A 115,343-nucleotide genomic window follows, 5' to 3' on the forward strand; every position below is an offset into this window, starting at 1 on the left:
TCGCATTCGAAAAAGCGTACGGCTTTTTATTGAATCTGCAGGCAATATGCGGACAGTTGAGTGACATTCGGACAGTTATTGAGGACAAGTAAGAAGGAGGATTTACGTGAAAAATAGCTTTTTGAACTCATTTAAGTTGGTTGTAGTTTTCTTTTGTTTAGGTGTCTTAGCTTTAATACTAGGTGTAAACGGGGAAGCAGTGGCCATATTTATTTCGAGACCTTCGGGTGCCGGGTCATGGACAACATCTGAAAGCATGATGAATGGATTTATATATATACCTACAGCTATTGGCGTTTTTTTCTTTGCACTAGCTACCATTGTTTTCACAATTTCTTATAAAAAAGTGCAAGAAAAATGAATATATAAATCTTTCCAAGAACTCATTCTTATTTATTTTTAAGAAGCTGCAGGGGAAAGTCCTTGTTTCGATAACTTTTTTATTTGAAGTAAAGAGTATGAATCTGAATGTAACATAATGGTAAGTAAGTTACATTCAAAACCTTTATTTCAGTGATCTTCGAAGAGCGAGAGATAAGAATGGATTTGCTAGAAAAAATGATACATTCAAAAGGCTATTCTCTATGGTTATAAAATCGTGTTTTTGAAAGAATCTAAGTTTACATATCGTAAAGTTATCAGAAGGGAAGGAACTCGTTTAAGGTTTCTTCCCTTGTTGCTTGGAGAAGTGTACTTTTACGAACGGCCATATTCTCTGGAGGTTTGTTGCAGGTTTTTAAAGTAGCGGGTATTAATATGAACTGATGTTTTTATAACCGTTTGAAGGGAGAGCTAGATATGATGAAAAATAACAAAAAACAGTATTTCGAATATTATGCAAATGGTAAGGTAATATTATAGGTAGCGGAGGTGTTTCCCTGCTTCTATCCAGTGAAAAAATAAGGAAGTACTCCCATTCTATTTTCAACCTAAGGAGTTCTTTTGATTATTCAGCAAAAGTAAGTGGAGGGAGGTCGCAATATGTGGTTTAAGATATTACTGTTCCTATTTATCGTGTACGCAGTGAACGCCATCATCAAATTCGCTCTCAAGAAGTGGCTGAAGGTCGAGCCGCGGAAGAAGAAGTTCTTTTCGAATAATTATATAAATGAAACTCACTTGAAAGTGGACTGGTTTGTGCGGGGGATCCTGTTGATTGCAGGGATGGCAACGTTGTTTTATGTCATTGCCGAAGAGAATTCAATTGTTTATATGCTCGTCTATCTCATTGTATTTATCATTCTGACTTATGCAGTGGAAGCGTACTTTGAGTGGAAAGCTTCCAAGCACCCGAAGCAATCCCTTTTCATGTTGAGCGAAATGTTTGTCTGGCTCGTTGCGGTTGCCTTGCTGATCCAGTCAAGTTCATTCTTTTTAGGAATCATTGAGGGGGTCGTGACTGAAAAAGCGGAAGCAAGTTTTACTGTGGAAAGGGTGTCAACTGGCTTTTGGGGCGATTCATCTGTTGAGGACGTGCATTTGACGGATGCCACGGTTTTCAAAGGAAAAGTGGAGGCGTATGAAGAATTGAAGGAGGGAGATTTGGTGCGTGTGATGCCGTTCGATCTGCCCGCTGACTTTTCGTATTCTCTTGCTGCGGAAGTAACGGTGGAGTGACAAGGGAAGCGCAAACCGCATGGGAAGCTGAAGCATTTGGTAGTGGAATTCTCCACTTAGTTGGCGATACTGTCCGGAACCGGCAAAATTCATGGTTTTTGCTTATTTACAGTCTTTTCATTATTATCGTGGTATTAAAAACTGAATAATAGAGAAATGCCTTTCCGATTATTAGCGGAAAGGCATTTCTCTATTTTTTTGACGAGCATTGAAATGGCTTAGCAGAAAAAATTGACTGCGTAACCTTTATTATATCAAGTAGTGCTTTCCAAGCTTTGTAAGAGTTCATCTAAAATGAATGAGGTTTACATATCATGATGTTATCGGAAGGAACTTCATATTGAGTTTCTTCTATATTTATTTATAGAAATGTACTTTCATGAACGGATAAAGGAACTTATAAAAAGGAGAAGGGGGAATACACCTGATTCTACTATCACTTGCGCAAGCAATGATTACTTAAATTAAAGTAAGTAAACAGCATTGGATGGCCAATCCGCAGTTATCTAAGTCTTAATTCTTCCTCCTAAAATAAAAACAGGGCAAATTGAGTTTCGTCAATTTGCCCTGTTTTTATTCAATCACTGTGTAACTGCCATGCTCCATGGCGATTATATAATCCGGCTTTGGCGGTTTGGCGCCATTCTCTTTAATTTTCTTTTTATGTCCGGCGATATGCTCCGGGCTCTTTTCCCAGGATTTCCAGGCTTCTTTTGATTCCCAACGAACAAGCATCAACACTTCTTCTTCACCGCGCCGAATATCTTTCACCAGTAACTCACGGCCGAGAAACCCTTCTTGCTGTTCGATTAACGAAGGTCCTTGTTCTGGCTTTCTTGTAAAACGTTCAATGATTTTATCTGTATTTCCTTCTGTAAGCGTCCATTTCCGGATCTGTACAAACATTTTTATTCCTCCTTTTTCACTTTTGAAACGGTCATTCCATCACCGATTGGAATAAGTATAGATTCCAATTGAGGATGACCAGCAACAATTTCGTTGAATTTCTTCATCGATTCCGTATAGCGTTTCGATTCTGCATGTTCGTCTGCAACACTGCCGTTCGCAAGTACGTTATCAGCGACAATGAGAGCGCCATTTTGAGCCAGTCGAATGCACTCATTCAAATAGTTTTCATAATTATCTTTGTCAGCATCGATAAAGAAAAAATCAAACTTCTTATTATCCTCAGCTAATTGTTGAAGACTTTCCAAAGCAGGTCCAGTCATGTAAGTTACTTGATTGCCGAAGCCAGCTTTAGCCAGATTTTTATGTGCCAAGTTTGCATAGCTTTCTTCTAGTTCAAGGGAAGTTAATTTTCCTGTTTTCCCAAATCCTCTTGCAAGGCAAATCCCGCTATACCCCCCAAGAGCCCCGATTTCCAGGATATTCTTCGCCTCCAAAAGGGAAACAAGCATGGTAAGGAATTTTCCAGAGGAAGGCGATACGGAAATAGGCCGTATTCCGTTTTCTGTGATAGACAGAAGAACTTCCTCTAAAAGAATGTCCTGAGGAAGAAAAACCGAATCGATGTAGCTGTTTATTTTATCCATTGAATTCACTCCTTCACTCCAACTCATTTTTCACTTTCTTTCGTTTCTGCTGTTTCTTCATGTTCATTAATTTCAAACAACTGAATAAACTCATCGATGATCGATTCAGTCGCTTTTAGTTCACCCACTAAAATAGGATGGATGGTTTGCAGTTCCGGGGTTTCCAGCTGTTTTTTTAGTGTAGAACGTTTAGTATGCAGTCTTTCTAAAAATGCAATGGCTCTTCCACGGCGAAATGTTTTTGCGCCGCGGCGATGAGGACGATGGTCTTTCAATCTAGCGTCCTCCTCTAGAGCAGAACTGTCCCAATTTGAGTTTCTTTGCCCTTCGTGTTTCATATCAGCGCTCCTTCCTTGTATACAAATGTATACAATCTAATCAATTCAAGTGTATACATTTGTATACAAAATGTCAATAGAAACATAAACTGGTCTTTTTTAAACTAAGAAATTTAAAAGGATGGAAGTTAACATATGATCGCTTATCGGTAGCTGCATAAATAGAAGGGGAGAGAATTTGCATTTTGACTAGCATCTACTCTCCCTTTCTGTCTGCAAAAGTATACTTTTGCGAACGGTTCATCAAAGACTTGTCACATCCAAGATAAAATTTTCCGTAACTAAAGGCAATCTGTTCAAGGGTCATTTAACGAATCCAGTTAGGAAGGATATTCCAGTAATTCTATAGAATCTATTTCTAAAGTTCCTTTTTAAAAAGCTAGTTAGATTAAGTCATGGACATTTTCGTAGGGAGGGAATCGTGATGAAGAAAAATACAAGAAATATATTAGGGGATTTATCAATAATTGCAGCTATAACAAGTATGATTTTCTTCTTTTTACCTATAGATGATGAAATAGATGCAATAATCATTGGTTTAATTTCGTTTTTAGGGATAGGGTTTGCTTTAGGATCTAAAGAAATATGGTACGTCATTTTTGGAACTCTATCAAATATTGCAATGTTAGGAATGGCATATCTTTTATTAATTGGAACAGAGTTTAGTCAACTCTAATATAGAACCATTATGAAAGCAGCAATAATAGCAAACAATCATCCTACCGCTATACCTTTAAAGACGATAAAACTGCAAATACTTATCAGTAAGCTGAGAAGTACAGATAAAGGGAAGAGGACCATGTATATCGGTTAGCTTCCTAACTGAGCCTTTATTTGTTCGCAAAATACTTATTAAGCGAATATATAGCTGTAGTGAGTACTTGATCTAGAAAATGAATAAGTTAAAGACATCACACTTAGCAAATCGCTTTTAAATAGATCGTTAAACTTTCTTCAACATGCTGCGCAATCATTTCAACAAAGGGCTACGTATTGTCTTGTAAGCTAGCTAATTCAAACGTTTGGTAATATGTGAAGTGCTGTGCGTCTTCTGCTTTCATTGAAGAATCAAAGGTTTGAATGCATCAATCGCTGGCCTTTTGATGGGGGCGATCCGGGTATAGCGAAAAATCTCATTCTGCTTCAATGTTTTTCGAATTGTCTGTCGTGAATAGCCCAAGTCTTATGATTTGATCATTTTCCGCATAGTGAAGTTTTCTAATAAGCTCAATATTAGCCATCTTTTATGGTTAGACTCTTAAAATACAAACATAAAAAAATTATATTCAATGCAAAATTACAGTATTGAACGGCTTTAAAAAGGACTAAACTTCTTAAAGACCTTGAACGAGAGGTCGGCTTGCCATTCCTTAATCAGGAATAGGGAACGAAAAACTATCTTGCATTCTGCTTCCTCCCTAAAAAAACAGTATGCTCTATTATGGATATCAAAAGATTGAGTGCCGTTACACACTGTTAATGCAGTACATGCCGCAAAAGAGCAGCCAACCAAATTACAAGAATATTTATCTCAAAGAGTAATCGCACACAATCCTGCCAGGGAGAGAGCGGTTACTTTCTTCTGCTGTTAGTAATTGCGCTGATTGCTACTACCGCTGTTAAAGTCGCAGTGAGGAATATACCAAATTGAAATTTATAAAGAAATATGCGGTATATATAGAAAGCGGTCGAACCACGGAAATATTTTGACGATCAAAACAAGTCGATTCTTGTATGCTTGAAATGCATTATATACGCAGAGAGAAGAGCTTTCCGAAAACGGAGTGCTTGAATAGCAAAATAACCCCTAACCGGAGAAAACGTGAATTTTCTCCGGTTAGGGGTTATTAATTTATAAGGATTTTAAAAATCGACTAACTATTCATCACTCACATAATTCCTACTCACCCGGCCAAGACTTCCCAATATAATTCTCAAAAACTTCCTTGGAAGTAAAGCTCGGCGTAAAGCCGAATTGCTTTTTCAATCTTGTATTATCAAGAACCGGGCGGTAGCGGAGGAAATTGAACTGTTCTTCTCCGTATTGGGTCAGGTTCAGGCGTTTCAATACAAACAATCCGTTCTTTACGACGCCTGCAGGCAAACGCATGGTCTTCTTCTGAAGCATTTTGCTTAAGTCTGTTATGGTGACTGCACCGTCACCCGCGACATTGAATATTCCTGTGGCTTCACTGGAAATCGCTTGGATGAGGCACTCTACGACGTCCTGGTCCCAAATAAAGACGAAAGGGCTTTCTGAACCCCGGATTCCCAGAACCACCGGTTTTTCGAACAGCGCCGTGATTTGGTTGTTGACGTTTTCTCCGAGAATCGTCCCGATGCGGAAGACAGTCTGCTCCAATTCCGGATGCGTTATGCGGTAATCCGCCAACATGTTTTCGACCAACCGTTTATGGTGGGAATAGGCGAACTCTTCATTTCCCCGTAACGGATCGGTTTCTACAAGCCAGTCGGGATTATCGGGGTGATAGCCATATGCCGCTCCGCTGGAAGTGACGACGATCCGGTTTACTCCCGCGGCCACACAAGCCTCCAGCACATTTTGTGTGCCGAGGACGTCAACGGAGTATTCAAATTCCCGGTTGCTTTTCTTGCCGGGTGTTACGATGGTGGCCAAATGGATTACTGTATCGATATTTTGTTCTTCCATGAAATCCGTAAACTCAGCAGCACGGACATCCATTTTATAATAGCTTGTCTTTGGACCCGTCGCATAATGCGGTTGGTTGCGGATATCCGTCGCAATAATATACCAGGGTTTATCCTGTGCCTTTATCAGCCCTTCTAATTTCTGTACGAGCTGGCTGCCGATATAGCCGGCTGCACCCGTGATTAAGATATTCATACGGTCACCTCTTTGGTTTTCAGTGCGGGGCGTTTAGACCAATACAATGCAAGCGTCAAGCCGCTGATGATGTGCCAGACCGACCACCAGGCAGCAACGATTGCCATGCCGCCAAGGCCGTCAAAGAAGTTGAACACCAGGATCAGGCACAAACCGGAATTCTGGATGCCTACTTCAATGGCGATTGCCCGCCGGTCTTGTTCCGGAAGCTTAAAAGCTCGGGCGGAAAAATAACCGGTTAATAGGGCGAGCAGATTATGAAGGAAAACCGCTATAACCACCATCCCGACGTATTCCAGGAAATAATTGAAATTCGCTGCCAGGGCGCCGGCCACAAATAACAGGAAGAAGACAATCGAAAACTTTTTCATCCAACCACTTGCTTTGGCAGACCAGCGCGGTGCTTTATGGTTCACATACATGCCGAGTGCCAAAGGGATACCGAGCAGGATAACGATCGACTGGACAAGGTCGCCAGGCTGAATCATGAAAGACCGCAAAATTTCATTGGTCGGACCGTACAAGGATCCCCACAAAACCGTATTCAACGGCATCATGACGATGGACAGGGCAGTGGAGACGGCCGACATGCTGATGGAAAGCGGCGTATTGCCTTTCGCCAAATGAGTCAGGAAATTCGACAGGTTTCCACCTGGAGCGGCGGCAACAAGAAACATGCCGAGGGCGATGCTTGGCAGTGGCTGGATGATCAGAACCAGTAGAAACGTCAGAGCTGGCATGATGAAAAATTGTGCGCTGAGCCCGATGATGAACGGTTTTGGTGAGCGCAGCGTCCGTTTGAAATCGGCGGGTTTCAAGTCCAGCGCGACGCCGAACATGATGAACCCGATTAAAATATTCATCAATAACAAAGTCGTCGGATTGAAATTGAGTTGAATATCATCGATTCCCATGGTTTATTTCCCCTTTGGTTCAGCGTGTAGGTCTTTGAAATACTTCAGGCCAGGTGCCCACATATGCATCACAGGGTTGACGTCGCAATGGATCACTGCACATTTCCCGCTGGCGTATGCCTGTTCAAGTGCAAAGCGCAGATCTTTCGGATCGCTGACACGCGCTCCGTGGGCCCCCATGCTTTCGGCAAGCTTGTCGAATTGAATTTCGCCCAGATCGGATTTGATGCTTTCTTCTGCACTGAGCGATTTTTTGATCAGTGTTTTCACCGGTTTCAAGGCGAAATGCTGATTCATTTTCACCATGCCCCATTGCTTATCACAGAAAACCAGGTAAATGACCTGCAGATTATTGCGCACAGCCGTTTCGATTTCCTGTGGATGGAAGCCCATTGCGCCGTCGCCGATCATGCAGATGACCGGTTTTCCTGGATTGGCGACAGCTGCCCCAAGTGCCTGGGCAGTTCCGGCACCCAGCATGCCGAATTTAAACGTGGAGAAAACGGTTCCTGGTTTTTCAATCTGGTAATAGAAGTTTGACCAGATGGTGGTATTGCCCCCGTCAAATACAACCGGCGTGTCTTTCGGAAAGACTTTTTGGACGGTTGCGGGAATATGAGCGGAATTCATAGGAGCTGATGTGTCGGAAAGCTTTTCATCCAGTTTTTTGCGGTCTTTTTCCCGTTCCTGGCTGAATCGTTCGATGTATTTTTGCATAGTAGCTGTGTTCAATTGGTCTTTTTTAGTTTCCAATTTGTCATGAAGCTTCGTTAAAAAGCTGGCAATGTCACCGTGGATGGCCAGTTCGACTGGTTTGTTGCCGCCTAATGTACCTGGATCGAGATCCACTTGGACAACTTTCTGATCTTTATTCCAATATGGCGCCTTGCCCCACCAATCGGTTTCGCCGAGGCGTGAACCCAGGACCAACACCAAGTCGGATTCATTCCGGATATTGTTATTCGCTTCGATATGGACCATCGGCATGGCGTGAGGACTGCTTTCAGGAATCGCACCGCGTCCTGCCCAACTGGTCGTAACAAGTGTATTCAAAAGTTTCGCGACTTTCTCAAGCGGTTCAGAAGCCTGCGCATGAATTACGCCATAGCCTGCATGAATGACGGGGAACTTCGCTTGTAGGAGCAAGTCCACGGTTTGGTCAATTTGCGCATCTGCAGGTTCCGGCTGGCTCATCGAACGGTATTGATGCGGCTGCCAAAATGCCGGATCTGCTTTGACTTTTCCGTTGAGGATATTTTCAGGAATATCCAAATGCACAACGCCAGGCCGGCCTTCGTAGCATTTCCGCAAGGCGCGGCGCATCATTTCCGGTATGCGGTCGAAAGAAGGGACTGCCTCACTCCATTTTGCGAATTGGGAAATGACACCTGTTTGGTCGAAGCATTGATAGGTGCCGCCACGGTCCGGATACATAATGCCTGTCCGTCGCGAACTGGTGATGACGAGAACGCGATTTCCTTCCGCTTCTTCAACCACCAACCCAGGGAGGATATTTGCCACTCCCGGGCCGTTGCTGGCCATGCAGACGCCGAGCTTCCCGGTAGAACGGGCATAAGCGCCTGCCATATGCGCTGCACTTGTTTCGTGTCGCGGTGTGACCAGTTCGATGCCATGCGGTTTTAGCTTTGAATAAAACCCGAAATATGTGCCATCGATGATGCCGAATATGTTTTGAACGCCTTCAATTTGAAGCATTTTTGCTAATACTTCGCCGCCTGTAATTTCTCCCATTTTGTTAGCCCCCTGTAAAGTCAGTTAATAGTTTTTGATAAATGCCCGTAATATCTTCGGTTGTCGGTATTTTGCGATTGGTTTTAATGCCATTGCCTGATAATGCATCTTCCACCAGCAATGGGATTTGCGTTATGAATTGTTCCCAATCGATGTGTTTGATGGCTTCTTTTAATTGAAACTCTTCATTTAACTCGTTAATGAATGCCAATACGTTGTCGACACCGAGCGCTTTTGCAATTTCCTCATAGCGTTCGCATGCTGCATCTTTTCCGAACGAAATCACATATGGATGCAAGAGAGCTACACTTAATCCGTGAGGCAACTGAAAGCGGGTGCCGAGCGGCCGCGCTGTTGCATGTGCCAGATTCGTTGAACTGTTCGAAAAGGCGAGTCCGGCAAACAAACTTCCGCGCAACATGTCATCACGCACTTTCAAATTTCCCGGTTCATGATAGGCTGTCCGAATGGAACGGCCTATCAGGCGGATGGCTTCAAGCGCAAAAGAATCGCTGATAGGAGAGGCCAGATTCGACACAAACGCTTCGATGGCATGAGCCAATGCATCGAGACCGGTTTCTGCAGTGACTTTCGGCGACATGCTGACGGTCAACTCGGGATCCAACACCACGATATTAGGAATCAATGCAGGATGTCCTGGATTTAATTTGCGGTTTTTCTTGGTGTCCGTGATAACCGCAACCTTGGTGACTTCGCTTCCTGTTCCAGCCGTTGTCGGCACAGCGATCAGCGGGATTTTCTTCAAGCTGTTATGCTGCGGAATGTCACAAAATGCAAGTCCGGAATTCGCAGCAAGAACCGAGAGCGCTTTGGCCAAATCCAGAGCCGAACCTCCGCCAATTGCCAGAATGCCATCTGCCTGTGATTTTTTGAACTCGCCTAGCGCATGCTGCAAATGAAGGGTCGTCGGTTCACTTTGAAAGTCTGTAAAATAGTGGAGGGGAACCCCTGTTGAGGACAATGCGTCCGCTAAACTGTTTTTGGTTCGCTCACTCAGTAAAACGAAAAGGGAAGTTGCTTGGACCGTGCGGCAGGCAATGCCTAAGTTCTTTACACTCCCGGCGCCGTGAATGAGTTGTGGGGCAAAATACATTGTTGAAACCAGTGGATTCACCGTCCTTGTTTTGTCATCTTAAGCTTGAATACATACATTCCGGGCTTTACGACGCTCGTATAATATTCAATGGGCTGTCCTGAAGAGTCTTTGATCAGACGGTCAACCATCAAGGCATTGACTCCCACGTCAAGGCCAAGCTTTGCTGCATCTTCAAAATGTAAGGGCTTACATGTCATGGCTTGTTCAGCCTCGTGCAAGGTAACGTGCAAGTCGTTTTCCAAAACGTCGTAGATGGTGATGAGATTCAAATCATAAGAGTCGAGCAAAGCGCCAAGTTTCGGTTCATAATAATGGCTCTCGATAGCAATCGGTTCTCCGTCTGCAGTTCGGAGCCGTTTGATAAGATGCAGTTCTTTTTGGTTCATGCACCCGGCAACAGAATCGGGAGGGGTGACAAGGCCGCTGAACAATAAACTTGATCCTGGTTTCATGCCCATCTGTTTTACAGTATCGGTCAAACTGTGAATAGCATGCAGCCATTCATGAACTTGCTTATTTCTTTTAATAAAAGTTCCTTTTCCATGGACTTTCTCCACGATCTCATCATTGACAAGGTGGTTAATCGCTTCTCGAATCGTTGTTCGGCTGACAGAAAACCGTTCCATCAATTCCCGTTCGCTCGGAACTTTTTCCTGATAGGCACCTTCAGCAATTTCTTCCTTCAGCACATCCCGGATCTGAAAGTGAAAGGGAATAGGGCTGTCTGTGTCAAACATTCTTACCGCCTCCTAAATTCATCATGACGTCATTACCAGTTGTTGTAAGTTTGATTATAATGAAAGGGTATAAAAATTACTACACAAATTTTAAATATTCTAAAAATTAGCGAAGGAAGAGATGAAATCCCTACAGATAAAAATAGATAGGGATTGAGATAGCAGTAATAATAAATGTATGTAATAGTTTAAAGTGAGAAGGTTAACTTCGTAATAATTTTTAGTCATAAGTAACTGAAAAAGGGAGAACACTGTGGCAGAAGAGCTGAGCTATCACGTTATAGATAACGACATAATAAAAGGCAAAAATTAATTCAGTAAAAAGGAGCAACACATCCATGGCAATCGCAAAATACGCAAAGTTTCAGCAGTACAAAAAATTGATTCAATCCATGCCATCGACCTATACAGAAGAGGCATTGATCGACGAGAAATTTCTTCTTGAACGAGACGATAAGAAAAAGCTGGAGATTTACTACGCTCCTTTTGAATATGTAAACGAAGGGGCGAAAGTCGTCATTGTTGGCATTACGCCTGGCATGCATCAGATGAAAAAGTCCTTTTCGACTGTAATTAAGGCGGCTGGAACAGAAAGTGATAACGAAGAAATTCTTCGCCAAGTGAAGAATAACTCCAGTTTTGAAGGGACCATGAGAAAGAACCTGGTCAAGCTGTTGGATGAACTCGGCTTAAATGAGCATCTTGGCTTATTCTCAAGCATTGAGTTGTTTGAAGAGTCTAGCCACCTGGTTCATACGACTTCGGTTCTCGCTTATCCTGTATTTTATAACGGGAAAAATTACAGCGGATCGACACCGAACCTGCTGAAAAATGATATGTTGAAGAAATACATTACGGACAAATTTGCGACAGAATTGGAAAACCTGCAGGATGCGTTAATCATTCCACTAGGCGTCAACGTTTCGAATGCTCTTCAATATCTGTCGGAACAAGGGGTGGTTGCACCGGGAAATATCCTTTCGGGCTTCCCGCATCCATCGGGCGGCAATGGCCATCGCCATAGACAGTTTGACGAAAACAAAGCTGCCATGGAAGAAAAGCTGAACGATCATTTTATTCGTGAAAAGCAGTGAAATAGCCAGCTGAACTATTTATAGGTAAAGGAAAAGGACTTATGCAAGTCCTTTTTTGTTTGGCTAAAAAATATTTCCGTTAATTTACATTTACTTAACCTTTCTTAATGCTCTATTCATACCTACAATACATTCACTGCTTATGCTTGAGTTATCAAATACATAAGGAGTGGTTGAATGAAACGAATTGTTACCATATTGGCAGCAAGCTTGGCGTTGACAGCATTTACAGGATCAGCACTTGGTGCCGAACAGGGAGAAGCAGGCAAGGTGCTAACCAAACAGCAGCAGCAAAAGATGGTGAATATTGCGCATCGTGGAGCTTCGGGACATGCACCTGAGAATACGATGGAAGCTTTTCAAAAAGGCGTTGAAATGAAATCGGACTATATTGAAATTGATGTCCAGATGACAAAGGATGGGGAGCTCATTGTCATTCACGATACGACTGTAGATCGTACAACCGATGGAACGGGCAAAGTGGGCGACTTAACGTTGGAGGAATTTGAGCAGTTGGATGCGGGCAGCTGGTTCAGTGAAGCTTATACGGGTGAAGAGGTTCCGACTTTTGAGGAAGTGTTGGATGCATTCCGCGGGAAAACGGGCATCTTAATTGAAATGAAGGCTCCGGAACTTTATCCGGGAGTGGAAGAGAAAATTGCGGATGCGTTGATCGAACGAAACATGAGTAAGCCGAATAACAATAAAATCATCATCCAATCTTTTAATCACAAAGCCGTGAAAAAATCGAAAGAGCTATTGCCGAATCTCTCCCATGGCGTTTTGACAGGAGGCAGTTGGGCGAATGTAACTGAAGAGCAATTAGCTCAATTTGCGGCTTACGCTGATTACTTTAATCCAACAATGAACATCGTCACGCACGAATTGGTGAGTGATGTCCATGAAGCGGGGATGGATATTTTTCCGTACACTTCAAGAACGCAAGAACAAGCATGGCGGCTATTCGATTTGAATGTCGATGGAATCATTACTGATTTTCCAGAGCATGTTTATTATCATCCCGTGAAAAACTCGTAATTTAATAAATACACAAAGCACCCCAATTCATAAGAAGCTCAGCTGCCACTTTGAACTTCTTCGACTGGGGTGTTTATTATTCTTGTTAAGCATCAACAATGATAAGCGCTTTTCTTTGTTTTCGCATTTCCTTTAAAGAAGTAAGCATGTGAATGATCTTCTTATATTCGATAAATTAGTTTAGGACATGAGTTTTCAAGATAGTAGTCTGTAAATTGTGAATTCTTAGATGTATAATTGAGTATACAGAATGAAATCGGCTATCGTTCAATAGATGATTAAAAGTTACTGAAAAAATGATGTTGTATAAAATCAAGAGGGGTAACTCTCAACGGAAAGAAGGGAGAAAATCATGATTAAAATCCGGCTTGAAAGAGATTTCAATGTCGCTCCAGAATTGCTTTGGGAACTTGTGGTTGATCCGGATCATTATCGTTTTTGGACAGAAGCCTTCTCTGAAGGCTCCACTTTTTACGGGGAATGGACAAAGGGCAGCAAGATTCGTTTTGTGGGGGAAGATGAAAATGGGCTGGAAAGTGGAATGATATCGGAAATTGCAGAAAGCCGATGGCCAGAGTTTATTTCAATCAAGCACGCGGGCTTGGTGATGGGGGGTGTCGATGACTATGATTCTCCTGCGGCTCGGGAATGGACGCCAGCCCTCGAGAATTATACATTCACCTCAAAGGAAGACGGTACGTGTACTTTTGAAGTAGAGCAGGATGTGCCGGAAGAAGAGGCTGAAGAGTTTAAAGCTAACTGGGAAAATTCTTTTGACCGCATGGCGATTCGACTCCAAACCAGTGGAGATGTAGGAAAAGTGATCACCCTTCGTGAAAAGTCGAGCCAACGTCCCGAGGAGATTTGGGAAAAGCTTGTCACGCCTGAAAAAGTAAAGTCGTGGAATTACGCCAGCGATGATTGGCATTGTCCGAACGCTGAAAATACATTAGCGATTGGAGGCGAATTCCACTACGAAATGGCTGCTAAGGACGGCAGTGAATCTTTTGATTTTGGGGGCACCTACACAGACATTGAACCTCCTGAAAAATTGTATTTTGCGTTGGGTGACGGGCGCAAGGTACGGATCGATATCTTTGAGAAGCCTGATGGCTGTTTGATCGAAGAACGCTTTGAAGCCGAACAGCAAAACAATTTGCATCTTCAGCGCCAAGGATGGCAAAGCATTCTGAAGAACTTGGCTGGCTAGTGTAAACCAGATGTACCTTAAAAAGATCAATTAACTTTTGGAATGGACCTTGTAAAGCGAAAGCTTACAGGGTCCATTTTAACTGATGAATTGCTACAGCATTGTCCCAGTTTATCCAATTTCCAGACGGGTAGATACTTATAGATGCATTCACAAAATCTATCTATTAAAGAGGTGCTCACTCATGAAAAACGAAATCATCATAAAAAACAAATTGGGTCTAGGTACAGCGCCGCTCGGCAATATGTTCAGAGCGGTACCGGAAGATGAAGCGATGAAGACAATCCAGTCCGCCTGGGAAGAAGGCATCCGGTATTTTGATACGGCGCCGTTTTACGGAGCTGGATTGGCTGAGCTTAGACTTGGAGAAGTGTTGTCTTCCTATAAACGGGATGACTTCCTGCTGAGTTCAAAAGTAGGCCGGATTATACTGGACGAAGAGGAAGAAAAAGAAGGCCTGTTCGAACATGGCCGCAAGAACAAAATACAAACGGATTATACAGAACAAGGGACGCTCCGATCGATTGAAGACAGCCTGAAACGCCTGAAAACGGATCGCTTGGACATGGTCTTTGTGCATGACCTGTCACCGGATTTTCTTGGAGATGAATGGATTACAAAATTTGATGAAGCGCGAAAAGGTGCCTTTAAAGTGCTGGACCGCCTCAGAGACGAAGGGATCATCAAGGCATGGGGACTCGGTGTCAACACGACAACACCGATCGAAGTGGCGCTTGAGTTGGAGGAGGCCCATCCGGATTTGAACTTGTCCGCAACGCAGTACACACTGCTTCAGCATGAACGTGCACTTGAGCGAATGATGCGGCTGGCACTTGAAAAAGAAGGCGGACTTGTCATCGGATCGGCCTTCAACTCCGGTGCCTTGCTCGGAGGAGACCATTTTGATTACCAGGAAATTTCGCCTGACATCCAGAAGAGAGTCAACCACTTTAATGATGTGGCCAATAATCATAATGTGAACTTAAAAGATGCAGCACTTCAATTTTCGACAGCGCATCCGGCAGTGAAGGCGGTAGTAACAGGTTCAACACGGCCAGATCGCATCAAAGAAGACCTGCAAGCTATGAAGGCGGAGATTCCAGCTGCTTTTTGGGAAGAACTTATGGAAACCGGACTCGTTTCTTCTAAAGCGGTTTTGCCGGGAAGTAAGATGTAAATTAAGTGGATGTAGCAGTAGCAAAAAGGTTTCGGTTTAATAGCCGGAACTTTTTTTGTGCTTATTTTTAAATGTGTACGCCATATTATTTTTCGGGAAGAGCGGAATTGCGCTTTTTAGAATTTATTATCTAAGAATAAAATGAATAGTGTCCGCTGAATTAGAAAATACTGGATTCTAATATAATAAATGTTAAAATAAAAATGAACTATTTCAAATAATCTAGCTTTTGAACTCATACTTTTAAATAATGGAGGTAAGCACTATCATGATGCTATTGGAATTAATATTAGTTTTGCTTATGATTACATTGGCGCTTTTTATACATGAAATGGGTCATGCACTAGCTTTAATAATGAGCGTTAAGAAAGCAAAAGCGGAAGTTTATGTGGGTTCGTCCAGCAAAGAGAAAAAACTGAGGTTTCGGATCGGGAGAATTACTTGTTATGTAAACATTGCCATTTCAGGAGTCTGTTACTCAGTGGTTCCGGAAGAGCTACCGCCAACTACTTCTAAACAACAAGCTATTTTTCTTGTAGGTGGACCGATTGCTTCAATCCTTAGTTTTATAGCCTTGTATTTAGTCTCAACTTTAATATCTGGTGTAATAGGCGCTATCATAACTGGAATTGCGTTCATTTGTTTAATTACATTCATCATGACGTTAATGCCTATTACTTACCCTGCATTTTTAGGTGGACTTCCAAGTGATGGATTACAGCTTTTAACTATCTTTAAAGAGAATAGAAAACAACGTAAAGCGGTTTTGTGAGATGTGGCCTTTAGTATACATAACAGTGCATAATCCAGTTTCTAACTGGATTTTTTAAGCAATTATAGAGGGGCACAGCTTAATTTAAAGGACATTTAAATGAAGAAAATTCAAAGTGGATGTTTCTTCTTTTGAGTTTATTCGCCCTTCGGCTCGACTGCTTTTCGGGTAAGGTATCCACAAGTAATTCCGCCGATGAAGAGGGCCATTCCACCAAAATCCATATCTTGAGTAATCACGCCGATAATCGACCAGGTAAGTATGACTGCAAGAATTAAAATGATCAGGTATTTCATTTTCACAACTCCTATTAATTTTATGTACATGGCAGGAAGAAAAGCGAATTCAAAATGAAGAAACAGCTGCCATAAATGAAAGCAAGAAAACAAGCAAATAGAGAGCTCCAGTTCGTTTCATTCCCTCTTTAACTTTTTCAATCCCAAATAATAAAAAGGCGCCAGACATCATTAAGAAGATAGTGTGAGAAGAGAGCTCTAAGCTGTCATCCACTAATTCAAAGATACTTAAGATCAGAACTGCCAGTGCGAAGCCTATAGTCAGTTTTTTTAACAAAATTATCGCCTCCTCACTAGATTTAAAATTACATGTATTTACCTTATCATACTTTTAAAAACAATTTTTATAATTCAATATATTTGAGTAATGAAGGATGAAGTTTTGAGTGCGGATCATGAGTTTTACTTAGTTCTAATCTCAGTATGTTAAGGAGGGGGGCGGAAGTTAATCTCTATGGTCAATAGAATCCAGAGTTGATCATCTAATAAAAAATTTGGAATACAGAAGATAAGCTTTGCTAAAAATGATTGAGAGGCCGTACTCGATAAATGAGGACGGCCTTTAATTGAATTTAAATAGGATATTTCTCTAGTTAAGTTAGATTCAGACCCAAGATAATGTCGATTACAAGTGGAGAAGAATCTTTAAACAATCCTGTTTTCCACTATTGGTATTTTCGTACTATTCAGTCTATATTTTCAGGAGTTTAAATTTAACGTTTCTGTTACTATATAACTCTTTTGAGGATTATGGGTAAAAACTTAGTTTATATAACGTACAAACTAACTGAATATTGCTATAATCATTTTGGGCTTGCAAAGTGGAATATGAAAACGCTTTCTTATAAGTGCTTTGCAAACTTAAAACTTCAGACAGGAGGTAGGATTGGAGATTTCTGATGACCTTTTTTAAAAATTGATTTTAAAAGGAGAGAAAGAAATGCTGAAAGTTCTACGTAAACCCGTAATCACTGGCTTGGCTTTAGCACTTTTATTACCTGCAGGATTGAATAGTTCCGCAAATGCTGAAGATTCCCTTAAGGCTTTGGACGTTGATCCAATCTATGAACGATACGCTGATTCTTTTGCAATCGGTGCTGCGGTCGAACCTTTTCAGCTTGAAGGCGAAAGCGGAGAAGTGCTGAAGAAACATTACAACAGCATTGTGGCTGAAAACGTCATGAAGCCGATTTCGATTCAACCTGAAGAAGGTAAATTCAACTTTGAAGAAGCAGATAAAATCGTCAAATTCGCGAAAGAAAATAATATGGAAATCCGTTTCCATACACTGATCTGGCATAGCCAAGTCCCCGAATGGTTCTTCCTAGATGAGAAAGGCAAGCCGATGGTTGATGAAACGGATGTGAAGAAACGTGAGAAAAATAAAAAGATCGTTCTTAAGCGTGTGGAAAAGCACGTGAAAGAAATCGTTAAACGTTATAAAAATGATATCGATTCGTGGGATGTGGTCAATGAAACCATTGATGATGGCGGCGGCCTTCGAGAATCTCAATGGTACCAATTGACAGGAACGGATTATATCAAAGTCGCTTTTGAGACTGCCAGAAGATTTGCCGGCAAAGACGCTAAACTTTATATCAACGATTACAATACTGAAGTAGAACCGAAACGGACAGAGTTGTATAACCTGGTGAAAGACTTGTTGGCAGATGGAGTGCCGATCGATGGCGTAGGGCATCAGGGACACATTCAATTAGGCTGGCCTTCCCTTCAGGAAACTGAGGATTCCATCAATATGTTTGCGAGCCTCGGACTGGACAATCAAATCACGGAATTGGATATCAGCCTTTACGGCTGGCCGCCAAGACCGGCTTATCCGACTTACGAAGACATTCCAGAAGAACGTTTCCAAGCGCAGGCAGAACGCTACAATGACTTGTTCGAACTTTATGAAAAACTGGATGACAAAATCAGCAGTGTCACATTCTGGGGCATCGCTGATAATCACACATGGTTGAATGATCGTGCTGAAGAATACAATGACGGCGTCGGAGTGGACGCACCATTTGTTTTTGGACGCGATTATAAAGTGAAACCCGCTTACTGGGCTATTATGGATTAATAAAAAATTGGCTATTTGAGATTTATAACTGTTTCTAATTTTGAACTGCCTTTCCGTTGTTTAGTACTACAAACAACGGAAAGGCAGTTTTTTATAATATAAAAAATGGGATGCTAAATAGAGGGATACACACCAAGCGGAGTGAAAAGAATGATACAAATTCGACAGCCTATATCAAATCGTTGGAATTGAGAATGGTCAAGCTGAAGCAACAATAAGATATTCTCATTCACACCTAATCAATAATGAACTCCTTAATGGCATTAATCAGTAACCATTCTGCATTGTACTACGGACAGTTTTATATGGTCGGAATAGCAGAGGTCTAGCAGCTGGTTTATTGCTGATCTTTTATGTTCCTTGATTTCCTTTTTGTGTATAAAACATAAATAGCATTCAGAATGAACAATACTATAGCGGATGTCAAAAAGCCAAGTATTCCCGGTACATTAGGACCAGTTATTAAATAGAAAATAGTAGCTAACACAAAAGCTGTAAAACCAGCCATACTAAGTTTCCATTGAGAATTTTCTATTTTCTCCATACCAGTGTTCACCCTTTCTTATGCAAATAATAGTTCTCTCAAAAATGAAGAGCTTTCAATCGTTGAGATAGACCAGCTTGGGACAATACAGATTATTATTAAAATTATTTATTTCAATAGTACCAAACTAATAATTTATAACAAACTCTAAGTGATTATTGTAATTAAACATTTTACGTATCATTGAGTCTACAGGAAGCAAATAATATCCTCGGTCAATAAAAAAGAACTGTAGCATGGTGACTACAGTTCTCATGGAATGTTCAATGATCATTAATTAATCCACTGCACAATTTTTTTCATGTCTTTTCTTACTCTCGGGAATTTAGGCTCGTCTTCCCGGTAACCAAACGCAACCATAGCCGATACAGCTAAATGGCCATCCTCCAATAAGTTTTCTTCCTCCAGAAGCTTTTGTACTTTATCGTAATGAAACCCTTCAATTGGACAAGAGTCAATTCCTAGGAAAGCGGCGACAGTCATCATGTTGGCAAAAGGAATATAGGTTGATTTTCCAGCCCAATCCAACATTGTACGCTCGTTTACCAGGAGATTTTGTTGGTTTTCTTGGAATTCTTTATACGCTTCTTTGATTTGATCATACATTTCAGCAGGAAGCCCGGCATTAAGCGATTGATTTTTCGCATATTCGGAGTCGTACTTGGTATCCTTGATGGTTCTTGCAAGAATGATCACGAAATGACTTGCGGTGGGAAGAGTGCCTCGTGCACCTGGAGTAATTTCTTTCAGCTTTTCTCTGAATTCCTGGTTTTGAATAATGAGGAATTTCCAAGGCTCATAGCCAACTGAACTTGGCGAAAGTCGGGCTGCCTCCAAGATTAGATTAAAGTCTTCTTCTGAGATTTTTTTTGATGGGTCAAAGGATTTTATAGCCCGTCTAAATTGAAACGCATCCAGAATTTCTTGTCTTTTTATTACTTTTTGTGTCATGTTCAAAAACTTCCTTCTTCGTTGTATTTAGGCAAGCTAGCTTTTATCAGACTTCACATCAATAAAAAATAGGTTGATATTTCCCTTGTTTTGATGAGCTTAGCCTAGTCATCCAGTAATTAAGTATAAAAAATGGAAATGTAACATCTTACACTTAATCAACTGGCGTTGTACGTTAGACACTATAGGAAAGTTCAGTTGTTATCAAACATCGTGTTTATGCATTTTTATGTGAATCTGTTAATATCATCAATTGAACTTTTATTTGAAAGTTTCGTCTTTACTAAAAGGATGAAATGCCAGGAGCGGGAAGTGAACTAATGAAAAATCATCGGAATTTATTGATATCCATAGGCATCGTGGCTGTTCTTTTTGTGGCGGCCATTATCTACACTCTTGTGAGTAACCAAGATCCGTATAAATTTCATTCGGGATTGGGCTCCGGTCTTTCTGTCTCTCCAGATGATGAAACGATTTTGTTTTCCTATTATGACCAAGGAGCAGAAGCAATATTCAAAGGCCGCTTGTCAGACGGGGAAGTAGAGAAAGTGACAGAACCGGTAGACGAGGACCATCGCATGCCGCAATTCTCCCCTAATGGAGAAGACATTCTCTATTTGTCTGCTGGGAATGAAGGTGTTCAGTCTCTTCAGTATATGAGTATTGAATCTGGAAGTCAGCCTTTACAATTAACTGGAATGGATGTGCATGTATCCACCGCTGCTTTTTCACCGGACGGGAAAACCATTTATTATGTAGCGACTCTAGCAGAGGATTTTTTAAAGCCAGAAGGTGAAAAGGAAAACGGAGCTGACTTGTTTTCTTTAAATACCGCGGATGGAGAATTTCTTAAATTAACCGATAAAGACGCTTTTGACATGTCTAAACTCTCGGTTTCAGCCGATGGAACCACGCTTTATTACACGGAATTTGACGGGATTCAACAGCTGATAGCCTATTTACTTGATGAGAAGGTTGAAAGTCCTTATTTGCCTCAATATCTTAAAGAGGACCTATACGAACCTTATTTCTCGGAAAATCAAGAGTTGTTGGCTTATACCGCTGTATCGGAAAAATCCAAAAAGTCCGGCTCGTTATTTGAATACGAACTTTTTTTGATGGAGACTTCAAACGGAGAAAAGAGGACACTTACGGACTTTCATGCATCGGTGACATCGCCATCGTTTTTTCATCATGAAAACCGGATCGCCTTTTTAATGCAACCGAATTGGCCAGATCAGCCGGAGGTTTATGAAGCAATGACCGTTGATTTTGACAGCGGTGAAACAGCGCCGCTGACTTTGGAATTTCCTGAATCGAATAACACGTTTCAGTCAGCCGCTATCGCACGATTATTCGTAAACCCGCTAACGGTACCGGGACTTTATATTCTGTTGTTCTGTTTGTTGAGCGTTTACTTTCATTCGGCATTAGACAAAAGATATCTGCCAACTAAAATAAGTGCGGTTCTTACGGCCATTGTTTTCATAGTCAGTTGTTTAATCCTCTTTATGAACCCATGGGCTGCTATCGGACTATTTGGATTAGCTGCAGTTTTGGCCTTCTGTACAGTACTCGTCTTAGCTTTTGCATATATTTATACTGGATTAACGAGTTCAGAGGACGGGGATAATGAAGATGAAGAAAGTGAAATCTTGAAGCGGTGAAATCAGGGACAGAAAGAATTAATATTACAAAAATCCCCTTTTATGGTAAAGTGGATGGGTCGTATTCTAGAAATGGAGGAGTGACATGACAATTTTAATCAAGCGGCTTGTAATGCCAACTTTCGTTGTGCTGCTTGTTTTGCTAAGTGCTTGCACAAATGCCGATACTCAAAAAACGCTGATGATTGACCATCCAACTGGGTATGAGGGAGTTCTGGTCTCCGGTGCTACTTCAGTAATTGAAACGAGTGGTTACGAAGAGGTACTGGTCAGTGGAGGAGACAAAGCGAATGAGTTGATTGATGCATTGAACGGAAGTGAACTTGTCGAAGCAAGTGAAGATGAACTTGAAAGCAGAACAGCTGACCTGGAAGCACCAGGAAGTTACCGAATGCTGCTTTACAACAAACCAAGCGTCAACAGTACTGGCGAGGATATTTATCCGATCCTATTCTATAAAGATGGAACGATTCAAGTGAACCAAGAAGGAACCTCTTATTTTATCGCCGAACCACCCAAAGATTTGCTTACTAAATTGAAGGCAGATTGGGATATTGATTTTTAAGAGGAAAAAATTTTTGCGCTCACAATATCTTATATAAGTTTTTATAAAATGAATTTAGATTTTCAATTAAAAGATGCTGTCCCTAAATGTCATTGTTCAAGACTTTTTTGGGACAGCTCTTTTTGTGTTGATTCTCTTCAAACTTCTTTAACCACGGTTTCTGCGTATACATCATGCGGAAATTTTGCTCCGGTAGTGTTGTATTTTTTCGGGTTTTTCAAATAGATCAGTGAACTTAAAGTATCCCGGTGAACCATTCGTTTCACAATCTGTTTCGGTGTCAGTTCTTCACCGGATTCACTCAGAATTTTGATGCCCGCTGCTTTTTGTCCAATGGTTTGTCCGCTTTTCCGCATCTGTACATATTCCAACCCATATAGGACCACTGCCGGTGCAACTACCGTTTGGAAAAAACTATTTTTCACTTTCTTTTTTACTGCCTGTTCTACAGCCGCAGAAACTGCTGTGGAAATTGCTGTATCAATCAAAATGCCTTTTACTCTCTTTTTCATTAGCTTGTCCATTCAATTCATCCTTTCTTATCTTTCTTTATCGGATTCTTTAATCAGTAATTCCAGTAGAGAAAAAGTTAACCCGCATTTTTGAATGAGAGATAGTGGGGAATCATCCTTGCGGCATTGTATAAACTTCCTCAAAAGGCTGCACCACAACAAAACCATTACCCGAAAACTTCATCTGAACGGATTCTCCGCTGCCTCTGCCAAACAGGCTTTTCAGCTGAATGTCTGTAACAAAATCCGGTTCCAAATTCCCTGACCATGCAACGGTAGCATTCGGATCTGTGAATACGGGTCTGTCAGGCGTCACGAGCAAGGTGAGCGGCTCATAATGGGAAGTAAAAGCGACAAGTCCGTTGCCTTCCAGCCGTACATTGAAGAGCCCACCAGCCATCATTCCAGCGACGCGGCGCATGAGTTTGATGTCCCAATCCAGGCCGTCTTGAAAAGCGAGCAAATCATTTCCGTTGATGAAGATGCTTTCGCCTTCCAAATCCAATATGGTGATTTTCTTGCCGCGATCGGCTAGATAAAGTTTGCCGTTCCCATGCGCCTTCATTAGCTGTGCACCTTCTCCAGTGAAAGCTTTTTTAACGAATTTACCTAGCCCATGTTCAAGCATGCCTTCGCGTTCGAATTTGATGTTTCCTTCATAAGAAATCATTGATCCTGCTTTTGCCCAGACCAGCCCGTTCAGGTTCACTTCCAATAAGCGATCCGTCTCCAGCTCAAAAAATTCACGAGCGCTGTCATCTTGCTGCGTTTTTTGTACAAATTGGTGGATGGAGTACTTCGACATAAAAATTCCTCCTTTGAGTGGTTGATAATATCTACGTTTGAGGATTGAAATAGTTCCAGTGAAATGAAATTGGGCTTGGAATACGAGATTGCTTATTATTAATCAATTTAACTTTTAAAAAGTGTATGCAGAGCAGTGACGCAGAATTCTGACTTGCATATCTGCCTTTTGTTTTTGCGGAAAAAGGAGTTTATTCGTCTGGAAGGGGAATTAGTAGTTGTATACCAATAAAAAGAGGAGGGATGAATAGATGGACAACGTGAAGGAAGGATTTATTCCGGTTACTGGAGGAAATGTCTGGTATCGGATCAGCGGCAATGGCCCGGGTATTCCGTTACTCGTGCTGCACGGGGGACCGGGATCGAAAAGCAGCGACAGCGACCCGCTCCGGCAATTGGGAACAGACCGGCCGGTGATCCATTATGACCAGCTTGGATGCGGCAAATCGGATCGCCCTGAAGACACGGCTTTATGGACGGTGGAGCGCTATGTGGAAGAGTTGGAACAAGTCATTCAGGCACTTGAACTGGAAGAATTTCATTTGCTGGGTCATTCCTGGGGAACCATGCTTCTGGCTTCTTATTTATTCAAAAAACCAAAAAGAGTCCGAAGCGTCATTTTTTCCGGACCGGCATTAGACGCGCAGAGATGGGAGCGGGACCAGCGAAATTACTTGAAACAATTCCCGAAAGAGATCCAGGAGACGATTGAAATATGTGAACGGGAACACACAACAGATACTGAAGAGTACGAACAGGCAATGATGGCTTACTATAAACGCCATATGTGCCGTGTCGATCCATGGCCAAAAGAAATGGAAGAAGATATGAAAGAGCTGAACCATCAAATTTACAACTTAATGTGGGGGGCGTCTGAGTTTACGGTCACCGGAACGTTAAAGGACTTCGACGCGACTGGACGCCTGCAGGAAATTGAAATTCCGTCCCTGTTCACATGCGGCCGGTTTGATGAAGCGACGCCTGAAGCAACGGAGTATTATGCAGGCCTGGTTCCAGATGCAGAGTTCCATATGTTTGAAAACAGTTCCCATATGCCGGGAATAGAAGAACCGGAGGCGTATGTGGAGACTGTCCGCGAGTGGCTGAACCGTCAGGAATTGCGGCCGGGAGCGTAAAGAAAAATCACTCAGTGGGGAGGGATCCTTGCTGGGTGTTTATTGAAGAACTTGTGAGCGCACTCTCGTGACTTTAGCCGTGAGTTAGCGAATGCTCTTTTTTTGATATTTTGTTCTACATCTGCTCTACTATGTGTAGAGGCGAACGAGATGTTAAGAGCTAATAAGGGCAGGGGTTACGTCTATTATTTACGCTATCACATCGTATGGTGCGTCAAATACCGAAATGCCGTCTTAGTTGGCGACGTAGAACGCGATGTGAAAGAGATTCTTCGGGAAATTGCCGATGAACAAAAATTGAGATTCTTTCACTCGAAACCGATAAAGACCATGTGCACATGCTCATCAGTTGCACGCCGCAACAGACCATCCCATCCATTCTGAAATCATTCAAAGGGACGTCAGCCAGGCGTTTGTTCCTGCGTCACCCGTCGCTTAAAAATGCGCTATGGGGCGGACACTTGTGGAACCCCAGTTATTTCGTCGCAACCGTAAGCGATACAACCGAAGAACAGATTAAGCATTATATCGAGCATCAGCAAATCAACTGGAAATGAGGAGAAACCGCATGCTGAAAGCCTATAAATACCGATTGGTTCCGAATAGGGCACAAAGAGAATACTTTGCCAAAACATTCGGCAGCGTGCGGTTTCTTTACAATCAGATGCTCGCCGATCGGAAAGCCCATTATGAATTATACAAGCACGACAAAAAATTATTGTATGCGATCAAACTGCGTACGTATACGTCGTTTAAACAAGAATTTCCGTTTCTAAGAGAACCCGATAATTTAGCGCTGGCAAATGCGAAGCTTGATTTGGATGCAGCGTACCAAACGTTTTATAAACACGGCGCAGGCTTCCCTGTATTCAAATCCAAACACCACTCAAAAGCCAGTTACAAGACGAACAACCAGAAAGGTTCGATTCGAATTTTAAATAACCGAATCAAATTACCGAAAATCGGTTTCGTCAAATTCAAGCACCACCGGAAGTTTAACGGGCTGATTAAATCGTGCACCGTGAGCATGACGCCGAGTGGCAACTATTATATTTCGGTGCTCGTCGAACAAGACGGCGTCCCGTGGATTCCAGCACCGCACAAAATCGGCATCGATCTGGGATTAACCGATTTTGCGATTACCACGAACGATGCCGGGTTTTCTGAGAAAATCGCAAACCCGAAACATTTGGAAAAAGCAGAGAAAAAACTGAAACGCGCTCAGCAACGCCTGTCACGCAAAAAAGAGGGAAGCAAGAACCGGGGTAAAGCGAGAAAGGTCGTTGCGAAAAAGCATGAAGAAATCGCGAATCAACGAAAAGATTTTCTTCATAAGTTGTCTCACAAGATCGTTCACGAAAACCAAGTGATCGTACTTGAGACGCTTTCCAGTAAAAACATGATGCAGAACCGCAGGTTAGCCAAAGCCATTGCGAGTGTCAGTTGGTCTGAATTTACGCGCCAGCTCGAATACAAAGCATTGTGGCTGGGACGGACAATTATCAAAGCCGATCGATGGTATCCGTCCAGTCAAATCTGTTCAGCGTGCGGGGACAAAGGTTCCAAGAAACCACTTGGGATTCGCACATGGACCTGCATCCCATGCGGAACAGACCACGACCGGGATATTAACGCCAGTCGGAACTTATTGTCATTGACGTTATAAATAACCATTGAGGCGGGGATCGCCTTTTGAGCCTACCGTAATCATTCCCGCTACGTGCGCTGAGCGTTATGACAGACGTACGCAAGGAAGATGTTTGTAGGAAGCTCGCGAATTTAGTCGTGAGTAGTTCACTTTGTAGCAACCGCTCAAAAGTACGGCTTTGAAATTCTAGGGTAGACAAGAGTGACTTGGTAAGTTCTGCACGACATCATTAGTGATTTTAAAAACAGCAATCTAGTAGAGCTTTTCATTAGAATGTCATAACAAAACCGGACCTAAGAAAATAAATTTCTCAGATCCGGTTTTGTTTATCTGCCAAACTTATCTTAATTGACAACAGCTAATAGCAGCTTACTGCTCAAATTCGATTTTTGTCGTAATCACCCGGCTAGTCGGATGCGGGTCAAAGCCAACAATGTTTGCTTTGCCGGCAAGAGAAGGTGACGTATGGACGAGCGGGATGACAGGAGGGTCATCATGCATGATGACTTGTGCCTGTTCATACAATTCATTGCGTTCTTGCTGATCGGTAATAGTTCTTGCTTTATCCAAGATCGTATTTAGTTCCGGATTATTGTACTGAGTAGAGTTAGTTGAACCGATATTGTCACCGTGCCATAGGTTATGAATGAAATTGTCTGCATCCCCGTTCATCCCAGTCCAACCCAACAGGAATGTGTCTGCTTCTCCGTTCAAGGCTTTTTCGATATAAGTTGCCCATTCAAACGTAACAATTTCTGCTTTGACGCCAATATCAGCAAAATTCGATTGTAGGTACTCAGCTACTTTTGCCCCATCAGGCATATAGGGACGTGATACAGGCATTGCGTACAATTCCATTTCAAAGCCATCAGGAAAGCCGGCTTCGGCAAGAAGTTCCTTCGCTTTTTCAGGATCATACGGATAAGGCTCGATCTCATCATTATAGCCTTCTACAGCTGGTGGAATGGGGTTCTTTGCTGCAATTGTTCCTTCACTAAAGAACGCATCTACCATTGCATCTTTATTGACTGCATAACTGAGTGCTTGACGAACTAGAGGATCATCAAACGGTTCATGCGTTATTGTCATGCCTAAGTAGCCAAGGTTAAGAGGCGGGTTTGAGAATAATTGCAGTTCGGGATTTCCCTCAACCTGCTCATGATTCTCAGAATCCAAACCGGAAACCATATCTACTTCACCACTCAATAGCGCGTTAAACCGAGCAGAATTATCTGGAATTGTACGGAAAATCACTTGTTCCAGCTTTGGATATCCGTCCAGCCAGTATTCATCATTTTTTTCAAGTACGATTCGGTCATTCGGCTGCCATTCCTTAAAGATAAAAGGGCCGGTACCTACGGGATTGCTTCGGTAGTCGTCACCTGATTCTTCAATTGCTGCCGGACTGGAAATCGATAAAGGAGTTAAAGCCAAGTCTTTTAAAAGTGTCGGCTGAGTGCCTTTCAGCTTAAGTTCAAACTTTGACTCATCCACTGCAAGCACAGAGGCAACATTATGTGATGGATCATCTTTGTAGCCGCCAAAAACACTTCCATACATGGGAAAGTCCTCTGCGCTGCCATTCATCCATCTTTCAAAATTAAAAACGACGGCTTCCGCATTGAAGTCAGTCCCGTCATGGAACTTCACCCCGTCACGAAGTGTGAACGTATAAGTAAGGCCATCCTCTGATTCTTGCCATTCGGTTGCCAATAAGGGTTCTGTAGTTGTCTCTCCTTCCGCAAAAGTAGTCAGCGTTTCCAAAATACTTTGAGCAACGTTTTCGGATTCGCCGTCCGTAACTTCAGATGGATCTAAGGAAACCGCGTCACCACCGCGGGCAAAAATAAGTGTGTCTTGGAACGGTGATGAAGCATCATTGGGCTCTTCATTGGAGCAGGCGGCTAGTAGAAAAGGAGATAGGAAAGAAATTGTTAAAATAGCTGCAATCGCTTTACTCTTCATTTAATCACTCCTGATTAGTGGGATGGGTTGTGCTTAAAAGCATAAACTAGTGTAGCCTACAGCATCATAATAGAAGTTGTGTATTGATATGTATAATTGTGCGTATCAACTTAATGGATCGTGTTTAAGAATTTTGATTTTGCTATTACTGATACGACACCTCCTTATTCCGATTTTATAAAACATACTATTTTAAATGATTACAAATACCAGTATATAATAATAAGAGTTATTTTTGTTAATATTTAAAATAATTTGTCTTTTAAGGTTTTAAACGAAATTATATTTGATATGCAGGGAAGTACCGTTGGAAATTGATAGTTGCAGTTTTAATGTTAGGTTGAATAAAATTCAACTAATCGAGTAATCATACGATTTCAAAAAAATTAAAAGTGAGGAAGATAAGTGGAAAAATCATTGGTCTGCATTACAGGTTACTCCAATAAATTCTGGAAAATAAAAGCGCAAGGCAATTTCTTTATCGTTTCTTATGGAAGAATCGGGACCCGTGGCTCGATCAATACAAAAGAATTTCCTTCAGAAACACTATGTCTGAAAGAAGCGAACAGATTGATCGAATCTAAGTTTAAAAAAGGCTACCGGTAAAGCGAACAACAGGCAGAAGAAGTTTTGGAGGGTTCAATGACAGAAGACCAATTTTGGTGCATGCTGGAAACTGCTCACCGCAAAGGGGATGACCCGGAAGAACAGCACGAGTGGCTCATTGGAAAATTGGCCAAAAAGCCGGTGCATGAGATTGTCGGCTTTGATTTCCATTTTAATCAGCAATATGCTAAATCCTACACATCTGATTTATGGGCAGCAGCCTTTATCATTATGGGAGGCTGCTCTGATGATTCCTTTGATTATTTCCGTGCATGGCTGATGTTTCTTGGAAAAGAACCGTATGAGGGAGCTCTTCAAAATCCCGAAAGCATCCTTCCTTACTTGGAAAGGATGGAAGAGGATGTGCCGGAATTTGAAGATTTCCTGTACTGCGCCAGTGCGGCGTTTGAGGAAAAAACCGGAATGGATCAAGACGACTACCTCGATTTGTATTGGAAGGTGTCGGGAGACGTATACGTGCAGCCCGAAATGGAGTTTGATTGGAGTGAAGATGACGGGGAAGGTTTGTTCAAAAAATTTCCGTTGTTGTGGAATGCTTATGGAGAAACTCCTTTAGGTTAAAGAATAGAAGTGATTAAAAACCTTTTCTCACATTCTAAACGACAAGATTTGGCGGCTAAACAGCATAACCAGCTGCTTGAATTGGAAGAAAGAGGGCAAATTTTAAGAAAAAATTTAGCTTTTTACTTATTTTAGTAAAACATTCTAGAAAGAGTGGTCTTATTGCCAGAAAGCACTCCTGTTTTTAAATGATAACCCGATGGCTCAATAAGAAGCAGAGAAGATGCAGAAATTAATGCGTCTTGTTTTCTTGTTGATTTAAAAAATCCTTATGGATAAAGGATTTTCGATTCAACAAGATGAGGTGGCTTGGTTAGTGGAACGGAAAATGTAGATAAATGAACGGATGAAAAACATGATCCATTTTTATTGAAATACAATTACAGAAAATAAAGAAAGTATATAAAAAAAGCTTTAATGTTTTCTGAATTAAAAGAATTTTCTATAATACTTTACATATTTTATGCTATAGACTAGTCTTAATGTATCGGTAAGGCAAATAAATAACAGGAAATAAGGTGATATTTAGGCAGAAAGTACAATGTTAGATTATACAAAATAATATCAAATTATCTGAATAATGATATTTTTATATTTCAACTTAAGAGTTACGAAAGCATCATAGGGGATGTAAAGGAGTAGTTAGTATGATTATAACAGAGGAACTGGCTGGAACAGCAGAAGCGGTAAGTAAAATTTTGGGTAGCGAAGTGGAGTGCCAAGATGGAACTTACCAACTGAAAACTAAACGGTCGGTTTACGTGAAAAATAGCAAAGTATTGGATGTCAGTTTGTCCTTGGATTTAGATATTTCATTCAGCTTAAATGATGAAGGACCAGATGGCAGTAACGAAGCGCGTGTTTGTCTGATGCCGGAAGAACTCGCGGCTTTTACTCAAGCGCTGATTGCACATCCCTTATATTTCCCCATCAGCTATTCGCAGCACATGACAATGGAATGCGGAATGTATTGTATTCGCTTGACTTCACAAGAGCCTCCGGAAGTATTTGCGGAACGCCTTGTTGCTGCACTTGATGCACTGGGATAAAAAAGCATTTGCACAGATAAAAATGGATTAAAGAGGAGAAATGGTCATGGAACAGATCGAACAATTTCCTGAACAATCGGTTGGTTATTTTTTTCTGAAATCCAAAGATGTGCACGATGAAAACGGTTGTTCTTTCATTACATTCTTTGCCCGTTTGGCGAAAGAAATCAGATACGAGAAAGAAGGGAAGATACAGGAACAGGTACAGACAGTATGGGTGGATATAGAGGAAGTCATGCTGGAAAAAGCATCACCGAAAGCAAAAGCATTGCCGAATGGCATGCAGCGCTATGAACTCACACCAACTGTCTTCCATAGCCTATATCAAGTATCCCAGCAATGCCCTGAAGAGTTATTTACCATCACGCCTTATCACCGGGAATCCAGCAGTGAGAGATATATCCCTTGAGTTTAAACGGGGAAACCTCACAGCGGTTAGTATTTTATTTTAGCTTATCCGTAGTCGGATAATGCCCTTTTTGCCCCGTATTAAACAGCTTTGCACGCAATTATTATGTGGAACCATACCAAGGAGGATGAATAGGATGACTGTAATGATGAAGGAAGTAAAAGGAATGGGTAACCCAACTAAATCGTATTTGGAAATTTACAAGGAACATGTAAAGGGCTATAAGGAATACAAAATGCAGAAAGCCGTTCAATCTTCCAAAAAAGAATTGGCTAAAACCGCTTCAAATTAATTCAAGTTCAGCATGTGCATGCAAAAAACACAACCCGAAACCAAACCGGTTTCGGGTTGTGTTTGTGTATGAAAAAAACGCCCCGAAGGACGTTTTCTATTATCTGCTTCGTATTTTGGACAGCAAGCGCAGTATTTCCAAGTACAGCCAGACCAATGTCACAAGCAAACCGAAAGCACCATACCATTCAAAATATTTCGGAACCCCTTTATCAGCTGCATTTTCGATAAAGTCAAAATCCAACACCAGGTTCAGCGCGGCGATGATGACGATGACCACGCTGATCGCAATGCCGAGCGGCGTCGCTTCGTGGAGATGAGGGATTTGAAAACCGAAAAACCCGCCGATGAACGAAATCAGGTAAACCAGGAAAATGGCGCCCGTGGCAGCGGCAATGCCGAGACGGAAATTCTGTGTCACTTTGATGAGTCCCGATTTATAAACAAGCAATAAACTGAACAGCACTCCAATTGTGATCAGGACAGCCTGGAAGACGATGCCGCCGTATTGAGCTTCGTATTGGGCAGACACTGCCCCCAGGAATAATCCTTCCAGCAAAGCGTAAACAGGTGCTGTAAAAGGAGAGATTTTAGGTATGAAGATTGTCACCAATCCAACGATCAAGCCACCGATGGCTCCAACCAGAATCAACGGCAATACACTGTTCGGGCTATTGACGAACTGATTCCAGGAATAGACGAACGTTACCAGCAACAGCAATAATAAAATGAATGTTTTATTGACCGTTCCTTGAATGGTCATTTTTCGGCCAATGTTCGTGTCGTTGAAATTATCGAACGAATCGGCTTTTAAACTCGGGTTTCCACTTCTCAACTCTCTCACCTCGCATATTTTTCGTAGCAGCATTTATTATATCCTTTTCATAAACAGAAATACACGATAAAGAGAAGCGCTAATCAATGATAATTTCTTCAACGCCTCTAACCGTTAAATGGGATAAAACCGATTAGTCAGGCTATAAAATATTCCCGATATGTGAAGAAGGTGAATCCTACTACAAAAATCAAGTACAGAATTGAGCCGATGAAAATATAGGATTTTTCCGGCACATAAGCTTTCTGTTCCATTCGAATGCCCGTTTGCCCTTGAATCGACATGTCCAACCGGCGGCTGGCCATGCCTCCTTTGGATTTGAAAAAATAAATAAGGGCAAGCGCCAGTCCTGCGAAGGGGATAGCCACATCCAGGAAAGCGACGTTAAGCGCAATAGCTGCCAGCCAATTGCCGCCAGCAATCACAAAGATGGTGAAAAAGATGATCAGCGTATTTTTCATGTGTACCTCCAATTTGTATTTTTTGAAATAAATGTTAATCTGCTGCTGGTTATTATACGGTGAAAAAGAAAGAAGGTTTCAATGATTTTCGGATTGCTTATATAAGAATAGAAAATGGAGTTCTTGTAAAGTAATTCCCAATTTAATCGGAGCAAACTTCACAATATAGGATCAGCAGAAGCGGTAAAGTATTTATTTTATTCCGATAATAGAGAATCTATCACTGGATATATGTGGTAAAGTAAGAAGGCGACAGCTGACAATGAAATGGTAAATTAAAACTGATTAAGGCTGTAAAGTTGAATGTAATTTGATGTGAATGATATTACATTCAATTTTCTCAATAGAAAATAGTAGAAGATTTAATATAGTAAGGAGAGGAACTTCACGATGATACAAAGTAAACTCGCACTCATTGGTTCATTTGTTATTTTATGTATCTGCATGTCTTTGTATTTTCCGTTTCCGAATAATGTCAGGTTAAATGCTCGTACTACGTTTATGTCGTTTCCAATTCGTGACCAAGCTGGATATATTCCACTTGGGATAATGGGGGCCATTTTGTTTATAATCGCTTTAATTTTGTTGTTCAAGGGATTAAAGAAATATCACTTCCGAACAATACTAGTTGTGTTGATCCTATATGCATTTTTGCCGAAACTTTTAATTACGGCTTACCAAGAAACAGTTGCAAGCGGGATTACAGCAATATCATACGATAGCAATGGCAAGTGCAATTTTGAGTCGGTGGGGCAAAAGATAGCGAATGGGGAATGTGAGCTTGTATTGCATAATCGAAGTAATGAAGCTGTGTCATTTGAATTGGAATTTATCGATTCATTTTTTATTGAAGACGGTGTACGAATGGAGTCTCTAATAAATTTAGCGGGTCCGTATAGTATTACAATAGAAGCAAATCGCATAGAGCCTATTCGATTCAAGGAGTTGCTCGACTTATCAGATGTGCCGAAACATATCGAATCTGGAGAATCATCCGGGATTCATTTTAAGTTGACTGACGGTGAGAAAACACGTACTTTGTAGCAGGCTATAAAAAGTTATAACCTGTTGAAATGGCCAAACTAGCGAGAAATTTATTTCAATGATTCCGTAAATAAAATTCACCCTAAAAAGCAGCAGCCCTTTATCCATGAGGGCTGCTGCTTTTCATTGCATCAATTTTCAACGAAATCAAAACAAAACGCTTCCAAACCGATTTCAGCGAGCACTTCCTGGCCGGCGGCTGTTGGATGGATGTCTTGCGGAAGGACGTATTCCGCCTGATTATTCCCAAAAGCATGATATGCATCAGCCAACTCTACATCATGGAAAGAATTCGCTATTTCAGCGAAAGCAGCATTGATCTGCGGCAAGTATTGATCGGATATCTGGTGCAGCGGATCAGCCGCTTGGAACGGGTTATAAATAGTGTACAGAACAATTGGTGCATCTGTCAGCGAGCGTATTTCGTGAATGCTTGCTGCAAGATTGTCAAAAGCATCACTGTTGGCGAGCTTTTGTTGAATGAGTGTTAGAAACAACTCGGAATTTCCGCCACTTTCAGCATTGGCGGCTCTTAAAATTTCCAGAAAATCGTTGCTTCCGATGTTCAAAGTGACGTAGTCAGCGTGATGGACGGCTTTTCGAAATTTCTTATTGCTATCCAAAGCAGTAAGCAAGTCGTCTGTCTGCCATCCCGGAACTCCTAAAATGCGCACCCGCAAATCTGCGTCATCGCCGATAAGATAGGGAAAGGCGACTTCGGCAGGACGATCATTGGTTTCCCCAAGATTGTAGCCGAAAGGAATGGAATCTCCTAGAGCGACAAGAGACTCCTTGCCGTGACCATGATGGCTATCGGCTAAAGCTGTAGGGGTCCCAAGAGCCAAAGCGATTAAAGCAGCAACAAAAATTTTTATCATTTTACTCATAAGGCACCTCCTTTCTTGTTTTTTCGTTCATTATAAACCCGGAAATCTGAATTGTCTGTATTTTTTAATAAAATTTTGTTGGAAAAGATGGAAATTTAAGCACTCACTTTGAATTGCTTTAAATAAGTCAACATAATACTTGCAACTGATGGAATAGAGCTTTCTTGTAATTTAATCGTGAATAAGACCTTATATTAGTACCTAATACTAATAGTTGATGTTAGAATGAGGCGAGGACATCATAAAGGGGCGATTTAAATGAGTATTTCCAAAGCAAGAATTACAGCCATCGGATCATATGTACCTGAGAAGAGGTTGACGAATCACCGGTTAGAAGAATTAGTGGAAACAAACGATGAATGGATTGTCCAACGGACTGGAATAAAGGAACGCCGAATTGCTGCTGATAATGAATTTACCAGTGATATCAGCATCAAAGCAGTTGAAAATTTAAAAGAACGTTATGGAAAATCGCTTGATGACGTCGATATGATTATTGTCTGCACCATGACTCCTGATTTTAAGACGCCGAGTGTGTCTGCTCTCGTGCAGGCAAAGCTGGGGATAAGAAATACCGGCGCCATCGACTTGAATGCAGCTTGCTCCGGATTTGCATACGGACTTCACATGGCCAACGGTTTGATCACGGCTGGACTGAACAAAAAGATTTTAGTGATTGGTGCAGAGACCTTCTCTAAGATCCTCGACTACAGCGATCGTTCGACTTGTATCTTATTTGGAGATGGCGGCGGGGCCGTGCTTGTGGAATTTGATGAAGAAAAGGCGAGCTTTATCGCTTCCCATATGGGAACAAACGGGGAACTGGCCAACAATCTCTACTGTACGGATCTTTCCACGCAGATGTTTGGCAACGAATTGGCGGTAAATGGATTCGTGAATCAAAATGGACGCGAAGTCTACAAATGGGCAGTCAACACCGTTCCTAAAGGGATGAACGCCTTGATGGAAAAAGCACAATTTGAGACAGAGCAAGTGGATTGGTTCGTGCCGCATAGCGCCAATCTCCGCATCATCGAGTCCATCTGCAACAGAAATGGACTTCCGTTGGAACGGACCATTTACAGTCTGGAGTATTACGGCAACACTTCTGCAGCGTCTATTCCATTGTCCTTGGATAAAGGCATGCAGGAAGGGAAGATCAAGCCGGACGATAAATTGCTGCTATACGGGTTTGGTGGGGGTTTGACGCATGCTGGCATGCTGGTCAACTGGTCGATTTAAGTAGAGTGGAAGCACCGCTTAATTCGCTGAAGGGTTATAAGTTTTACGTCATCTTTGAATTCGAAGATGACGTTTTTATTTTTTTCAAATAGAGCAGAGGTGTCAGGCACCCAAACAATTTTAGGCAATAAATTTTCTCAATTAATGCGAATTTTAGTTATCTCGAAGCTGAGGCATATAAATTGTATTTGCCGTTCTGGAACCGTAGAATTGGGTTTAACACCAAAGTTCCGCTGAAGTATTCAATGGTAGATTTCAACAACTCGAGCGGATGGCCGAAACGATGCACAGTTTGAAAATCTACGGATTATGTTTGCTTATGGCTCTTTAGGGAAACAAAAGAGTAAACCGTAGGACTGATTTAATTCACTATCAATGATTGATAAATAAAGTAAAGAAGGTGCATAGATATGGGTACGAATAAAACGATTCTAAAAACAAGTGATTGGGTAAAAGGCAAATCCCGCCACGACGAGCTGATTATCGGTTTCATCGATTCCATGAATGTCCTTAAGGAAGCAGTAAACGTTACAGTGGTGGAAAGCGACAACGAAGAAATGATCGGCTTGACCATTCCGATGTCGGTGCACCAAGTAGAAATTATTCCAGAATCCGATACCAAAGATGCCGCGCAATTGGGCTTCCTGATCGATTTAGCATTGGCTACTGACGACAAAGAGTGGTTCCAGGAACTCTCTGCACAATTAAATGCCAAAAAAGAAACAGTGAATTAAGATAAACTCAATGACATCAATAGGAATAGCACCTACTCCTCAAGGGTTCAAAAACCTGCAATTGTGGATTTAGGTGTTATTTTTTATTTGTCTTTTACTAGAAAGGAAACTTCTATCAATGAAAGATATTAGCTTTGAAACTTTATTGTCTACTATTTGTCTAATCGTCTATCAGGGGGTGGATTGATGAAGAAATTATTACTATCGTTCATTTTTAGCATTCTATTTTTGGTCGGGTGTACATCAGAAAACATTAAAAAAGTGGATGTTCATGAAATGGAAAGCTTTTTAGTTACTAAAGAAGATTCATTGGTTACATATACAGATTCTGAAGCGATCCGAACAATTGTGAAAGCGTTCAAAAAAGCCAAAATAGAGCCAGGCATAGTCGATATGGCAGATCCAGAATATCAAGTCCATTTTGGAGAGAATTCCTATTATCTTTGGGTAGATGAAAGGCAAGGGACAATAATGGATCTCGATGACACACATACCATCTATAGTCTTTCAGAAAAGTCGTCAAAAGCGGTCTATAAAATAATAGAGGAAGCCCGATAAAACGATTAACGAGCTTACCTCATTATAGAAATTGTAACGGTGGGATTCGAACTTGTGCGGTTGATTAGCGTTATATTTTAGAGGTGATGGGTATGGTGAAAAAGGTATGGATTGTTTTTGGAAGTTTTGCAGTCCTCATTGCATTGGCGGCATATGGTGTCCACTGGGCATTCTTTGATATTCAACGCGTGCCCGAAGGTGAGTATCTGACGGAATCAGTATCGCCTGATGGCCGCTATACAGTGCGTGCGTATAAGACAAATGGCGGCGCTACAGTAGCCTATTCTATTAGAGGCGAATTGGTGTTTAACATTGAAGACAGCAAAACAAAGAACATATACTGGAATTACAAGGAAGACATAGCTGTGATAAATTGGATTGACGACGACACCGTGGACATTAATGGGCACCTCTTGGATGTTCCGGAAGAAAAGTTTGATTTTAGAAATGAATAATAGCATGCCTTTAGCAATTTATAAGGACTTGCAAAAGACTATCAGCTCCGATTTAAAATTGAGGACTTTTAAAATCCTTTTCATATTTCCTTTCACACTGAAAGCATTTTGTTATGCAAACAGAATGTTCCCTCGACTTATATTTGACCTGATCCGCCCGGCAATTTATAGTTGCTATATAAGGCAATAACTAGCAGATATCTTTAACACGCCTAATCAGCTATCTTAAGAAAATCAATTTATTGGAACGAAATAATATTTCTTAATACCAACTTAACAATAGCTTCACAAAACAACTCTATACTTATCGAGAGTCGTACATATCTACTGGAAATCATAATTATCATTCGAGGAGGAATTTACATGAAAAAAATATTTTTTGGATCAGTGACATTGTGCTTAGCTGCATTTTTAGCGGCATGCGGCAATGAGGAAGCTGGATCTTCAACCGAACCTGCAGAAGGCGGAGCGGGCGTCTCGGGTACTTTGGATTTCTATACCTCGCAGCCTGATGCGGATGCACAAGCATTAGTGGATGCTTTTAAAGAGCAGAATCCGGAAGTCGACATCAGCATTTTCCGTTCCGGTACTGAAGAAGTTGTATCGAAAATACAGGCAGAAAACCAGGGCGGCAATATCCAGGCAGATGTGCTGCTGGTTGCCGATTCCGTGACTTTCGAAAATTTTAAAGCAGAAGAGTTGCTGCTTGCTTATGAATCGCCTGAAGCGGAATCCATCGATGAAGCTTTTGTCGATCCGGATGGCATGTATGCAGGGACAAAAGTGATGGCGACCGGTTTGATCGTCAACACCAATGAAGTGACCGAACTTCCTGACAGCTGGAACGCGTTGACGGAGCCGGCAACGAAAGGGCAGGCAGTTATGCCGAGTCCACTATATTCAGGTGCAGCAGCCTATAACCTGGGCGTCATGACGCGACAGGACGGCCTGGGCTGGGAATATTACGAAGCGCTTCGTGCCAATGACATCACCATTACCCAAGGAAATGGAGCAGTATTGGAAAGCGTTGCCACTGGGGATCAGAATTACGGCATCATCGTAGATTATTTGGCGGCTCGCGCCAAAAATGAAGGATCTCCTGTAGAGTTGATTTACCCGTCAGAAGGCGTTCCGGTGATCACTGAGCCGGTGGGCATTATGGCAAACACGGAAAACGAAGAAGCGTCCAAAGCGTTTGTTGATTTCATCCTTTCAGAAGAAGGGCAAACTTTGGCGTCTGAACAAGGCTATACGCCTATCCGCGAAGGCATCGAAGCGCCTGAAGGCTTGAAGACATTGGATGAAATGACCATCCTGGATGCCGAAGCGGTTGAACTATTGGAAACGCGTGATGAAGACAAAGCGAAATTCGGAGAGATTTTCGGCCAGTAAACGACTGCGTGAATTTCGATGTGAGGAGTTACGGATATGACAGTGAAACAGCCAATGGTAGAAGAGAGAAAGAAGAGGGATTCCTCTTTTTCTCTCTTTTTTCAAAAAAAGAATTTGTATAAAATAATCGGCCTGTTGGCCATTTTCGTGTTTTTCCTATTGCCGGTGCTGCGGCTCGTCTGGCTGAGCTTTGTAGAAGACGGCTCAGTGACATGGCAATATTACACCGAAGTCTTAGGGGAGCCTGCAACCTGGAAAACGGTGCAGAACACGTTGATCATTGTAGCAGGCTCGACGGTTCTGGCTTTAGTGCTGGGGGTCTTGTTTTCCTGGATTGTAGCTTATGTCCAACTGAGTGGAAAAAGGGCGATGCAACTTTTTATCTTCCTGCCTTTCATCATCCCTTCCTATATTACGACTCTTGCCTGGACACAATTTTTCAGCGCATCGGGTCCAGTGAATGCAGTTCTGTCGTGGCTGCCGGGAAGTTTGGAAGCCCCAAACCTATACAGTATCGGGGGGATCATCCTGCTCCTTGGGATTTCTCATTATCCGCTGGTGTATTTGTTTACGGTCAATGTGTTCCGGAAAATTCCGCGTGAACTGGAAGAGGCAGCTGCGACTAGCGGCTTGTCGAAAAAACGGGCGTTCCGCAAAGTGGTGCTTCCGCTGGCGCTGCCCGGAATTGCCAGCGGCGGACTCATCGCCTTTTTATCGAATTTGGATAACTTCGGGATTCCGGCGTTTCTCGGGACACCCGCCAATATTCGCGTCTTGAGCACTTATATTTATGAACAAGTGGTCGGATTCGGGCCTTCGGCATTTTCACGCGCCGCTGTGTTGTCTGTCATTCTTGGCGTTATTGCATTGCTGGGGACTGTCTTGCAGTGGTTCTTGCTGCGCCGCAGCCGCGTCAATGAGACAAACAGAAGCGATTCCACGCCGCGCATTTATTTATCGGCCGGCAAGCAAAAGCTGTTGGAAGCATCCTTATGGATTTTCCTGCTGGTGACGAGTCTGATGCCGCTGATTACAATGGGCGCATTGTCGCTGATTTCCGCTTATGGGGTTCCGTTCAATCTGGAGAATTTGTCCTTGCGAAATTATGAATATGTCTTTTTGACCGATTCCAAACCTTTATCGGCATTGACCAACAGCCTGCAGTTGGCCTTTTTCACGATGCTGATTTGTTTGGTGCTTGGTACTGCGATGGCGTATCTGCGCTTCAAGTACCCGGACTGGAGCACGAAAGCGGCAGAGCTGTTCATGACCATTCCGTTTGCGCTGCCAGGTACAGTGTTTGCCCTGTGCATGATCTTCATGTGGCTGGAGCCGGTGCCAGGTTGGAATCCGGGCATCTACGGCACGGTGTGGATTTTGTTCATCGCTTACGTTGCTCGGTTTTTTGTGCTTCAAGTTAGAGGAAGCTATACGGCATTCCTGCAGATCGATCCATCGATGGAAGAAGCTGCACGGACTTCAGGAGCTGCCGGCTGGGTAAAATGGCGACGGATTTTATTGCCATTGCTGTTTCCTGGCATTCTCAGCGGGGCGCTGCTCGTATTTTTGATGGCGCTCACGGAGTTGACGGTATCCAGTCTATTGTGGTCTTCCGGCTCCGAAACGATCGGCGTCGTAATTTTCGGATATGAACAGGCCGGTTATTCGACATACTCAACCGCCTTTTCGACCGTACTGGTGCTCGGCATACTGATGGGTGGCGCACTGTTTATGTCGGTTGGCAAATTATGGGATAGAAAGGTGCTGAAAAAATAAATGATCAAAGTGGATAATGTATCTAAAAATTATGGTTCATTCACCGCCTTGCATTCGATCGATCTTGAAATTGGAGATGGTGAATTTATTGCGGTGCTCGGGCCCTCGGGTTGCGGAAAAACGACTTTATTGAAGTTATTGGCAGGTTTTATGGGACCAACAGAAGGGACCATTTCCATGGACGACACCTTATTGGCATCGGCTAAGCGCGTCCTGCCGCCCGAAAAACGCAACATCGGCATGGTATTCCAATCATTTGCTTTGTGGCCGCATATGACGGTCGCCGAGCACATCAAATTTCCGCTGAGCTACCACCCGAATAAAATCAAAGAAGGCAAAAAAGAGTTGCAGGAGCGCATCAATGAAGTACTGAAACTGGTCGGTCTGAATGCGATGGCTGACCGTTACCCCTCAGAACTGTCAGGTGGCCAGAAGCAGCGCGTGGCACTCGCGCGGGCCATAGCGCCTTTGCCGAATCTATTGCTGATGGATGAACCGTTGAGTGCGCTTGACGTCGAGCTGCGGATGGAAATGCGCAAGGAAATTCAAAAGTTGCATAGGGAGACAAAAGCATCCATCGTCTTTGTCACACATGATCAAGGAGAAGCTTTAGCCATCGCTGACAAAATCGTTGTCATGAACCAGGGGCGGATTGAACAGATTGCGCCACCTGAAATTCTTTACACACGTCCGGAAACGGAATTTGTGGCCACTTTTGTCGGCAAATGCAACCTGGTGAAAGGTCAGTGGCAGAATGCAGGATTTGTTCCGGCCATCGATTCGAAAAATGTTTGGCCAGACCTTGGAGTGGCGGAGAGCTTTAAGGGAAATGGCATTTATCCGGTGCGCCCGGAGCAGTTCCAACTGACGGCAGCAGAACAAGATGGGGTGCAGGGGATCGTTTCTTTTGTCCAGTACCAAGGGCACGAAATCCATTATACGGTGGAAGTCGGTGAAGAAACCTGGACCATTCACGAATCGGTATTTGCATCACGTTTTCAGCCAGGAGATTTTGTCGGCATTTCGTTAAAGAATGCCCCGGTCCAGCAAAAATCTTTATTTACGCGCTGACTTATTTTGGAGCTGAAGTAACCGCTGTCTGCAGTGCGAGAAATGTAGAATTGGTAAAGTCTTTGGGAGCAGATCGAGTTATCGACTGCAACATTCAAAATTTTACTGATTCAAGTGAAACATGCGGTATCATCTTCGATACGATAGGCAAATCAAAGTTTTCGCAATGTAGAAGCACTCTTAAAGAAAAAGGCATCTATCTTTCGTCAGCTGCACGAATGTCCGATTTTGCCCTAATGATTTCGACATCAGCCATGAACAATAAGAGGCTGATAGGCGGCCTAGCACCGATGAGAAAAAAAGATTTGCTCTTTCTGAAGAATTGATTGAAACTTGAAAGATTAAATCAATCATCGATTGAAGCTATCCTTTAGAAAGAATGGCAGAAGCTCATGCGTATGTAGAAAAAGGAAAGAAGAAGTGTGGTAATAACTTTTGAACGTTTTGAACCATTTTAGCCTTACTAGCTATTAATAGAAACCAAAGATCATGTATCGATTTAGAAGCTGAGGAAGCCCAATTCGTGTTTGAACACGATTGGCTTCCTCAGCTTTTTTGCACTGAACAATTAAAAGAAAAGCTATAATTAATTTTTTAAATAAAACTGAGTATTCAATCTTTTAATAAGAACAAACGTTTGGTATAATGAGACGTAGTTAAGGAATGCGATATTTTTAATCAGTAAAAAATCGGTAGTATAATTTTAGATATAAGTACACTCAACTATTACCTGCCATTTCACCTGACAGCCATCTGCCTCTATATTCCAATCAGTCTAACAAGAAATGTAAAGTAGTTTCTAGACTTATCTATTGTTGGTGAAGCCTGGAGATTATGATCATTGTTGATCTACCCATCAAATCATAGAAAAGGTGAGGAGTATGTGGGAAGGCGAAAACATTCTACAGAACAATGACTTGGCTATTGAGGCGGAGGGTTTGGTAAAAGTATTCGGGAAAGAGCGTGCAGTCGATGGCGTCGACCTGGCCATTCAGAAAGGAACAGTTTATGGTTTTTTAGGTCCGAATGGAGCAGGCAAAACGACGACTATCCGAATGTTGGCAACGCTCCTTCCTGCAGATGCAGGTAAAGCCCGTATTTTTGGCCATGACTTGGTTTCAGACAGTGCGGCGATCAGGCGCCGAATCAGTCTGACGGGCCAATACGCGTCGATTGACGAGGATTTGACGGGCGTTGAAAACCTGATGCTGATCGCTCGGCTGATGGGGTATACACGGGGGCAAGCTAGAAGCCGGGCAATGGAATTATTGGAAGCTTTCGGATTGGAACGTGCCGCAAAACGCCAGGTGAAAAAGTATTCAGGTGGTATGCGTCGTCGCATCGATATTGCAGCGAGCATCGTAGTGACGCCGGATCTGCTGTTTTTGGATGAACCGACTACAGGACTCGACCCACGCAGCCGCAATCAAGTCTGGGATATCATCCGCGCACTGGTTCGGGCTGGGACGACAGTTTTGCTGACGACGCAGTACCTAGAAGAAGCAGATCAATTGGCAGACCGGATCGGGGTTATCCACAACGGCAAAATTATTGCTGAAGGGACCAGCAATGAGCTGAAGGCATCGGTCGGAAGAGGGACATTAAATGTCCAGTTGGTTAATGCTGAAGACCAGTGGCGTGCACAGGCCATACTGGAAGAAAAGCTGGATGCTGCAGTTCATCTTGGAGCTGATTCCACGTCTTTGACGGCGCAGGCTGATGATTCTGCACGCGTCGCGGAAGCATTAGCTGAATTTGCCGAACAGCGTATCGATGTCAGTGATTTTTCTTTAGGACGCCCTAGCCTTGATGAAGTGTTTTTAACGTTGACAGGTAAGTCTGCAGATCAGCAACATGCTTCTGAGGAGGAGACCTTATGACTGTCCAACTTCAAACAAAAAATTCGATCGGCACAGATTCAAGCATAGACGAGCGTTTGCATCAAGCCATCGCTTCAGGCAAACGCCCAGAACCGCCGAATGCTTTCGCTTCGACAATGGCGTTTGCTTCGCGCGCCTTGCTGCGGATCAAGCACGTTCCTGAACAGATGTTTGACGTTACCGTTTTTCCGATTATTTTTCTGCTGATGTTTACGTATTTATTTGGTGGAGCCATTGCCGGATCGACCCGTGACTATTTGCAATTCCTTCTGCCCGGCATTTTGGTGATGACAGTTGCCCAAATTACAATGTATACGGGCATAGATTTGAATAACGATATACGAAAAGGGATCTTTGACCGGTTCCGGACCTTGCCGATTTGGCTGCCTTCTGCGTTGATCGGCGCCTTGTTGGTTGATGTCATCCGCTATTCGATGGCTTCTGTCATCATGATCCTTTTAGGGTTGATGCTCGGTTTTCGGCCGGAAGGCGGCCTGATGGGTGTGGCATTTGCCATTGGGCTGGTGCTGATTTTCTCTTTCAGTTTGTCATGGATTTGGACAACTTTCGGGTTGATTGTCCGTTCCGAAAAATCGTTGATGATGATTAGTTTTTTGGTGCTCATGCCGTTGACTTTTGTCAGTAATGTTTTTGTAGAGCCTGAAACCTTGCCGACTTGGCTACAGGGATTCGTAAACAGCAACCCGATTTCCATTTTAGCAACAGCGGTACGTGGATTCATGCATGGAACAGGAACTTGGCAGCAGGTGGCCGGTGTTCTGGTGGTGTCGGCTATCATGACAGCTATTTTTGCCCCGCTCACGATGTATCTATATCGAAATAAGAAATGACACGGAAGGAACATCTGATTATGGAATGCTTTTTCTCTGCCGGTATTGACAGAATAGTCTATACTAAAGGCTGATACGGAGATTTATAAAAGCCGATGAGGAGGAAAAGTAAATGAAAGTTGCAGTAATCGTAGGAAGCGTACGGAAAGATTCATTCAACCGGAAATTAGCGGAGTTTGTAAAAAAACGTTACAACAACAGATTTGACATGGAGATTCTGGATTTGAGTGTCCTGCCTTTGTACAGCCAAGACATTGAAAATAATGAACCGCAGGAAATTACTGATTTCAAGAAGTCGGTCAAAGAAGCGGATGCGGTTCTTTGGGTAACTCCGGAATACAACTCAACCATTCCTGGTGTCCTGGGAAATGCCATCGACTGGTTGTCGCGTGTCGATAAAGTGATGATAGGCAAGCCCTCCTGGATTATGGGCGCTTCTATGGGGAATTTAGGAACCGTTAAAGCGCAGATGCATTTACGCGATATTCTTTTTGCGCCAGGGCTGCAATCTCCAGTGTTGATCGGCAATGAAGTTTATGTGGGTGCGGTCCATAAGAAAATGGACGAAACAGGCACAATTACGGATGAAGCGACTGTGGCATTCCTGGATCAAGTGGCGGACAATTTTGAGCAATGGATGAAACGGTTTATTTAGTTTGTGGAAGGGAGCAATGGCCAGTGAAAATTGCCATCTTATCTGACGTTCACGAAGGGTTGAACCGCAAAAAAACAGGTGCTGATATTTGGGGGCTGCTGAAAGAATGGCTGGCTACACATAAGCCGGATGTATTTATTACAAGCGGCGACATCACGTCTGGCCCTGTTAAAAGTCTGGCGTTATTGAATCGGCTAAAAAACGAATTGCCGGAGATCCAGATTTTATATGTACATGGCAATCATGATTTGTATCACGAGGATGCTACCGCTGCCTATGAAACTTTGTTGAAATTTGCAGGGAATCTCGGCAATGGTCCGGTTCAATTGGATGAGGATTGGGTCGTGGTTGGCGATGGCGGTTGGTATGACTACTCCTTTGGAATCGATGAATTCACCAAAAAGCAGTTTTCAGCAGGACAATACAATAATTTCACCTGGCCAGATAAAATCCATGCGCATTGGCCAGAGGCTGATGGAGATGTCACTAGGAACTATTTATCAAAGCTCGAGAAGTGGTTGGCAGAACAGCAAGGAAAAAACATTATTCTAGTGTGCCATTTTGTGCCGTTTGCTCATTTTGTCCAAGTTAAAAATGCCCCTTCGTGGGATTTTTTCAATGCCATGATGGGAAGCAAAGGTTTTGGGGAGTTGGCTGAAAAATATGGTGTCAAGAAAGTGATTTTCGGACATATTCATACGCGGTATCATGAAGAATACAAAGGTATCGATTGCATCTGCAATCCCCTTGGCTACTATCCGCACGAATGGAAAAACGATTCTGCTGAGGAGGAAATCAATTCAGCGATAAATGTCATCGAAATCTGATGAAGTCTTTGTCCATGTTTACTCCGCTCTTCTCAAAGGAATAGGATAAGCAATACCTAATTGGAGAGGCGGATCAGATTAATGGATATCTACACAATCGGACATTCCAGCCATTCAAAAGAGTTTTTTGACGAGATGCTAAAATCTCGGTCTATTGAACTTTTAGCAGATGTTCGGGCATTCCCGGGAAGCCGCAAGTGGCCACAATTCTCAAAAGACGAATTTCCAGTCTGGCTTGAAGCAGAAGGAGTCGCATACGAACACTTCCCGAAGCTCGGCGGCAGGCGACGGAAGTCGAAAGACATGGAAGAAGACCGGAATGCAGGCTGGCGCAACCAGTCTTTTCATAACTATGCGGATTATACACTGACAGAAGAATTTCAAGAGGGCATAAAAGAATTACTGGAGAAAGCAGCTGTCAAACGGACGGCTTATTGTTGTTCGGAGCGCCATCCTGCGCGTTGCCACCGTCTGCTGATCAGCAATTATCTGACCGCAAACGGCCATCGTGTCTTGCACATCATCGATGGAAAAAAAGGAGCGGTCGATATTGTTGAGCATGAAGTGGGCATGTGGGGAGCCAAAGCTGTGGTGGATACCAAAGGTTTAGTAACTTATCCAAAAGAGGAATAAACCACAACCAAAAAACCTGCAGACCTTGTGAAGGATCTGCAGGTTTTCTTCTGTCCTGATGATGGTCTTGGGCGTTTTAGAATCTTTTGCTCGTCAGACGGCCAAGTAAAAAGGCTCCAGCAACCACCCCGATTGCAGCATTGGTCTTTTTGGTGAATACCTGCTTCACGACCAGGTTTAAATTCTGTGGGCGCTCTGCCAGTCTTCGCATAAAGTAGCCATACCAGTCTGTACCGAAAGGAATGTACGTGCAGAAATTGTAGCCTTGTTCCGCCAGCTCCAGCTGCATTTCCTTGCGGAAACCATAAAGCATCTGGAATTCGAATTTTTCTTTCGGAATGCTATGGTCAATCACGAATTGTTTTACGTGGTTGATGACATTGTGGTCATGTGTCGCAATGGAAGTGAATTTGCCGTTCAATAGATGATACTCGATCAACTCAATAAAATTGGCATCAATTTCTTCTTTGGTTTGATAGGCAACTGCTTCTGGTTCTTTGTAAGCGCCTTTGACAATGCGCAGGCGGTACTTGCTGTATTTTTGAATGTCTTCCTCGGCTCTGAAGAAATAGGATTGAATAACAGTCCCGATATTGTCATAGTCCTTCGATAATTCTTCCAACAAGTCGAACGATGGCTGCAGGCGCGCATAATTTTCCATATCAAAATTAATGAAAATGTCAAAAGCGGACGCTTTTTCGACGATTTCCTTGATATTTTCAAGACAGAAATCGTAATCGATGTCCAACCCAAGCTGTGAAGGTTTTAAGGAAATATGGGCATCCACTTGATGTGCATGGATAGCATCCACGACACCCAAGATTTGTTTTTTTGCGTGTAAAGCTTCTGCTTTGTCGTGGACAAATTCACCCAGATTATCGATGGTGCAGCTGATTCCTTGTGCATTCAGTTCTTTGATGCTGCCCATTGCTTCTTCGATATTGGTTCCAGCGACAACACTATGTGCCCCCAGCTTAAATCCGTAATTTTGTGCGGCTTTATTTAAAAGTTGGTTTTCTGAAAGATGCATAAAGAAATTTTTAACGATCATTTTTATTGCCCCAATCTTCTCTGTATTTTTTACGGAACAAATTAGTGGAGGGAAATCTAAATTATGTTTTAAAAAACATCTAGACGCAAAATAATTTTGCGTTAATAACTATCCCTATCTATAATAATGCAAAATTATGATGCATTTTGCAATCTTTATTTTTTCTATTTTGATATTTATTGAAGTTTTCAGTCAATAAAGAGACAAATAGTGAAAATTTCAGTGTGCACTTTCAGAAGTTATGGACTTTGTTAAACTGGAATCAGAAGAAAAATCAATAATTAAAGGAGGGGGCGAATGGAAACTGACTATCTCTTTGAAACTCAGCGGCTTGGTTTCAGAAGTTGGAAAACGCAGGATCGGGAACCGTTTGCAGCTATGGCGGCAGATCAAGAAGTGATGCGCTATTTTCCAAAAACCCTGATGAAAGATGAAGCGGACCTTTTAATTGACCGCTTTAACGCACATTTTGAGGATAAAGGGTATACCATGTGGGCCGTGGAACGCAAAGAAGACAGGGCGTTCATTGGATTTATTGGTCTGTTGGAAATCACCATGCCCATCGAAGGACAAGGGGCAGCGGAAATTGGCTGGCGTTTGGACAAGCGCTATTGGAAACAAGGCTATGCGCTTGAAGGGGCGAAAGGCTGTCTAGCGTATGCATTCGGTCCTTTGGATATGGCAGAGGTCTATTCCTTTACTTCAACGACCAATCTCCCTTCGGAAACTGTTATGAAAAGGATCGGTATGAAAAAAGTAGGCGAATTTGAACATCCGAAACTGGATTCCAGCAGTCCGCTGAAGAAACATGTGCTATATAAAATCCATAGGCTGGATGCCGTAAAAGAATATGAAGAATGATGAGGTGCAACATGAAAAAGCATGTGTTGGAGAATTTCAATGAATTGGCAGGCATCTATGAGAAAATGGGAGATGCGAATAATCTTTATAATACGCAATACGAACGGCCAGCGATGATGCAGCACATTCCTTTCACTATGGAGGGGATGAGAGGACTCGATGCGGGCTGTTCGGCAGGCTGGTATTCCAAACAATTGGCCGATCGAGGGGCACAAGTGACAGCCGTAGACTTGAGTCCCGAAATGGTCAATGCTACACAAAAGCTGCTTGGCGAAAAAGTGGAAGCCCTGTGCTTGGATTTGGAAGAACCTTTGCCTTTTGACGACCATCGTTTCGATTTTATTGTAAGTTCCTTGACCTTGCATTACTTGAAGGATTGGCAAGGGGTTTTTTCGGAGTTCAGCCGCGTACTGAAGCCAGGAGGGAGTTTTCTGCTGTCGATCCATCATCCTTTGACGGATCTGCAGCTGTTGGACGATGCTCATTATTTTTCGACTGAATTGATTGTCGACCAATGGAATAAGGCAGGAAAAATTTACAATATGCCATTTTATCGCCGGCCGTTAAGTGAAATCCTTAATACACTGCTAAGCTTTTTTTCAATCGAGCAAGTGATAGAACCAATACCGACAGCACAATTTAAGGAACTCGCACCTGAACAATATGAACGATTGTTGAAGAGCCCAAATTTCCTGATTTTGAAAGTCCGAAAAAAATAAAAAAACAAAACAATCCCCCCACTCGGTACAACCAAGTGGGGGGATTTCATGTTCTATTCGTCTTTATTGCACATGCAGCGTTCACATTCGTAGATGATGGACTGGTGCTGCTCCTTGATTTCGCATCCGCACTCGCGGCATTCTTTCATTGAACGTGTCTCATATGTTTTGGTCGTTTTCATAATGATCTCCTCCAATAGGTTAATTTGGTTTGAATGCCGTGGCGTTGTGGTGGATGCTATTCAATAGATAAGGGTTGCTTACTTAGCAGTTGTGAATTGAGCGGTTTCAGTCGAGCCTTTCATAGCAGTTGTCGAGCTTGTACCGCCCGAAACGATCTGTGAAATCTCATCGAAGTAGCTTGTACCAACTTCACGCTGGTGGCGTGTCGCTGTGTAGCCTTTCGATTCGTTGGCGAATTCAGCTTGCTGCAGCTTCGAGTATGCCGCCATGCCGTTGTCTTTGTAATCGTGAGCAAGTTCGAACATGCTGTGGTTCAATGAGTGGAAGCCAGCCAATGTAACGAACTGGAACTTGTAACCCATCTTGCCAAGTTCAACCTGGTATTTCGCGATTGTTTCTTCATCAAGCTTCGCTTTCCAGTTGAATGAAGGTGAACAGTTATAGGCAAGCAATTTGCCAGGGAATTCAGCATGGATGGCATCAGCAAATTGTTGAGCTTCTTCCAGGTTCGGGTGGGACGTTTCACACCACACAAGATCCGCATAAGGTGCATATGCCAGGCCGCGTGCGATAGCTTGGCCAATTCCTGCGTTCGTACGGTAGAAGCCTTCAGGTGTGCGTTCGCCTGTGATGAAAGCATGGTCGCGTGGATCGATGTCGCTTGTGATCAAATCAGCTGCATCTGCATCCGTACGGGCGATGATGAGGGTCGGTACGCCGAGTACATCAGCTGCCAATCGGGCTGCAGTCAGGTTTCTTACTGCATTTTGAGTTGGAAGCAATACTTTGCCTCCCAAATGTCCGCATTTTTTCTCGGAAGCCAATTGATCTTCAAAGTGGACGCCTGCAGCTCCTGCTTCGATCATCGCTTTCATCAATTCGTAGACATTCAGCGGTCCGCCAAAGCCGGCCTCTGCATCTGCTACGATTGGTGCGAACCAGTCAAAGCCTTCTGTGCCTTCAACGCCATCGATTTGATCTGCACGTTGAAGCGCCTGGTTAATTTTCTTCACTACATCAGGTACTGAATTGACCGGGTACAAACTTTGGTCAGGGTACATCTGGCCTGCAGAGTTTGCATCCGCAGCTACTTGCCAGCCGCTCAGGTAAATTGCTTTTAATCCTGCTTTAACTTGTTGAACTGCCTGGTTGCCAGTTAATGCGCCGAGTGCATTCACAAAATCTTCTTCGTGAATCGAGCGGAACAAGCGTTCAGCACCTTTTCTCGCCAATGTATGTTCAATCTGGATAGAACCGCGAAGCTTTACGACTTCCTCAGCTGTGTACATACGTTCAATGCCGTTCCAGCGTTCGTCTTGTTCCCAGCTCTTATTCAGTTCCTCGATTTGTTGTTGTTTGTTTGCGACCATGTCATCCATCCCTTTCTGATTTGAGAATCAACAATATGTGTTAGTACAGTTTGTTTTCTTGTTAATTAATATATAACAGAAAGAGATGGTTGTCTTCAAAATTGGACAAAAGCGATTATTTACCGATAAGGGACGACTATTCGCGATAAAGAAGAGAGAGTATTCTGATATCCTGTTTCAATACAGTTTTAGGAGAAGTATGAGGAAAGGGGAAGGTGAGGACGATGGAAGCGAATAGGAGGATGCAGACTGGCGATGGATGCAAAAAGTACTGTTGAAGAAGCAGTGATTTTGGACAAACCGTTTAGAAAAACATACCGTCTCTACATAATAACCATTCAATCATGCAATCTTTGAATTTGATTCCTTTTAATATATAGAAGGAACAGAAAAAATTTAAGAGGAAAACTGTGCTTAAAACCTTGCCACAGCTAATTTGAAAAGAGGGACCCAAGGCACTCTCAAAGCAGTTTCTTCTATATAATAGAAGCTCTTATAGAATGACGATAAAAATTGACAAGTGCACACACGTTCAGAAGGCATACAGAAAAAGGAAAGGATGATCTATTATCCATCATTAGGCTGAATCCATAAAAGCAATAGAACAGGATTTTCGTTCATCGAAAGTGGTTCTTGCCCGCGATAAAGTAAAAAAAACAGCTGCAGCTAGGAAGAAAGCTGCGGCTGTTTCTATAAGGGAATATTTTTAAAAGCTTATTAGCGGTCCAATCCTTTTCCCATCCCCTTCAGGAAGTTAAGGCCGAACTTGATGGTGCGGTTGATGTCAGGGTCTCTGAATGCTTTTACCAGCTGGAGCACCCCAAGTTTTTTGCCATTATTATTTTGAGTTTCCGCTTCTTTTAAGCCATTGACGACACTCGAAGCCAGCTTGCCTGTTGAAGCCGGATCAATCGCTGTCAGTGCGCCTGCTGCACTCATCATATTATTGATGAGGTTGGTCACCGGTTCACGTGTTGCCTGGCCCATGACCACTTCGGCAATGCCTTCTTTCGCTTTGACCATCGCGAGGACAGCATCCAAGACACCTGCATCATCCAAATCACCAGTAATGGCCAATAATTTATTAAGCGCCTGATCCTGTTCGGCAATCAGCGTTTCCAATTCGTAGAGTTTTTGCTGACGGATTTCGTCAGCGGTCCATTCCTTCTTCTTGATCTGCGTTATTGGGCTTGCCATTGGACATCACCTTTCTATCGTTGATCTGTCAGGTGCACATAACCTTCACGTGCCCATTTGCGTTCCACTTCGATGCCGGATACTGGCGTCCGTTTCTTGTCCCGCGGATTTGATTTTGGCAGCGGGCGTTTGACATGGTCTTTCAGCACTTCCATCCGGACCTTGGTCTGTTTATAAGCCGGCGTATTGGTACGCTGATCGACAGCCGGTCCAGTCAGGAAATTGATGGCCGTTTCTTTGTTTGTTGAATTCATCGGCATGAACAATTCATTGCCTTTTACTCGCCCTGTAACGATGACGGGCAATTTCAATGCGCCGTAAGGGGAGACGAGGCGGACAGTTGATCCATCTTCCAGTCCACGTTCTTTAGCCAGCTGCGGAGACACTTCAACGAAAGTTTCCGGCAGTTTGGAAATGATCCCTCTTGATTTATCGGTCATATTGCCTTCATGGAAATGCTCCAGCAAACGGCCATTATTGATATGCAGATCGTACTCGACCGGAAACACTACTGGTTCTACCCAATCGGACAATGCAAAACGCGCTTTTTTGTCCGGGAAATTAAAGCCATCGGCATAAAGGAGTGGGGTGCTTTCTCCTTCAAGGCTGCCCCAAAGGAAGCTGTTCCAACCTTCCATGTTCGTGTAATCGGCTTTCGCGAACAATGGAGACAGACTCGCCATTTCTGCAAAAATTTCACTTGGGTGGCTGTAGTTCCAGCCTGCACCAAGGCGGTTGGCGATTTCCTGGACGATCCACCAATCCGCTTTCGAATGGCCGAGTTCAGGAAGTGCTTTATACAGACGCTGAACGCGGCGTTCTGTATTGGTGAAAGTACCGTCTTTTTCAAGTGACGGGGCTGCCGGAAGGATGACATCTGCGTATTGGGCGGTCCGTGAGAAGAAAATGTCCTGTACGACGAAAAAGTCAAGTTTCGCAAGAACTTCATCTACGTGGTTGGCGTTCGAATCGACCAATGCCATATCTTCACCGACAACATACATGGCCTTCATGATGCCTTCGTCAACAGCCTGCAGCATTTGGATATTATCCATACCCGGCTTGTCGTCGATTTTCACTCCATAAGCCCGTTCAAATTTTTGGCGGGCAGCGTCATCTGTAACATGCTGGTAGCCCGGAAGCCAGCCTGGCAATGAGCCCATGTCGCAAGCTCCTTGAACATTGTTGTGGCCGCGCAGCGGGTATGCGCCAGCTCCTGGCCGGCGATAGTTTCCAGTCGCCAGCAAGAGGTTGGAAATTGCAGCGGACGTGTCAGAACCACCGGTATTTTGCGTGACTCCCATGCCCCAAAGGATGCAAGTGCCGTCAGCATCACGGATCATTTCAGCTGTGCGGATCAAGGTTTCCTTGGAAACGCCACTGCGTTGCTCGGCATAGTCCAATGTGTACTGGTCCAGCACTTCTTTAAAATCATTGAAATAATTGACGTTGTCATCGATGAATTGCTGATCATGCCAGCCTTGGTCGATCATGTATTTCGTTACAGCCATCAGCCATACCTGGTCCGTGCCTTGTTTCGGCGTAATGAAGATATCCGAGCGTTCGGCCATTTCATTTTTGCGCATATCGGCAACAATCAATTTCTGGCCATGCAATTTGTGCGCGCGTTTGACGCGAGTCGCTAATACGGGATGGCCTTCTGCCGGGTTGGCGCCAACAATGATGACGAGTCCCGCGCTGGCGATGTCTTTGATGGTTCCGGCATCTCCGCCCATTCCGACTGTACGGAACAAACCGTCTGTCGCAGGGGATTGGCAATAGCGTGAGCAGTTATCGACGTTATTCGTTTCAAATACCTGGCGGCTCAGCTTCTGTAAGATGTAATTGTCTTCATTGGTGATTTTCGAAGACGAGATGACACCGATTGAATCTTTGCCGTTTTGTTCTTTGATCGTTTTGAATTTCGAAGCGACTAAATCAAGCGCTTCTTCCCAAGTAGCTTCGACAAACTCACCATTTTTGCGGATGAGGGGAGTGGTGATGCGCTCTTCGCTATTGACGAAGTCCCAACCAAATTTGCCTTTTACGCAAGTGGAGATGGCATTGGCCGGCGCTTCGGAAACAGGCTGGATCTTCAGGATTTCACGGTCTTTAGTCCAGATTTCAAATGAACAGCCGACACCGCAGAATGTACAGACTGTTTTGGTTTTTTTCGTCCGTGTTTCACGCATCGTTGCTTCTGCATCCGATACGGCCATGATGCCGCTATAGCCCGGTTCAACGTCTTTCACCAAATCAATCATCGGCTTCAGGATTTTCTCCGGAATGGCGGTCATGAAACCTGCTTCACCAAGCATCGATGTTTCCATCAAGGCATTGCACGGACAGGCAGTAACACATTGGCCACAGCTGACGCAGGAAGAATCGTTGATTTTGGCGCCGCCGTCCCACAGGACAATCGGCCGGTCGCGTGACCAGTCCATCGTCAAAGTTTCATTGACCTGGAGGTTCTGGCAGACCTCGACACATTGGCCGCAGGCGATACATTGGTTCGGATCATACCGGTAGAACGGATTGGTTAAATCAACTTCATCGACTGTACACTTCGGTTCGAACGGGTATTTTTGGTGTTCAATTTCCATCATGTCGACAGTGTTGTGGACTTTGCAGTTGCCATTGTTATTGTCGCAGACTGTGCAGTACAGCAAGTGATTCTCAAGAATCCGGTCCATGGCTTCGGTTTGCGCTTCCTTGGCGCGCGGGGAAGCCAATTGGACTTCCATACCGGCAGTTGCTGGAGTTGAACAGGCACGAACAAGCTTTCCGTCAACTTCAACGATACATGTGTCACAGGTTTCGATCGGGTCGACTTCAGGCATATAACAGATTTGCGGATGAAGAATCTTTTCTTCGTTGAGCACCTGTAAAATGGTTTTTCCCTGCTCGAACTCGACAGGGGAACCGTTAATCTTAATGGACATGCCAAAACCTCCTTCTTATGATATGCAGCATCCAGCTTTTACAACGGACGTTTGACCTGCCAGCCTCCTCGGCATAGGGGAATCAAACTGTCCGCAAAAAAGGGATAAAAAAATTCCACCATGAAAAACACACTTGACAAGTGCATCTGTTTCATAGTGGAATAGTGTCTTAACAGGACTTGTTAAATGACCAATCCAAATATATAGGGTAAAGTGAAAGCGCTGTTGCATTAAAATACAGCAACACCAACATATGCTATTATTATATACAGTAAAAATGAGATGCACAACTAAAATTGGTACTAGTCAAAAAATTACAAGTCCGAAAGAGGAGAGGATCTACATGTCCAGACAGATCCATGAATTCAATGACATCATTCGAAAGTTGCGGAAAAACCTTTTTGGAAAAGGTCCCGAACGCATACAGACTGTCTTTGTTAATGATATGGCCATCGCGACTTTATATGGGAATTTGAGCCCCTCAGAACAATTCATTGCCAGAACACCGGAAGGCAGAGAAATGGTCCACACTGCGCGCACCCGGATGATCCAAAGTGTCTATGCCACATCAGCACCGGAAGGCATGGAGGAATTGGTCGGGGCCAAATTCGTCCATCTATTCTCAGACATCAAAGTTGAAGACGACATCGCCGTATCTGTATTTCTGTTTGACCGGCCGATTGACCAAAATGGACAGCCAGGAGGCAAAACCGATGCAACAAGATAAAGCACGAAAAATCCTGCGCTACGAAAAAGGCGGGTTTATCGAAAAAGAAGACCGTGTTGTTGTCGAACAACCGGCTACCATTAAAATAAACGGCAAAGAGTTTATCACTATCGTCTGTTCACCTGAGCATATGGAAGAAATGGCCATCGGTTTTTTGGTATCTGAGCGCATCATCCCCAATTACCGGGACATCCAGGAAATCCGGGTGGAAGAAAAAACGGGAACGGTCCACATAACCGCTGAGAAAGTCTATCCATTTTTTGAGCAGCTCCAGAACAAGCGGTTCATCAGTTCCTGCTGCGGCATGAGCCGACAGGGATTTGTCTTTGCGCATGATGCTATGATTGCTAAAAAAATGTCCGATGTCAGCGTAACGCTAACCCCGGAAAATTGCTTTCAGCTTATGGAGGGGATGGCGGCTTCAGCTGAAATGTTCAAGCAGACAGGCGGCGTCCATAATGCGGCGCTTTGTGACGCGAACGGCATCATCGTTTCGCGCATGGATATCGGCAGACATAATGCACTCGATAAAATCTACGGCTATTGCCTGGTGAACAATATTGACGTCCGCGACAAAGTCATCGTCTTCAGCGGGCGGATTTCATCAGAGATTTTGCTGAAGGTAGCGAAGATCGGCTGTGAAATTGTCCTGTCGAAATCCGCACCAACAGAATTGGCATTGACTTTGGCAGACGATTTGGGCATCACCGCTGTCGGCTTTATTCGCGGTGGATCGTTCAATCTGTATACGCACCCTGAACGGATTGTCAGTAAAGAAACTTCTGCAACTTAGTAAAAAAATAGAGTGACAAAAAAAGGGAAGGGTGCTATGCTTCTAATCGTCTAAATATTTCGGTTATTAAACAGAGGCAGTTCTGAGCTGTATATTCCAGCCATCGCAGTGTTTATTGTGATTTTACTTATTCCCAGTTTGGTATTTCCTGCCTGCCTAGTCGAAATACAAATGACCGCAATTCCTAAAACTGATGATTTTCACTGTTGGAAATCATTTTATATAAACACAAGCAATTGACTAGGAGGTTAGGGAAATGAAAAAGAAGCCGAAAAACAGATGGTTAATCGCATTATCTGCAGTAGGAATACATATTTCGATCGGCTCCGTCTATGCATGGAGCAATTTTACCAATCCACTGATTGACCAGTTTGGGTGGTCCACCAGCCAAGTGCAGCTGACATTCAGCATCGCCATCCTGTTCCTGGGATTATCGGCAGCCTTTTTCGGCAGCTTTGTAGAGAAATACGGTCCGAGAAAAGCGGGATTAGTAGCAGCCTTTTTCTTCGGTGCCGGCATCATTGGCTCGGGCTTTGCTGTAAGCGCTTCCTCTTTGCCGATGCTCTATGTGTTTTACGGAGCGCTTGGGGGAATCGGGCTTGGCATCGGTTATATTGCGCCGGTCTCCACATTGGTCAAATGGTTCCCGGATCGCCGCGGTTTGGCTACTGGCCTTGCCATCATGGGCTTTGGCTTTGCCGCAGCCATCAGCAGCCCCATTATGGAAATGCTCATCACTTCAGTTGGAGTGGAACAAACTTTTTATATTTTAGGAGCAGCCTATTTGATCATCATGACCCTGTCATCCCTGTATCTTGAAAAGCCGGAAGAAGGCTGGATGCCTGCAGGCTTTGAAGAAAAAATAAACACCGGCAAAGCTGAACGGAAAATCGACTTGTCCCAGCTGACGGCCAACGAGGCAGTAAAGACAAAGCGCTTTTATTACTTATGGTTTATGCTATTCATCAACGTCACATGCGGAATCGCGATTTTATCGGCGGCCAAACCGATGGCAATTGACAGCATCGGCATGACTACCGTCCAGGCAGCGGCTTTGGTTGGTGTCCTTGGAATTTTCAACGGCCTCGGACGTTTGGGCTGGGCGGCAATCTCCGATTACATCGGCCGACCGAATACGTATACGGCATTTTTCGTTATACAAATTGCGTTATTTGCATTATTGCCATTCACTACCAACGCGATTTTCTTCCAGATCATGCTGGCAATCATCTATACATGCTACGGCGGTGGATTTGCATCGATCCCAGCATACATCGCGGATATTTTCGGTACGAAACAATTGGGAGCAATCCATGGGTATATTTTGACTGCGTGGGCAGCAGCCGGCCTCGCAGGACCTTTGTTCGCCGCTTTCATGAAGGATAAGACGGGAAGCTATGAAAGCAGCCTGTTGTTCTTCGCCGGCCTGTTCGTAGTGGCTTTGATCATTTCACTGGTCATTCGTTTGGATATCCGGAGAATCCGTGCCAAAAATGGAGAAATAGCTGTAGCGCCAACTGCAGAAACCGTCAGCGATTGATAATAGAGACACCTTTGGATGTCATTCCAGAAATTAACAATGTGAAGAGGAAATGACTTCTTCATTTTCGACAGAAGTAAAAAAATCCAATCTTAAAAACAACCTTGAACGCTCCATTTGCCAAGGTTGTTTTTGTTTTATTCGAAAAGGTCAGTTTGACAGGCTCTCAGGCTTTGTATAAGTTTAATACGTATAGGTCCATTGTAAAAAATATCAAAGCTTTAAAGAGCTCCACATACATATGTAAATAATGCCAGCATTTTAATGAGTAGGAGCTGAAGAATAATGGTGGAAAAACGTAGGCCAATCTCCGTTTCAGAAGCACTCGAACGGGTTTTGTGCAAGGCGTCTCTAATCGGAAGTGAAAAGGTGGACCTGGAAGAAAGCTACGGCCGTATCCTCGCTGAACCGATCGTCGCTTCCAGTGATGTGCCGCCGTTCAACCGGTCTCCCTATGACGGCTATGCCATCCGTTCAGTGGATTCTGCCGGAGCATCAGGCGATAATCGGATCTCGTTTCGTGTCATTGACCATATTGGAGCGGGAGAAGTCTCGGCTGAAAAACTGAGGGCCAATGAAGCAATCCGCATTATGACGGGAGCCCAGCTTCCGGAAGGGGCTGACGCCGTTGTGATGTTTGAACAGACGGTCGAAACTGAACAAGGCATCACAATTCGAAAACCGTTTGAGGCACTCGAAAACGTCTCTTTGCAGGGAGAAGATGTCCAGAAAGGCGAAGTGGTCATCGATTGCGGAAGTTTGATCAATCCAGGCACAATCGCGTTGCTGGCGACTTTCGGCTATTCGCAAGTCGCGGTAGCGAAACAACCGGTTGTTGGAATCCTTTCAACCGGAACCGAATTGCTGGGGGTCGATGACGAATTAGTGCCGGGCAAAATACGCAACAGCAACGGACCGATGATTGTTGCCCAACTGAAGCGAATGGGTTTCCGCTGCAAGATGTACGGCATGTCGATTGACCAATTGGATGAAAGTTACGAAGTGGTCAAAAAAGCTGCGGACGAAACCGATTGCCTGATTACGACTGGCGGCGTTTCCGTCGGAGATTTTGATTTTCTGCCGGCGATCTATGAACGGCTCGGGGCTGAAGTATTGTTCAACAAAGTAGCCATGCGCCCCGGCAGTGTGACAACTGTTGCCGTCGCAAATGGCCGCTATTTGTTTGGATTGTCCGGAAACCCTTCTGCTTGCTTTACCGGATTCGAGTTGTTCGTGCGGCCCGCCCTGCTGAAGATGATGGGAGCGGGAAAACTATATTTGCCGCAGACAAAAGCGGTTTTAGGAGAAGATTTCACAAAAGCCAATCCATTTACACGTTTCATCCGCGCTTCTTACGACGGCGAAACAGTGTCACCGGCTGGATTCAATAAATCGAATGCGGTATCATCGATCGCACGAGGCAATGCGTTGATTGTGTTGCCTGGAGGCAGCCGCGGATTCCACAGGAGCGACACGGTTGATGTCCTCCTTCTCGGAATGGAGGAAGGGGCAAGCAAATGGCGGCTCTAAAGGTATTGCAAGTTGTCGGCTTCAAAAACAGCGGCAAAACAACACTGGCCTTAAATTTGCTGGAACAGGCTAAAAATAAAGGAAAGACGGTTGCGTTCATTAAGCACCATGGCCATGGTGGCCCGCTTGAACTGCCGAAAGCAGATACCGACAGCATGCGTTTGTTGGGAAGCGGCGCTGATTGTTCCATTGCATATGGGGATGGCATCATACAAATGCATCAGCAAAAACAAACAGCAACAGTAGAAGAACTAGTTGACTATGCTTCTTTAGGGAATCCGGATTTGATTTTGGTGGAAGGCTTTAAAGAAGCGCCTTTTGAAAAAATTGTTTTGCTGCGTTCAGTTGAAGATAGCCTGGAGCTTCAAAAGCTGCAAAATATCGTCTTGGCAATTGCACCGGAAGAATTGCAGCTGGACAATATCCGGTTGATTCTTCAGAATGACAGTAAGCTATTACAGAATTGGTTTGCGAATTGGATGGTGATAGATAATGAAGGCATTTGAAATTGTAACAGAAGCGATCAACCCTCAAATTTACGCAGATTTTGTCTTGCGCCCTGAAGCGGGAGCAGTTACTTTATTCACTGGACATGTTCGTGAGTGGACAAAAGGGGTACGGACAATGTATCTCTCTTACGAAGCTTACGTGCCGATGGCAGAGAAAAAGCTGGCGCAGATCGGCGAAGAAATTGAACAGCGCTGGGAAGGGACGAAAGTGGCGATTGCCCACCGGATCGGCGAGCTGCAGATCAGTGACATTGCGGTTGTTATTGCGGTTTCATCGCCGCACCGGAAAACAGCCTATGAAGCGAATGAATACGCGATTGAACGGATAAAAGAAATTGTACCGATCTGGAAAAAAGAAATTTGGGAAGACGGCGAAGAATGGATCGGCGACCAGAAGAAAAAACCGGAAGGGGAATTGACATGATCCAATTGCATTATTTTGCAGGACTCCGTGAACAGACCGGTGTTTCTGAAGAACAAGTCGATATGGCCGGTCGGACTGTAGAAGACTTATGGCAATGGGCGACTGAGAAATACCCGGATTTTGTTTCGGGGGCAGCACGTGTGGCTGTCAATGAAGAATATGCGCTGCCGACGGATGTGCTGGAAACAGGAGATGTTGTGGCTTTTATCCCACCGGTAAGCGGAGGATGACAGTTCTTGTTGGAATCCTGTTGGCAGGCGGCCTGTCACGGCGGTACGGTTCCCCAAAGGCGTTTGCGGAACTAGAAGGAGAGTTGTTTTATGAAAGAGCTTATAACGCGTTAGCGGCTGTTTGTGATGATGTGGTCATCATTTCCAGACCTGAATTGATGGAACGCTTTTCATCCGATGCTGAAGTCGTTACCGATCTCGACTGGATTGAAGGACAAGGGCCGCTGGCGGGCATCCTGTCAGGGATGGTTGCCAAGAGAGCAGATAAATATTTCGTGCTGCCTTGTGATATGCCGTATGTAGGGCCTGCAGAAACAGCCAGGCTGTTGGATCTTGCAGACAACGCGTCAGACATTACAGCCTTATGGAACACAGTTGGAAAAATCCCGTTGTTCAGTATTTGGGATAAACGGGTAAAAGAACAGCTGCAGCAAGAGCTGGAGGCTGGACAATTCCGCGTCATGAAGTTTATGGAGAAAGTGGCTACCGAGTGGATCGATTCATCAGAAATCCATGAAGAGCCGCTTGTTTTCCGTAATGTGAACCAACCCGACGATCAAATGAGGGGGTGGCAAAATGGCCATTAAACCAGTACAGGACCAATTTCATCGCCCGATACGGGATTTGCGGATTTCGGTTACCGACCGCTGCAATTTCCGCTGTTCGTATTGCATGCCAAAAGAAGTTTTCGGAGATGATTATGCATTCTTGCCGAAGCAGGAATTATTGTCATTTGAAGAAATCCATCGCCTGACTAAAGTATTTGTGGCGATGGGTGTCAAAAAAATCCGGCTGACAGGCGGAGAACCCTTGATGCGCAGAGGGTTGCCTGAGCTTATTAAAAAAATCCTTTCGGTTGAAGGGGTGGAAGACATCGGCTTAACGACAAATGGCATGTTTCTTGGCAATCAAGCACAGGCCCTTTATGATGCAGGATTGCGCCGATTGAACATCAGCCTTGATGCCTTGGATCCTGAGCTGTTTGGAAAATTAAACGGCCGAGGTGTCGAACCTTCTCATATATTGAAGCAAATTGATTTTGCACAACAAGTCGGTTTTGAAATTAAAGTCAATATGGTGGTCCAAAAAGATGTTAATGAACAAGAAATTTTGCCGATGACGGCTTATTTTAAAGACCGGGGCATTACATTGCGCTTTATCGAATTCATGGATGTCGGCAACGACAATGGCTGGAGCTTTAAAAAAGTAGTGACCAAAAAACAGATTCTCGACAAACTGCAGACCGTCTATAAACTGGAACCTGTCGACAAAGATTATTATGGTGAAGTTGCGAAGCGTTACCGTTTTGAAGAAGGGGATGCCCAAGTCGGATTTATTACATCCGTTTCGGAATCTTTCTGTTCATCTTGTACGCGCGCACGCCTGTCATCTGACGGTAAATTTTACACCTGCCTGTTCGCAACCGGCCATTTTGATATTCGGGAATTGATTCGGAGTGGATTGACCGATGAGGAACTATTGGAAAAAATCTCAGCTGTCTGGGAACGTCGGGATGACCGCTACTCGGATGAACGCACTGAATTCACCGCAAAAAACCGCAATAAAATCGGCATGTCCTATATCGGCGGATAACAGGGGCAAATGAAAAAGGCGATTCCTGTAAACACAGGAATCGCCTTTTTCATTTGCTTATCTAGATGAGTCGATATGGTCCAAACCGTAAATGGAAAGGATAAATATTTCTCTTAGCGTTCTTCAACCGGCACATACGTCTGCATGCCAGGCCCGATGTATTCCGCACGCGGACGGATCAAGCGGTTGTTTGAGTACTGCTCAAGGATATGCGCCAGCCAGCCGGATGTGCGGGAAACCGCAAAGATCGGCGTGAACAGGTCGTGTTCGATGTTCAGGCTGTGGTAAACCGATGCCGAGTAGAAATCGACGTTCGGCGGCAGGTTCTTCTGGCCAGTGACGATTTCGTGGATCTTCACGGACATGTCGTACCATTTTTCTTCGCCGCGGATCTGCGTCAATTTCTGGGACATTTCACGCAAGTGCTTCGCACGCGGGTCGCCATTGCGGTAGACACGGTGGCCGAAGCCCATGATTTTTTCTTTGTTCGCCAGTTTTTCGTTGATGACCGCTTCCACGTTGTCGACAGAGCCGATTTCCGTCAGCATCTTCATCACCTGTTCGTTGGCGCCGCCGTGAAGCGGGCCTTTCAAGGCGCCGATGGCTGCCGTGACGCCGGAATAGACGTCAGACAATGTTGCCACAGCCACACGCGCCGTGAACGTCGATGCGTTCAATTCGTGGTCGGCATGAAGCACCAACGCTTTATTGAACGCTTCTTCTTCCACTGCTTCCGGCAGGTTGCCGGACAGCATGTACAGGAAGTTCGCCGCAAAGCTCAAGTCCGATTTGGGTGCAATCGGCTCCTGGCCATTGCGAATGCGGCCGAAAGCCGTCACAAGCGTCGAAATCTTCGCCTGGATATTGATGGCTTTGCGGTAGTTCGCTTCCGGCTCCATTACTTCTGCCTCTTCGTCGAACAGGCCAAGCATGGAAACTGCCGTGCGGAGTGCCGCCATCGGGTGAACCGATTTGATGTCGTATGTTTTAAAGTGGTCCAGCACAGCCTGTGGAACCGCCATGTTGTCTGCCAATTGCTGCTTCAGTTCCGCCAATTCGTCTGCTTTTGGCAACCGTTGGTGCCACAGCAGATAAATCACTTCTTCAAAGCTCGCGTTTACGGCCAAGTCATCAATATCGTAGCCGACATATGTAAGTGTGTCATCAATGATCGAGCTGATCGCGGATTGGGTTGCTACTACACCCTCTAAACCTTTTGTTGCTGTCATTAAAATCGCTCCTTTAATCTGATTCAAGTTCCCAGTCCTGCCGCAAAACCGATTTATTGTAATAGTCAGTAAAGCGTTTACATTTTCAGAATTTTTGTAAGTCTTTAGCAGGTCAAGACCGTAACTCGGGGTATCTGTGACTATTCTGTGTTATTTATTTACTTTAACTTATTTGAATAAAAAAACTGTTTAAAATGTCTGTGATTGCAGAAATCATGCTTAAAGCAGAATATTCAATAGTTAAAGAAGAGAATATTCTAAAAAAGTAATATTGACCAACATATCACGTGTATAAAAACAACAAAAATATAGTTTTCTAGATTATTTCAAATTTTTTAAAAAATATTATTAGACATTTCTTCTTACAGCCGCAAGGATTCACGACATTTCAGCTGCAAATGGAAATAAATATTTTCAAAAATACCCTTGTATTATTTTGCAATAGCATATATTCTCTTTAGAATCGCTTCTAAAACGTTGAAGCAGATAAAAATGGTTTAAAGGAGGATTTTTAATGGGCAAAACAAAAAACAGATGGCTGATTGCTTTAGCAGCCATAGCGATTCAATTATCCATTGGAGCGGCTTATGCCTATAGCGTCTACACAACACCGATCAGCGCTGAAATGGGCTGGGCACCTAAAGAAATTACGTATGCTTTCACCATTATGATGGCACTTGGAGGAATCTCCGCTGCATTCTTCGGAGGATTTGTTGAGAAGAACGGTCCACGGAGATCAGCAATTTTAGCAGCTTTCCTATTCGGTATCGGACAAGCTGGAGCAGGCTTTGCTGTTCAAATTGATTCACTGGTTTTATTCCTTCTTACATACGGTTTGTTAAGTGGACTTGGATTAGGGGTAGGCTATATTGCACCTATTTCCACTCTTGTTAAATGGTTTCCGGACCGCAGAGGATTGGCTACAGGAATGGCTGTTATGGGCTTCGGCGCAGGAGCTTTGATTACAGCACCTGTTGCAGCCAACCTGATGGAGTCATTTGGCGTCAGCACTACCTTCTACATGTTAGGCATCAGCTATTTTATCTTGATCATCTTGGGTGCTTCATACATCGCACCGCCGCCTGTAAACTGGATGCCAGCTGGTATGCAGCAAGCAATTGATTCGGGCAAAAAAGTAATGAAAAAGGATTTGGCGCAATTGACTGCTAAAGAAGCAGTCAAGACTCGCCGCTTCTGGATGGTCTGGTCGATGATGCTGATCAATGTCAGTGCGGGCATCATGATCATCTCGGTGGCATCACCGATGTCACAGGAATTAATCGGACTTTCTGCAGCAGGCGCTGCTACGTTAGTCGGTATCATGGGAATCTTTAATGGCGGCGGCCGACTCGGGTGGGCGGCAATTTCCGATTACATCGGACGGCCAACAGTCTTCACCATTTTCTTCGCTCTTCAAATAGTGGCATTCACGATGCTTCCAAACATCACACATGTATTGGTATTCCAAGCGTTGATTTTGGTAGTTGTCAGCTGTTACGGCGGAGGATTCTCCAACTTGCCAGCATTTGTCGGAGATCTTTTTGGAACCAAACAATTGGGTGCAATCCACGGTTATTTATTGACAACTTGGTCGATGGGCGGCATTATCGGACCTGCTATCGTTTCGCAAGTCAGAGAACGTACAGGCAGCTATGAACCGGTTTTCTACATTTTCATCGTTTTGGTTTCCATTGCTTTCTTGATTTCGTTATTGATCCGTTGGGATATCAAACGAATTGAAGGACATCCGAAAGCGGAGAAAACACAAAAATCTGCTTCAAAAGGACTTAATCTTCAAGAGGGAAATAACTAAAAGAATTAGTTCTATTGTTGTTATTTCGATAGAAGAAAAATGATATAAAAGTCATGATTTAAAAATGCTGCAGTTTCGCTTATAAAGCACCAATAAGCAAAAGATCCGTTTTCGAAAACCTTTAAGGTCTTCTGAAAACGGATTTTTTGTCTATATCATAGTTTGTAAATCACCGATATGAAGAGGATTTGCACCCTGGCAACATAAAATGACATATATATATAAAGGGTTCAGGTTCTTATTTGATTGTTTGTCCAGAAATTTCTTGTGCGTAGCCTAATGTCATTTTTTCATTGCAAATATCAAATGTCTGCCGCTATTCCTATTTTCACGGTATGAGAAGCCATCAGGGCTTGAAAAGGTACATGTTCTATCGATATCAATCTGTTCGGAAGGTATACCGGCAAGCTCGCATTGTCTTTTTACAACGGCTTGATTGTCGATATGGTATTTGCTTGATGCATTATTATAAAACATGAATTCAGAAGCATAGCCGAGGGCATCGAATTTGAAATAGACGTCTTGATCCACTTCAAATTTTTGTTGGCTGATGGCGGACCCAATTTGAATTTCAAGGTCATCCGGGTCGGATTTCTCGACCTCGATCAGTTGCTGAAGCAACTTCAATGTGATCTCTTTGATGGTACCTTGCCAGCCGGAATGGATGACGCCGACCAAGCCGGTTTTCCGGTCGCGGATAATGACAGGTACACAATCAGCTGCAAAACTGCATAATACAAGGCCGGAATCATAGGTATATAGCGCATCGGTGTCCGCAAAGGCGTCTTTTGCATAAATTGCTCCGCGACCGCTGTCTGCTTTAGAGACGCGCCGAAAATTGGCGCTATGCGTTTGATTGGCGCATATGAAATGGGCGAGCGGAGTGTTCAGGTGGTGTGCCAGTTTTTCACGATTGGCCAAAACCATTTGTGGATTTTCACAGGCATGCAGCGCCATGTTATTGTTTTCAGGCTCGGCAGCGTCTTTTTGTGTCATGCCGGCTATAAAGCTTTCTTCATTTGCATAGAATTTCAGTTTCATTTTCATCACCTTTCTTACATATAGAGTAACAGAAAGTAAATGCAGAGGAAGACAGATGCAGCTCTTTAGTTTATTGCACAAAAAAGCCCTCCCTGAAAAATTACAGGGGAGGGCTGTTTGTGGTGTATGTCTTATACCAATGAAGCAGGTTTCGCTAAGGCTTCATCAACTGAAACAAAATCAAAGCCAAGGTCTTTAGCTACTGCTTCATAAGTGACGCTGCCGTTTGCTGTGTTGACGCCAAGCTTCAATGCCGGGTTTTCTGCGATCGCTTTCTGTACGCCTTTATTGGCCATTTGCAGTGCATAACCAACTGTGACATTCGTCAAAGCGATTGTCGACGTGCGTGGAACTGCGCCAGGCATATTAGCTACCGCGTAATGGACTACATCGTGTTTTACATACGTCGGATCATCATGTGTGCTGATGCGGTCTGTTGTTTCGAAGATTCCGCCTTGATCGATGGCGATATCTACGACAACAGAGCCAGGGTTCATGGATTGAACCATTTCTTCTGTCACCAATTTCGGTGCTTTCGATCCCGGAATGAGGACTGCTCCGATAACCAGATCAGATTCTTTCACCGCTTCTGCGATATTGAATGGATTGGAAATCAATGTCGTCACATCAGTTCCAAAAATATCATCCAATTGGCGAAGGCGTTCCGGGCTCAAGTCAATGACCGTTACTTGTGCGCCAAGGCCGATTGCCATTTTCGCAGCATTCGTCCCTGCAACTCCACCGCCGATGATTGTCACTTTGCCGCGTTGCACACCTGGTACACCGGACAATAAGATTCCTTTGCCGCCGTATACTTTTTCAAGGAATTGAGCGCCGACTTGGGCAGCCATCCGGCCAGCCACTTCACTCATAGGCGTCAATAATGGAAGAGTACGGTTAACCGAAACCGTTTCATAAGCGACCGCAGTTACTTTATTGTCTACCAATGCCTTTGTCAATTCAGGTTCAGCAGCAAGGTGAAGGTAAGTGAACAATAACAGGTCTTCACGGAAGTATTTGTATTCAGAAGCAACGGGTTCTTTTACTTTCATGACCATTTCAGCAGACCAGGCTTCCTGGGCTGAGCCAACCATTTTCGCTCCTGTCGCGATGTAATCTTCATCTGTAAAGCTGCTTCCCAATCCAGCACCCGTTTCGATGATGACTTGATGTCCAGCTCTTACAAAAGCGTCGACTCCAGCAGGAGTGATGGCCACTCGGTTCTCGTTGTTTTTGATTTCTTTCGGAATTCCAATAATCATTATTCTTCCCCCTATAAAACGAATGGTGTAGATATCCATAAGTATAGCGGTAACGCTGTTGTTGTTCATTGTATGAAATAAAGAAATAAGTCCGACTCTTTTGTGAAATCTCACAAAAGACTATTTTTCATCAAATTTCCGTGCTTTCAGATCAAGGTAAATGCCCAGTTTTTCATTGACATCGCTTAGACGGATACTGCCTATTTCCGAGATGCGTTTGATGCGGTAGTGAAGCGTATTAGTATGGACAAACAGTTTTTTGGCTGCATCGTTCATATTGCTGTCTTGTTGGATAAAAACTTCCAATGTCTTCAACAGGTTGGAATTATGAAGTCTGTCATAAGTCTCAAGTTTAGCGATGGCAGGATGCTCATATCGCTTAGCGCGTTGGTCTTTATGAAGCACATCCATATACCTGAAAACGCCAAGGCGCCGGAAATGGAAGACGTTTTCGAGCTCCTCAGGAAAGCGTTTCTTCATTTCCAAAACTTTCGATGCTTCCTGGTAACTCGTTTCTGCTTTATCAATATCGCCATAGCTTGTTCCGTAAGCGCCTTCAACATCCAAAATGGAAAAACGGTTGGCCATTTCAGAAATGAAGAAGGATATAAAATCATCAAAGGCTTCGTCTGCTGGCTGTGATGGATGCGGGGAAGCGATCAAAATCAATTCCTCATCCATGACCACTAAAAAGTGATTGATGATTTTCTGGCTGGTGGTGATCAAATAGGAAAGTTGTTCTTCCATTTTTCGGGTGATGTCCTGCTGGAATCGGAAAGTTAAAACTGTAAAACTGTCCGGCATCCGCAGATTCAGGTCATAGAATTTATCATGAATTTCTTTTAAGGATTTGTATTGGCCAGTAAGAAGCTGCCAAAAAAAGTCTTGGTAATTTTCTTCTTTTCGTTTTCGGTTCTGGTACAGCTTCGCCATCAAAGGAGTCGCAGCACTTGCTGCGTCTTTCAAGAGGTCCAATTGCTCATTCATGAGTTTTCGAGGTCCTTCGACGACCCAAATATAGCCTAAAATTTCATTGTTTTTCCGAATGGCAATCGCTACCCGGTCACGCAGCCCAATGTCTTCGATATGGGGGATGCGCAGCGCAGCGTCCGACTGCATCAATTTTGGAATAATTCCTTCTTTCCATAACCGATTAATCACCTTTTCAGGTACGCGCTGCGAAATGATGGTGCCGATCCGAGCAGCATCGGTGTCGTCTTCATGGGAACTGTAAGCATGGAGGCGATGATTCGTATCTTCAATAGTGACTGGACACAGCAGGTTTTCGTGGATGCTGTCGACCAGCTCCTTCAAATCGAAAAAAGATTTCTTGAATGGGTTCTTTGGTGTCATTTCGTTCATGGAGGCGCTCCTTTGACGGTCTTTAATCTTCAAAGCCGTAGTCATTAATCTCTATTATCAGTATAACGAAAAGAGGCGCCTTCCTCTACAGCCGTCAGCTAGAATCAACAGGGATAATATCGGAAAGAGAGGCTTTACATCTTTTGGGGCAAGGTTTATGGTAAAGAAAAGTGATCGGTTCGTTAAAGGGGAATGAAAGGCATCAGGTGAAGAAGTACTTATAATGGGCGTTCTTAGTCGGATTACCAAGGCAGAAGTGTTTCAATCCAAAATAGACAGGAAAGAAAGGGGATCATGAACATGCCATTAGAAATAGTCCAAAACGACATTACCAAAATGGAAACGGATGCTATTGTTAATGCGGCCAATTCAGCGCTTCAAATGGGAGGTGGTGTCTGTGGAGCGATTTTCCGGGCAGCAGGTGCGGAACAGTTACAACAGGCCTGTGATGAAATTGGGTATTGTCCGACAGGGAAAGCAGTTTTCACAGAAGGCTTCCGCTTGCAAGCAAAATACATTATTCATACTGTGGGACCAGTGTGGCAGGGCGGTGCGCATGAAGAAGAGAAATTATTGCGTTCTTGCTACCGGAATTCATTGGCGCTGGCAACATCTTTAGATTGCAAGTCGATCGCATTTCCGCTTATTTCTTCAGGAATCTATGGTTACCCGAAAGAACAGGCGCTGGAAACAGCTGTTTCGGAGATTGAGTCATTTTTAGAAACACAAGAACTGCTGGTATATATGGTGCTGTTCAGCGGATAAAGTCACAGCTGATTTCTGGATGATGGCAGAAAGAAACAAGCTGTCTTTCCGGTGATGGGAAGGCAGCTTGTTCCAAGGCTAAGCTTTTAACTATTGTTAAAGTGTTGTGATCGACCGGTTGGTCAATTGGCTGGTATGTTCCACTTCAGTGTCAGACTTTAACGGAGAAGAATTCACCAGGAATGGTCAATAGCACCTCATAGAACTTGGGCATAACGCCGAAGCCCCAAATCACCCCGGAAAATCATTTCGATTTGAGCACACCGCTTTCCACAAGATTATTTAAAGCACCGATGTTTTTAAAACGGAAATAACCGCTTAAGCGGTTCAAGTCTTTTTGCGTCCAGTTTACATATTCTGCATTGAGCTCAAAGTCCGGCTCTAATTTGAGTACCAGGTTTTTTGCGTATTCCACTTGTTTTTGAGTCAACGGCTTTTCATCTGTTTTGGCTTTATTGGCGGAAAGTTGTTTGATCACTTCTGCAGGAGAATTAATGGTTTTTTGGATTTTTTCAGTGTAAATGCCTCGTTTGATCCATCCCAGGTCTTCTCTAGTTAAATTGAACCACTCACCTTCCAGGCGTTTAGCGGAAAAGTGTTGGTGAAAGGCACTTTCGGTCTGATGGTGATCAGCCGTCTTAATAAGGAAAATCAATTTGTTTTCAAAAGGCAATTTGACGTTGAAGACATTCATCCGTCTGTCGATGTGTTTGGTTTTGCCGATTTTGAAGGAGCCGGTCATATATTCCTGAACAAAATAGACATAGCCAGGCGCTTTACCAGGCAATGCCGGTAGCTGAATAATCCGGTCAAGTTCCTGCTGGTTAGAGTCAAAGAGGTAGATTTTCTCTGTATCTATTGTTGGCCTTGAAGCTTCAGTAACAGCGACGGGTCTGGTTTTTGAAAAATTGCTGAAAAATTTCTTGAACATAATGGCACCTCCTCAAGCTGATTGAAAAATCAATGCTTTCCTTATAGTATAATATATATTAGATGGAATTAGAGGGTGTAAGTTCAAAAAATGTAAATTAATTTACTTACAAGGGGATGTCTGGAAAATGGGGGATGCTGATAAAAAATCGGTGGGAATTCTTTAATGATACTGACAGGCATTGAATCGACAAGGTTCCAATATCTCCTGAAATTATACATAGAACAAACTGGACAAAAGAGTTTTACTGGATTAGGCAAAAGTCTGAAAAGCTGAAGGACTTTTTCTGCAATCAGAGTGTTTAAAGAAAACCCGCGAGATTATTTTGCTGATCTGTTAAGTGAAGGAAGCGAAGAAGAAGGGTGCCAGACTTTATATTGTAAAACTACTTTTTAGACAGTCACTGCTAGTCTGGATGCAAAAAATACAGGTGACTAGCTGTACATCGCTCAGTTTTTTCAATTGGTTTTTTGGAAGGAGAAACAAACGGATTTTTGAGGTGCAGTGCTGAACAGCTTGCTATATCTGACTTTGGGAGTTTTTTAAAAAAAACAGATGGAGAGGGGAGGGGACTTTTTTTGAAGGAACAACCGAAAATCGATATTCCGGGTACAGGTTTCGGGAGCTTTTTAAATGCTGTTTCAGTGCTGGTATTTTTAACGATGTTGGTGTATTTATTTGTTCAGTATGGTGCATTGCCTGACCAAGTGCCCGGCCATTATGATGGGGCGGGACAAGTCGACCGTTGGGGAGGAAAAGAAGAATTATTTCTCCTTCCATTAATCGGAGCGGCATTATGGATCGGCATGTCAGTACTTGAAAAATATCCGCATACCTATAATTATTTGAACCTGACAGAAGAGAATGCCGAAGCCCAATATAAAAATGGGCGATTGATGATCAATGTACTGAAGAATGAAATTGTCATCTTGTTCAGCTGGATCAACTTTCAAAATATTCGTGTGGCTCTGGGAGAAGCGGATGGTCTGGGTTCATTCTTCATGCCCGTTTTTCTGGCAGTCATTTTTGGGAGCATCCTGTTCTTTATGATTCGTATGCTGCGGAAGTAGATTATCTTCATCCACAGTCAGCTGTGCACAGTTGCGCACAGCCAAAAAGGGTTATCCACAAATTCTGAAAGTTGTTACTATTTTGATGATACAGTTGTACTGTTTATATAGCGGTCCAAAAAATAGTGTAATACAGTTGTGTTAAAAAGATTGAAAATTATTATTATTCTGATAGTATTGAAATATGCCAAAACTAATTGATCCGATCGAGCGTAAGCAGTTGATTGCACAGGCCACGTGGAAAATCATGCTGGAGCAAGGAAGGGAAAGTGCATCTGTAAGAAAAATTGCAAAGGAGGCCGGTTTGTCGTTAGGTGCAATGCGGTACTACTTTTCTACGCAGGAGGAACTTATGCTTTATGCGGAAGCGCTGGTGTATGAACGCTTGACAGATGCTGCTGCCTCAATATTTCAGGAAGAACTGCCGCCTTTGGAAAAGATCATCAATGTGCTATTGACGTTCTTGCCAACGGATAGTGAACTGGAAACAGAAGCGAAAGTAAGGTTGATTTTTAAAGTTCATGCCCACCATAAACAAGCAGCTTATAATGAACAGCAGGACGGAGCATTGCAGGCCATTAAAAACATTATGTCCAACTTGATCTTATTGAACATGCTGAAGAAGGACCTGAATGTTCCGTACGAAACTGACAGATTGATCTATTTACTGGATGGCATGGTATTGGATGCGATGGTCAGGCCGGACCAAACCAGCCGGGAACGCCAGCAGGAAATGGTTATCTATCATTTGAATTCCATCTGCAAAGAAGACATAAATTTATAAAACAGAACGGCAGCCATGACAATCCGCTTGTCATGGCTGCCGTTCCGTTATTAGTGATAGGAAAGTCTTTGATAATTAATTAAATTGATTATTCAGAAAAAACTAACATCTAATCATGGTAATATGCTACCATCTAAGTAAAGTTCTATTGTTTTCAGCATTCTTTTCTTCCTTTCCCAGAAAGAGGTGAGAACCGATGTAACGATAGTCGAAATAAGCAGTTTGGAAAAAACGAAATTTCTTTTAACTTCTCTATGTATGGCTTCGTTTTTTTGGAATGATTAATTTCAGAAGAGAGGGATTTATATGGCTGAAGGTAAGAATCGTGCACGGATCCAACGCTTCGGGAGTCATTTAAGTGGAATGATCATGCCGAACATTGGCGCGTTCATCGCTTGGGGGCTCATAACGGCATTATTTATTCCTGATGGTTGGTTGCCTAACGAAGATTTAGCGACCTTGGTTGATCCCATGATTAAATACTTGCTGCCTTTGCTGATCGGTTTTACTGGTGGACGGTTGGTGTATGACTTCCGCGGGGGCGTAGTCGGAGCGACAGCCACCATGGGTGTCATCGTCGGATCTGATATTCCGATGTTTCTAGGTGCCATGATCATGGGGCCGTTAGCCGGATATCTCATGAAATTGGTTGACCGGTTGTTCTTGGATAAAATACGTGCAGGATTTGAGATGCTGTACAATAATTTCTCGGCCGGTATTTTAGCCGCAATTCTAGCGGGGATATCATTGAAAGGAGTCGGGCCAATTGTTAATTCATTGACAAATAGCCTTGCTGCCGGGGTGGAAGTCATTGTCAACAACGGCTTGTTGCCACTGGCGAGCATCATCATTGAACCAGCGAAAATATTATTCCTGAACAATGCCATCAATCACGGTTTATTGAGTCCGTTGGGTGTAGAGCAGGCAGCAACGAACGGCAAATCCATTCTGTTCCTTCTGGAGACGAATCCTGGACCAGGTCTAGGCGTCCTGCTTGCCTTCATGATTTTCGGAAAAGGAATTTCCAAGAGTTCAGCACCAGGAGCAGCCATCATCCAATTTCTCGGTGGGATTCATGAAATCTACTTCCCTTATGTGTTGATGAAGCCTCTTTTGCTGCTGGCGGTCATCGGTGGGGGGATGAGCGGTGTGTTCACATTCGTTCTACTGGATGCAGGCTTGGTCGCTACTCCTTCACCCGGCAGCATCTTTGCGCTGCTTGCACTGACGCCGCAAGGCAATTACGTGGCAGTGGTTCTCGGGGTAATAGTGGCAGCTGCTGTGTCGTTCACCATTGCTTCAGTCATATTGAAAACGACTAAAGACGTGGAAGAAGATCTATCGGCTGCTACAGGCAAAATGGAAGAAATGAAAGGCAAGAAAAGTGCAGCAGCCGGCTACTTGGCCCCTCAGGCTGCGCAAGGTCCGACAGCGGATGCCAACAGTGATGTCCTGCAGGAAGGCGCTGTGGTAACTTCGGATCCGGGCATGAAAAGAGCCGATCAGGTACGGCGAGTCGTTTTTGCCTGTGACGCTGGCATGGGGTCGAGCGCGATGGGTGCATCTTTATTGAAGAACAAATTCAAAAAAGAAAATATTGATATTCCAGTCACCAATACCGCCATCAGCCAATTGCCGGAAGATGCGGATATTGTCGTCACCCATAAAGATCTGACACCGCGCGCTAAAGAAAAATTGCCTCAGGCTGAGCATATTTCAGTCGAAAATTTCATGAATAGCCCAGAATACGACAAACTGGCACAGCGGTTGAAAAAATGACCAGTCATCAAAGTTAAAATTCTGACGGGAGTGATGGAAATGGCAAAAGCCGTATTGAAACGGGAAAACATTAAACTAAATGTCCCACTGTCTACTATGGAAGAAGGCATTCGTTACACAGGAGGAATTCTGGTGGACAATGGCTATGTGGATGCTGGTTATGTAGACAAAATGCTGGAGCGTGAAGGAATGGCTTCTACTTTTATGGGCAATAGCCTGGCGATACCGCATGGTACGGAAGACGCGAAAGCGAACGTGCTGGAAACGGGCATATCCGTAGTCACGGTTCCGGAAGGGATCGATTTTGGAAGTGGCAATATCGCGAAAATCCTGATCGGCATCGCCGGAAAAAACAACGAGCATTTGGAAATTTTATCGAACATTGCAATTGTCTGTTCAGAAGAAGAAAACATCGACAAGATTTTGAACGCCACTTCAGAAGACGAGATTATGGATCTGTTCAGTGAGGTGAGCTGAATTAGGCAGTTTCAGGTTTGGAAACGGCGATCCGCTCAGTTGAAAAAAGTCGATTTTATGAAGTCGAAATAGGTAGGCGCTAGCGGGAATCAGTGTCTATTTGTTGCTTAACTATAAGAAATTTATTGCTCAGGCAGCATTTGGGCGTTTATTTAAGAAGGAAATTTTGAACAAATTTCAATTTGGTAATAGTTTGTTCATATTTGTTCTGTATACTGAGACTATGAATAAGTCTTGGAGGTTGATGAAAATGAGCGGAACCTTATTTTATGCTAATCCCAAACCGAAAACAGCGCGTGAAATCGTTGAATTTCTAAAAATGCAGGGCATCAATGCAGAAGTGTGTAAAAAAGCAGAGTGTCTATGAAGCGACTCCAAAAAACCCTCGCAGACCTTTGTGGTCTGCGAGGGGTTTTTGGGATTTCATATAATTGGTAGTCAATAGCTGAGCGCTTTTTCATACATCCATCTTTTTAGGTTGCCTATTGAATTAAAAGAGATGGCTTCTCCTGTGTCTTTATGTTCTGCTTTTACGATGACATCAAATTCATTGGGAGTAAATGACCAACCGTCCTCCACTAATGCACGCGCCATCTTAACGATCATGCTTGAGCCTTTTATCGAGTCCAAGTTCATTTTCACCATCTCCTTTTTTAAGTAGTTGAACGTAATTATAATCTATTTGTCAGAATTTTAAAACATTTATTACTCGACAATGACAATAATGTGTTTACTGTTTCAATTCTATTCCCAGCAGATTAAAAATCCAAACTTTATTGCTTGGCCGTTAATGAAAGAAAAAAGCTTTGTCACAAATCTGTGACAAAGCTTTTAAGCGGCATAATAAAGAGGAGCAAGTCCAATTTAACTATTTTTTTGAAGTTCTGCAGAATGGTCTTTTGTGAGCTGTCCGACGATAGTGGCCACCACTTTATCGATGTAGGGATCTTTAGTGGCTTTTAAGGAGGCGGACGCAAAAGTACGATGTTTCATGATTTTGTAATAGCCGTACATACTGTCTTCCAATGGCATGTTTTCGTCTGACAAAAACGAAGAGTTCAGTATTTTACCTAACGCGGCATCGTCCTGTGCCACAATCAATGCCGGATTGAGTAAATTGAAATCCCCATCGATCATCCCATTTTCATAAAAAGCATGGAGGGCGGAAATCCGTTCATTTGATAATTCCAATTTTCTTTCATATAAAGAAGGGCAGGTTATCTTTAATTCATTCAAGTAAATTTCTGAAGCATAAACAGCAGAAAAAGCCGCTTGTTCAAATACACTTGGCAACCGCTGGCTATAGGGGTAGCGGGGATTGCTGATGAAATCGTTGCTTCTTTTCAAATACTCAATATAGATTTCGGTAACTTCCAGGATGATGTCTTCTTTTGATGCGAAAAAATTATACAGGGAAGCTCTGCTGATTCCCATTAAACGAGCCAGATCTTGAATCGTCAATGTAATGAATCCTTTTGTCCGAACAGTTTCCATTATTTTTTCAGCATAGGATCGGCGCATGACCCGCCTTTCCTCCGGTGAAATTTTACGCATAAAAACACCCCCATCTTTAGGGAAATTATAGCATATTCAAGCTTAAGGCAGATGGTTAATTTTTCGTCTGCTTGTTTAACAATATCCATGGTGTGGGTAAAGAGGATAAGACCCATTTATTGTAGACTGTTTTTTGGAAAAAAGTCTAAAGTAAAAGAACGGAGATGAACGGATATGACAACAGAAAAAACAGCAATTATTACAGGAGCAAGCAGTGGAATTGGGGAAGCAACAGCCAAAGAGTTAGCGGCTCGCGGCTATTCCGTCTTGCTCGCTGCAAGACGTGAAGAGCGGTTGAAAGAACTGAAAGAAGAAATCGAAGCCGCTGGCGGAAAAGCAGATTATCAGGTAACGGATGTAACTTCTGCAGATGAAATGAAAGCCTTGGCTGATCGGGCAATTGAGAAATATGGAAAAATTGATATATTGGTCAATAATGCCGGTTTGATGCCCTTGTCGTTCATGAACAAGTTGAAAGTCGATGAATGGGATCGGATGGTCGATGTCAACATCAAAGGCGTCCTTTACGGAATCGCTGCAGTCCTGCCAATTATGGAAAAACAGAAGTTCGGCCATATTTTAAATGTTTCTTCAGTAGCCGGCCATACAATTTCCAAAGGCAGTGCAGTTTATAGTGGAACCAAATTTGCAGTGCGCGCCATATCGGAAGGGTTGCGTATGGAAATTGACCCGTCACATGAAATCCGTGTGACTATTGTATCTCCGGGTGCAGTAGCCACAGAATTGACGAACACGATCACCGACGATGATGTGTTGAATGCCTTTAAAGAAGGCGGCCAAATGGAATTGCTCAATGCGCAGGACATCGCCAACGCTATTGCTTACGCTGTAGAGCAGCCGGCGCATGTTGATGTGAACGAGATTCTGATTCGCCCGAGACAACAACCTTAAAGAGAACCTTCAATCAAAGGGGTTCTTTATCTCCACTGGATGTTAGTTGTTCCATAATGACCGTTAAAGCGGGGTAAATCGAAACAAGGATGGAGACGATTCAAATGAAAACCGATTTCTCGAAGATCTATATAAATGGTGAATGGATAAAAGGCTCAAGCGACAGCCAAATGAAAAACACGAACCCTTTTACAGGGGAAGAGCTGGTAACTACTCAGGCAGCAGACAAAAACGATTTGGATGCTGCATACAAGGCGGCTGCTGAAGCACAGGTAGCATGGGCTAAAGAATTGCCGCAAACCAAACGCGAAGTCATTGAAAAGGCATTGGAAGTCATGCTGGAAAACAAAGAACTGATCATCGATTGGCTGGTCAAGGAAGCCGGCAGCACAGTCATCAAAGCGACTGTCGAGTTCGGGGCATCCATTAACATTTTAAAGGAAGCTGCAACATTTCCTTTCCGTATGGAAGGCAAGATTCTCCCTTCACAGCATGCTGGCAAGGAAAACAGGGTCTACCGAAATCCCCTGGGCGTCATCGGCATCATCAGCCCTTGGAATTTCCCATTGCACTTGGCGATTCGTTCAATCGCACCTGCCATCGCAATCGGCAACGCGGTGGTCATCAAACCGGCTACTGATACACCTGTAACCGGTGGGCTGTTGTTTGCCAGCATTTTTGAAGCGGCTGGATTGCCTAAAGGTTTGTTGAACGTGGTAGTCGGCCGGGGATCTGAAATCGGTGATGATATCGTTAAGCATCCGACCCCTCGCTTGATTTCCTTTACCGGATCGACGCCTGTCGGCAAACGTATCGGGGAACTTGCTGGCGGCGCTTTGAAAAAAACAGCACTTGAGCTTGGCGGAAATAATAACTTTATTGTATTGGAAGATGCCGATGTAGACCAAGCGGTCGATTCTGCTTTATTCGGCAAATTCTATCATCAGGGACAGATTTGCATGGCCATTAACCGTATTTTCGTTCATCAGGACATTTACGAACAATTTGCTGAAGAGTTTATTGCCCGTGCCGGCAAATTAAAATTCGGCAACCCAGCAGAGCAGGATACACAAGTTGGTCCATTGATCAACCGCGACCAAGTCGACCGCATTCTCAAAGACATTGACGCAAGTGTCGAACAAGGAGCAGAAGTGCGTCTCGGCGGAAACGCTAAAGACAATGTACTCGAACCGACTGTGTTGACTGGCGTAACTAACGACATGCCACTGGCTGAAAACGAAATCTTCGGTCCTGTTGCAATTTTAATTCCGTTCAGCAGTGATGAAGAAGTGATTGACATGGCAAATGCTTATCCATTTGGATTGAGTGGTGCTGTGCATTCAGCGAATATCGAGCACGGAACAAATATTGCACATCAGATTCACACGGGCATGATTCATGTCAATGATCAGCCGGTCAATGATGAAGCGCATATGCCGTTCGGAGGAGAAAAAGATTCAGGGCTCGGCCGCTTTAACGGCGAGTGGGTCTTGGAAGAATTCTCGACGCTCAAATGGCTATCAGTTCAACACCAGCGCCGCCAATATGGTCCTTTTGTCGACAATACAAAAAAATAATAGATGTTTATACATGCAGCCACCTGATTGTGGCTGTATTTTTTTATTAAGTCAAACAGCAGTTATGGATAAACAATCAATTAGCCAATACAAGGGAATAACAAAGAAAGAGTCGAATCCTATATACAATAGTGAATTTGGAAAGAGGAGTTGATGAACGGTGGCCGGATTGTTTCCACATTTGTACGATACAGCGATGCAGCCGCTGGAGAAGATGCGCTTTGAAAAGATCCGTAGCGGTTTAGTACGGAAAGCGGAAGGCCGGGTATTGGAAATCGGATTTGGGACAGGAGCGAACTTCCGTTATTATCGGAACGTTGAACGGGTTGACGCCATCGAGCCGAATCCCGCTATGAGCAGACAGGCCATCAAGCGAATCAAAAAAGCCCAAATCCCGATTGCTACATACCAGACAACCGCTGAAAATCTTCCCTTCGCGGATAATAGTTTCGATACGGTAGTGGCCACCTTGGTGTTTTGCACCATTCCCAATCCTGAACAGGCGCTGCGAGAAATTCAGAGGGTCAGCAAGCCAGGGGCGAAAATTCTAATGTTTGAGCACGTTATAATGGATCAGAAAATCTTTGGGAAAACTCAGGTAGCCTTGACTCCATTATGGAAAAAGCTCTGTGACGGCTGCCATTTGGACCGTGATACGCTTTGGTTGGTGGCCAATTCGGGTTTGAAAGTCGACAAAGTGACTTCTTACTATAAAGGGCTGTTTTTAACGATTGAAAGCCGCTGTATTCAATAATGATGCTTTCTGCAGCAAGTTATCGCTACTAACAGAAAGAAGGCGATGGACGTGACGGATTATATTCATATTAAAGGGGCTTCTGAGAATAATTTGAAGAATGTCTCCTTAGCGATTCCTAAACAGCAGTTTGTGGTGATTACCGGGCCTTCGGGTTCCGGGAAATCGACATTGGTATTGGACATCATACAACGGGAAAGCCAACGGCAATACATGGAACTGAATGGCATGACCACCAATTTCATCAATAAACCCAAAATGGAATCAATCAGCGGCCTGTCTCCATCCATCGGCATCGGACAGCAGCAATCCACCAACCGAAATCCGCGGTCAACGGTCGGCACGGTGACAGATATGTATACGTACCTGCGGATCATCTATGAAAAATTGGGCGTTCGTGAATGCCCGAATTGCCATGAAAAAATTAGAAAACCCAAAGACTTGGACGAGGAAAGCGAGACGATGTTCTGCTCAGCGTGCGGCTACGAAATGGCAAACCTGAAAAAAGCCCATTTTTCTTTTAATACAATTGAAGGGGCTTGTGAAGCCTGTTCGGGACTTGGGAAAAAGTTAGGGATTCGAACGGAACAGGTGATTGATGACGAGAAAAGCCTGAACGAAGGTGCCGTAGTCATTTGGAATTCTGCAATCACTGATTATTACGGGAATTCAGCAATGGCAGCAGCTAAGCATTATGGATTCACGCTCGACAAAGACTTGCCGATAAAGGAATGGACGACCGTTCAGAAGGATCTGCTGTATTACGGAGTAGAGGATGAAAGGTTCACCAAGAATTATCCGAAAGTGCAGCCTCCTAAAACGGTCGCCAAAGGAAAGTTTGAAGGCGTCTAGACTGGGATGTGGCGAAGGTATCGGGAGAAAGGCGGTAACTCGGGAGAGGCGGACTTTTTCTTTCAGCAGCTTTGTCCGGAATGCCAAGGCACCAAACTGAAAAAGCAGAGCCGTGAAGTCACGGTAGGTGGAAAAACGATTTCTGACGTTTCTCACACTTCATTGGAATTGATACTCGAATGGGTCGAGGAAATTTCTGGAGATTTTAAGCGGAATGACGAATCTGTTGCAGTTTCACTTGTCTTTGAATTGTCAGAAAAAATTAAGCGCATTATTCACGTAGGGATTGGTTATCTGTCGATGGAAAGGCAGTCAGCCACCTTATCCGGCGGAGAAGCACAACGGCTGAGACTGGCTACTATTTTGGGTTCCAGTTTAACAGGCGTTTTGTATATATTGGACGAGCCGACTGCGGGGTTGCATCCTAAGGATACACAAGGGCTGGTCGACGTCTTAAAAAAATTGCGAGAATTGGGGAACTCGGTACTGGTCATAGAACACGACATCGATGTCATGAAACAGGCGGATTGGATCATCGATTTGGGTCCTAGCGCGGGAATAAACGGCGGTGAGATTGTTGGAGAAGGTACGCTGCCAGTTTTGATGAAACAAGAAAAATCGGTGACGGGTGCTTATCTGAAGGAAGAAAAGGCGCAGATAACTATGCGCAGAAAAGGAAATGGCCAGAGTATTACCATTCACAACGCTCACAAGAATAATTTGAAGAATATAACGGTGTCTATTCCGATGGGCTGTTTTAATGCGGTGACAGGAGTGTCGGGTTCCGGGAAATCATCTTTGCTTTTTGACATATTGGCAGCCAGTGGAGAAGAAGGCCATGTGAAAGATGGATATGACAAGATCACGGGCAAAGAAGGGATTAAACGGATGGTGACAGTTGATCAATCCAGTTTGACGCGTATGCAACGTTCCAATGTGGCGACCTATACAGAGGTCTATACACTGTTCCGAAACCTGTTCGCAAAACTGCCTCAAGCTAAGGAAAGCGGCTTGACCGCCAAACATTTTTCCTTCAACACAGAAGGAGGACGCTGCGAACATTGTCAGGGAATGGGTTTTGTATTCACGCCGATGTATTTCCTGCCGGATTTGGAAGTAGTCTGTCCGGTTTGTTCGGGCAAGCGTTTCAAGGAGAAAGTATTGGCTGTGACATACAAAGGGCAATCCATTTCAGACATTCTCAATGCCAGTATTGAGGAAAGCGTCGATTTTTTTATAGGCCAAAACAAAATTGTTTCTACTATAGAACTCCTTAGCGAAGTGGGTCTGGGTTATTTGAAGTGGGGGCAGACTTTGACGACTTTATCTGGTGGAGAAGGCCAGCGCCTGAAGCTCGCGAAAGAACTGAACAGACATGCAAAAGGGGAAACGCTTTATATTTTAGATGAACCTTCAACAGGACTTCACCCGAACGATGTCAAAAAACTGCTGGTTCTGCTCAATAAGCTGGTGGATGAAGGGCATACCGTAATCATCGTAGAGCACAATACGCAAATCATCCGACAAGCCGATTGGGTCATCGATCTCGGACCGGAAGGCGGAGCTGCGGGCGGCAGCGTTATTGCCCAAGGTACTCCTGAAGACATCAAAGCGTGCGAGGATTCCTATACGGGAATATATCTATGACCGACACACGCAGTAAAAAGTCTGAATCTACCCGTAATCTTGAAAGCTTTTAATTGACAATAAAACACCATTTTCTATAATTATTATTAGAAAGAGTAATAATTCACTCATCCATCGGTAAACTGAAACTAAAGGAGGGATAGGTGGTGTAACAGAAAGGCTCTGCTTGTATAGGAAAGGATATAACGGGTTTTAGAGAGTGTCGAAGTAAATTCGTTTAAATTTTTCCGAAGGGAGAGTTTAAAGATGAGACTTTTGCCAAGAAAACGGGAAGATTTTTTCCCGAGCCTTTTTGACAGTAATTTTGAAGTGGATGTATTCGACCGTTTCTTCAAAGAAGCCAATTATCCGCAAGTAGATATAAAAGACGCAGAAGACCATTATGAAGTGGAAGTGGACCTTCCAGGCTTCAAAAAAGAAGACATCTCGGTTGAATACAAAGATGGGTACCTTCAGCTTCAAGGCAAGAAAGAAGAAAACAAAGAAGTAACCGAAAAAGAAGGCCATTATATCCGGAAAGAACGTTCCTATGGTTCTTTTAAACGCAGTTTCTACGTTGGTGAAGTGGAACAAGATGATATTTCCGGATCTTTCAAAGATGGCGTTTTGATGTTGCAGGTGCCAAAATCCAAAGAAGACAAGAAAAAAGAAGAAGGGCATCAGATTCTGATCGAGTAATAACACAGAATGACAAAAGGCCAAACAGCTATATCCGGCTGTTTGGTCTTTTAAAATGGGAGCCCATCAATTTTCGATATTCCCGTCCTACATAAGAATCAAGGTTTTCCGCAGGTTTCCCTGTGATGCGTTCAAAATCATCCGTCACTTCACTCATCAGTCCTTTAGCAGCGGCCTGATACAAAGAAGCAAGTACAGAGCCAAAGCCTTTTGGTTCATCGTAAGTTGAGGCAAATTCATCGTTGGATAATGGAGCGTAAACAATCGGCGAACCACTGATTTGCGTGAACAATTGCGCCAGTTCCTCCATAGACCAGGCTTTGGTTCCAGTTAAGGTATGTTCTTGGTTATGCAAGTCTTCTCTCAAGGCAATCTGGACAATGGCAGTTGAAAGGTCTTTTCTTGAAATGAACGATATCCGCTCATCCGCCACTGGATAAAGGATCTTTCCCCGTCTTGCCAATTCAGGCAGGTAAGGCGGCAAGGGATCGGAATACATGCCATTGCATATATATGTGTAAGGCACAGTTCCGGAAGCGAGACGGCGTTGGACATAGCCAAAAAATGGACTCATCTTGAATGGGTTATTGCCTTGATCCGCCATAAAGCCGATAAACAGAAATTGCTTCACGTTCATTTTTTCAGCTGCTATCATGGCATTTTCAAATTCCATAATTCGGGAAACACTTGGAAAAGTCAGACTCGGAATATAGATAAGGACATCTGTATCTTTGAAAGCTGAAGCAAGTTCTTGCTCGGAACGGTAATTGGCTTGTCTGATCTGGATACCTTGCTGTTGGAACTGTGCCGCTTTGTGGGGATTCCGAACCGTCAGTATCAGCTTTTCAGGAGCAATATGCTTCAGTGCTTCTTCGACTATTTTGGAGCCCAGGTTTCCAGTTGCAGCAGTGATGTTATACCTCATGCAAATTCCTCCAGTCACTAATCTTTTGTTACCTAATGTATTCCCGGATTTTCAAAAAAGTGAACTAAATTTGCCTTTAATGCGTTTTATAAGTAATAGCAGCTTAAGGACAAAATAAGCGATATGGCGATATACAATTCAGTATCAACTGGCCGTATTGGAGCGTATTTAAATTTCGTAAGAAGAAATGATATTCCTGGAGCGCCAACTATAGTAAAGTAGACTTACGAAATATGTAAAAAGGGAGACCGGGGATGGAAAAAAGTACCGATACATATTTATATATGCGAATCAGCGAACAGGACAAAGCGGCATTGGAGCAATTATACGACCGCTATGAAAAAATCTTGTTTTCTTTTCTCTACAAGATGCTGGAAGATCGCGAACTGGCAGAAGAAGCCTTGCAGGAAGTGTTTATCAAGATTTGGCGGGGCAAAGGGATTTACGATGAAAGCAAAGGCAAGTTTACATCATGGCTCTTCAGAATGGCGCAGAATACGGCCATCGATTTAATCAGGAAACGCAAAAAGCCTTCTGTTCCGATTGAAGAGGCGATGCAAATGGCCAGCCACGATCTGCCTGTTGACGAGCAGGTGGAATGGAAGGAAAAGAAAGGCCAAATTGAAACAGCCGTCCAGCGTCTATCGAGTGAACAGCAAAAAATGATTGATTTGTTTTATTTCAAAGGCCATACACACGAAACAATCGCGGACATGTGTGACATTCCGCTAGGGACCGTTAAGAGCCGAATACGGCTGGCATTAAAGAAATTAAAAACATCACTGCACGGAATGCAGGGAAGGGGGGCATATGATGACTAATATGGATTGTGATCAACTAATTGACTATCTGAATGGAACCTTATCAAAAAATGATACGGACCAATTTGAACAACATTTAACATCCTGTACAGAATGCCAGGAAATCGTTGAAGCGACAGGCCAGCTCCCTTATCTTGCAGATCCAATGGAACCGCCGGCAGGCATGAAATCACGTATCCTGTCCAATGTATTCGAAGAAAAGCCGGAACAGCATGACCCGCCTGCAGCATTAAAACCGGAAATGGCTGCCATACCGATTCAAAAGCCTAAACAAAAGTTTCACATCGGGAAGCCACTGATTGCAGCGGTCCTGCTTGCTTCATTATTGGGTAATGCTTATGCATTCATGCAATTATCAGATCAGAATCAAGAACCGGAAACGGCGATACAGTCAATTGAATTAGAGCCGAGTGCTGCATTTTCCGGAACCGCAACGGCGGCAATGATAGAAGAACAAGGAGCATTGAACCTTGTGGTGAAAGCCGACCAATTGGCCGAATTGGATGCCAGCCAGGTTTACCAGGTATGGCTGATCAAAGACGACAAACCGATACCAGCCGGCGCATTCTCTCCTAATCCGAACGGTGAAGGGGCCAGCTATTATCAACTAGAAGAATCCTCAGCAGAATGGGATACCATCGCCATTACGCTCGAGCCCGAGGCAGGGAATGAATTGCCGAAAGGTGAAGTTGTACTGAGTTCAGAGATTTAAACTGGCCGCATTAGCGGTCAGTTTTTTTATTTAAATTCTTTTTTTAAAAAATGTGATCTAAATGAAAACACTCTCCGTTATGTCTATGAAACTATAAAAAAAGAGGAGAGATGAATATGAAATTAAATAAATGTCTTTTAGCACTTCCACTATCTTTGGCTTTATTGGTACCAACAGCAGCATTGGCGGATAGCCACGGTGGCCATTCGGCATCAAGTGAATCGGCGATGGAATCAAGCACTGCAACACCTGCAGCAGAATTGCGCATCACTCTTGATACAGCATTGACGGAACATGCTTTTTTAGCAATTGAAACGATGCGCAAAGGAGCGGATGGAGCAGAAGATTTCGACCAGGCTTCAGCAGCGCTTTTAGCCAACTCGGATGATATCGCAGCAGCAGTCTCTTCTGTTTATGGAGAAGAAGGCGGAGCAGCTTTCCTTGAAATCTGGAACTCCCACATCGGCTATTTCGTGGACTATGTAGTAGCAACAGGTGAGGACAACCAAGAAGCGAAAGACCAGGCATTGGCTTCACTGGAAGAATACAAACAGGAGCAAGCAGCTTTCTTCGATACGGCAACGGAAGGAAGATTGCCGGCTGATGCTGTACTGGAAGGTTTGAACATGCACGTGGATCAGTTGGTTATGGCTTTTGATGACTATGTAGCGGGTGACTTTGAAGCGGCTTACACAGGCGAACGCGAATCTATCCACCACATGAGCATGTTTGCTGAAAGTTTGTCCGTTGCGATTGCAGATCAATTCCCAGATGTATTTGAAGGAACAAATCCTGATACACCTGCAGTTGATCTTCGTGCACAGCTGAATATGACATTTACAGAACATGCAGGGCTTGCAGCGATGGCGATGCAGGACGGCGCGGATGGCGCTGAAAGTTTCGACCAGGCTTCAGCAGCACTTCTTGCCAATGCAGATGATCTTTCTGCAGCAGTAGGATCTGTTTACGGCGAAGAAGCTGGAGCCCAATTCTCTGAAATCTGGAATTCACACATCGGCTACTTTGTGGATTATGTGGTAGCGACCGGTGAAGGTGATGCAGAAGCGCAGGAACAAGCGAAAGCGGATCTTGACGCCTATATCGTAGAACAGGCTGCCTTATTGGATGCAGCGACCGAAGGCCGCATTCCGGCAGCGGATTTTGAAGCCGGTTTGACAGCACACGTCGATCAATTGCTTGTGGCTTTTGATTCGTATGTAGCGGGGGATTACGAGACAGCTTACAGCTCGATTCGTGAAGCATACGCGCATATGACTATGCCGGCAGCGGGACTGTCAGCGGCGATTGTTGACCAGTTCCCGGAAGAGTTCAGTTCCACAGAAATGCCATCAGAAATGCCTGCGACGGGTATGGGTGGCACAGCTGACTCCGGTACGATTCCATACTTGTGGATTTTGGCTGGCCTGATGCTTGCTGGATTGACTACAACACTGGCATTGCGTTTCCGCAAACAATAAAAAACGACTTGAAAACTCTGCAAGACTGTTCCAAAGCTGCTCAATTGGGCTTTTGGAACAGTCTTTTTTCAGTTTATATTGGCTGGGGATATATTTTTTAAGGCCTATCAAAAAGGCTGTTTATAAAAAACCGGAAACGATGCTTGCTGAACAAAAGCAGATGAATGCCTGATTTTAATTCGAAATGTAGTTCATAGCTGTGTAATTCTAAAAAAGATTAAAAATTAGATTGCAATGAAAGAAACAAAACGATATTATTTAAAACGTAACGTTTACGATTTAATAAATACATAGTCAACAGAAGGTACAATCAGAGCATGGGGGTTTTATAGCTCGAAGAATCAACGAATGCAAGTATACAGCTGAGATAGGTGCAGCAAAAACAAAGCTATTATTTTTTTATGCCGTAAATCGTAATGATTACTTTTATGTGAGGAGAGTGGAGAACGTGAAAAAAGAAGTGGGTTTACTGTTGCTTATGATTTTATTCGTATTGGCAGGTTGTACGTCCGCTACAGAAGGACAGCAGAGTGACAATCCGAAAGAACTTGAACTGTTGTTCAATTTTGCGGCGCGGTCACTTGATCCCAATGTGGACAGCAGTTATGTACCGCTTCGGGCGGGAATCACGGAGACGTTGGTACATCTCAATGACGATACGCTGAAGTTGGAGCCGTGGCTTGCTGAAAGTTGGGAAAGTGAAGATGGACAAGAATGGATCATCCAATTGAAAAAAGGCGTTACATTCCAAAATGGCAACCCGATGGATGGGAAAGCGGTGAAAGCATCATTAGAGCGTTCCATAAAGGACAACGTGGCCATCAAAAATGCGCTCCGCATAGCAACGATTGAAGCGGATGGCTTACAGCTGACAATAAAGACAATTTCACCGTTTCCAGAATTTCCATCTGAATTGGTCCATCCGAATACTTCAATTATCGACGTCACCGAACCTGATTTTATCAACAAACCGGAAGGCACAGGACCGTTTGCTGTTTCGTCGTTTATACCCGGTACAGCCGTGGATTTGGTCCGGTACGACGGCTATTGGGATGGGGTTGCCAAGTTAGAGGCTGCCAGGTTTTCGTTTAACGAAGACGCCAATGCCAGGTCGCTGGCACTTGAATCGGGGAATGCGGATATTGTTTTTCGTCCGGAAGTCCAAAACCTGGAGATTCTGGAAGCTTTGCCAGGCATCAAAGTGGAATCCACTTCCACTTTCCGTGTCCACCAAATGACGATGAACCTGGAACGGGAAACGATGAAAGATATCCATGTCCGAAAAGCAGTTGATGTGCTGGTTAATCGCCAATCGATTGCTGAAACGATCTTGAAGGGACATGCTGAAGTGGCAGAAGGCCCGTTTCCCTCAACATTTTCATTTGCTCCGGATTATCCTGAAAAATTAACTGGACTGGAATATGCGAAAGATCTTTTAGCACAAGGCGGATACGAGATAAAAGAAGGTGTGATGGAAAAGCAAGGAAAACCATTGGTTCTTACCTTATTGACCTATAGTGCACGTGCGGATTTGCCGCTGATTGCACAAGTCTTTCAATCGGACGCCAAGCAATTAGGTATTGCAGTGGATATCCAGCAAATTGAGGTTCCCGAAGAATACATGGCTGCCAACCGCGATTGGGATTTGGCGACTTACAGCAATTTAACAGCGCCTCGTGGAGATGCAGGCTATTATTTGAATGCCACTTATCATCCGCATGGCGCATTGAATTTCAGCGGTGCGGATGATGCTGCATTGACAGCGCTGATTGACGAGTTGAATAAGACAGTAGGACAAGAAGCGCGTTCGGCCATCGCTGAAGAAATTGCACTTTATGTAGATGAACAAGTTTACAATTCATTTATTCTTCATCCCAATACATTGGTCGCTTACAACGCAGATAAAGTAGAGAATTGGGTAACTTCAAAGAGCGAGTATTATATGTTGACCCATACGTTGGATGTGAAATAAATGGCGCGGATTTTAATGGGAAGAGCCATCGAAGTGATGGTTTTTCTGTTAGTGGTCACCTTTGTCAGCTTCCTTTTTGCGAGATTGGCTCCTGGAGATCCGGTAATGTCGATTCTTCGTGTTGATGATGTATCTGTGACAACGGCGCAAGTAGAGACGTTGCGAGAGGAAATGGGATTTAATGAACCGCTTCTCGTGCAATATGGTAATTGGTTCATGGATTTTGTAAAACTGGACTTTGGGAAGTCCTATCTGACCAACCAACCCGTTTTGGAAATGCTCCTGAGCGGGCTTCCAGCAACATTGGAACTGACTGTGGGTGCACTAATGGTCATGCTATTGATTGCAGTTCCTTTAGGTTCTTTGGCGGCTATATACCGGAACAGTTGGATCGATCAAGTAAGCCGCTGGATCTCGTTGTTTGGAGCAGCGGTTCCAAGTTTTTGGCTCGGTCTGTTATTGATCGATCTCTTTGGAGTGCGCCTCAATGTGCTTCCGACTATGGGGCGTGATGGCTTTGTTTCCATATTGTTGCCATCGGTTACACTGGGCCTTGCCATTACGAGTGTATATGTCAGGTTGCTGCGTTCCAGTTTGATTGATGCTTTAAGCAATGATTACATAAAAGCGGCTCGTTCGAGAGGGATTTCCGGAGTCCAGATTTTTTTCTTCCATGCATTGCGGGCTGCCTTGCCGCCGGTGATCACCGTTTTTGGCGTCAGTCTAGGCAGTTTAATCGGCGGTGTAGTCGTCATCGAAGTGATTTTTGCCTACCCAGGAATCGGCAAAATGGTGGTGGAAGCTATCAGAGCACGGGACTACCCGGTCATTCAAGGGTACCTGTTCCTGATGGCCGTCATTGTATTTATTGTCAACAGCCTGGTTGACATCTCATACCGCTACTTAAATCCTAGAATCAGAATGCAGGAAAGGAAAGAAAGCTAATGGCCGTTTTGAAAATGAAAATCAGAAAGCGGAATTGGAAAGCCGGAATGTTGGTTATGCTTTTAATCTTGGTGGGCTTCCTTGCAGCCTATACTTTTCTTTTCCTGAAACATGATGCGGATATGGTAGATCTGAATTCGCGGCTATCGCCGATGAGCCTGCTGCATCCGTTTGGGACTGACCATCTTGGCCGTGACGTAATAACACGGATTTTTCTGGGCGCACAGCAGACTGTAGGATATGCCTTCACGGCATTAGCGGCAGCAGTGATGATCGGTTTGCCGATCGGATTGGTGGCCGGTTATAAAGGCGGGATAATAGAACGGATCCTGATGCGCATTGCAGATGCATTTCTCGCTTTTCCGGATACGATTGTGGCGATTGTCTTAAGCGGACTAATGGGACCGGGTATTGAAAACCTTTTACTGGCCATCGTCTTTGTCAAATGGGTGAATTATGCCCGCCTCACCAGGAGCACAGTGGTCAATGAACGGGAAAAAGAATATATTGCCATGGCGAAAATCAATGGTTTAAGCGATGGACAGATTATCCGCAAACATATTTTTCCGCATATCATCGGCAATGTCTTAGTGCTCGCAAGCTTGGATTTAGGGAAAATCATTCTGCTGATTTCATCATTATCCTATATCGGACTAGGAGCTCAGCCTCCAGCTCCAGAATGGGGTGCTATGCTGAATGATGCCCGCCCTTATTTTCAATCCATGCCTTCGTTAATGATTTATCCCGGACTGGCGATTGTGGCCGTGGTGCTCATTTCCAATATTGCAGGCGATTATTTACGGGACAAATTTGATGTAAAAAAGGAAGTGCAACTGTGAATTTATTGGAAGTTAACGAGCTGACGATACAGACGGCAACCCGACAAATTGTAAAACGAATTTCGTTTTCTGTAGAACCGGGAAACTGGCTGGCCATCGTCGGCCAAAGCGGCAGTGGGAAAAGCATGTCAACGTCAGCCATCGGCCAATTGCTGGCGCCGAATCTGAAAGCAGGTGGAGAAATCCTGTTCAATGGCAGCAATCTCCTTGAAATGTCTAGTAAGAAATTGAACACCATACGCGGCAAGCAAATCGCTTATATATTTCAGGACTACCAAAACTCATTTACGCCATTTATGACCATCGGCAAGCATTTTGACGAGTATCAGCGGAACCATCTCCAATTGTCAAAAGCTCAACGACTCCAAAATAGGCAGCAGGCACTCGCTTCTGTCGGACTTGGAGACGAATACGCTGAGCGTTTTCCCTTTCAACTGAGTGGGGGCCAATTGCAGCGTACAGCCATTGCTCTTGCACTGTTGCTGAAACCCGCTTTGGTGATCGCCGACGAGCCGACGACCGCTTTGGATAGCATCTCCTCTTACCAAATCCTGCAACTGCTGGCGCGTTTACAGAAAGAAACGGGATGTGCCATTCTCCACATTACCCATGATCTGCGTCATGCAGCCAACTATGCAGATCATGTTTTAGTCATGAAAGATGGAGACATACTTGAGCAGGGAAACAGGTCTCAGATTATGGAGTTTCCTCGGCATTCCTATACAAAAACTTTGCTTGAAGCAATACCAAGCCTAGGTCAGGCTGAAGAATAAACGGACGGAGGGGAACACATGGAGGTAATGAACATCAGTCGCGTCACGAAAACATTTTCATCTGGCAGGCAGGTATTGGATGACGTTTCATTTTCTTTGGAAAAAGGCCATTGTCTCGGAATCATCGGGGAGAGCGGCTGTGGCAAAAGCACGTTAGCCCGCTGTATATTGCAATTGGAGAAAATTGATTCAGGCGAAATTTCATTGAACGGACAGATGCTGCAAAATTTATCCGCAAAGAAACTGAAGCCATTCAGAAAGCACATCCAAGCCGTTTTCCAAAATCCTTCTGCTTCACTAAATCCAAAATTAAAGATACGTGATTCGTTGATGGATCCATATCTGCAATTCGGCAACCAAAAGGATTTACGGCATTTCAATTATGAGAGCAATGAGCAGTATGTTAAGCAGCTTCTGCACGCCGTCGAACTTCCAGCTAGCTTGGCTGACCGGTATCCACATGAATTAAGTGGAGGCCAGCAACAGCGTGCGGCAATCTGCCGTGCTATCAGCATTGAACCCGACGTGGTCCTCCTGGATGAACCGACTTCAAGCCTGGACGTTCTATCACAAGCCTCACTACTGAAGCTGCTGGAGAAGCTTCGTCGGCAATTTTCGCTGTCCTACGTATTCATTTCACATGATCTGGCAGCTGTTGCTTCGTTAAGCCAACACTTGCTGGTCATGAAGGAAGGGCGCATAATTGACGCTTTTCCAACTGAAGAACTTTTTTTGCTTAAACGCCATTCCTATACGAAAGAATTGGTTTCCATGTATTGAAAAACGGAGTCCGTTTTTATAAAAACGCTCAATTGATATTCCCATCTATCTTAATTTAACGTGTTAGGAGCTTCGTCATGAATCACCGCAATTATTTAGCCTTAGCGATTCCGCTTACCTTGTCGACAGTCACTACTCCTTTACTGGTTGATACAGCAGTCGTCGGACAACTGCCGGATCCTGCTTATATCGGCGGTGTCGCCATCGGTACAGTAATTTTCAATACCCTTTATTGGCTGTTCGGTTTCCTGCGCATCGGAACATCGGGCTTTGCTGCCCAAGCAAACGGGGCAGATGATAAGCTTCAGGGAACGCTTGCATTCATCAGGCCATTGATTATTGCGCTTGTTGTGGGAATTGGCTTTATAGTGTTTCAAAAACCGATTGAATACATAGCCTTAAGTTTACTTCATCCTGCTGAAGATGTGGCCGAGTTGGCATCCGGATATTTCGGCATTCGCATATGGGGTGTTCCGTTTACTTTAATCAACTATGTCATTATGGGCTGGCTGATCGGCATGTCCCGCATTAAAATTTCAGTCCTTATCCAAATTTTTATGAATCTGCTGAATATCGTCTTGGATGTGGTTTTTGTCTTCGGATTTGGATGGGGAGTTTCCGGTGTAGCCGCTGCCACCCTATTGGCTGAAGTGATAGCCTGCATACTCGGCTTATGGATCATTTGGCGCGGCACATCTTACCACTTCCAGGTTCCATCCATCAAAATGTTGGCAGACGGTTCATCTGTCAAAAAGATGATGGCGGTCAATCAGGATCTTTTTATCCGGACGATTTGTCTGCTGGCAGTTTTTAATTTATTTACATACAAAAGTGCAGATTTCGGAACGGAAACGTTGGCTGCGAATGCAGTTCTGCTGCAGATCCATTACTTGATGGCTTATTTTTTTGATGGGCTTTCCAACGCTTCCAGCATTTTCTCCGGTAAAGCAATCGGTTCGAAAGACAGAAAGCTTTTTCAAAGGAATTTGGAACTGTCGTTTCAATGGGCTTTCTATTCTTCGGTAATGCTGTTAATGCTTTATTGGATCTTCAAAGAATCGGTTTTCTCGTTTTTCACCTCGATTCCGAAAGTGATCCGGTTAGGATATATCTATGGCGATTGGCTGTTGTTGTTTCCTTTGGTTTCGAGTTTTGGTATTGTCCTATATGGTGTATTTACGGGGGCAACCGAAACCGTTCCAATCCGAAATTCCATGCTGCTTTCTTTAACTGTCTTTTTGATTGCAATGGCGGCAGGCGTACCGTATTTAGAAAACCATGGAGTATGGTTGGCCTTCATCTTGTTTAGTCTTGGCAGATCTGTTTTCCTGATTCTTTATGTGCCAAAATTGAACCTATTGATACGCAAGGAATAAAAAGTCGTCAACCACGTTCGGCATTAAATTTATTTTGCTCTTTGACATCTTGCCGGAAATAAAGTACATTATCTTATGGACGAACAATTATTTAGATATATAGATATATCATTCGTGTATAGGGGTGTTATTAATGGAAAATGTATTTGATTACGAAGATATTCAACTAGTTCCTGCAAAAGCGGTGGTTAACAGCCGTTCAGAATGTGATACGTCAATTGAATTTGGCGGGCGTACTTTTAAGCTGCCTGTTGTCCCTGCAAACATGCAGACAATCGTAGATGAAAAAATCGCGGGATTTTTAGCGGAAAATAATTATTTCTATATTATGCATAGATTTGAACCGGAAAAACGCTTGGCATTCACAAAAGACATGCAGCAACGCGGTCTGTTTGCATCCATCAGCGTGGGTGTAAAACCGGAAGAATATGATTTCGTCCAGCAGCTGGCGGACGAAAAAGTCACGCCGGAATACATTACGATCGATGTCGCTCACGGCCATTCCAACGCAGTCATTGATATGATTCAGCACATTAAGAAATTGGTGCCGGACAGCTTTTTGATTGCTGGAAACGTAGGGACGCCGGAAGCGGTCCGCGAATTGGAACATGCTGGAGCGGATGCGACGAAAGTGGGCATCGGACCCGGAAAAGTTTGTATCACTAAGATTAAAACGGGGTTCGGCACAGGCGGCTGGCAGCTGGCAGCACTTCGCTGGTGCGCAAAAGCGGCAAGCAAGCCAATTATTGCGGACGGCGGCATCCGGACACACGGCGATATTGCAAAATCGGTCCGTTTCGGGGCATCAATGGTTATGATCGGTTCTCTTTTTGCTGGCCATGAGGAATCACCTGGTGAAACCATCAACCAGGACGGCAAGCTGCTGAAAGAGTATTTTGGATCAGCTTCTGAATTCCAAAAAGGTGAAAAGAAAAACGTCGAGGGCAAGAAGATGTTTGTCGAATACAAAGGTTCATTGAAAGATACGTTGGTGGAAATGGAACAAGATCTTCAATCTTCGATTTCTTACGCTGGAGGAGACAAGCTCCTGGCCATCCGCAACGTGGATTATGTGATCGTTAAAAACTCCATTTTTAATGGAGACAAAGTATACTAAACAACATAAAAAGCCTTCAATCACTCGATTGAAGGCTTTTTTTCTGTTTGGCTGATTTTAGCCAGGCGATTGCTGAAACAGCAAGTATGGCTCCAAAGAGCATGGCTTGGATGTTCTTAGGTACGGTTTGGATAACTCCATAAACAACAGCGAGTTCCAGTATCACAGCCGGAATTTTGCCGATTGTACTGGCGATCCAAAAATGCTTTCCGCTGATGGCGGTAAGTGCTGCACCGGCTGTAACGAAGCCCGACGGCATAAATGGCAGCAAGCGCAGCAGGATCACCAGAATGAAAACACGGTTTGTTGACTGGCATGTGAATCGCTTCCAAAAAGGGTGTCGCAGCCATTCGGGATCTGCTTTTGCAAATCCATAACGGTACAGGTAAAAACCGATCCATGCACCGAATATTTCACCTGAAAACGTTAAAGCTGCACCGATATAAAGGCCGAACGAATCTATATTGACAGCGGTGATCAAGATACTGGGAATAAAACCGACCGCACCGACCGCTAGATTGGCAAGTAACAGGATTAGAAATTCTAATGCCAAGAGAAAAGAAGCGATTATGGCACCTCCTATTCTATAGAAGAAGTTTTTCAGGATTCCCCAGTTGAAATCTTCAACAAAGTATCCATAGTCTTTCTTTTCCACCATCATAGCAGCAAATTGACCAGAACGGAAACTGGTTTTTGTCTGTTTTCGCCCATGTCGCCATTATTATTTGAGGTGGTTAAAAGTAGTGTAAATCCTGTTTTTTTATCAGAAATTACGTTTTACTTTTATAAAAATGGATATGGATTAGTAGAAGAACGGAAAGGGGAGGATTGGCGAAGTGTCGATGGACGGGTCAGACTAGTTGCCAAATGGAAACAGATAGCTGGGCATAAGCAGTACAATCTTTAGAGGAGGATCTATTCATGAAAATTACCGATATCATGACGACAGACGTTGAGACATGCGCTCCGGAAATGTCGATTCAGGAAATTGCTTCTAAAATGCTGGAGCTGGATGTTGGATCCATTCCCATCAGTGACGGTAAGCGATTATTGGGAATTGTCACAGACCGGGACATTGTAATTCGCGGAATCGCTTCCCAGATTTCATTGGATAGCCCGGTTTCACAGATTTTGACTTCAGAGATGGTTACTGGAACTAAAGATATGTCCATTGAAGACGCAGCTGATTTAATGGCAGAACACCAGATCCGCCGGCTTCCGATTGTAGAAAATGACCAATTAGTAGGTATTGTTTCCTTGGGAGATCTTGCAGTAAGAGACCAGACAGACGACAACGCGAGCTTGGTCTTGGAAGAAGTTTCCGAGTCGGAAGATACAGAGCTTCACTAGCAAAACGCATGACAACAAGAGGCAAGACCGAAACTGCCGGTCTTGCCTCTTGTTGTTTAATGGCCTGCGATATCCCGTTTATTGAAAGCAACCCAAGAAGCCATTAAGAACAAAGCCAGGTATATGCACAAGATGGTGACGGAAAAGCTTAAGCTCATTCCTTCCATCATAGGTTCTGCGCCATTGAAGTACTGGCCAAGATTGGTATTGGCGAACAAGATGTATTTGGCCCAGGAATAGTGAGATGCAAATAGAACGATGGAATTGCCGGCGAGCATCAATGTGACCGCTAAGCCGATTGCCATACTGCTGCTTCTGAAAATTGTTGAAATCATAAAGGCAAATGACGCCATCATCAATAAGGTGACTAAGCTTAGACCATAATCTTTCAAAATTACGTTTAAGAGGCTGCCATGTGCATAGCCCATCCCTTGCTCAAGAACAACGGTTTGAGCTGGATTATTCCAGCCGAAGAACAAAGCACCAGTCAGCAGGCTGATGGCTATGAGGAAGAAGATGAGTGTGAATGCGAACAAGAGAACCGTTAGGTATTTGGACAATAAAATTTTGGAACGCGATATCGGACGGATCAGCAGAAGTTTGATGGTTCCCCATTTGAACTCATTCGAAACAATTCCTGCAGCAATAATGATGGTGAACAGGCTGATGAGAGTGGTGAAAAATGAGTTGTCATATAAAAACTGCCAACCGTCATAAGGCAATGGCTTGATATCATTTTCAATATGGTACATATTCTTTTCCAATTGAAAGGGATTGGAAAGTTTGCTGAGTTCATCGTTGTCCAACTCCGATGTCAAGCGGAAATTTTCTTCCTGAAGTTCGGCCTGCCATTTCGTGCCGTATTCTGTAGTCTGGAACTCGCTGTCCCATAACCTGCTGATGATCCCTGAAGCCAGTACCAGAATGGCCAGTACGAAAAACATCACCCATGTGGATTTTCTGGCATACAATTTGATTTGTTCATTCCAGATCAAGTGGATTAAATTAGTCAATGCTGTTCTCTCCTATCAAATTAAAGAATTTGTCTTCTAAAGTCGACTGGAGAACATTGACCCCGTATACATCAAACCCCTGGCCAATCATTTTCTTCAAGATGGAAGGGATCTCTTCTTTTTGAAGCGATAGGATCAGTTCTTTTCCTTTCAAGCGGACACCTGTCGAAAGCTGAGTTTCCAGGTATTCTTTTGCTTGTGCCAGCGGTTCTGCTTCGATAAACACATCCTGCAATGCTGTCGAGTTTTCGGTGGTTTTCACTTCTTCTAATGCAACCAACTGTCCATTTTTGATGATGCCAATCCGGTCGCACAGCAGCTCCATTTCAGAAAGCAGGTGGCTGGATACAATGACGCTCACGTTTTCGTGCTCAGCAAGTGCACGGATGTACTTGCGGATTTCGCGGATTCCGGAAGGATCCAAACCGTTTGTCGGCTCATCCAGTATCAGAATGGAGGGCTTGTGGAGAAGCGCTTGGGCAATGCCCAGCCGTTGCCGCATACCAAGTGAGTAGCGGCCGGCTTTTTCGTGAATCGCTTTTTCCAAGCCGACAAGGGAAATGATTTCATGAATGCGTTGGTCCGTTATGCCGGGAACCATGCGCGCATATTGCTTGAGGTTTTTCCAGCCGCTCAGAAAAGGGTACATTTCAGGATTCTCAACAATCGCCCCAACGTGCTGGATGGCATTTTTAAAGTCGGTTTTGATGCTTTTTCCTTCAATCAGCACATCTCCTTCCGTCATACTGATCAAGCCCACCAGCATTCGGATAGTCGTCGTTTTTCCAGCTCCATTCGGTCCAAGAAATCCAAATACTTCACCTGAACGGATTTCAAAATCGAGTCCTTTAATGATTTCCTTGTTGCCGATTTTCTTTTTCAAGTTGATCAGCTGCATCGTTACTGCTGGTTTATCCATCCAATTACCTCCGTTTTTAATTCAGATATGTAAATGACTTACAAGTCTCATAATAACAATAGTTAAAATAAAATCAATATAAATTTAAATAATGTTTAATAAATATTGAATAATATTTATTATTACTTTATAGTAAGCATTAACAGCTGAAGGGAGTGAAGACGTTGAATAACAAGGTGCCTGAATGGTTTTCCACATTGTCTGCTGAAGATATGGAATTTATCAAGAAGTTCATTCTGGGATCCGGTTCGTTAAAAGAAATCGCAAAATTATACGGAGTTTCCTATCCGACGGTGCGCTTGAGGCTGGATAAGATCATCCAAAACATCGAATTGCAGGAAAAAGAAGGTTCACAGCCATTTTCGACTTTTGTTATGAAGTTGGTTATCGATGACAAAATCGATTTGGAAGTGGCAAAAAGCATCGTCGACAAATACAAAGAGAGTATGGAGGAATAGACATGGGGACCGTAATCGATCTGGCATTGCCAATTATCATTTTAGTCGTTCAATATTTCTTATCTAAACAAGCGCGGGTGTGGTCAGGAGGTATTTTACCGGCAGCATTTGCAGTATTCTTCATTTGGCTGATGATCGATAAAGACTTGGCTTTCTTTTCAAGAGATGTTATACCGCTGATTTTGGGAATTACCATCTTATGTGGGGTTTGGATTAATGGACAAGAAGCCTACAAGAAAAAGCAGGGAAAAGAATTGATGAAAATGCGCGGACAGGATTTAATTTAAAAAACACGAACAGTTGGAGAAAACAAAAGGGGTGGGAAATTGCATAACCAAAAACGAATTCGGGATTACGGAGTGGAAATCGGCACGATGAAGACAGGGATGTTAAACGCTATAACAGATGTAGAGGGTGTCACTATTGGCCAGGTCACTTTGATGGATGGAGATATGCAGACCGGAGTGACGGCCATTCTGCCGCATCAGGGAGATCTCTTCCATGACAAGCTTACAGCTTCAAGCCATGTCATCAACGGCTTTGGCAAAACGATGGGAACCATCCAATTGGCGGAACTCGGTACCTTGGAAACACCAATTGTTTTGACGAACACATTGAATGTCGGAACAGCAGCCAATGCAGTCATCGATTATATGTTGGAGAAAAATCCGGATATCGGCAATACGACGGGTACAGTGAATCCGGTCATCGGCGAATGCAACGATATGTTTTTGAACGATGTGCGCGGACGTTTTGTCAAAGAACAAGATGTGAGGCAAGCATTGGACAATACCGGAATTGAGTTTGAAGAAGGAGCTGTGGGAGCGGGAAGAGGCATGCTTTGTTATTCATTGAAAGGCGGCATCGGTTCGGCTTCGCGTATTGTGGAACTGGAGCACGGCACGTTTACGCTGGGTACATTGGTGCTGTCGAATTTCGGAATGCTGAATGATTTGACGATTAACGGCAAGGGAATTGGCAAGGAGCTGAAGAAAAACATTCTTCAAACTCTTAAAGAAGAAGACAAGGGCTCAGTAATGGTGGTTGTGGCTACTGATCTTCCTTTATCCGAACGGCAATTGAACCGTATTCTGAAACGGGCAGTGGCGGGGTTGTCACGGACAGGCTCAATTATTACCAATGGCAGCGGCGAAATCATCCTCGGCTTCTCCACCGCCAATAAAATTCCCCATACCAAGCCGAAGCAATGCCTGGCTATCAAAACGATACATGAAGACGATATGGACGAAGCGTTCAGAGCCGTGGGGGAAGCTGTTGAAGAAGCAGTATTGAACTCCATGATCACCGCGGAGGCAGTGGTTGGCCGCAATGGCAATGAACGGCCAGCGTTAAAAGACTTATTGAAGAAATACGCCATAACCTTAAAGAACCGTTAACAGGTTCTTTTTTATTTTGTTCAAAAATAAATCGAAAAGGTTTATGAAATTCTTTTATTATTTTCAATGATTTAGCCATATAACACTAAAAGTTTAATAAGTGATCAGTATGCCTAAGTTAATAACGATTAATGAATAGTAACTATTGAATCAAAGATATATAAATATAGAGGAATAGATGTCATATCCATAAAAAGATGGGTTTATGGATAAAAAAGGATGTTCGAAATTTACTAAAATAACGTTAAATTGTTTACAATTTGTACAATCCGTTGTAGTCTATGGGTATTACAAAAAGCGTTCTATTTCAATTTAAAAGTAAATTAATTAGGTTAAAAGACTATCTTTTGCGATAAATTTAACAAAATCAACGAATTCATTTTAGCATTATTTTGTTCGTCGATACAGGCGAATAGATGCAAGGGCGGAGTAAATGATTAGTGCACAACCGATAGAAACGGTGGCTGAAATTCTGGAAAAAACATTGGAAACCCCAGTGGAAGTCCTTGAAGGTCTTTACGTCGTGACTAAGTAACGAGATCTGGCCATCAAATCAGGCGATTGCACATTGTTATTTAGAATTGATAACGATATTACGTTTCAAGACCTTCACCAGCATGGGAAGATGCTGAATAAAGCTGAAATTCTGCTGTTGCCTGAAGAACTGCCTGTGTTTTCTTCAGCTTTGATTAACCAAGGGTCTTCATTGCCCAGTAATTATACACAACGCCTGGTCATGGAACTGGATGTCTACAGTCTTTATATGGAATCCCGGGAACTTCCCAAACAATTTGCTGAACGTCTGGCAGCCGCATTAAAAGCCATCGAATTGTAAATTCTCTTTAACTTGATTTCATTTGCCAATGCCGACAACCAGTAAAGGTGGTGTTCTTATGAATGGGAATTGTTTATCGTGCATCTCAGCAGCCCTTTTTCTTCTGACCATGATTCCGCTGACATTGGCTGCGATTCACTGGTTCCATGGGCCGCTTGAATTTTTATTGAGCCTTCATCTGCATCTGCCTTGTGCTTTGAGTGCTTTGGGAGTCGTCGCCGCATTGATTGGTGCAAAAGGAGATTTGCGTTTCAATCTTGTGCTGTTCAATGTGCTGTCACTTAGCTTGTATCTTATTTTTTCAATAAATCTGCATACCTTATAAATTTCTGCCTCTCCAAATATAGACTCATCGTCTTCCGCAATAGATGTGGCCCACTATCTGTTTTATCCCCCGCTATGAAGATGGGCTGTTGCGTACAAACCTGTACGCAACAGCCCATCTTTTCGGTTTACTAGTTAGATCTTCATGGTCAATAAATTCACCGACCGTTTTTCCAAACAGCATGTCCTGTTGACGGGGCTATTGCTTTACAGCATCGGGTATGTGACGATTACTTCAGCGAATAGCTGGTATTTATTGCTGTTATTCAATTTCATCGGCGTCTTGCTGATGATCGGCACGCTTCTTGTTTACACCGGATTGTTTATCAGAAAGCCTAAAAAAGAACAAGTGCCCGAACCAAAAATTGTTTAAACACAAAACAGTAGGAGGAGAATAGCTATGATCGTCAGAAAAGCAGTTCCTGAGGATGCCTTTCAATTGGCGGAACTCATGAAGCATGTAGAGGATTCTGATCTTATGCTGTTTGAGCCAGGAGAACGCAAGACTACAGCTGAGCAGTTGGAGAAACGCCTTGCCGCTATGGGGGAAGAGTCGGTAGTGTTGGTAACAGAAGAACAAGCCGAGTTAACCGGCTATTTGTTTGCGATCGGCGACAATGTTAAACGCAAGCGGCATTCCGTTTATGTCGCGGTCGGTATTCGGCAAAGCGAACGTGGGAAAGGGAGAGGCACAGAATTGTTTCAATCTTTGGATCAGTGGGCTGTCGCAAAAGGAATTCGCCGCATTGAATTGACCGTGCTTGAGCATAACAAACCAGCTATTGGGTTATATAAAAAACTAGGCTTTGAAATTGAGGGGCTGAAGCGTGATTCCGTATGGCTGGAGGAACGCTATGCCAATGAATACTATATGGCAAAACTGCTGTAGCAGACAAAGGAAACTCTCTAATCGGCCGTTTTTTTAGACCAGGCAGAAAGTTTTATTTTGTTTTAGGCGCAATCTTTCCAATAACGAAAAGCAAACACTTTTAAATAGGTTTTTGTATATTTTTTCGTGGTTTTCCTATATTTTCAGATGTAATAATTGTAAACTGAGGATATGGTTTTGTAAGGAGTTGGATAAATGCAGTCATTACTTTTTTTCTTTCTTGAAAACATGGCGTTGATCATCGCATTGATGTATCTCGCTTTAAAAGCGAAGGAATTATTATTCCCCAACTTGACCGAATCAACGCTTTTATTGGCACTCAGTATTTTATTCATGGGATTTTTGACTTTTTCAGTGATGTATAATCCTTACATTCATGAAGGCATGCGGCTTGATTTAAGGGAAGTGCCCCTTTATTTCATTTCCTATATTGGCGGTTGGAAAGTAGGGATACTATCTGCAATCTTTCCATCTATATACCGCTATTCACTGGGCGGACCTACAGCGATAGCTGGAATTTTACAGACGGTGATTTTGCCGGTCATCATCGGCAGCCTGTTCCGCAATAAAAAAACAGTCAATAAATTTTTTGCCATTTTGGATATCAAAAAAATGCTTCTCGGTTTGTTGGTTTTCGAAGTCCTCAAATCAGTTTCGATGCTATTGACTACACCTTCAACTGTGCCGATCACCCTTTCAATGCTGTTTTTTGCCATGGTCGCTGTTTTGGCAATGGGCTTAATTGCGAACGGTGAAAATCACCATATACTTGTCCGCAAAGAACTGGAATTTTATTCTAATCAGGATCCCATGACACAACTGCCGAATATGCGCTTTTTTAAGAATAAAACGCAAACCTTGGTGTCCCAGTATGTACCCATCGCTATAGTTATGCTCGATGTCGATTATTTCAAAACTTATAATGATACGCATGGCCATCAAAAAGGCGATGCTGTGCTTCGGTCGATTGGCCAGCTGTTGAGGGACCATACACGAAAAAAAGATTATGTGGCACGGTATGGTGGGGAAGAATTCATTTTCTGCATCACGGATCCTTACGATGACAATGAAGTGATGAGGATCGCTGAAAAAGTCCGTGACCAAATTGAACAATATCACTTTGAAGGTGAAGAGCTCCAGCCTGAAGGCAAATTGACGGTATCCATGGGCGTATCTTTGAATTCCTATCATAAAACTTTGGACCAGCTGATTGATGAAGCTGATCAAGCTTTATATCAGTCCAAACGTGACGGCAGAAACCGAGTTACTGCTTTCGCAGAAAAAAAAGAAAAAGAAGTTGAAGAGGTATTTAATTAAAGACAGCTTCAGCAAGATGGCCGCATTGCATTTCAGCAACGGCTTTTTTTTATGAAATGAACTGTTGAAACAAAACATAGCAGGTTGCCAAACCGGGTAGAGGAGAGAAAGGCAAATCAATCAGTATGGAATGCGGGATGGGGGTGTATTGGTGGAACACGATATGCAACAAGGAATGGACAGTCTGGAAGCCATGGTCATTGTAGTGCTGTTTTTGGCATTTTTATTTTACCCATTAGCCGCTGCTTTAACGAGCCTGAAATTCAGGCCATGGCCGCTGTACCGCTGTTTTTTATGGGGCTTCGGTATTTTTTCTATTGCTCTGGTCATTACAGGTCCGCTGGCGGAATTTGCACAGGGAAATTTCGTTGGCCATATGTGGACCCATCTATTGCTTGGCATGCTGGCACCGCTCTTGTTGGTTCTTGCGATGCCGATGAAGCTGCTCTTGAGGTCGTTGCCCGTTCCATTAGCGAGAAAAGTATCCTGGCTACTGAAAAGCAAGCCATTTCAGCTGTTGAGCAATCCCATTACTGCGCTGATTCTAAATATTGGTGGGTTGTATGTATTATACCTGACCAGTTTGTTTGAATGGATGCACCAATCCTCAATTGTTTACCTGATCGTCCATCTACACGTATTTTTGGCGGGCTACCTGTTTACGGCATCCATCATTTACATCGATATTACAGCTCACCGACTCAGTTTTCTTTTCCGTTCAATTATCCTCATCGTCTCATTGGCCGCACACAAAATTTTGGCTAAAAGAATCTATGCAGATCCGCCGGCTGGTGTACCGGGAGATCAAGGGGAGGTAGGAGGGCAGGTGATGTACTATGGGGGCGATTTCGTCGAGTTGGTCCTCATCATCATTCTTTGCTACCAATGGTATAAAGCGACGGCACCTCGGAAAAGTGAGTCGGTGGAAGAAGGATAGCGGTAACGTTTCCCATGCTAATTAGGGCTTCACGGGTGCTTCGGCTTTTCCTTTGTCCAGCTCCGGCAGCCAGCTCCTCGGGTCATAAGCCACTCTGGCTGTGCGGCAAAGAGCGCCGCTTCGCCAGTGCGTCTTATGCCTGTCAGAGCTAAACGGCTGCCTTCGCTTTTCTTTTTTCCCCGGCAAAAGCTCTTGTTTTGGGTTAAACTAGAGGTAAGCGTTTGGATTCGAATAATCTGCACCATTACATAAGATCGAATGAATTTGAGCATCACCATTATTAGGAGGCAATTCATGAATAGTTATATTGTTATGCAAGGAGATACGTATCAGGAAGAATGTGCGGCGGGTATTCTTTGGACGCCGCAAGTCGACAAATCAGGCATGGTGCCCCATTCTTGGAACCGCATGCAGGAATTGAAAAAAGGCGATCTCGTCTTTCATTACGTCAAAGGATTTTTAGTGGCGATCAGCCGGGTACGGGAAGATTTCCATAAAGGCACAAAACCGAAGCAGGCAGATGAGCAGGGAGGCAGCGAACCTGCATTTATCGCACGCACAGCTTATCGCGAATTGGATGTTCCGTTATCGATCAAGGGGTCTTTTCAGGAAATCGAGCCGTTGCTGCCAACTAAATACTCGGCTTTTCAGGAAGATGCCAACGGCAATTCAGGCTATCTCTATCCCTGCAACGAAGAGCTGGCGATGAAATTTCTGGAATTGATCAGTTCTTTGAATGTTTTTACGTTGGAAATGGAGCAGTTGGAATTATCGATGGAAGTGATTAAAAAGACCGCGCATAATCCATTGCTTAGCCTGATCGCAGAAGCTGAACTGGAAATCAAAACGAAAATGCGCAGAGGCAAAGAGCAGTTCCGGGAAAGCCTGTTGCCGCTTTGGAACGGGGAATGTCCGATTTGCGGCATCGCCATTGAAGAGGTGCTGACAGCGACCCATGCGAAACCGTGGAAAGACAGTTCAGATTCAGAGCGTTTGGATCCGTTCAACGGCATTTTGCTTTGCGCCAACCATGCATCGCTTTATTCTGCAGGCTATATCGCATTCACCGGAGGCGGCCGCCTCCACATTTCAAGCCGTATTCCGGAGGAAGACTATCCAGTCTACAGATTGCGGAAAAACTTGAAGGTTCCCGTGTCAGCCGAGCATGCGCCTTATTTAAGATGGCATAAACGAATTGTTTTTGCAGAGCCAAGAAAAGTGAAATTGATGACAAACCAGGAATAATTGAATTTTGTTATGTCTTTGGTTGTCTGAACTGTGCTACACTGAAAACAAGTGAATAATCATGCAGAAAAAAGGTGCTGATTCGTCAGCATAACAGGGAACCCGGTTAGATTCCGGGGCTGTTTCCGCAACTGTAAGTGCGTATGAAATAAGAAAATGCCACTGTTCAAACGACCTATGTCAATTGAACGGGAAGGTTCTTAGAGTAAAACGATGCACAAGCCAGGAGACCTACCTTTTTTTGAACGTATTTTTACTCTTCGGAAGATAAGGGAATCATACGGCAACCTTTCTATTTTTGACTGCTGGAGTATGTCTCTGAATAGCTATGGCGCCGCCCTCTTTTTGAGGGCGGCTTTTTGTTGTTTTCGGGAGCGTTCAATGCTGTGATTTTCACCCATATGAAAAAAGAGGTGAAAAGATGAAGAAAGACATGCGTTACTTGTGTTATCCGTTTATGCGCGAATCAGCTGCGACCGTCGACTTTGAAATCAGAACGGATTCACTGACGACACGTATTGGCGAAGCGTTGTCGCTGGTAAAAGAAGTGGAGGCTGTTCAACGGGATCTGCAGATTCTCCAGCCAAAGGTTTATCATCTGAATGGTTCAGTCCGAGGGAAGCTAGCAGTTAATGAAGAAGATTTGAATGAGTTAAGTGGCATGTATGATTATTATGTAAACTTTGTTGGTGAGAAAATCGGTAATTTTGTCTTGCCGCAAGGGACTCAAGCAGCTTGTGTGTTGCATGTATGCCGGAGCGAAGCGAAAAAATCTGTCCGTGCTTTGCATAAGGTCAGCCTGGAACGGGATGTACCGGAAATCCTCTTTGATTATGCAAATCTATTGGCGAACCTGCTGTTTACGATGGCTGTCTATGTCAATCAGCAGCAGGGAGTAGAAGAAATTCCGTTTATCAGCAAATCCTATCCAACTAGACCCAAAAAGAAAGAAGTGGCCAACAATTAATGAAAATTACTTATTTTAAATACCTATCCATTGGAGCATTAGCATTCACACTCACCGCATGCCAATCGGAAACATCCGACACAGAAACAGCAAGCGAATCTGAAAAGCAAACAAGTTATACGGTAACAGATGATTTGGATAACGAATTGAAATTTGAGGAAGTGCCTGCCACTGTCGTGTCATTAATACCGAGCAACACCGAAATCCTCTATGAAATCGGAGCAGGAGAAAAAATTATTGGCGCTACGGATTATGATAATTATCCAGCTGAAGCAGCTGAAGTTGAACGTGTGTCCGATTCTGTGGTTTTTAATGCAGAGCGCATCATTGAATTGGATCCAGATGTTGTCATCGGCTATTCAACAGGTGGGCCTACGGGCTACGAAGAATTAGAAGCTGCAGGCATCCAAGTTTTTGTTATCGAATCGGCTGAATCCTTTGAAGATGTCTACGGGGACATCGAACAGATTTCTACGGTCATGGGCCTTGAAGATAAAGGAGAAGAAGTAATAGGCTCTATCCAGCAGCAAATTGAGGAAGTCCAAGAAAAAGTATCCGACGTAGAAGAGAAAAGGCAACTGTATGTTGAAATCAGCCCATCTCCTGAAATCTACACCACCGGCCAAAAAACGTTCCAGCAGGAAATATTAGATCATGCCAATGTTGAAAACCTGTTCGGCGATCTAGAAGGATGGCCACAGATTTCTGAAGAGGAAGTCATTCAACGGAATCCGAAAATCATTGCAACAACAGTTTCTTATACGGAAGATCCCATAGAAGAGATTAAAGCACGTGAAGGTTGGAACAGCATTGACGCCGTTGAGAACGATCAGGTCTTTTTCGTGGATTCTGATATTACTTCACGTCCGGGGCCAAGAATCGGTGAAGCGGTTGAACTGGTAGCCAAAACCGTTTATCCGGAAGCATTTAAATAGAACAAAACGATCCCCGCTCCTATTTTGCTGAGCGGGGATCGTTTTGTTTTTATCGCTTAAACTAATGCAACTGCTTTTCGAGTGCCTCTTGATTGATGCCGAATTCTTCTTTCAACACTTTCTTTTTTTCATCGGCCGACAGTTCCGTTTTATCTTTCTTGCCGTTTTCAGAGCGTGTCAGTTGGCTGCCGGATAATGTGATCCGGCCATCCGGCGTCGCACGTGTGACAAGATCGTCATGGGTGAAAGGGGAATCTTCTGAAACCTGGTTAAAGACACAGCCTTCATGAAAATCGGCCAATCGTTTTTCTTCTGTAGAAAACCGGTACAGCACTTTTTCCTTTTCATCATTTTCCCGGATCAAGTCATAATATACATCATCCACTTGTTCTACCCGGTAAGTGCCGCTGTGGTCGGTATGCCGTTCACCGCCAAGAGGGATCGGGCTGATGGTCGAATCTCCAAAACCTGCATCCACCAGGTAAAGCGTATCAAGCTCCACTAAGATGGCCGCGTGGGTGTCGGCTTTAGACCACGTGCCATCAGGTTTTTGAACAGTGGCGGAAATCAATTTCGCATCGAATCCCAACTCGTTCAACAGCCAGTGAAACAAGCCATTCAATTCATAGCAATAACCGCCGCGATGCTGAATAACTACTTTTTCATAAATGCTTTCAAGATTCAAGTAAATGGGCGTTCTACGGATGACATCCAAATTTTCGAATGGTATATTCTGCATATGCAAAGACTGAAGTTCTGCTAAATTTTGCAGGTAGTGCTCCTGTTCGGTTGATGCTTTAAAACGTTTGAGGTATTCATTTTTATTCATTATAGCTATTCATTCCTTTCGAGTGGGTTAATCCTGTTGATTACAACTGCGCGAAGAATATTCAACCACATCAATTCGTTTGGTGTAAGAATTGCTATAGCGTGGTATAGTGAATAAGTAGATAGAATTTATATGAATGACAGCGAATTACAGGGATGGGAGATACCCATCCACAAAAAATAGAAAGCAGGGTGATGGATTTGGTATCAACTACTGATGTCGCAAAACATGCAGGTGTCTCCCAGACGACTGTCTCACGTGTTTTGAATAAACCGGATCAAGTAAAAAAAGAAACGTACGATAAAGTGATGGCTGCCGTCAGTGAATTAAACTATTCAGCTGACGGCATCTTAGAAGCAGTTCCATCTGCGGCTAAAACCAATACGATCAGTGTGATAGCAGGAGCTGTGGATGATCCGATATTTATCGGCAGCGCTCCAATGATCATCAGCTATGCAAAAAGGCAAGGATACCAAGTGGATATTCATTTCATGGCCGACGAAAACGAAGAGGATGTCTATAAAACGGTTCTCTCCAGTAACGTGGCAGGGATGATTCTGGTTTCTGTCTTGCTTGATGATGCGATTCATGAAAAAATGACCAATGCGAATGTGCCGTTTGTATTATTGAATTCCAGCTATTCAAATGCCAAACACTCGATTGGAGTGAATAATGTGGATGCCGGTTATCTGGCTGCGAGCCATCTTCTGAATGCCAACCATCAGGAAATTGCCTGGGTAGGCGGACCTTTGAAGAATCCTGCTTATAAAGAACGTTTTTTGGGGTTCATCCAGGCTCTTCAGGAAGCGAAAAGCAAAATCCGCAAAAAACGGTTGGTGATTTCCGCAACGGACAAAGCTTCCTTGCAAAAAGTGTATGAAGATCTTCAAGCATTAAAGAAAAAACCGACCGCGATCGTTGCAGCAACAGATGAAATTGCCATACAACTTTTGGATTTTTACCAGGAAGCGGGCTATCAAATTCCCACAGATATCAGCATTGTCGGCATCGGCAATTCGGAAATCGGCCGTCATTCAGCAATTGGGCTGACTTCTGTAGGAGCTGCGGACAGCATTGAGAATCTTGGACAGGAAACCGTCAAACGGTTGTTTGATATTCTGACGCTTAATCAGGACGACGCTTTTGATGTTAACAGGGAAGTCCAGTTATATGAACGGAGAACAGTTGCACAGCAGTAACGATTTTTATACCTCCAAAATGCAGCAAGGTGTTTCCGTAAGGCTACAATATAGTCTTACCCTAACAGGGAGATTGGTTAAACCGCAATGAGAAGAGCTGCACCGGTAAAATATGCCGGTGCAGCTCTTCTTCAGTTATTCACCATTTATTTCATTTCTTTATGTGTAAATGGACATTTTCCTTGAATCGGTTCACTGTCGTCTCCGATGAAAAACTGTTTCCATTCATTGTGCTCAGGATCTCCGAAATGGCTGATGTCGGGATGTGTCGGCAAGTGGTCCCAGGCTTCAACACGCTGACGTACCTTTTCGCGTGACATGACGCCGCCTTTCTCGGTTCCTTTCAGCCCTTCAAAGATGCGGCGTGGCTGGAACCCAAGAACCATGGCATTGCCGAGGTCGCGTGTTTTTCGTTGCTTGTAAGCGGGGGTATTCCCAAAGATAAATATCGGTTCTCCCTGGAATGTGAAATCCCATAAATAATGGTCAGGATCCCGTGGAGCTTCTTTTGGCCACTCCATGTCATCTTCGTCATGCAAATACTGGAGGATATCCCAGAATTGCTGGCGGTAAGTTTCCAGTGAACCTTCTTCTTTGAAAGGTTCAACAAATACGAATAGACCATGGCGCTTGTGTTTCGGGTCGTTGAATAAGGTCAGGAACGCTTCAACTGCATCAGGCAAATTGCTCCAATCGTCTTGTGTGATGTATGCATAACGCAATTCTCCTTTCAATTCTCCGCTCATTCCAAAATAACAAGGAAAGGTTTTGTCGGTTACGGTTTCATGAAACGTCTTGTATTCGGCCAATAGCCATTCAGGCAAGTCCGTTCGTGCTGTAAAATCTTCTTTCGTCAATAAAGCTGAGCTTGTGCTTATCATCCATTGTTCCTCCATATGCATAAAATAACGTCTCTTTTCTACTTCCCTAAGAAGTGGGGGGCAAAACAAAAACGGCTGAGAAACTCTCAGCCGTTCGAATTGTTTATTCAGAAAGCGCCCGATCCGCCTCCGCCTCCACCAACACCTCCGCCGCCAGTTGCGGAGACGGTGCTGCTTGCTGAAGCTCCGGTATTAGATGTGGCAGCAAAGAAAACACCTGTCAACAGCACGGGATTATAGAACAACCCGAAATCTGCAAATGCCGTTTCGCTATAGGCATTGGTGAAGCTTTGCGTTTTCTGGTTTGCCGATTTTTCATCCGCACCTAGAATATATGCATAAGCACGCATTTTTTCATCCTGTGTCAACTGCTTCCATTGCGATTGGTCCAGTTGCTCCATTGCTGTTCGAAGTTGTTTCCATTCAGCACGGATGACATGGCCATCATACGTGATCGGTGAATAGAAACAGAAAGCGACAAAACCGATGCCGATGAGGAGGGAAAAGAACATCAGCGGCAACAGGTCCAGTATTCCGAAAACGACTGCGGCCGCAAAGAGGGCCAGGCCAATTATACCGACTGTCCAGCGCAGCCCTTTGTGTTTGCTGTACAAATCATGTTGTTTGACTTCCTCGGCAACTTCCTGCTGCCAGGCTGTGATGGATTCGTTATAGGAAGAGTGGTTCAATTCATTTTTTGTGTATTCTTCCAAGTTCTTGATGCTGAAGTATTCGCTATCACCCACTTTGTCGAACAGCAAGTCAATCAATGTGGCTTCATGGGCGAATTCTGTATTCCGGTCAATCAGCCGGAATTGTTCTTCTGAAAGCTGTTCCACATTCTGTTTGCGCACTAATTCCATCAAGGCGGCTGCCGTGACAGCGGGCGTCAGAATAGAGGACTTGGTAAAATACAATGTGGCCGGAATGCTCATTTTCTGTTTAGGCACAAAGAAAGTCTTGGCATCCGGTTTTGCCTGCTGTTTGGCTTTCCGTGCACGATTCCATCCCCAGGCAGTCAGCGCCAGCAATAATGCGCCTGCCGCCGGAATTAATCCATTGCCGATGGAAGCGCCGGTGTCCTGCCTTGCCGCAAAAACGGCAGCTTCTTCTTCCAGAAGCTCTTTTTCCTCAGCCAGCTTTTCTCGTATGGATCCATCTTGTTGAGGCAAGGCGGGGAACAGTGCTGCATCAAAGACGACACGGATATCCCCATTAGAGCCTTCCGGAACTTGCCCCATATCAAAGCGGACCGCACCATCCGTTTGCAGGCTGCCTGCCCCGTAAGCTTCGTCGTATCCTGTAAAATCCGTATTTTCCGAAGGGGCAGGAGGGAAGAGCGTAATCGTCATCTGTTCATAATCGCTTTCATTGCGTTCATCGAAAAACGGCCAGTAGAACTCAGCGCCGTCTTCGAACTTTTCCACAGCGTCCTGGATTTCGTAGCGCAATTCGATGGTAACGGTTTCGTTGTCGCCTTCACGGAAGACCTTATACAGATGTCCGTCGCGTTCGACATCCAATTCCTTGCCGTTTTCATAGCCGCTGAATTTCTGGATCGATGTCCGATCTTTTGGCACAATTTCCCGCGTAATGCCGTTAAAATCGCCCTCGAATTCATAAGTATGGCTTTCCGTCACATCTACCGTTCCGTCTGCGTTTACTTGCGCATTGATGTCCACATCAGAAATCGAGTAGTCGACAGCCAACGCCTGGACTGGAAACAAAGCGAAAACCAGTAACATGATGACTATCATCATCGGTTTTGTTCTGAACATTTCCATCACCTCTTTCTATATTTACGGGGCGCCCAACCAAAAGTTTCAGAAAGATCATTCAGCGGAGCACGCCATGAGGCAAAATAGCGTGAACGCCTTTGACGTCGTTGACGACTTGTGTGACATGCAAATCAACGGCTACACTTGATAAGGCTGTGGCTTCGGTGCGTGAAATGCCATAAAACTGTTCCATATACGACACCATTTCAGCCAAGGCAACGGCCGCTGCTTCGTTGAGGTCTTCATGGAATCCGAATGTGATCCATCCGGCAGGCGTATGGGCACGTGGCATAGACAACTGCATATCTTCATGCAGGATTAAGGTAATATCAACCATGTCCATCGGGCATTCGATTGCCGTTCCGGAACTTTCGCCGTCACCTTGAAGCGCATGGCCGTCCCCGAGTGAAAGGAGAGCACCTTCCACGGAGACCGGAAGAAACAGGCTGCTGCCGCGCACCAACTCTTTGCAATCGATATTGCCGCCAAAAGAAGCAGGCGGCTTTGTTGGGAATGTCCCTGCTTCTCTCGGGGCTACGCCCATAAGCCCAAGGAAAGGAGACAAGCCGACATGGAATTCCTGTTCGCCAAGTCTGCAGTTTCCAGTCATCCTGGCTGCATCCAGTTTCCAATCCACCTGCAGCCGTTCGCTGTTGGTGATGGCCAGTTTATCGTTCTGCCAAGCCGGTATGCCGCCTGCCCAATTGCGCCCGTACCAGCCAGGCATCAACTGATTGATGCGGACTTCAAGCACCATTCCCGGTTTGGCACCGGCAACTGCGATGGGGCCGATGATCGGATGGGCCAGTTTTTCTTCGTTTTCGCGTGAAGTGAAAATCGTCCGTTCTTCAGTTTCAGCTGACGAATAACCCCATTCGATATCAAGGGTCTTCAACTGGATAGAATCTCCTGACTGGACTGTGAGGATAGGTTTATAGCTTTTATTAAATGAAGAATGAAAGTGATTGGAATCGAGCGGTATTTGATGGATCATCGGTTAGCCCCTTTCGATAGAACGAATTTTCTGTCTACTCAGTCATTATACCAATGTTTGCTTCCGTGCATCTAAACCGGCTATCGAATTTGCTGATATAGAGTCGACAAGGCTTCCAAACAAAAAAACGGCTAAAGCTTTTAAGCTTTAGCCGCAGATGATGTAATACCTTAAAATCGATTCCATTCATCCAAGACGTCCCCGATTTGCCGGTTGTTGATGACCAGGTCTGCATAGCCATCAAGCGGTGTGGCTTCCTGATTGACAATGACCAATTTTGCACCATGCTCTTTGGCGATGAGCGGGAACTGGTTGGCCGGGGTGACGGACAGCGAAGAACCGAGAACGATGAATAACTCTGCCCGGCTTGCTTCAGCAAATGCCATTTCAAATGGCGCTTCCGGCAGCATTTCCCCGAACAGCACAACGGACGGGCGCAAAATGCCGCCACAACTGCAATGATATGACCCGTCCAGAAAATCTTCGCTGCTGTATGACATACCGCATGCTTGGCAATGGACTTTCTGGAGTGTGCCATGAAGTTCTGCAACCTTGTGGCTGCCTGCTTGTTGGTGAAACCCATCGACATTTTGAGTGATGATTGAATGGATGCGGCTCCGTTTTTCCCATTCGGCTAAAATCTGGTGGCCCGCATGCGGCTCATATTCTTTTACGCCAAGCACGCGTTTTCGGTAAAAATCGATGAATTCCTCGACATTATCATTCAATGCCTGGACGCTGGCCACTAGGCTTGGGTCTTTTTGTTGCCATAAACCCTGATTCGCTGAACGGAAGTCAGGCAGTCCGCTTTCTGTCGACATGCCGGCTCCGGTAAAGACCACGGTATGGGTTGATGTTTGTATCCAGTCTGAAATCATTTGACTCACTCCTTTGATAAAACCTCTTTCACTGTTTTGGCCAGGGTCGTGCATCTGCCTCGATGACCCCCAGTAATTTTCTTCGGCGCTCTTCAAGTTTTTCATATGCTTTTTTATAGTCCTTTTCCGGCAAGATAGGGATTCCTGCTTCTTGAAGAAACGGCAAGTCCGGCAAATGCGGTACCTGTTTTGAAGGCCTGTAAAAAGACTTATTGAGCGTTTCCAGGTAATGCTGGATACTGGAACGCGATTCTTTCATCAAGAGACTGTTAGGATGATGTTGATCAGGTACAGCGAATTTCATGACGCTGAGTGCTTCATCGAAAACGGCGACCGCTGTAGGCATTGAGGATTCGTTGCTGGCAGCATGATAATAATGCAGCACGGGATAAGCAATATGCTGTGAAGTCAACGAACTCAATTGTTCTGAATAGGTGTCCAACAACGAATCGATATTGTGGAAATCACTGCCATTCCATGCGTTTGCAACAAGCTCTTCGGGCGTCTCGCCGATGCCGTGGATGCTGGCAGCAAAAGACCGTTTCACAGTGACTGCACTCAAAATGGAAATCAAATATGTGACGCCGAATGTAATAAACAGCATACCCGTACCGGTGGCCAGTACAGAGACGATTTGCCACATGCCTTCATTCGGACTGAAATCACCATTGCCCAATGTGAAAATCAAATAACCGGCATAATAAATGCGATCAAACCAGGAAATCGGGTCATTGCCGTGTGAAGGGGAAATAGATCCGTCCAATCCGGCGAAAACCAATGTCCAGCCGACCCACAGCATGCCGATCCACATTGCCAAAGTGGCACTTAAAATGAAAGGGCCTGCCAAACTCAAGGATTTTGAATGCCCAGCGGCTAATTTCCTGAAGGATTTCCAAATGAGTGAAGAAAACCAATCGGTAACCGGTCCTGCACCGCCATCAATCCATAAAGTGGTCCAAATAAAATCAACAATGCATACGATAATCAGCAGAATTCCGATAACTAAATATAGGATATCCAAAAAAGCCCTCCTTCGAAAAATCAGTCATGAATAGGGAGAATACAAGTTTGTTTTTATGATAAAGCTTGCGGTTAAAAATGTAAAAAAATCCACTTTCACTGAAGGCTTGTATACGGCCTCACAAGCAAAAATATGTTAAAATAAGAGAGATAAACAGCAAGAAAGGACGTGCAGCAGATTGAGTAAATTTCGATCAGGTGCCTTGTCTAGAGCACCTTTTTTCGCTTCAAAAAAACAAAATACAGCTCTTGATATAGAAAATATCGTCATCTTAGGTGATTCTGTGGCCTATGGCTACGGCACAAAAGGCGGCATCACAAATCATTTGAAGGAAACCTTTCCCGCAAGCCGCATCACTAATTTGGGCATCAACGGGCTGACAAGCAGCGGGTTGGTCCAGAAAATGCAAACGGGTTCCTGGCAAAAACCGCTCCAACAAGCAGATCTCGTGTTGCTGAATATTGGAGGCAACGATTTGCTTCGCGGATTCCGGGACGGTGGGGCTAAAGGGTTGGTTCGCCAATTCGCCATATTGAAACGCACGTACCGCCAAAATTTGCTTGAAATCTATGCGATGCTTCGCAAAGCCAATGATGGAGTCATCATTGTCCAAAACAATCTGTACAACTCGATGAAAAAGGAAGTGCAGTATTTCGGCTTCACCAATTTGCTGTTCCGGATCTGGAACA

Annotated in this window: 113 protein-coding genes, 5 pseudogenes and 1 riboswitch (1 of these 119 cut by a window edge); of the genes and pseudogenes, 78 read left to right on the forward strand and 40 right to left on the reverse strand. The window is 43.8% G+C overall.

Translation table 11 applies throughout. From position 1 onward, the window contains the following. Nucleotides 1–106 precede the first annotated feature (106 nt). Both QMA01_RS04155 and QMA01_RS04160 read left to right on the forward strand, forming a co-directional pair. A complete protein-coding gene (locus QMA01_RS04155; RefSeq protein WP_191715260.1) occupies nucleotides 107–361 on the forward strand; it encodes a hypothetical protein in 255 nt (84 codons plus the stop codon). Between the two features lie 620 nt (nucleotides 362–981). Continuing rightward, entirely contained in the window at nucleotides 982–1,617 is a 636-nt protein-coding gene (locus QMA01_RS04160) for a DUF4181 domain-containing protein (protein ID WP_290186281.1), read from the forward strand. 573 nt (nucleotides 1,618–2,190) lie between these two features. Here the strand turns inward: QMA01_RS04160 and QMA01_RS04165 are convergent. The 3 genes and pseudogenes from QMA01_RS04165 to QMA01_RS04175 form a co-directional block, all read right to left on the reverse strand. Then, nucleotides 2,191–2,523 (reverse strand): antibiotic biosynthesis monooxygenase family protein, encoded by a 333-nt coding sequence (locus QMA01_RS04165; protein WP_053166704.1) that lies wholly within the window; start codon nucleotides 2,521–2,523, stop codon nucleotides 2,191–2,193. 2 nt (nucleotides 2,524–2,525) lie between these two features. Then, complete coding sequence (locus tag QMA01_RS04170; protein WP_053166703.1) at nucleotides 2,526–3,170, reverse strand: O-methyltransferase; 645 nt, start codon at nucleotides 3,168–3,170, stop codon at nucleotides 2,526–2,528. A gap of 23 nt (nucleotides 3,171–3,193) precedes the next feature. Next, nucleotides 3,194–3,533: pseudogene (locus QMA01_RS04175) on the reverse strand (hypothetical protein). A gap of 399 nt (nucleotides 3,534–3,932) precedes the next feature. On the opposite strand from QMA01_RS04175, the gene QMA01_RS04180 reads away from it, so the two are divergent. Beyond that, the gene (locus tag QMA01_RS04180) at nucleotides 3,933–4,184 is read left to right on the forward strand and encodes a hypothetical protein (RefSeq protein ID WP_290214353.1); all 252 of its coding nucleotides are present in this window, start codon (nucleotides 3,933–3,935) and stop codon (nucleotides 4,182–4,184) included. Between the two features lie 1,224 nt (nucleotides 4,185–5,408). On the opposite strand, the gene QMA01_RS04185 is transcribed toward QMA01_RS04180, so the two are convergent. Genes QMA01_RS04185 through QMA01_RS04205 form a run of 5 tightly spaced genes read right to left on the reverse strand, consistent with a single transcriptional unit; the run spans nucleotide 5,409 to nucleotide 10,894 of the window. Continuing rightward, on the reverse strand, nucleotides 5,409–6,374 hold the full coding sequence (locus QMA01_RS04185) for an SDR family oxidoreductase (protein WP_290214354.1): 966 nt from the start codon (nucleotides 6,372–6,374) through the stop codon (nucleotides 5,409–5,411). Continuing rightward, entirely contained in the window at nucleotides 6,371–7,288 is a 918-nt protein-coding gene (locus QMA01_RS04190) for a bile acid:sodium symporter family protein (protein ID WP_290214355.1), read from the reverse strand. Before QMA01_RS04190 ends, QMA01_RS04185 begins: the two co-directional genes overlap by 4 nt. A gap of 3 nt (nucleotides 7,289–7,291) precedes the next feature. Next, nucleotides 7,292–9,040: a thiamine pyrophosphate-binding protein gene (locus tag QMA01_RS04195; protein ID WP_290214356.1), complete on the reverse strand. Its 1,749-nt coding sequence runs from the start codon at nucleotides 9,038–9,040 to the stop codon at nucleotides 7,292–7,294. A gap of 4 nt (nucleotides 9,041–9,044) precedes the next feature. Beyond that, nucleotides 9,045–10,175, reverse strand: a complete 1,131-nt coding sequence (locus tag QMA01_RS04200) for an iron-containing alcohol dehydrogenase (protein WP_290214357.1) — start codon at nucleotides 10,173–10,175, stop codon at nucleotides 9,045–9,047. Next, nucleotides 10,172–10,894, reverse strand: a complete 723-nt coding sequence (locus QMA01_RS04205; RefSeq protein ID WP_290214358.1) for a GntR family transcriptional regulator — start codon at nucleotides 10,892–10,894, stop codon at nucleotides 10,172–10,174. The genes QMA01_RS04200 and QMA01_RS04205 overlap by 4 nt, the downstream gene beginning before the upstream one ends. Nucleotides 10,895–11,232: 338 nt before the next feature. On the opposite strand from QMA01_RS04205, the gene QMA01_RS04210 reads away from it, so the two are divergent. The 5 genes from QMA01_RS04210 (at nucleotide 11,233) to QMA01_RS04230 (ending at nucleotide 16,185) form a co-directional block, all read left to right on the forward strand. Beyond that, complete coding sequence (locus QMA01_RS04210; protein ID WP_290214359.1) at nucleotides 11,233–11,988, forward strand: uracil-DNA glycosylase family protein; 756 nt, start codon at nucleotides 11,233–11,235, stop codon at nucleotides 11,986–11,988. Nucleotides 11,989–12,165: 177 nt separating this feature from the next. After that, complete coding sequence (locus QMA01_RS04215; protein WP_290214360.1) at nucleotides 12,166–13,026, forward strand: glycerophosphodiester phosphodiesterase; 861 nt, start codon at nucleotides 12,166–12,168, stop codon at nucleotides 13,024–13,026. Between the two features lie 352 nt (nucleotides 13,027–13,378). Further along, on the forward strand, nucleotides 13,379–14,236 hold the full coding sequence (locus tag QMA01_RS04220; RefSeq protein WP_290185867.1) for an SRPBCC family protein: 858 nt from the start codon (nucleotides 13,379–13,381) through the stop codon (nucleotides 14,234–14,236). Between the two features lie 184 nt (nucleotides 14,237–14,420). Then, entirely contained in the window at nucleotides 14,421–15,413 is a 993-nt protein-coding gene (locus QMA01_RS04225; RefSeq protein WP_290214361.1) for an aldo/keto reductase, read from the forward strand. Between the two features lie 268 nt (nucleotides 15,414–15,681). Then, nucleotides 15,682–16,185 (forward strand): hypothetical protein, encoded by a 504-nt coding sequence (locus tag QMA01_RS04230; RefSeq protein WP_290214362.1) that lies wholly within the window; start codon nucleotides 15,682–15,684, stop codon nucleotides 16,183–16,185. A 137-nt stretch (nucleotides 16,186–16,322) separates the two neighbouring features. Here the strand turns inward: QMA01_RS04230 and QMA01_RS04235 are convergent, their stop codons facing one another. Together QMA01_RS04235 and QMA01_RS04240 are read right to left on the reverse strand one after the other, a co-directional pair. Further along, nucleotides 16,323–16,481: a hypothetical protein gene (locus tag QMA01_RS04235; protein ID WP_290214363.1), complete on the reverse strand. Its 159-nt coding sequence runs from the start codon at nucleotides 16,479–16,481 to the stop codon at nucleotides 16,323–16,325. Nucleotides 16,482–16,530: 49 nt separating this feature from the next. Beyond that, complete coding sequence (locus tag QMA01_RS04240) at nucleotides 16,531–16,758, reverse strand: hypothetical protein (protein WP_290214364.1); 228 nt, start codon at nucleotides 16,756–16,758, stop codon at nucleotides 16,531–16,533. 663 nt (nucleotides 16,759–17,421) lie between these two features. On the opposite strand from QMA01_RS04240, the gene QMA01_RS04245 reads away from it, so the two are divergent. After that, nucleotides 17,422–18,564, forward strand: a complete 1,143-nt coding sequence (locus QMA01_RS04245) for an endo-1,4-beta-xylanase (protein WP_290214365.1) — start codon at nucleotides 17,422–17,424, stop codon at nucleotides 18,562–18,564. Nucleotides 18,565–18,901: 337 nt separating this feature from the next. On the opposite strand, the gene QMA01_RS04250 is transcribed toward QMA01_RS04245, so the two are convergent. Both QMA01_RS04250 and QMA01_RS04255 read right to left on the reverse strand, forming a co-directional pair. Continuing rightward, entirely contained in the window at nucleotides 18,902–19,108 is a 207-nt protein-coding gene (locus QMA01_RS04250) for a hypothetical protein (RefSeq protein ID WP_290214366.1), read from the reverse strand. 273 nt (nucleotides 19,109–19,381) lie between these two features. Further along, a complete protein-coding gene (locus tag QMA01_RS04255; RefSeq protein WP_290214367.1) occupies nucleotides 19,382–20,059 on the reverse strand; it encodes an NAD(P)H-dependent oxidoreductase in 678 nt (225 codons plus the stop codon). Nucleotides 20,060–20,379: 320 nt separating this feature from the next. Here QMA01_RS04255 and QMA01_RS04260 point away from each other — a divergent pair, with 320 nt between their 5' ends. Then, nucleotides 20,380–21,726 carry a hypothetical protein gene (locus QMA01_RS04260; protein WP_290214368.1) on the forward strand — a complete coding sequence of 449 codons (1,347 nt, stop codon included), beginning with the start codon at nucleotides 20,380–20,382 and terminating at the stop codon, nucleotides 21,724–21,726. 85 nt (nucleotides 21,727–21,811) lie between these two features. Beyond that, nucleotides 21,812–22,291 (forward strand): hypothetical protein, encoded by a 480-nt coding sequence (locus QMA01_RS04265; RefSeq protein ID WP_290214369.1) that lies wholly within the window; start codon nucleotides 21,812–21,814, stop codon nucleotides 22,289–22,291. Between the two features lie 137 nt (nucleotides 22,292–22,428). On the opposite strand, the gene QMA01_RS04270 is transcribed toward QMA01_RS04265, so the two are convergent. Continuing rightward, nucleotides 22,429–22,815, reverse strand: coding sequence for an RDD family protein (locus tag QMA01_RS04270; protein ID WP_290214370.1), 387 nt, complete (start codon nucleotides 22,813–22,815; stop codon nucleotides 22,429–22,431). A gap of 100 nt (nucleotides 22,816–22,915) precedes the next feature. Next, entirely contained in the window at nucleotides 22,916–23,608 is a 693-nt protein-coding gene (locus QMA01_RS04275) for an AIM24 family protein (RefSeq protein WP_290214371.1), read from the reverse strand. Between the two features lie 250 nt (nucleotides 23,609–23,858). Between QMA01_RS04275 and QMA01_RS04280 the strand changes: the two genes are divergently transcribed. The 3 genes and pseudogenes from QMA01_RS04280 to tnpB all read left to right on the forward strand — a co-directional run bounded on the left by QMA01_RS04280 (nucleotide 23,859) and on the right by tnpB (nucleotide 26,409). Next, on the forward strand, nucleotides 23,859–24,743 hold the full coding sequence (locus tag QMA01_RS04280) for a proline iminopeptidase-family hydrolase (RefSeq protein ID WP_290214372.1): 885 nt from the start codon (nucleotides 23,859–23,861) through the stop codon (nucleotides 24,741–24,743). A gap of 150 nt (nucleotides 24,744–24,893) precedes the next feature. Beyond that, nucleotides 24,894–25,300 (forward strand): annotated as a pseudogene (gene tnpA / locus QMA01_RS04285) (IS200/IS605 family transposase). Nucleotides 25,301–25,311: 11 nt separating this feature from the next. Further along, nucleotides 25,312–26,409 (forward strand): IS200/IS605 family element RNA-guided endonuclease TnpB, encoded by a 1,098-nt coding sequence (gene tnpB, locus QMA01_RS04290; RefSeq protein ID WP_290214373.1) that lies wholly within the window; start codon nucleotides 25,312–25,314, stop codon nucleotides 26,407–26,409. A gap of 351 nt (nucleotides 26,410–26,760) precedes the next feature. Here tnpB and QMA01_RS04295 read toward each other — a convergent pair whose 3' ends face one another. After that, complete coding sequence (locus QMA01_RS04295) at nucleotides 26,761–28,356, reverse strand: ABC transporter substrate-binding protein (RefSeq protein ID WP_290214374.1); 1,596 nt, start codon at nucleotides 28,354–28,356, stop codon at nucleotides 26,761–26,763. A gap of 405 nt (nucleotides 28,357–28,761) precedes the next feature. On the opposite strand from QMA01_RS04295, the pseudogene QMA01_RS04305 reads away from it, so the two are divergent. The 4 genes and pseudogenes from QMA01_RS04305 to QMA01_RS04320 all read left to right on the forward strand — a co-directional run bounded on the left by QMA01_RS04305 (nucleotide 28,762) and on the right by QMA01_RS04320 (nucleotide 31,294). Continuing rightward, nucleotides 28,762–29,544: pseudogene (locus QMA01_RS04305) on the forward strand (DUF4240 domain-containing protein). A gap of 647 nt (nucleotides 29,545–30,191) precedes the next feature. Further along, on the forward strand, nucleotides 30,192–30,593 hold the full coding sequence (locus QMA01_RS04310) for a hypothetical protein (protein WP_290214377.1): 402 nt from the start codon (nucleotides 30,192–30,194) through the stop codon (nucleotides 30,591–30,593). 46 nt (nucleotides 30,594–30,639) lie between these two features. Further along, on the forward strand, nucleotides 30,640–31,002 hold the full coding sequence (locus QMA01_RS04315) for a hypothetical protein (protein WP_191714421.1): 363 nt from the start codon (nucleotides 30,640–30,642) through the stop codon (nucleotides 31,000–31,002). Nucleotides 31,003–31,138: 136 nt separating this feature from the next. Beyond that, nucleotides 31,139–31,294 (forward strand): hypothetical protein, encoded by a 156-nt coding sequence (locus QMA01_RS04320; protein WP_290185844.1) that lies wholly within the window; start codon nucleotides 31,139–31,141, stop codon nucleotides 31,292–31,294. Between the two features lie 99 nt (nucleotides 31,295–31,393). Here the strand turns inward: QMA01_RS04320 and QMA01_RS04325 are convergent, their stop codons facing one another. Beyond that, entirely contained in the window at nucleotides 31,394–32,128 is a 735-nt protein-coding gene (locus QMA01_RS04325; protein WP_191714423.1) for a Bax inhibitor-1/YccA family protein, read from the reverse strand. 137 nt (nucleotides 32,129–32,265) lie between these two features. Next, on the reverse strand, nucleotides 32,266–32,589 hold the full coding sequence (locus tag QMA01_RS04330) for a hypothetical protein (RefSeq protein WP_290185842.1): 324 nt from the start codon (nucleotides 32,587–32,589) through the stop codon (nucleotides 32,266–32,268). 390 nt (nucleotides 32,590–32,979) lie between these two features. Between QMA01_RS04330 and QMA01_RS04335 the strand changes: the two genes are divergently transcribed. Continuing rightward, nucleotides 32,980–33,633, forward strand: coding sequence for a hypothetical protein (locus tag QMA01_RS04335; protein WP_290214378.1), 654 nt, complete (start codon nucleotides 32,980–32,982; stop codon nucleotides 33,631–33,633). 131 nt (nucleotides 33,634–33,764) lie between these two features. Here the strand turns inward: QMA01_RS04335 and QMA01_RS04340 are convergent, their stop codons facing one another. Next, the gene (locus QMA01_RS04340) at nucleotides 33,765–34,520 is read right to left on the reverse strand and encodes an SGNH/GDSL hydrolase family protein (RefSeq protein ID WP_290214379.1); all 756 of its coding nucleotides are present in this window, start codon (nucleotides 34,518–34,520) and stop codon (nucleotides 33,765–33,767) included. Between the two features lie 258 nt (nucleotides 34,521–34,778). Here QMA01_RS04340 and QMA01_RS04345 point away from each other — a divergent pair, with 258 nt between their 5' ends. The 12 genes from QMA01_RS04345 to QMA01_RS04400 all read left to right on the forward strand — a co-directional run bounded on the left by QMA01_RS04345 (nucleotide 34,779) and on the right by QMA01_RS04400 (nucleotide 46,594). Beyond that, nucleotides 34,779–35,762, forward strand: a complete 984-nt coding sequence (locus QMA01_RS04345; protein ID WP_290214380.1) for a ketoacyl-ACP synthase III — start codon at nucleotides 34,779–34,781, stop codon at nucleotides 35,760–35,762. Between the two features lie 410 nt (nucleotides 35,763–36,172). Further along, nucleotides 36,173–36,496 carry an IDEAL domain-containing protein gene (locus tag QMA01_RS04350; RefSeq protein ID WP_191714428.1) on the forward strand — a complete coding sequence of 108 codons (324 nt, stop codon included), beginning with the start codon at nucleotides 36,173–36,175 and terminating at the stop codon, nucleotides 36,494–36,496. 186 nt (nucleotides 36,497–36,682) lie between these two features. Then, entirely contained in the window at nucleotides 36,683–37,054 is a 372-nt protein-coding gene (locus tag QMA01_RS04355) for a YhfM domain-containing protein (RefSeq protein ID WP_290214381.1), read from the forward strand. A gap of 92 nt (nucleotides 37,055–37,146) precedes the next feature. Further along, nucleotides 37,147–37,509 (forward strand): DUF5412 domain-containing protein, encoded by a 363-nt coding sequence (locus QMA01_RS04360; RefSeq protein WP_290214382.1) that lies wholly within the window; start codon nucleotides 37,147–37,149, stop codon nucleotides 37,507–37,509. A 363-nt stretch (nucleotides 37,510–37,872) separates the two neighbouring features. Further along, the gene (locus QMA01_RS04365; RefSeq protein ID WP_203339648.1) at nucleotides 37,873–38,901 is read left to right on the forward strand and encodes an ABC transporter substrate-binding protein; all 1,029 of its coding nucleotides are present in this window, start codon (nucleotides 37,873–37,875) and stop codon (nucleotides 38,899–38,901) included. Nucleotides 38,902–38,937: 36 nt separating this feature from the next. Further along, nucleotides 38,938–40,677 (forward strand): ABC transporter permease, encoded by a 1,740-nt coding sequence (locus QMA01_RS04370; protein WP_191714432.1) that lies wholly within the window; start codon nucleotides 38,938–38,940, stop codon nucleotides 40,675–40,677. After that, nucleotides 40,678–41,748, forward strand: coding sequence for an ABC transporter ATP-binding protein (locus QMA01_RS04375; protein ID WP_290214383.1), 1,071 nt, complete (start codon nucleotides 40,678–40,680; stop codon nucleotides 41,746–41,748). A gap of 881 nt (nucleotides 41,749–42,629) precedes the next feature. Next, the gene (locus QMA01_RS04380) at nucleotides 42,630–43,628 is read left to right on the forward strand and encodes an ATP-binding cassette domain-containing protein (RefSeq protein ID WP_203339649.1); all 999 of its coding nucleotides are present in this window, start codon (nucleotides 42,630–42,632) and stop codon (nucleotides 43,626–43,628) included. Beyond that, nucleotides 43,625–44,479 (forward strand): ABC transporter permease, encoded by an 855-nt coding sequence (locus tag QMA01_RS04385; RefSeq protein WP_191714435.1) that lies wholly within the window; start codon nucleotides 43,625–43,627, stop codon nucleotides 44,477–44,479. Before QMA01_RS04380 ends, QMA01_RS04385 begins: the two co-directional genes overlap by 4 nt. Before the next feature lie 112 nt (nucleotides 44,480–44,591). Beyond that, nucleotides 44,592–45,134 carry an NADPH-dependent FMN reductase gene (locus QMA01_RS04390; protein ID WP_290185826.1) on the forward strand — a complete coding sequence of 181 codons (543 nt, stop codon included), beginning with the start codon at nucleotides 44,592–44,594 and terminating at the stop codon, nucleotides 45,132–45,134. 23 nt (nucleotides 45,135–45,157) lie between these two features. After that, nucleotides 45,158–45,961 (forward strand): metallophosphoesterase, encoded by an 804-nt coding sequence (locus tag QMA01_RS04395; protein ID WP_290214384.1) that lies wholly within the window; start codon nucleotides 45,158–45,160, stop codon nucleotides 45,959–45,961. Nucleotides 45,962–46,042: 81 nt separating this feature from the next. Beyond that, the gene (locus QMA01_RS04400; RefSeq protein ID WP_290214385.1) at nucleotides 46,043–46,594 is read left to right on the forward strand and encodes a DUF488 domain-containing protein; all 552 of its coding nucleotides are present in this window, start codon (nucleotides 46,043–46,045) and stop codon (nucleotides 46,592–46,594) included. Nucleotides 46,595–46,670: 76 nt separating this feature from the next. Here QMA01_RS04400 and QMA01_RS04405 read toward each other — a convergent pair whose 3' ends face one another. Continuing rightward, complete coding sequence (locus QMA01_RS04405; protein ID WP_290185821.1) at nucleotides 46,671–47,645, reverse strand: proline dehydrogenase family protein; 975 nt, start codon at nucleotides 47,643–47,645, stop codon at nucleotides 46,671–46,673. 297 nt (nucleotides 47,646–47,942) lie between these two features. On the opposite strand from QMA01_RS04405, the gene QMA01_RS04410 reads away from it, so the two are divergent. Continuing rightward, nucleotides 47,943–48,506, forward strand: coding sequence for a GNAT family N-acetyltransferase (locus tag QMA01_RS04410; protein WP_191714440.1), 564 nt, complete (start codon nucleotides 47,943–47,945; stop codon nucleotides 48,504–48,506). Nucleotides 48,507–48,517: 11 nt separating this feature from the next. Then, complete coding sequence (locus QMA01_RS04415; protein ID WP_290214386.1) at nucleotides 48,518–49,225, forward strand: class I SAM-dependent methyltransferase; 708 nt, start codon at nucleotides 48,518–48,520, stop codon at nucleotides 49,223–49,225. 53 nt (nucleotides 49,226–49,278) lie between these two features. Here the strand turns inward: QMA01_RS04415 and yhfH are convergent, their stop codons facing one another. From yhfH to fdhF, 4 genes are all read right to left on the reverse strand, one after another. After that, nucleotides 49,279–49,407 (reverse strand): protein YhfH, encoded by a 129-nt coding sequence (gene yhfH / locus QMA01_RS04420; RefSeq protein ID WP_191714442.1) that lies wholly within the window; start codon nucleotides 49,405–49,407, stop codon nucleotides 49,279–49,281. 78 nt (nucleotides 49,408–49,485) lie between these two features. After that, nucleotides 49,486–50,778 carry an isocitrate lyase gene (aceA, locus tag QMA01_RS04425; RefSeq protein ID WP_290214387.1) on the reverse strand — a complete coding sequence of 431 codons (1,293 nt, stop codon included), beginning with the start codon at nucleotides 50,776–50,778 and terminating at the stop codon, nucleotides 49,486–49,488. A gap of 717 nt (nucleotides 50,779–51,495) precedes the next feature. Beyond that, nucleotides 51,496–51,975, reverse strand: a complete 480-nt coding sequence (locus tag QMA01_RS04430; RefSeq protein WP_191714444.1) for a helical membrane plugin domain-containing protein — start codon at nucleotides 51,973–51,975, stop codon at nucleotides 51,496–51,498. A 14-nt stretch (nucleotides 51,976–51,989) separates the two neighbouring features. Then, nucleotides 51,990–54,917 carry a formate dehydrogenase subunit alpha gene (gene fdhF, locus QMA01_RS04435; protein ID WP_290185816.1) on the reverse strand — a complete coding sequence of 976 codons (2,928 nt, stop codon included), beginning with the start codon at nucleotides 54,915–54,917 and terminating at the stop codon, nucleotides 51,990–51,992. Between the two features lie 343 nt (nucleotides 54,918–55,260). Here fdhF and QMA01_RS04440 point away from each other — a divergent pair, with 343 nt between their 5' ends. From QMA01_RS04440 to moaA, 9 genes are all read left to right on the forward strand, one after another. Continuing rightward, nucleotides 55,261–55,644 (forward strand): Na-translocating system protein MpsC family protein, encoded by a 384-nt coding sequence (locus QMA01_RS04440; protein ID WP_191714446.1) that lies wholly within the window; start codon nucleotides 55,261–55,263, stop codon nucleotides 55,642–55,644. Further along, entirely contained in the window at nucleotides 55,631–56,437 is an 807-nt protein-coding gene (fdhD, locus tag QMA01_RS04445; RefSeq protein WP_191714447.1) for a formate dehydrogenase accessory sulfurtransferase FdhD, read from the forward strand. The genes QMA01_RS04440 and fdhD overlap by 14 nt, the downstream gene beginning before the upstream one ends. Nucleotides 56,438–56,693: 256 nt before the next feature. Continuing rightward, nucleotides 56,694–57,977 (forward strand): L-lactate MFS transporter, encoded by a 1,284-nt coding sequence (locus tag QMA01_RS04450; RefSeq protein ID WP_191714448.1) that lies wholly within the window; start codon nucleotides 56,694–56,696, stop codon nucleotides 57,975–57,977. Between the two features lie 285 nt (nucleotides 57,978–58,262). Beyond that, the gene (locus QMA01_RS04455; protein ID WP_290185813.1) at nucleotides 58,263–59,507 is read left to right on the forward strand and encodes a molybdopterin molybdotransferase MoeA; all 1,245 of its coding nucleotides are present in this window, start codon (nucleotides 58,263–58,265) and stop codon (nucleotides 59,505–59,507) included. After that, nucleotides 59,495–60,013, forward strand: a complete 519-nt coding sequence (gene mobB / locus QMA01_RS04460) for a molybdopterin-guanine dinucleotide biosynthesis protein B (protein WP_191714450.1) — start codon at nucleotides 59,495–59,497, stop codon at nucleotides 60,011–60,013. Before QMA01_RS04455 ends, mobB begins: the two co-directional genes overlap by 13 nt. Further along, nucleotides 60,000–60,440 carry a molybdenum cofactor biosynthesis protein MoaE gene (locus QMA01_RS04465; RefSeq protein WP_191714451.1) on the forward strand — a complete coding sequence of 147 codons (441 nt, stop codon included), beginning with the start codon at nucleotides 60,000–60,002 and terminating at the stop codon, nucleotides 60,438–60,440. The genes mobB and QMA01_RS04465 overlap by 14 nt, the downstream gene beginning before the upstream one ends. Beyond that, nucleotides 60,437–60,670: a molybdopterin converting factor subunit 1 gene (moaD, locus tag QMA01_RS04470; RefSeq protein WP_191714452.1), complete on the forward strand. Its 234-nt coding sequence runs from the start codon at nucleotides 60,437–60,439 to the stop codon at nucleotides 60,668–60,670. Before QMA01_RS04465 ends, moaD begins: the two co-directional genes overlap by 4 nt. Continuing rightward, nucleotides 60,667–61,257 (forward strand): molybdenum cofactor guanylyltransferase, encoded by a 591-nt coding sequence (locus QMA01_RS04475; protein WP_191714453.1) that lies wholly within the window; start codon nucleotides 60,667–60,669, stop codon nucleotides 61,255–61,257. The genes moaD and QMA01_RS04475 overlap by 4 nt, the downstream gene beginning before the upstream one ends. Continuing rightward, nucleotides 61,247–62,263 (forward strand): GTP 3',8-cyclase MoaA, encoded by a 1,017-nt coding sequence (gene moaA, locus QMA01_RS04480; RefSeq protein WP_290185806.1) that lies wholly within the window; start codon nucleotides 61,247–61,249, stop codon nucleotides 62,261–62,263. Before QMA01_RS04475 ends, moaA begins: the two co-directional genes overlap by 11 nt. Nucleotides 62,264–62,376: 113 nt before the next feature. Here moaA and citZ read toward each other — a convergent pair whose 3' ends face one another. Next, nucleotides 62,377–63,492: a citrate synthase gene (gene citZ / locus QMA01_RS04485; RefSeq protein WP_290214388.1), complete on the reverse strand. Its 1,116-nt coding sequence runs from the start codon at nucleotides 63,490–63,492 to the stop codon at nucleotides 62,377–62,379. A gap of 514 nt (nucleotides 63,493–64,006) precedes the next feature. Here citZ and QMA01_RS04490 point away from each other — a divergent pair. Continuing rightward, nucleotides 64,007–65,305, forward strand: coding sequence for an L-lactate MFS transporter (locus QMA01_RS04490; RefSeq protein ID WP_191715612.1), 1,299 nt, complete (start codon nucleotides 64,007–64,009; stop codon nucleotides 65,303–65,305). Nucleotides 65,306–65,587: 282 nt separating this feature from the next. On the opposite strand, the gene pgeF is transcribed toward QMA01_RS04490, so the two are convergent. The 3 genes from pgeF to QMA01_RS04505 all read right to left on the reverse strand — a co-directional run bounded on the left by pgeF (nucleotide 65,588) and on the right by QMA01_RS04505 (nucleotide 68,970). Beyond that, nucleotides 65,588–66,346 carry a peptidoglycan editing factor PgeF gene (gene pgeF / locus QMA01_RS04495; RefSeq protein ID WP_290184712.1) on the reverse strand — a complete coding sequence of 253 codons (759 nt, stop codon included), beginning with the start codon at nucleotides 66,344–66,346 and terminating at the stop codon, nucleotides 65,588–65,590. 131 nt (nucleotides 66,347–66,477) lie between these two features. After that, nucleotides 66,478–67,608, reverse strand: a complete 1,131-nt coding sequence (gene ald, locus QMA01_RS04500) for an alanine dehydrogenase (protein ID WP_191715614.1) — start codon at nucleotides 67,606–67,608, stop codon at nucleotides 66,478–66,480. 120 nt (nucleotides 67,609–67,728) lie between these two features. Further along, nucleotides 67,729–68,970, reverse strand: coding sequence for a PucR family transcriptional regulator (locus QMA01_RS04505; RefSeq protein ID WP_191715615.1), 1,242 nt, complete (start codon nucleotides 68,968–68,970; stop codon nucleotides 67,729–67,731). A 300-nt stretch (nucleotides 68,971–69,270) separates the two neighbouring features. On the opposite strand from QMA01_RS04505, the gene QMA01_RS04510 reads away from it, so the two are divergent. Continuing rightward, complete coding sequence (locus QMA01_RS04510; protein ID WP_301611057.1) at nucleotides 69,271–69,735, forward strand: macro domain-containing protein; 465 nt, start codon at nucleotides 69,271–69,273, stop codon at nucleotides 69,733–69,735. A gap of 244 nt (nucleotides 69,736–69,979) precedes the next feature. Here QMA01_RS04510 and QMA01_RS04515 read toward each other — a convergent pair whose 3' ends face one another. Then, nucleotides 69,980–70,666, reverse strand: coding sequence for a GIY-YIG nuclease family protein (locus QMA01_RS04515; RefSeq protein ID WP_290184715.1), 687 nt, complete (start codon nucleotides 70,664–70,666; stop codon nucleotides 69,980–69,982). Between the two features lie 578 nt (nucleotides 70,667–71,244). Between QMA01_RS04515 and QMA01_RS04520 the strand changes: the two genes are divergently transcribed. From QMA01_RS04520 to QMA01_RS04535, 4 genes are all read left to right on the forward strand, one after another. Further along, the gene (locus QMA01_RS04520; protein WP_191715618.1) at nucleotides 71,245–71,736 is read left to right on the forward strand and encodes a DUF1648 domain-containing protein; all 492 of its coding nucleotides are present in this window, start codon (nucleotides 71,245–71,247) and stop codon (nucleotides 71,734–71,736) included. 184 nt (nucleotides 71,737–71,920) lie between these two features. Beyond that, nucleotides 71,921–72,520 carry a TetR/AcrR family transcriptional regulator gene (locus tag QMA01_RS04525; RefSeq protein ID WP_290184718.1) on the forward strand — a complete coding sequence of 200 codons (600 nt, stop codon included), beginning with the start codon at nucleotides 71,921–71,923 and terminating at the stop codon, nucleotides 72,518–72,520. Nucleotides 72,521–72,826: 306 nt separating this feature from the next. Further along, nucleotides 72,827–74,299, forward strand: a complete 1,473-nt coding sequence (locus QMA01_RS04530) for a PTS mannitol transporter subunit IIBC (RefSeq protein ID WP_191715620.1) — start codon at nucleotides 72,827–72,829, stop codon at nucleotides 74,297–74,299. A gap of 39 nt (nucleotides 74,300–74,338) precedes the next feature. Continuing rightward, nucleotides 74,339–74,776, forward strand: coding sequence for a PTS mannitol transporter subunit IIA (locus QMA01_RS04535; protein WP_191715621.1), 438 nt, complete (start codon nucleotides 74,339–74,341; stop codon nucleotides 74,774–74,776). A gap of 438 nt (nucleotides 74,777–75,214) precedes the next feature. On the opposite strand, the gene QMA01_RS04540 is transcribed toward QMA01_RS04535, so the two are convergent. Continuing rightward, nucleotides 75,215–75,412: a hypothetical protein gene (locus QMA01_RS04540; protein ID WP_191716078.1), complete on the reverse strand. Its 198-nt coding sequence runs from the start codon at nucleotides 75,410–75,412 to the stop codon at nucleotides 75,215–75,217. Nucleotides 75,413–75,640: 228 nt separating this feature from the next. After that, nucleotides 75,641–76,330 (reverse strand): TetR/AcrR family transcriptional regulator, encoded by a 690-nt coding sequence (locus QMA01_RS04545; protein WP_290184721.1) that lies wholly within the window; start codon nucleotides 76,328–76,330, stop codon nucleotides 75,641–75,643. Nucleotides 76,331–76,504: 174 nt separating this feature from the next. Here QMA01_RS04545 and QMA01_RS04550 point away from each other — a divergent pair, with 174 nt between their 5' ends. The 5 genes and pseudogenes from QMA01_RS04550 (at nucleotide 76,505) to QMA01_RS04570 (ending at nucleotide 82,750) form a co-directional block, all read left to right on the forward strand. Next, nucleotides 76,505–77,242, forward strand: a complete 738-nt coding sequence (locus tag QMA01_RS04550; protein WP_203340022.1) for an SDR family oxidoreductase — start codon at nucleotides 76,505–76,507, stop codon at nucleotides 77,240–77,242. Between the two features lie 104 nt (nucleotides 77,243–77,346). Then, nucleotides 77,347–78,819: an aldehyde dehydrogenase family protein gene (locus QMA01_RS04555; protein WP_290214389.1), complete on the forward strand. Its 1,473-nt coding sequence runs from the start codon at nucleotides 77,347–77,349 to the stop codon at nucleotides 78,817–78,819. 160 nt (nucleotides 78,820–78,979) lie between these two features. Then, the gene (locus QMA01_RS04560; protein WP_290214390.1) at nucleotides 78,980–79,573 is read left to right on the forward strand and encodes a class I SAM-dependent methyltransferase; all 594 of its coding nucleotides are present in this window, start codon (nucleotides 78,980–78,982) and stop codon (nucleotides 79,571–79,573) included. Nucleotides 79,574–79,624: 51 nt separating this feature from the next. Then, nucleotides 79,625–82,072: pseudogene (gene uvrA, locus QMA01_RS04565) on the forward strand (excinuclease ABC subunit UvrA). A gap of 246 nt (nucleotides 82,073–82,318) precedes the next feature. Further along, the gene (locus tag QMA01_RS04570; RefSeq protein ID WP_290214391.1) at nucleotides 82,319–82,750 is read left to right on the forward strand and encodes an Hsp20/alpha crystallin family protein; all 432 of its coding nucleotides are present in this window, start codon (nucleotides 82,319–82,321) and stop codon (nucleotides 82,748–82,750) included. 28 nt (nucleotides 82,751–82,778) lie between these two features. Here QMA01_RS04570 and QMA01_RS04575 read toward each other — a convergent pair whose 3' ends face one another. After that, nucleotides 82,779–83,675, reverse strand: coding sequence for an SDR family oxidoreductase (locus tag QMA01_RS04575; RefSeq protein ID WP_290214392.1), 897 nt, complete (start codon nucleotides 83,673–83,675; stop codon nucleotides 82,779–82,781). 254 nt (nucleotides 83,676–83,929) lie between these two features. Between QMA01_RS04575 and QMA01_RS04580 the strand changes: the two genes are divergently transcribed. From QMA01_RS04580 to guaC, 10 genes are all read left to right on the forward strand, one after another. Continuing rightward, nucleotides 83,930–84,496, forward strand: a complete 567-nt coding sequence (locus tag QMA01_RS04580) for an RNA polymerase sigma factor (RefSeq protein WP_191715629.1) — start codon at nucleotides 83,930–83,932, stop codon at nucleotides 84,494–84,496. Continuing rightward, nucleotides 84,489–85,208, forward strand: a complete 720-nt coding sequence (locus QMA01_RS04585; protein ID WP_290214393.1) for an anti-sigma factor — start codon at nucleotides 84,489–84,491, stop codon at nucleotides 85,206–85,208. Before QMA01_RS04580 ends, QMA01_RS04585 begins: the two co-directional genes overlap by 8 nt. A gap of 116 nt (nucleotides 85,209–85,324) precedes the next feature. After that, nucleotides 85,325–86,686 (forward strand): copper amine oxidase, encoded by a 1,362-nt coding sequence (locus QMA01_RS04590; protein WP_191715631.1) that lies wholly within the window; start codon nucleotides 85,325–85,327, stop codon nucleotides 86,684–86,686. A gap of 478 nt (nucleotides 86,687–87,164) precedes the next feature. Next, a complete protein-coding gene (nikA, locus tag QMA01_RS04595; RefSeq protein WP_290214649.1) occupies nucleotides 87,165–88,658 on the forward strand; it encodes a nickel ABC transporter substrate-binding protein in 1,494 nt (497 codons plus the stop codon). After that, a complete protein-coding gene (gene nikB, locus QMA01_RS04600) occupies nucleotides 88,659–89,603 on the forward strand; it encodes a nickel ABC transporter permease (RefSeq protein WP_290214394.1) in 945 nt (314 codons plus the stop codon). It begins immediately after the preceding gene. Then, nucleotides 89,603–90,442 (forward strand): nickel transporter permease, encoded by an 840-nt coding sequence (nikC, locus tag QMA01_RS04605; RefSeq protein ID WP_290214395.1) that lies wholly within the window; start codon nucleotides 89,603–89,605, stop codon nucleotides 90,440–90,442. Before nikB ends, nikC begins: the two co-directional genes overlap by 1 nt. Continuing rightward, nucleotides 90,439–91,215 carry an ATP-binding cassette domain-containing protein gene (locus tag QMA01_RS04610; RefSeq protein ID WP_290214396.1) on the forward strand — a complete coding sequence of 259 codons (777 nt, stop codon included), beginning with the start codon at nucleotides 90,439–90,441 and terminating at the stop codon, nucleotides 91,213–91,215. The genes nikC and QMA01_RS04610 overlap by 4 nt, the downstream gene beginning before the upstream one ends. A gap of 18 nt (nucleotides 91,216–91,233) precedes the next feature. Further along, nucleotides 91,234–91,995, forward strand: coding sequence for an ABC transporter ATP-binding protein (locus QMA01_RS04615; RefSeq protein WP_290214397.1), 762 nt, complete (start codon nucleotides 91,234–91,236; stop codon nucleotides 91,993–91,995). A gap of 77 nt (nucleotides 91,996–92,072) precedes the next feature. Continuing rightward, a complete protein-coding gene (locus tag QMA01_RS04620) occupies nucleotides 92,073–93,371 on the forward strand; it encodes an MATE family efflux transporter (RefSeq protein ID WP_290214398.1) in 1,299 nt (432 codons plus the stop codon). A gap of 133 nt (nucleotides 93,372–93,504) precedes the next feature. Further along, nucleotides 93,505–94,488, forward strand: a complete 984-nt coding sequence (gene guaC, locus QMA01_RS04625; protein WP_191715636.1) for a GMP reductase — start codon at nucleotides 93,505–93,507, stop codon at nucleotides 94,486–94,488. A 16-nt stretch (nucleotides 94,489–94,504) separates the two neighbouring features. Here guaC and QMA01_RS04630 read toward each other — a convergent pair whose 3' ends face one another. Then, on the reverse strand, nucleotides 94,505–95,149 hold the full coding sequence (locus QMA01_RS04630; RefSeq protein WP_290214399.1) for a TVP38/TMEM64 family protein: 645 nt from the start codon (nucleotides 95,147–95,149) through the stop codon (nucleotides 94,505–94,507). 260 nt (nucleotides 95,150–95,409) lie between these two features. On the opposite strand from QMA01_RS04630, the gene QMA01_RS04635 reads away from it, so the two are divergent. Further along, complete coding sequence (locus QMA01_RS04635; RefSeq protein ID WP_290214400.1) at nucleotides 95,410–95,838, forward strand: CBS domain-containing protein; 429 nt, start codon at nucleotides 95,410–95,412, stop codon at nucleotides 95,836–95,838. Between the two features lie 56 nt (nucleotides 95,839–95,894). Here QMA01_RS04635 and QMA01_RS04640 read toward each other — a convergent pair whose 3' ends face one another. Together QMA01_RS04640 and QMA01_RS04645 are read right to left on the reverse strand one after the other, a co-directional pair. After that, nucleotides 95,895–96,851: an ABC transporter permease gene (locus tag QMA01_RS04640; protein WP_290214401.1), complete on the reverse strand. Its 957-nt coding sequence runs from the start codon at nucleotides 96,849–96,851 to the stop codon at nucleotides 95,895–95,897. Beyond that, nucleotides 96,844–97,770 carry an ABC transporter ATP-binding protein gene (locus QMA01_RS04645; protein WP_290214402.1) on the reverse strand — a complete coding sequence of 309 codons (927 nt, stop codon included), beginning with the start codon at nucleotides 97,768–97,770 and terminating at the stop codon, nucleotides 96,844–96,846. Before QMA01_RS04645 ends, QMA01_RS04640 begins: the two co-directional genes overlap by 8 nt. Before the next feature lie 164 nt (nucleotides 97,771–97,934). Here QMA01_RS04645 and QMA01_RS04650 point away from each other — a divergent pair, with 164 nt between their 5' ends. The 12 genes and pseudogenes from QMA01_RS04650 (at nucleotide 97,935) to QMA01_RS04705 (ending at nucleotide 107,074) form a co-directional block, all read left to right on the forward strand. Further along, on the forward strand, nucleotides 97,935–98,228 hold the full coding sequence (locus QMA01_RS04650) for a DUF2089 family protein (protein WP_290214403.1): 294 nt from the start codon (nucleotides 97,935–97,937) through the stop codon (nucleotides 98,226–98,228). A gap of 2 nt (nucleotides 98,229–98,230) precedes the next feature. Then, on the forward strand, nucleotides 98,231–98,515 hold the full coding sequence (locus QMA01_RS04655) for a hypothetical protein (RefSeq protein WP_290184753.1): 285 nt from the start codon (nucleotides 98,231–98,233) through the stop codon (nucleotides 98,513–98,515). 39 nt (nucleotides 98,516–98,554) lie between these two features. Continuing rightward, entirely contained in the window at nucleotides 98,555–99,625 is a 1,071-nt protein-coding gene (locus QMA01_RS04660; protein ID WP_290214404.1) for a DmpA family aminopeptidase, read from the forward strand. 568 nt (nucleotides 99,626–100,193) lie between these two features. Next, the gene (locus tag QMA01_RS04665) at nucleotides 100,194–100,460 is read left to right on the forward strand and encodes a hypothetical protein (RefSeq protein ID WP_290214405.1); all 267 of its coding nucleotides are present in this window, start codon (nucleotides 100,194–100,196) and stop codon (nucleotides 100,458–100,460) included. A 58-nt stretch (nucleotides 100,461–100,518) separates the two neighbouring features. Then, on the forward strand, nucleotides 100,519–100,785 hold the full coding sequence (locus QMA01_RS04670; protein ID WP_290214406.1) for a hypothetical protein: 267 nt from the start codon (nucleotides 100,519–100,521) through the stop codon (nucleotides 100,783–100,785). A gap of 141 nt (nucleotides 100,786–100,926) precedes the next feature. After that, nucleotides 100,927–101,157 (forward strand): annotated as a pseudogene (locus QMA01_RS04675) (MDR family MFS transporter); the annotation flags it as partial. A gap of 27 nt (nucleotides 101,158–101,184) precedes the next feature. Continuing rightward, entirely contained in the window at nucleotides 101,185–101,673 is a 489-nt protein-coding gene (locus tag QMA01_RS04680; RefSeq protein ID WP_290214407.1) for a GNAT family N-acetyltransferase, read from the forward strand. Nucleotides 101,674–101,868: 195 nt separating this feature from the next. Next, nucleotides 101,869–102,990, forward strand: a complete 1,122-nt coding sequence (locus tag QMA01_RS04685) for a GGDEF domain-containing protein (protein WP_191715647.1) — start codon at nucleotides 101,869–101,871, stop codon at nucleotides 102,988–102,990. 151 nt (nucleotides 102,991–103,141) lie between these two features. Beyond that, nucleotides 103,142–103,927 (forward strand): cytochrome c oxidase assembly protein, encoded by a 786-nt coding sequence (locus QMA01_RS04690; RefSeq protein ID WP_290214408.1) that lies wholly within the window; start codon nucleotides 103,142–103,144, stop codon nucleotides 103,925–103,927. Between the two features lie 294 nt (nucleotides 103,928–104,221). Further along, a complete protein-coding gene (locus tag QMA01_RS04695) occupies nucleotides 104,222–105,172 on the forward strand; it encodes an HNH endonuclease (protein ID WP_290184765.1) in 951 nt (316 codons plus the stop codon). Between the two features lie 54 nt (nucleotides 105,173–105,226). Continuing rightward, nucleotides 105,227–105,425: riboswitch (cobalamin riboswitch) on the forward strand. Between the two features lie 168 nt (nucleotides 105,426–105,593). Beyond that, nucleotides 105,594–106,139, forward strand: coding sequence for a hypothetical protein (locus QMA01_RS04700; RefSeq protein ID WP_290214409.1), 546 nt, complete (start codon nucleotides 105,594–105,596; stop codon nucleotides 106,137–106,139). Beyond that, nucleotides 106,139–107,074, forward strand: a complete 936-nt coding sequence (locus QMA01_RS04705; RefSeq protein ID WP_290214410.1) for an ABC transporter substrate-binding protein — start codon at nucleotides 106,139–106,141, stop codon at nucleotides 107,072–107,074. Before QMA01_RS04700 ends, QMA01_RS04705 begins: the two co-directional genes overlap by 1 nt. A 61-nt stretch (nucleotides 107,075–107,135) precedes the next feature. Here the strand turns inward: QMA01_RS04705 and QMA01_RS04710 are convergent, their stop codons facing one another. Next, nucleotides 107,136–107,903: an arylamine N-acetyltransferase family protein gene (locus QMA01_RS04710; RefSeq protein WP_290214411.1), complete on the reverse strand. Its 768-nt coding sequence runs from the start codon at nucleotides 107,901–107,903 to the stop codon at nucleotides 107,136–107,138. 194 nt (nucleotides 107,904–108,097) lie between these two features. On the opposite strand from QMA01_RS04710, the gene QMA01_RS04715 reads away from it, so the two are divergent. Continuing rightward, a complete protein-coding gene (locus QMA01_RS04715) occupies nucleotides 108,098–109,102 on the forward strand; it encodes a LacI family DNA-binding transcriptional regulator (protein ID WP_290214412.1) in 1,005 nt (334 codons plus the stop codon). Nucleotides 109,103–109,248: 146 nt separating this feature from the next. Here QMA01_RS04715 and QMA01_RS04720 read toward each other — a convergent pair whose 3' ends face one another. From QMA01_RS04720 to QMA01_RS04740, 5 genes are all read right to left on the reverse strand, one after another. Then, the gene (locus QMA01_RS04720) at nucleotides 109,249–109,983 is read right to left on the reverse strand and encodes a YqcI/YcgG family protein (protein ID WP_191715654.1); all 735 of its coding nucleotides are present in this window, start codon (nucleotides 109,981–109,983) and stop codon (nucleotides 109,249–109,251) included. A gap of 107 nt (nucleotides 109,984–110,090) precedes the next feature. Further along, nucleotides 110,091–111,761, reverse strand: coding sequence for a DUF2207 domain-containing protein (locus tag QMA01_RS04725; protein WP_290214413.1), 1,671 nt, complete (start codon nucleotides 111,759–111,761; stop codon nucleotides 110,091–110,093). Nucleotides 111,762–111,819: 58 nt separating this feature from the next. Further along, nucleotides 111,820–112,755: an acetamidase/formamidase family protein gene (locus QMA01_RS04730; protein ID WP_290214414.1), complete on the reverse strand. Its 936-nt coding sequence runs from the start codon at nucleotides 112,753–112,755 to the stop codon at nucleotides 111,820–111,822. 170 nt (nucleotides 112,756–112,925) lie between these two features. Then, a complete protein-coding gene (locus QMA01_RS04735) occupies nucleotides 112,926–113,633 on the reverse strand; it encodes an NAD-dependent protein deacylase (RefSeq protein ID WP_290214415.1) in 708 nt (235 codons plus the stop codon). 28 nt (nucleotides 113,634–113,661) lie between these two features. Continuing rightward, nucleotides 113,662–114,654: a potassium channel family protein gene (locus QMA01_RS04740; protein ID WP_290214416.1), complete on the reverse strand. Its 993-nt coding sequence runs from the start codon at nucleotides 114,652–114,654 to the stop codon at nucleotides 113,662–113,664. A gap of 178 nt (nucleotides 114,655–114,832) precedes the next feature. Here QMA01_RS04740 and QMA01_RS04745 point away from each other — a divergent pair, with 178 nt between their 5' ends. After that, on the forward strand, nucleotides 114,833–115,343 hold the 5' portion of the coding sequence (locus QMA01_RS04745; protein WP_191715659.1) for an SGNH/GDSL hydrolase family protein. It continues 173 nt past the right edge of the window; 511 of the gene's 684 nt are visible here — the first part of the coding sequence; its start codon is at nucleotides 114,833–114,835; the stop codon falls past the right edge of the window.

It is taken from the genome of Planococcus notacanthi (assembly GCF_030407825.1).
GTDB lineage: Bacteria > Bacillota > Bacilli > Bacillales_A > Planococcaceae > Planococcus > Planococcus notacanthi.

Coding starts and splice junctions, on each gene's coding strand:
- QMA01_RS04415 (WP_290214386.1), top strand. CDS start 48,518: ATGAAAAAGCATGTGTTGGAGAATTTCAATGAATTGGCAGGCATCTAT.
- QMA01_RS04635 (WP_290214400.1), top strand. CDS start 95,410: ATGAAAATTACCGATATCATGACGACAGACGTTGAGACATGCGCTCCG.
- QMA01_RS04670 (WP_290214406.1), top strand. CDS start 100,519: ATGAATGGGAATTGTTTATCGTGCATCTCAGCAGCCCTTTTTCTTCTG.
- QMA01_RS04630 (WP_290214399.1), bottom strand. CDS start 95,149: ATGATGGTGGAAAAGAAAGACTATGGATACTTTGTTGAAGATTTCAAC.
- QMA01_RS04730 (WP_290214414.1), bottom strand. CDS start 112,755: ATGATCCATCAAATACCGCTCGATTCCAATCACTTTCATTCTTCATTT.
- QMA01_RS04375 (WP_290214383.1), top strand. CDS start 40,678: ATGATCAAAGTGGATAATGTATCTAAAAATTATGGTTCATTCACCGCC.
- QMA01_RS04370 (WP_191714432.1), top strand. CDS start 38,938: ATGACAGTGAAACAGCCAATGGTAGAAGAGAGAAAGAAGAGGGATTCC.
- QMA01_RS04390 (WP_290185826.1), top strand. CDS start 44,592: ATGAAAGTTGCAGTAATCGTAGGAAGCGTACGGAAAGATTCATTCAAC.
- QMA01_RS04315 (WP_191714421.1), top strand. CDS start 30,640: ATGGAACAGATCGAACAATTTCCTGAACAATCGGTTGGTTATTTTTTT.
- QMA01_RS04510 (WP_301611057.1), top strand. CDS start 69,271: ATGCCATTAGAAATAGTCCAAAACGACATTACCAAAATGGAAACGGAT.
- aceA (WP_290214387.1), bottom strand. CDS start 50,778: ATGGTCGCAAACAAACAACAACAAATCGAGGAACTGAATAAGAGCTGG.
- QMA01_RS04525 (WP_290184718.1), top strand. CDS start 71,921: ATGCCAAAACTAATTGATCCGATCGAGCGTAAGCAGTTGATTGCACAG.
- moaD (WP_191714452.1), top strand. CDS start 60,437: ATGATCCAATTGCATTATTTTGCAGGACTCCGTGAACAGACCGGTGTT.
- QMA01_RS04235 (WP_290214363.1), bottom strand. CDS start 16,481: ATGAAATACCTGATCATTTTAATTCTTGCAGTCATACTTACCTGGTCG.
- moaA (WP_290185806.1), top strand. CDS start 61,247: ATGGCCATTAAACCAGTACAGGACCAATTTCATCGCCCGATACGGGAT.
- fdhD (WP_191714447.1), top strand. CDS start 55,631: ATGCAACAAGATAAAGCACGAAAAATCCTGCGCTACGAAAAAGGCGGG.
- QMA01_RS04515 (WP_290184715.1), bottom strand. CDS start 70,666: ATGTTCAAGAAATTTTTCAGCAATTTTTCAAAAACCAGACCCGTCGCT.
- QMA01_RS04505 (WP_191715615.1), bottom strand. CDS start 68,970: ATGAACGAAATGACACCAAAGAACCCATTCAAGAAATCTTTTTTCGAT.
- QMA01_RS04160 (WP_290186281.1), top strand. CDS start 982: ATGTGGTTTAAGATATTACTGTTCCTATTTATCGTGTACGCAGTGAAC.
- QMA01_RS04165 (WP_053166704.1), bottom strand. CDS start 2,523: ATGTTTGTACAGATCCGGAAATGGACGCTTACAGAAGGAAATACAGAT.
- QMA01_RS04590 (WP_191715631.1), top strand. CDS start 85,325: ATGAAATTAAATAAATGTCTTTTAGCACTTCCACTATCTTTGGCTTTA.
- QMA01_RS04545 (WP_290184721.1), bottom strand. CDS start 76,330: ATGCGTAAAATTTCACCGGAGGAAAGGCGGGTCATGCGCCGATCCTAT.
- QMA01_RS04245 (WP_290214365.1), top strand. CDS start 17,422: ATGCTGAAAGTTCTACGTAAACCCGTAATCACTGGCTTGGCTTTAGCA.
- QMA01_RS04695 (WP_290184765.1), top strand. CDS start 104,222: ATGAATAGTTATATTGTTATGCAAGGAGATACGTATCAGGAAGAATGT.
- fdhF (WP_290185816.1), bottom strand. CDS start 54,917: ATGTCCATTAAGATTAACGGTTCCCCTGTCGAGTTCGAGCAGGGAAAA.
- QMA01_RS04535 (WP_191715621.1), top strand. CDS start 74,339: ATGGCAAAAGCCGTATTGAAACGGGAAAACATTAAACTAAATGTCCCA.
- QMA01_RS04310 (WP_290214377.1), top strand. CDS start 30,192: ATGATTATAACAGAGGAACTGGCTGGAACAGCAGAAGCGGTAAGTAAA.
- nikB (WP_290214394.1), top strand. CDS start 88,659: ATGGCGCGGATTTTAATGGGAAGAGCCATCGAAGTGATGGTTTTTCTG.
- QMA01_RS04215 (WP_290214360.1), top strand. CDS start 12,166: ATGAAACGAATTGTTACCATATTGGCAGCAAGCTTGGCGTTGACAGCA.
- QMA01_RS04220 (WP_290185867.1), top strand. CDS start 13,379: ATGATTAAAATCCGGCTTGAAAGAGATTTCAATGTCGCTCCAGAATTG.
- guaC (WP_191715636.1), top strand. CDS start 93,505: ATGGAAAATGTATTTGATTACGAAGATATTCAACTAGTTCCTGCAAAA.
- QMA01_RS04170 (WP_053166703.1), bottom strand. CDS start 3,170: ATGGATAAAATAAACAGCTACATCGATTCGGTTTTTCTTCCTCAGGAC.
- QMA01_RS04550 (WP_203340022.1), top strand. CDS start 76,505: ATGACAACAGAAAAAACAGCAATTATTACAGGAGCAAGCAGTGGAATT.
- QMA01_RS04230 (WP_290214362.1), top strand. CDS start 15,682: ATGATGCTATTGGAATTAATATTAGTTTTGCTTATGATTACATTGGCG.
- QMA01_RS04385 (WP_191714435.1), top strand. CDS start 43,625: ATGACTGTCCAACTTCAAACAAAAAATTCGATCGGCACAGATTCAAGC.
- QMA01_RS04540 (WP_191716078.1), bottom strand. CDS start 75,412: ATGAACTTGGACTCGATAAAAGGCTCAAGCATGATCGTTAAGATGGCG.
- QMA01_RS04580 (WP_191715629.1), top strand. CDS start 83,930: ATGGAAAAAAGTACCGATACATATTTATATATGCGAATCAGCGAACAG.
- QMA01_RS04180 (WP_290214353.1), top strand. CDS start 3,933: ATGAAGAAAAATACAAGAAATATATTAGGGGATTTATCAATAATTGCA.
- QMA01_RS04450 (WP_191714448.1), top strand. CDS start 56,694: ATGAAAAAGAAGCCGAAAAACAGATGGTTAATCGCATTATCTGCAGTA.
- QMA01_RS04355 (WP_290214381.1), top strand. CDS start 36,683: ATGAAGAAATTATTACTATCGTTCATTTTTAGCATTCTATTTTTGGTC.
- QMA01_RS04475 (WP_191714453.1), top strand. CDS start 60,667: ATGACAGTTCTTGTTGGAATCCTGTTGGCAGGCGGCCTGTCACGGCGG.
- QMA01_RS04270 (WP_290214370.1), bottom strand. CDS start 22,815: ATGGACAAGCTAATGAAAAAGAGAGTAAAAGGCATTTTGATTGATACA.
- QMA01_RS04190 (WP_290214355.1), bottom strand. CDS start 7,288: ATGGGAATCGATGATATTCAACTCAATTTCAATCCGACGACTTTGTTA.
- tnpB (WP_290214373.1), top strand. CDS start 25,312: ATGCTGAAAGCCTATAAATACCGATTGGTTCCGAATAGGGCACAAAGA.
- QMA01_RS04645 (WP_290214402.1), bottom strand. CDS start 97,770: ATGGATAAACCAGCAGTAACGATGCAGCTGATCAACTTGAAAAAGAAA.
- QMA01_RS04465 (WP_191714451.1), top strand. CDS start 60,000: ATGAAGGCATTTGAAATTGTAACAGAAGCGATCAACCCTCAAATTTAC.
- QMA01_RS04655 (WP_290184753.1), top strand. CDS start 98,231: ATGGGGACCGTAATCGATCTGGCATTGCCAATTATCATTTTAGTCGTT.
- QMA01_RS04615 (WP_290214397.1), top strand. CDS start 91,234: ATGGAGGTAATGAACATCAGTCGCGTCACGAAAACATTTTCATCTGGC.
- QMA01_RS04210 (WP_290214359.1), top strand. CDS start 11,233: ATGGCAATCGCAAAATACGCAAAGTTTCAGCAGTACAAAAAATTGATT.
- QMA01_RS04400 (WP_290214385.1), top strand. CDS start 46,043: ATGGATATCTACACAATCGGACATTCCAGCCATTCAAAAGAGTTTTTT.
- QMA01_RS04570 (WP_290214391.1), top strand. CDS start 82,319: ATGAGACTTTTGCCAAGAAAACGGGAAGATTTTTTCCCGAGCCTTTTT.
- pgeF (WP_290184712.1), bottom strand. CDS start 66,346: ATGAAACTGAAATTCTATGCAAATGAAGAAAGCTTTATAGCCGGCATG.
- QMA01_RS04410 (WP_191714440.1), top strand. CDS start 47,943: ATGGAAACTGACTATCTCTTTGAAACTCAGCGGCTTGGTTTCAGAAGT.
- QMA01_RS04340 (WP_290214379.1), bottom strand. CDS start 34,520: ATGAGTAAAATGATAAAAATTTTTGTTGCTGCTTTAATCGCTTTGGCT.
- QMA01_RS04380 (WP_203339649.1), top strand. CDS start 42,630: ATGTGGGAAGGCGAAAACATTCTACAGAACAATGACTTGGCTATTGAG.
- citZ (WP_290214388.1), bottom strand. CDS start 63,492: ATGACAGCAACAAAAGGTTTAGAGGGTGTAGTAGCAACCCAATCCGCG.
- QMA01_RS04530 (WP_191715620.1), top strand. CDS start 72,827: ATGGCTGAAGGTAAGAATCGTGCACGGATCCAACGCTTCGGGAGTCAT.
- QMA01_RS04360 (WP_290214382.1), top strand. CDS start 37,147: ATGGTGAAAAAGGTATGGATTGTTTTTGGAAGTTTTGCAGTCCTCATT.
- QMA01_RS04440 (WP_191714446.1), top strand. CDS start 55,261: ATGTCCAGACAGATCCATGAATTCAATGACATCATTCGAAAGTTGCGG.
- QMA01_RS04365 (WP_203339648.1), top strand. CDS start 37,873: ATGAAAAAAATATTTTTTGGATCAGTGACATTGTGCTTAGCTGCATTT.
- QMA01_RS04685 (WP_191715647.1), top strand. CDS start 101,869: ATGCAGTCATTACTTTTTTTCTTTCTTGAAAACATGGCGTTGATCATC.
- QMA01_RS04335 (WP_290214378.1), top strand. CDS start 32,980: ATGATACAAAGTAAACTCGCACTCATTGGTTCATTTGTTATTTTATGT.
- QMA01_RS04715 (WP_290214412.1), top strand. CDS start 108,098: ATGGATTTGGTATCAACTACTGATGTCGCAAAACATGCAGGTGTCTCC.
- QMA01_RS04260 (WP_290214368.1), top strand. CDS start 20,380: ATGAAAAATCATCGGAATTTATTGATATCCATAGGCATCGTGGCTGTT.
- QMA01_RS04700 (WP_290214409.1), top strand. CDS start 105,594: ATGAAGAAAGACATGCGTTACTTGTGTTATCCGTTTATGCGCGAATCA.
- QMA01_RS04620 (WP_290214398.1), top strand. CDS start 92,073: ATGAATCACCGCAATTATTTAGCCTTAGCGATTCCGCTTACCTTGTCG.
- QMA01_RS04265 (WP_290214369.1), top strand. CDS start 21,812: ATGACAATTTTAATCAAGCGGCTTGTAATGCCAACTTTCGTTGTGCTG.
- QMA01_RS04555 (WP_290214389.1), top strand. CDS start 77,347: ATGAAAACCGATTTCTCGAAGATCTATATAAATGGTGAATGGATAAAA.
- QMA01_RS04705 (WP_290214410.1), top strand. CDS start 106,139: ATGAAAATTACTTATTTTAAATACCTATCCATTGGAGCATTAGCATTC.
- nikC (WP_290214395.1), top strand. CDS start 89,603: ATGGCCGTTTTGAAAATGAAAATCAGAAAGCGGAATTGGAAAGCCGGA.
- QMA01_RS04345 (WP_290214380.1), top strand. CDS start 34,779: ATGAGTATTTCCAAAGCAAGAATTACAGCCATCGGATCATATGTACCT.
- QMA01_RS04280 (WP_290214372.1), top strand. CDS start 23,859: ATGGACAACGTGAAGGAAGGATTTATTCCGGTTACTGGAGGAAATGTC.
- QMA01_RS04350 (WP_191714428.1), top strand. CDS start 36,173: ATGGGTACGAATAAAACGATTCTAAAAACAAGTGATTGGGTAAAAGGC.
- QMA01_RS04720 (WP_191715654.1), bottom strand. CDS start 109,983: ATGATAAGCACAAGCTCAGCTTTATTGACGAAAGAAGATTTTACAGCA.
- QMA01_RS04735 (WP_290214415.1), bottom strand. CDS start 113,633: ATGATTTCAGACTGGATACAAACATCAACCCATACCGTGGTCTTTACC.
- QMA01_RS04585 (WP_290214393.1), top strand. CDS start 84,489: ATGACTAATATGGATTGTGATCAACTAATTGACTATCTGAATGGAACC.
- QMA01_RS04430 (WP_191714444.1), bottom strand. CDS start 51,975: ATGGCAAGCCCAATAACGCAGATCAAGAAGAAGGAATGGACCGCTGAC.
- QMA01_RS04185 (WP_290214354.1), bottom strand. CDS start 6,374: ATGAATATCTTAATCACGGGTGCAGCCGGCTATATCGGCAGCCAGCTC.
- QMA01_RS04320 (WP_290185844.1), top strand. CDS start 31,139: ATGACTGTAATGATGAAGGAAGTAAAAGGAATGGGTAACCCAACTAAA.
- QMA01_RS04490 (WP_191715612.1), top strand. CDS start 64,007: ATGGGCAAAACAAAAAACAGATGGCTGATTGCTTTAGCAGCCATAGCG.
- yhfH (WP_191714442.1), bottom strand. CDS start 49,407: ATGAAAACGACCAAAACATATGAGACACGTTCAATGAAAGAATGCCGC.
- QMA01_RS04195 (WP_290214356.1), bottom strand. CDS start 9,040: ATGGGAGAAATTACAGGCGGCGAAGTATTAGCAAAAATGCTTCAAATT.
- QMA01_RS04455 (WP_290185813.1), top strand. CDS start 58,263: ATGGTGGAAAAACGTAGGCCAATCTCCGTTTCAGAAGCACTCGAACGG.
- QMA01_RS04250 (WP_290214366.1), bottom strand. CDS start 19,108: ATGGAGAAAATAGAAAATTCTCAATGGAAACTTAGTATGGCTGGTTTT.
- QMA01_RS04330 (WP_290185842.1), bottom strand. CDS start 32,589: ATGAAAAATACGCTGATCATCTTTTTCACCATCTTTGTGATTGCTGGC.
- mobB (WP_191714450.1), top strand. CDS start 59,495: ATGGCGGCTCTAAAGGTATTGCAAGTTGTCGGCTTCAAAAACAGCGGC.
- nikA (WP_290214649.1), top strand. CDS start 87,165: ATGATTTTATTCGTATTGGCAGGTTGTACGTCCGCTACAGAAGGACAG.
- QMA01_RS04205 (WP_290214358.1), bottom strand. CDS start 10,894: ATGTTTGACACAGACAGCCCTATTCCCTTTCACTTTCAGATCCGGGAT.
- QMA01_RS04710 (WP_290214411.1), bottom strand. CDS start 107,903: ATGAATAAAAATGAATACCTCAAACGTTTTAAAGCATCAACCGAACAG.
- ald (WP_191715614.1), bottom strand. CDS start 67,608: ATGATTATTGGAATTCCGAAAGAAATCAAAAACAACGAGAACCGAGTG.
- QMA01_RS04680 (WP_290214407.1), top strand. CDS start 101,185: ATGATCGTCAGAAAAGCAGTTCCTGAGGATGCCTTTCAATTGGCGGAA.
- QMA01_RS04275 (WP_290214371.1), bottom strand. CDS start 23,608: ATGTCGAAGTACTCCATCCACCAATTTGTACAAAAAACGCAGCAAGAT.
- QMA01_RS04725 (WP_290214413.1), bottom strand. CDS start 111,761: ATGTTCAGAACAAAACCGATGATGATAGTCATCATGTTACTGGTTTTC.
- QMA01_RS04405 (WP_290185821.1), bottom strand. CDS start 47,645: ATGATCGTTAAAAATTTCTTTATGCATCTTTCAGAAAACCAACTTTTA.
- QMA01_RS04295 (WP_290214374.1), bottom strand. CDS start 28,356: ATGAAGAGTAAAGCGATTGCAGCTATTTTAACAATTTCTTTCCTATCT.
- QMA01_RS04225 (WP_290214361.1), top strand. CDS start 14,421: ATGAAAAACGAAATCATCATAAAAAACAAATTGGGTCTAGGTACAGCG.
- QMA01_RS04255 (WP_290214367.1), bottom strand. CDS start 20,059: ATGACACAAAAAGTAATAAAAAGACAAGAAATTCTGGATGCGTTTCAA.
- QMA01_RS04575 (WP_290214392.1), bottom strand. CDS start 83,675: ATGAGGTATAACATCACTGCTGCAACTGGAAACCTGGGCTCCAAAATA.